Consider the following 86,644-nt stretch of genomic DNA (forward strand, 5'->3'; position numbering starts at 1 on the left):
GCGCCTCAATGCCCGATGCGCGTCAAACCAGCCCAGAACGTTTTTACACGGCCTCAGTCAAAAGCAGAAGTTGGATTCCGGTGCTAACGAGCTTAGTCGTCGAGAGCACACAAGTTCTAGGTGCGAACGATTCTTATCTAGAGCCACTCTTAACTGGTTTTGAGCCAGTTCTAAGTGGTCCCGACAACAAAATGGCGACCCCGGGAGGACTCCAACCTCCGACCTCGGCTTTAGGAAAGCCTTGCTCTATGCAGCTGAGCTACGGGGCCACTGTTGGGGTGAGTAGTGGACCTCGGCGCGGGATGGAAGCCCCTCGCGCCGGAGTGGGCGGATTTTCTGTGAAATTCCGAACAGGAGCGACCCGTTCTGTCCATACGATTTTGTAGTTAACCTTTGTGGTTAAGGTGCATTAACCTACTAGATATGGTATAGAACAAACCCCGAATCATTCGGTGTCTCTGATTCGGTCATGATTCGTTCGCGCCGTGTTTCGACGCTTGGTAACGGGTCGTTCATTCTCTCTCTAAAAGTCGTATTTCGGGCGGTTGTGGGCAGACTTCGTTCTGGCCTTGGGGTCTGCATGTGCTAGGGCAGGCGGGTCATGAGTGATCGTTCCACTGGCCTTGCGCCCTCGCGCATCACGGCCATCCTCGGCCCGACCAATACCGGCAAGACCCACCTGACGGTCGAGCGGATGCTGGGCCATGCGTCGGGCATGATTGGCCTGCCGCTGCGTTTGCTGGCGCGCGAAGTTTACGAGCGCATCGTCAAACAACGTGGCGCGGCCTCGGTGGCCCTGATCACCGGCGAGGAAAAGATCGTCCCGCCGCGCCCCGCCTATTTCGTTTGTACGGTCGAGGCCATGCCGCTGGAGCGGCAGGTGGATTTCCTCGCGGTCGATGAAATCCAACTGGTCGCCGACCCCGAGCGCGGGCATGTGTTCACCCAGCGCCTGCTGCATGCGCGCGGGCGGTTCGAGACCATGTTCCTGGGCGCAGGCACGATGGAGCCGCTGATGCGGCGTCTGGTGCCGGACGCCGAGATCGTCACCAGAGATCGTCTGTCAGTGCTGTCCTATGCGGGGTCGAAGAAGATCACCCGCCTGCCACACCGCAGCGCCGTGGTCGCCTTCTCGACCGAGCGGGTTTACGCCATCGCCGAACTGCTGCGTCGCCAACGGGGTGGGGCCGCGGTGGTGATGGGTAGCCTGTCGCCCCGCACCCGTAACGCGCAGGTCGAACTGTTCCAGTCGGGCGAAGTCGATTTCCTTGTCGCCACCGATGCCATCGGCATGGGTCTGAACATGGATGTGGACCACGTAGCGTTCGCAGGACTGAAGAAGTTCGACGGTCGCCGCACTCGATACCTGTATGCCAATGAGATGGCCCAGATCGCGGGCCGCGCCGGTCGCCACATGCGCAACGGCACCTATGGCGTGACCGCCGAGGCCGAGGAACTGGACGAGGATCTGGTCGAACAGATCGCCGAGCATCGCTTTGATCCGGTCGAAGCGGCCGAGTGGCGTAATGCGCGACTGGATTTCGATACCTTGCCAGATCTGTTGCGTTCGCTTGAGAAGACGCCGGATCGGGCGGGCTTGCGCCTGACTTTGCCGTCATTGGACGAAGTGATGCTGCGCCGTCTGTCGCAGGACGAGGAGGTCAAGAAGGCCGCCCGATCGCGCGGTACACTGATGCGCCTCTGGGAAGCCTGCCAACTTCCGGATTTTCAGAAGACGACGACGGACGAGCATTCGCGGCTGGCCAAGGAGATATTCAGCGCCCTGACGACGGGTCACGGGCGTTTGCAGAACGACTGGATTGCCCCGCTTTTTGCTGATCTGGACCGAGATGACGGCCAGATCGATCAGGTTTCGGCGCGGTTGGCGGGCGTTCGCACGCTGGCCTACATCGCCAACCGCCCTGACTGGCTGCATAATGCCAAGGAATGGGCTGAAAAGACCAAGGCGCTTGAAGAGCGTCTGAGTGATGTGCTGCACGAAAAGCTGACGGCGCGGTTTGTGGACCGTCGCACTTCAGCGCTCATGCGGGTTTTGAACGACAGCGCCGAAGTCTCTGCCGGCGTGGCAGAGGATGGCGAGGTCACTATTGAGGGCGAGGTCGTTGGCCGGCTGGAGGGGGTGAAATTCACGCCTGATGCCGGTGGTTCGGCACTTGCGGATCGGGCGCTGCGTCAGGCAGCCACCCGCGCCGTCGCCCCGGAGATTGGACGGAGACTAAAGGTTTTGGCCAACGAACAAGACGCGGGTTTCACGCTGGATGCGGACGGTTCTGTCCGTTGGCAGGGGGCTGTGGCGGCCAAGGTCGTCAACGATGATGTCTTCCACCCGCGTGTGCACCTGATCGGCGATCTGGGCGATGCGGCGGCGCGCGAGGCGGCGCAAAAGCGCATCGAGACCTGGCTGGCCGAGGAGGCGGGCCGCGCGCTGCGTGATCTGAAGCGTCTGAAGCGTGCGGTGGATGATGGGGTGTTGACCGGTCTGGTGCGCGGAATTGCATGGCAGATTGTCGAGGCGGGCGGCATCCTGCCGCGTGCCGAGGTGCGTGATGATCTGGCGGCTCTGTCGCCGGAAGATCGCAAGTCGCTGGGCAAGTTCGCCATCCGCATCGGCACCTATGGCGTTTGGCTGCCGTCAATGCTGAAGCCGCGGGCCATGACCTTTGCGCAGGCGTTTGCGGCGCGTGACGGTGGCAAGGCGCTGGAAGGCGAGGGCCTGCGCGAACTGCGCGGGGACAAGCCGTCGGCGAAGGCGCTGGCGGCCTTCGGGCGTCAGGCCGTGGGGCGCTTTACGGTTCCGGTCGAGATGCTGGAGACCTATGCCGATCTGAGCCGCAAGGCGGGTCGGAACGAGCTGCCGCAAGAGGCGCTGGATACCCTGGGCTGGAACATCGGTCAGGTACGCGCCGTCCGCTCGGCCCTGCGTGGTCCGCGTCGTGACGAGGCGACAACGGCTGCTGCCCCCGCCGTGGTGGACGAGAACAACCCGTTCGCTGCCCTGATGGCGCTGAAGGCGGCAGAGCCGGAAGCCAGGCCCGCCAAACCCCGCCGCGAGAAGAAGCCGAAGAAGGCTGCAAAGCCTGTGGCCGAGGGCGAGACGCCTGCGGAAACCACTGAAGGCGAAGAGGCACCCAAGAAGAAGCGCCGCCGCCGTCGCGGCAAGGGCAAGGGCGAGGCTGCCGTGGCCGAGGGCGCGGAAGCGAGCGAAAGCGCCGGTGTCGAAGGCGCAGAGGGCGAAAACTCTGTGGCCGCCGAAGGTGATGCAGCGCCCAAGAAAAAGCGCCGTCGTCGCCGCAAGCCCAAGGGCGAGCGCGTGGCGGCTGAGGGTGAAGCTACCGAAGCCAGCGAAGGCGAAGCGGATGCTGCTGCTGCCACGCCAACGGCTGACGGTGAGGCCGCTCCGAAGAAGAAGCGTCGCCGTCGTCGTGGCAAGAAGCCGGTGGCTGAAGCCGGTGCCGATGGCGCCTCGCCTGACGCCGTTGAAGGTGCGGGTGAAGCTGCTGCTTCTTCCGAAGCTGGCGATGCTCCTGCCGAGGGCGATGTGAAGAAGAAGCGCCGTCGTCGCTCGCGTAAGCCGAAGTCGGCTGCTGAAGCTGGTGAAAGTTCGGAGGTGGCTTCTGCCCCCGCGGATGAAGCACCGTCGGACCAACAGGCATCACCGCTTGCGCCTGAACCTTCGGGCGAGGGCTGAACCCATGCCTGGGTGCCGCTATGGATGACAGCGCCGCTCCCCAATCCATCCGGATTGATCTGTGGCTCTTCTACGCCCGCTTCTTCAAGACGCGGGCGCTAGCGGCCGAAATGGTGTCGAAGAAGAAGGTACACCTGACCCATCAGGGTCGGCAGGTGCGTCTGGATAAGCCCAGCCGCACGGTCCACGTCGGCGACGAGATTATGTTCAGCCTCGGTGGTCGGATCACACAGGTTAAGGTGCTGGCCATCGGCGAGCGCCGTGGGCCAGCCACCGAGGCGAGGACGCTTTACGAGGATCACTCGCCCAAGGATCAGCCGCAGCCGGTCGCCAAATGGGATGGTGATCGCGGTGGTCGCGGACATATTTAAGGGCGCAGATCCGAAAGCCTGCGCCCTTTCTTAACCGCCTCAAATGGCGAAGGGTCGCCTATTTGACGAACTCGCCCTCGATGTGAAGTTCGACCTCGTCACCCAATGCCGGCAGGCCGTAGGTGATGCCGAAGTCCGAGCGTTTGATCTTGGCCTCGGCGTCAAAACCGGCGCGGTATTTACCGCGCATAGCACCGGCCTGATTGAACTCGACTTCCAGTTTCACCTCTTTGGTGATGCCCTTGATGGTCAGGTCACCATAGACGTCGGCCTCGTTGGCGTCGTCACTGTCCACCACGATACGGGTCGAGCGGAAGGTGGCCGTCGGGTGTTTCTCGACGTCAAAGAAGTCCGCGGTCAGCAGGTGGCGCTTGAGCGCTTCGTCGTTGGGGGCGATGTCTGCGATCGGAATTTCAGCAGTGAGCGAACCGCTGGCCGGATTGGCGGGGTCCAGCTTCAGCTGCGCCTTCACATTCACGAACTGGCCGATGTAGTCGGAAAAGCCGAGGTGATCGATCTTCCAGGTGATGCGGCCATGCGAGGAATCGAGGGCGTAATCGCCTGCCTCGACCTGCGCCGGGTTCTTGGTCAAGGCGTTCTGGGCCACGACACCGCCGGTCCCCAGCAGTGCAACAGCCGAGGCGACGATCAGAGTTAAACGGGCTTTATTTTGCATAGGCGTTCTCCGGAAGGTCTGAAACGCGAAGAGGGTGGGTAAAGGCTTGTCGCCTGACTTGCTCGAAAAGCTGACAGTCCACCCTGATGAGGTCGGCAATAGCACACCGGGGGCACGGTAAATACGCACAGGGCCGATATCCAGTTCACGTCGCGGTGTCCCAAACCGGATTTTTTGCGTCTTTGACCAAGGTTGATGGCGTCATCGGTTGACAGGCAGGGGAGGGAGGGGGCATTTGCCCGCCCTCGACCTCAACCAGTTCAGACGGGCCCGACTGCCGCAATGACCTACATCGTCACCGACGCCTGCGTGAAATGTAAGTTCATGGACTGCGTGGAAGTGTGTCCGGTGGACTGCTTCTATGAAGGCGAGAACTTCCTCGTTATCGCGCCTGATGAATGCATCGACTGCGGCGTGTGCGAGCCGGAATGCCCGGTGGATGCCATTGTGCCGGATACCGAGGACGAGCCCGACGGCAAGTGGCTGCAGATCAACGCCGAATACGCCAAGGTCTGGCCGAACATTACGGTCAAAGGCACCCCGCCTGCAGACCGCGAACAGTTCGAGCGCGAGACCGGCAAATACGAAAAATACTTCAGCCCGAAGCCCGGTAAAGGCTCCTGAGTTCAGCGCCATTTTCTGAACACAATTGGGCATAGCACAGCTTTGGCGCTGTGTATGTTTTGAGATTTAGCAATTTTGTGGTAGGTTCCTCCCATTCGAAACGGGTAGTGCCGCAACTCTGCACGCTATCCGAGTTTGCGACAGAACCCCGCATTTAACGGGGTCGGCCAGAGGTTCGGTGATCCTGTACAGCATCTGATGTGTGGCTTTGACATTCTCCCGACGGAATCAAATCCGGCGGCGGGAATGCTTTTGCTCTATCGGAATGTTGCTCAAGTCACCGGCGTTTGTGCCGGGAAAGGAATGTCATGACGAGCAAGTCCGGTCTGGAATTCAAGGTTGGCGACGCTGTGGTCTATCCGGCCCACGGTGTTGGCAAGGTTGCCGCGATCGAAACTCAGGAAGTCGCGGGCATGTCGCTCGAGGTCTACGTCGTGACCTTCGATCATGAAAAAATGACCCTGCGCGTACCGACCAAGAAGGCCGCAACGGCTGGTCTGCGTACGCTGGCTGCCGACGACACCGTCACCAAGGCCCTGACCACCCTCAAGGGCCGTGCACGCATCAAGCGCACCATGTGGTCGCGCCGTGCGCAGGAATATGAAGCCAAGATCAACTCGGGCGACCTGATTTCGATTGCCGAGGTTGTCCGCGATCTATTCCGTGCCGACACCCAGCCTGAACAATCCTATTCGGAGCGTCAGCTCTATGAATCGGCTCTGGATCGCATGGCCCGCGAAGTCGCTGCTGCCAACGGCATCGACAAGGACGCTGCCATTGCCCTGCTGAGCAAGTCGCTGGCGGCCAAGAAGCCGATCGCATCGGCGGCTGCCGCTGCTGCCGAAGCAGAAGACGAGGCCGAAGCCGCTTAATCGGCTCTGCCAGATATACAAAAGGCCCGGACAGCGATGTCCGGGCCTTTTTTATTGTCTCGTACCGATCGGGATCAGGACAGGACGACGATGGCAACGCGGCGGTTCTGGGCGCGGCCTTCACGGTTGTTGTTCGTAGCTACCGGATTGGATGCGCCGTACGAAATGGTCGACATGCGGTTGAGCGGAATGCCCTGGGTGCTGAGGTAGCGGCGAACGGCCTCTGCACGGCTTTGGCCAACGCGTTCGTTGGTCGCGGCGCTACCCGACGAATCGGTGTGGCCCTGGATTTCCAGATAAACGTTGCGGTTCTCGGCCTTCAGGCGCTGGGCTAGCTCGGACAGGCGCTGTTCGGCTTCCGGCGACAGGGCGGTCGCGTTGTTCGGGAACTTCACCGAGTCGTCCGACAGTACGACTTCGTATAGGAATTTGCCTTCGGCCAGTTTGTGGGCCGCGTTTGCACGCGAGAGGGCTTGGTTGGCGGTGCTTTCAACGCCGGTAACGCGGCTGTCTACGGCGCTCACGCGCTCGTCGACGACGGCGATGTTGTCCCGCACGAAGCGGTGACTGGCGCAACCGCTCGCTGCGACGCCAAGCGCCAGAACGGTGCCGATGGCAAAGGCTTTGCGGGTCATGATCGACATCAAGTTGCTCTCTGTTAACGACGGAGGGCTCTCCGCCAGACATGCAAGGTGAACTAAGTTTGACAGTCTGGGCCGCGTCATGACCCCGAAAAGGCAGGAATTTGTCACCTTGGCCGTAACTGAACGCACCATCGGGAATATATTTCCTCAAAAACCATCGTTTGCCATGAAGTTGGCATTTGCTGGTGTCTGACTATGTAAAATGTAGAGAGCTTGCTGCCGTGGAGTCATTGTGCGCCGAAACTCCAAGATCACGACCCGACGCAACCGCAATACAAGCTTGGCCATACTCTTAAGCTTGACCGTACATGCCGCGGTCGTGAGCATTATTTGGGGGATGCGCGCACAGTCACCCGCCGGGCCAGAGCCTTTACCGGTGGTGATGGTGGAGCTGATTGACCCGCCCGAACCTCCACCGCCGCCGGAGCCCGAACCGGATCCCGCTCCGACCGGACCACCCGCAGAAGTGCCCACACCTTCCCAAGCGGCACAGACCAAGGAAGCCGCAAAGGCCCCTACGGTTACGCCCAAGCCCCAGACCGCACCGCCGCCGCCCATCCACCGGCCGCCACCCCCGCGGGTGCCAACCGAGGTGGTGGCCGTATCCTCCGCGCCGCCAGCCCCTAACATGCGTCTGCTGGGCGATGGGGAACTGGCGGGCGCACTGGTCGCCGGAGCCGGTGCGGGAGGTGGATCGGGCGAAGGGGGCTCGGGCGGTGGCGGAAGTGGCGGGTCCGGGACTGGCACGGGATGCAATATGGCCCGACGCCTTCAAGCGTTGGTCCGGCGCGATGCGCGGGTTCAGGCGACAGTGCGCGCGGCTCAGGCGCAAATGCAGTCAGGGCGTCGGGCTATCGTTATCTGGGACGGCGACTGGGTCCATGCTCTGGATCAGGACGGACGCGGCTTGGCCGGAGTACGTCAGGCGATCGCGGTGGAGGTCGCCTTCGCCCCGCGCGAGTGCAGGATGGAGCGGGTCAACGGCACCGTCGTGGTGTCCCTGGGGGACGATGCGGGCTCACCGCGACTGGCCTTTGTGGCTCCCAGTTGGCGCTGGGGTGAACTCGCGCTGCGCTGAGGCGGTTCGTCTTAGGCCTTAAAGTTTGTATTCAATCGAATACTTCTAAACTTAGGGTTCTACGAAAACGCAGAGTTTTCTTCTGGTAAAGCTTCGAATAACCGTGATCATCTGAATGGTGAAACGTGAACGCGATCAGGAGTTTCCGTATTTTTGCCACATTCTGGACAGCGTCGTTCTTTGGTTACCTGGCTAATATTACAGCGTTATTCACGAAAATGTTGGATCGAATTGCGGCAATCTCACGTTAGCGTCCTGTTCAAGATGGCCAACCGCCTAAGGGCGAGTGCAGGGAGGGCAGCAAAATGGCTGAGACCTGGGGATTGGAAGCGGCGCGCAGTGTTCTGCGCGAATGGGCCACGCAACGCGTCGACGAGGCGACTCAAAAGAGCGGTCTGACGGTGCAGTTTGATGGCGTCGAAGCCTGGTTGTTGGCACAAGAGCCGCAAACGCTGGAAGAGGCCGAACGGGTACTGGTTGTGTTGGAAGCCTATCACGCCGGAAGGACCGAGGGTCTGGACGTGCTGATGAGAGCCGCAGGCGAGCATCGTCGGGACGGGGCCGCAACCTCCCGTGTCGGCCACAGCTTTGCACCGCGTGCCTATGGCCCCGTCGGCGGGCGGGCGTAAAATCAACTTAAAAGCGATCCTTACGTAACGTAAGGTATTGGTTCGCGTGGTGGTGTTCTGCTAGAGCGGCGTTTCTTTGGTCGCCGTGGCGACGCTCTTGCGCGAACCTCCCTGTGAAATCATTGCGTCTCGTCATGGCCAGTGCGCCATGGGTACTGCTGTTGGCCGCCGGCCCCTCCTTCGCTGCGGAAGAAGTAGAACAAGCACCCACGTCGGTCTCGGACATTGTGGTGACAGCCGAGCGGGGACGGGATGTGCTGGCGAGGGTGCCGTTGTCGTTGACGGTGACCGACGGGGCGTTGCTCCGCGACCTTGGCGTCCGCGACATCAAGGATTTGCAATTGACGACGCCGGGTCTGCTGACGGCGTCTTCGTCCAATCAGACTTTTACCACGGCCCGTATTCGCGGTGTTGGCACGGTAGGCGACAACCCGGGCGTCGAGAGTGCTGTCGGCGTTATGGTCGATGGCGTCTATCGCCCGCGCAATGGCGTGGCTCTGGGCGATCTGGGCGAGGTGGAGCGGATCGAGGTCCTGAAAGGCCCGCAGCCGACCCTTTTTGGCAAGAATGCTTCGGCGGGCATCATCAATGTGGTGACGGCGGTCCCGTCGTTTGAGCCGTCGCTGAACCTCGAAGCCACGTTTGGCGAGTATGGCACAGAGGGCGGCAGCATCGGTCTGAACGGTCCCTTGATCGAAGACCAATTGGCGGGGCGCCTCTACGTCGCCACCCGACAGCGCGACGGGCTGTACTCTGTACGCACGGGCGAGGGTCCGCGCACGGCGACCGATGACCAGAACGAAAACTACGACACCATCCGCGGCCAACTGCTGTGGACCCCGCGCGATACCGTCAGCGCGCGTTTGAGCGCCGACTATACGGCGCGGGACGAGCGCTGCTGCGTCGGTGTTCAGGTGCTTACCGGCCCGACGGCCCCGATTTTGGCGGTATTGTCGCCGGACGGCGGGGTGATGGCGACGCATGATCCGGACGCCCGCATCGCCTATTCCAACCGCGACACCAACACCCGCATCCGCGACCGTGGCGTGTCGCTGCATGTGGATGCCGATCTGGGCTGGGCGCGTCTGGCTTCGGTGACGGCGTACCGCGACTGGCGCGGAGTGATCTCGCAGGACTGGGACTTCAGCTCTGCGGACATCGCCTATCGTCCGGATGACGGAAGCTGGTCCAACCGTTTCCGCACACTGTCGCAGGAGTTCCGTCTGTCGGGGGAGACGGCGCGCTTTGACTGGAACGCAGGCCTGTTCCTCGCCGACGAGAAGCTCAGCCGCCGCGACAGCATCCTTTATGGGCGCGACTATGAGGAATATGTCGGGCGTCTGCTGACCCGTAGTGCGGGTAATCCGCTGGGGCAGGCCGATGGCGTGTCGCAACTGACGGGCCTGCCGTTCGGCACCAACTTCATCGAGGGCGAGGGTCAGTGGGACGCCTATGCCCAGCGCGCCAAGTCGGCGGCCCTGTTCGGCCAGATCGACTATCGCCTGACCGATGCGGTGACGCTCAGCGCGGGCGTGCGAGCGGCGCATGAGAAGAAGACCATGACCGCCGACTATCTCAACATGGACGGTGGGGCGGCCTGCGGGGCGGCGCTCGCGCGAGGTGTCAGCAACGCCATGCTGTGTCTGCCGTGGTCGAACCCCGCGTTCAACACTCTGAGGCAGTCCGAAAGTCTGACCGACGAAGGCGTAACCGGCATGGTCCGCGCCGAGTGGCAGGTAAGCGATCAGGTACGCCTGTACGGCGGCTGGTCGCGTGGTCGCAAGAATGGTGGTTTCAATCTGGATCGCGGCCAGACCAATCTGGTGCCGGATGCCTCGCGCGCTTTCCCGTCAGAACGGGTGGATGCGTTCGAGGTCGGCTCAAAGGCGGTCTTGCTCGACGACACCCTGTTGCTGTCGGTCGCAGCCTTCCGCCAGACCTATGAGGATTTCCAGCTCAACACCTTCCTGGGCACCACCTTCCTTGTGCGCTCGATCCCCGAAGTGCGGGCCAAGGGGGCAGAGGTCGATGCGATCTGGCGCCCCATTGAGGGGCTGTCGGTGCAGGGCGGCGTTACCTATGCCCAGACCGAATACGGCGATGATCCGATTGCGGGCCTGCCATTGCTTGCGGGCAAGCGTATGAGCTTTGCGCCGCTGTGGTCGGGGGCGTTGTCTGGCACTTATGAGCGCAATGTCTGGGGCGATCTGACGGGGCGGGTGACGCTGGGCGCGAAGTATAGCTCGGCCTACAACACCGGCTCCGATCTTGATCCGATCAAGGTCCAACCCGCCCACTGGCGCGTGGATGGCCGCATCGCTCTGACCCGAGACGACGCGTGGCGTGTCGAGGTATGGGGCCGCAACCTGTTCGACGAAACCTATCGTCAGGTCGCCTTCGGCGCACCCTTCCAGACCGGAACACTGGGCGCATTCCTGGGCGAGCCGCGCACGGTGGGCGTGACCCTCAGGTTAGCGCGCTAAGGCCTTAGAACCGCGCTTCGGTGGCCTTGTGCTTGTATTGGGCGCAGGCCATCCAGCCTTTGAACGGGCGCAGCAGGCCAAGGCACAAGAAGCCGATCAGCGGGAAGGTGAACACCATGTGTACCCAGATCGGCGGGTGGACGGTGAACTCGAAGATCATGAAGCCGACCATGCCCAGCGTGCCCATGATGGACATGACGAAGAAGGCCGGACCATCTGCGGTGTCGGCAAAGCTGTAGTCCAGACCGCACTTCGAGCATTTGTCGGTGATGGTCAGGAAGCCTTTGAACAGCGGTCCCTCACCACAGCGCGGGCAGCGGCAGCGGATACCCGTAACAACGGGGTTGAGCGGCGGGTACTGTTCTTCTGACACGGTGTGACAATCCACATTCTGGCGGGCGATAGGCATCGCCGCATGTCCGACAGGTTTCGGATTTTATCGCTATCAGTTCAAGCGGTCGTTTTGTCCAACCAAGCTTAACCGTCGTTAACGACGAGGAAAGCCCCTTGGGGTGACAATGGGGGGATATGTCCGGGGCCCGTGTGACCAAGCGTGTGTTGAAGACCTCTGCAGCGGCTGCCGCTGCGGGGGTAATGGTGCTTGCGCCCATGGAAATGCCGCTGGCGGTGGCACAGACAGGCGACCCTATCGAAATCCGCGTCGGGGCCAACGAGGCCTTTACCCGCGTCGAGTTCGCCGGTGTCATCGGTCGCCGCGCCCGCGTGCGTCAGGACGGTCGTCAGGTCATTGTGCGGTTGGGATCGACCGCCGCTCCCGACGTCAGCCGTCTGAAGGTTGATCCGCCCAAGGGTGTCTCCAAGGTCGAGACCCGCGCGGTTACGGGCGGGACCGAACTGGTTCTGACGCTGGCTGACGGGGCAGAGGCAGGAGCCGGAAGTGCCGATGGCGCGGTGTGGGTCAACATCCGTCCCGAAGGTGCGCCCGCAAGCATTGACCCCACGGCCAAGTCGGCCACCGCCGTGGTGCCTGTTACGGTCGTGCGCGAGAACGGTCGGGCAAGACTTCAGTTTGCTTTCAAATCGCCCGTAGCGGCGGCTGTATTCAAGCGCGGAAATGCCGTCTGGGCCGTATTCGACACCAAGGCCGCCATCCAGATCAAATCGGGTGAAGGTGACGGCATCCGCTGGGCCGCCGGTCCTGACTATACGGTCGTGCGCATCGAGGCCCCGTCGGCTCAACCTTTGTCCGCGCAAGCTGACGGCGCGAACTGGATTGTGTCGCTGGGCGAAAGTTCGGCAAATGACGGAATACACATTGTCCGCGATGACGAGGTGAAAGCCAGTCTGTCGGCGCAGGTCTCGGGCGTACGCCGTACCATCTGGATTACCGATCCGATGTCCGGCGAGCGTATCGCTACCGTGCCGGCGCTAGGACCTGTGAAGGGGGTGAACGTCGCCCGCCGATCTGTCGACGCGCAGATTTTGCGCACGGCGCAAGGACTGGCCGTCGAAGCCTTTGCCGATGACCTGAGCGTCGATACGGCCACTGATCGGGTTATCATCAGCCGTAAGGGCGGCCTGAAGCTTTCCTCGCCGACGGCGGCGCTCGAAGCGGCCGGAGCACCCGCGATCGATGCGCCTAAAGCCGCGCGTTTCCCTGCGCTGATCCAGACAGGGTGGGCCAACACCGGAACGGTCGGCTTCTCTGTTCGTCACCGTGACCTGCAGTTGGCGGCGCAGACGGAAATGGCGCGCGCGGCAGATGATCCGCGTGCTCCGGTCGAGGCACGTCTGGCCTATGCGCGGTTCCTCGTAGGCTCGGGCCTGCACTATGAAGCCATCGGCATTCTGAATGCCTTGATCGAACAGACGCCGGGTATGCTGGGCGTGCCGGAAGTGCGTGGTCTGCGCGGCGCGGCGCGGGCCAGCATCGGGCGACTGGAAGAAGCCGAAACCGATTTCACCTCCGGTGCCCTGGCCAATGATCCGGCCAGCCGCGTCTGGCAGGGCTATATCGCGTCCCAGCAAGGGGACTGGGCTACCGCGCGCCGTATGTTCTCGGCAGGGGCCAGTGCGGTTGATGCCTTCTCGACCGACTGGCGCGCGCGCTTTGGTACGGCGCATGCGATGGCGGCGCTGGAAACCGGCGACAAGGGCGGGGCCCGCGAGTTGTTGAACTATGTGTTCGGGCAACCGGCTGTGCCATCTGCGGACCGTCTGGCCGCGCGTCTGGTTCAGGCCAGGCTGTTGGAAGCCGCGGGACAGGGCAAGCGCGCTCTGGCCATCTATACTGCCGCCTCCCGCGCGGGGATGGACAACATCCGCACCACGGCCAAGCTGGGCGTCGTGCGTCTGTCGCTGGCCAATGGCTCGATGACGCCGGACAAGGCGGCCAAGGAGCTGGAGCTGCTCAAATGGCGCTGGCGCGGGGACGGTATCGAACTGGCGGTGATCCAATCGCTGGGCGAGCTCTACCTGTCGCAAGGCCGCTATCGCGAGGCGCTGACGGCGCTCAAGGGCGCAGGCGGACGGATTACCAGCCTGCCCGGTGGTGACAAACTGCAGGAGCAGTTGGATCGCGCCTTCCGCGCCATGTTCCTTGAGGGTGCCGCGGACGGGCTTCAGCCTGTACAGGCGCTGGCGCTGTTCTTCGATTTCCGCGACCTGACGCCGGTTGGTGCAGACGGCGACGAGATGGTCCGCCGTCTGGCCCGTCGCCTGATCGACGTTGACCTGCTCGATCAGGCCGCGGAGCTGCTGAAATATCAGGCCGAGAACCGCCTTGATGGCGTAGCCCGTGCGCAGGTCTCGGCCAATCTGGCGGCGGTCTATCTGATGAACCGCCAGCCGGAACCGGCACTGCAAGCGCTGTGGAGCTCGCGCTCGACCCTGCTTCCCAATGCGGTGGCGGCCGAGCGTCGTGCACTGGAGGCCCGCGCCCTGATGGAGCTCGGTCGCTATGACCACGCCATCGAGATTTTGGGCCGCGATGCCACCCCCGCTGCCCGTCAGGTTCGCGCCGAAATCCTGTGGAAGCAGGAAAAGTGGGGCGAGGCTGCTATTCTGTATGAGCAGGGGCTCGGCGAGCGCTACAAGGACACCGCCATCCCGCTGACCGTCAGCGAGGAGACAAATGTTATCCGCGCGGGCGTGGGTTATTCGCTGGGCCAGAACGGTGCTGCACTGTCACGGCTGTCGCAGCGCTATAGCCCGTTTGCAGCAGGGTCGCGTTCACCCGGTGCAATGCGGATTGCTCTGGCAGGGCTGGAAGGCCAGGGCGCAGGCGGTCCTGCAGACTTCAGCAATCTGAGCGCACAGGCCGACGCCTATGCCGGCTGGATTGCCGAAACCAAGGCCGACTTCCGCGAGCGTACCCAAACCAAGCCTGCGACCGCTCCGGCAGCGCGCCCAGCCGCAGCACCTGCAGCCTAAACACTAACGATTTCGAAGATTGCGGCGGGCGGCATCCGGTCAGGAACGCTGTCATCGCTATCTCTCGCCAAGGGCCGCGTGGAGAGATGCGGAAAGAAGTGGAAACGGCGACACCCGTAGGTGCCGCCGTTGTCCGAAAGGATTAGCTGTTAACAGCGTCCTTGAGCGGCTTCGACACGCGGAAGCGCACGGCCTTCGAGGCCGGGATCTTGATGGTCGCGCCGGTAGCCGGGTTGCGGCCTTCGCGTTCTGCACGCTCAGCGGTGTCGAACACGCCGAGGTTCGAGATGCGCACGTCGCCGCCCGACTTGAGCGACTTGTGGATGTTCTCGACGATGGCGGTCAGAACCTTGCCGGCGTCTGCCTGCGAAACACCTGCGTCCTTGGCGACGGCAGCGATCAGTTCGGCTTGAGTGGTCATGAGGGTCGTTTCCCAAAGTGGTCGCCCGCGAACGTCGGGCGAAGATGAGGGATCAACGACGGTTTCGGGCGATTTGGCAAGCCCCCAAACCGCGCAAAAGCCCATGTGGTGGGGATTTATCCCCCGCCAGCCGCTCTTTGGAAGCTTTCGACGAGGCTTCCGGCCACCAAACGCCAGCCATCAACGAGCACGAAGAAGATCAATTTGAACGGCAGGGAAACCACGGCCGGCGGCAACATCATCATACCCATGGACATCAGCACGCTGGCGACCACCAAATCGATCACAAGAAACGGAACAAAAAGAAGAAATCCGATCTCGAAGGCCTTCTTCAATTCGCTGATCATGAAGGCCGGAGTGACCACCTGAAGGGGCAGTTCCTGAAGGTCTGTCGGGGGCTCGATTTTGGCCAGTCGGGTGAACAGGCCAAGGTCACCACGGTCGACCTGAGCCAGCATAAAGGTTTTTACAGGTTCTGACGCTGCATCGAAGGCTTGGGGCAGTTCCATCTGCTGATCCATCAGGGGACGGATGCCCGAATCATATGCAGCCTGCCACGTCGGCGTCATCACAATGGCCGAGAGGAACAGGGCCAGAGACACCAGCACAGCATTAGGCGGCGACTGCTGAAGACCCAGCGCCGTGCGCAGCAGAGACAGCACCACGACGATCCGCACGAAGCTAGTGGTCATGATGACGATGGACGGTGCCAGCGACAGCACCGTCATCAGGGCGACAAGCTGGACCACCCGTTCGGACAGGCCTGCGCCCGTGCCCAGATCGACATTGATGGCCGATTGCGCGAACGATGCGACCGGCCATGCCATGCAAAGCAGGGTCACAAGTGCTGACAAGGTCGCGGCGCGTTTCAACTCGGCGCGCGTCGGCTTTACGAACAGCGACAGCGGTTGGACACGCTTCATAGCTGATCCCCCAACGAGCGGGCACGCGTGTGCGGCGGCTTCATTCCTGACAGCGCATCTCTGAAGCCACCCGTGGAGGGGCGGACAGGTTCGGGCGCGGGCGCGGGGACATGTTCCTGCGGGACTTCGACAATACCACGAGGCTCGATCAGTTCGCGACCTTCGCCCAGCAGCAAAAGGCGCTCTTCCTGATCCACCTTGACCAGTACAAGACGGCGCGACGGGTCCAGCATCAGGGTTTCAATGACCTTGAGGCGCTTGTCACGACGCGGAGCGGAGCCCTGAAGCTTCGCCATCATCTCGGGGGCGTAGCGGCGCACAACATAGGCCGCCATACCGATCAGGCCCAGTGTGATGGCAAGCCCGAAGATGGCTCGCAGCAGGTCTATCCAGTTCATCGATTGTCCGAGGCCCCCGGCATGCGCCGTTCTATGGCCAAGGTTTCCGCTAACGTGGTTAACACGGCTTTAAGATATAGAGACTATTAACCCTGTAGGCGGCAAATTCTGCCGATCAACCATTATGGGGCGTGGGGCGTGTCCGTAACCGACTTGTCACTGCTGAACCAGATCAAGGGTCGCCTTGGCTGGCTGGACGATCGCCAGCGGGTGATCGCACAGAACGTCGCCAACTCGGATACGCCGGGTTATGCGGCGCGTGATCTGAAAGTCCCCACCGACTTTGCCGCGGCGATGAACAAGCAGAACGGGGTGCGCCTGATGGCGACGAACGCTGCGCACATTGTCCCTCCGGGCCAAGCGGTACGTTTCGACGTCAACCGCGCGCCTGACAGCGAGACGACGCTGGATGGCAACTCGGTCGTGGTTGAAGAGCAGATGTTGAAGATGGCCGAGAGCCGCATGGCCTATGACGCGGCCATTGGCTTCTATCAAAAATCCATGTCGATGATCCGTATGGCGGCACGCCGTCCGGGTCAGGGCTGAGGTCTGGAGGGACTGATCCATGGCTGATCCAATCAACGGTCGCCCCGCAACGGCTCGCAACCCCGCCATGGGCGTGGCAGCCTCGGCCCTGCGCGCACAGCAGTCGCGAATGCGTGTCATCGCCGAGAACATAGCCAATGCGAACTCTACTTCGCCGGTGGCCGGTGGTGATCCGTATCGTCGCCAGATGCCGGTGTTTCAGGCCCGCGACCTGAACGGCTCGACCGGCGTGGTGCTGGCAGACGTTCGTCCTGACCAGAGCGATTTCAAGCTGGAATACGACCCGTCGCACCCAGCGGCCAACGCCGACGGCTATGTACGCCGTCCCAACGTCGACACTCTGGTCGAAGCCATGGACATGCGCGAAGCCCAGCGTGCCTATGAAGCCAACCTCAATGTGATCGAGACGGCCCGCGTGATGGAATCCCGCACTCTCGACATCATCAAACGCTAAGGGCGCTAGACGATGAATCCGATGATGGCGGCACGCCTCTATTCCACGGTTCAGGGCACGGCTGCGCCGACGGTCGCCAAGCCCGAGATGGCTGCGCAGACCAAGGGTGCGGGCTTTGCCGAAATGCTGCAATCGGTCGTCGCCCAGACCGCCGAACAGACTCGCGGTGCCGAAGTGCAGATGGCCCAGAACGTCAACGGTCAGGGCAACCTGATCGACGTCGTCACCTCCATCAGCGCCGCAGAGGCATCGTTGGAAACGGTACTGGCCGTCCGCGATCAGGTGATTTCGGCCTATAAAGAAATCATGGCCATGCCGATCTGATCGGCGCGCATGGGCCTAACGAAAAAGGGCGGCTCCATCATTAGGGCCGCCCTTTTTGTTTGCCGGATTAGCGGGAAGCTAATTTGGCGAAGTGGTTGTCGTGGTTCGTGTTGTGGTCACGGTATCGCTAAACCCGCTGACCCTGCCGAACATGAAGGTCACCGAGAGTTCTTTGGTGCGCTCCGTTCCGTCGTCATCGGTCGAAATGCCACGCTCGAAGTACCAAACCTCGTTGCCTTGGGCATCGGTTTCCATCCGGTACGGACTGCCCATGGCCTCGCGAACCTGTGACTTCGTCATGCCGTAACGGGCTGGTGTCGGTTCGGTGCTCCATTCTGCGGAAGCGCAGGCGGACAGGAGAGAAGTAACGGCGAGGATGGTCCAGATATTCGGTCGCTTCATGCCGTTACTCCTGACTGTATTTCGAGCTTAGCTCCGAACCAGACGAAGGAATTCTTCGCGGGTGCGGGCGTCTTCTCTCACCGTCCCCAGCAAGCACGAGGTCGTCAAGCTGGAGTGAGGAAGATTTACACCTCGCATGGTCATGCAGGAGTGCTCGGCTTCGATCACCACGCCCACGCCGTGCGGTTTGAGCACTTCCATGATGGCGTTGGCGATTTCCGAAGTCATCTTCTCTTGAATCTGGAGGCGGCGGGCAAAACCCTGAACCACGCGGGCCAGTTTGGAAATGCCAACCACGCGGTCGGTCGGAAGATAGGCAACGTGGGCGCGGCCGATCACCGGCAGCATGTGGTGTTCGCAGTGCGAGACGAAGCGGATGTCCTTCAGGACGACCAGCTCGTCATATCCGCCAACTTCCTGGAAGGTCCGCAGCAGATATTCCTTCGGGTCGACGTCATAACCTTGGAACAGCTCGCGATACGACTTGGCCACGCGCTTGGGCGTGTCCAACAGGCCCTCGCGGTCGGGATTGTCCCCGGCCCAGCGGATGAGGGTACGAACGGCGGCTTCGGCCTCTTCGCGAGAGACGTCGGCAGGGTGCTGGTGATCAGTCATGAATGCTCTTTAGGACAGACCGCGACGTTTGGGGAGGGTGCTTGGGTACGGTTTTACTTATCAACCGGATCACCTTCGCTGTGTGGTTATCAACTCGTTAACCATAGTGTCGGCATTTATTGCCTAGGTTGTCGGAGCGGGTCATGAGTGGCGCGGAAGTACTGGATGTGGGGCGTGATGCCCTGTGGCTGACGATCCAGCTGTGCCTGCCGGCTCTGGTCGTGGCGCTGGTGGTCGGTGTGGCCATCGGTCTGTTCCAGGCTTTGACCCAAATTCAGGAACAGACGCTGGTCTATGCGCCCAAGATCATCGCCATCTTCGTCACCCTGTTGCTGGCTCTGCCGCTGATGGGGGCGCTGATGGGTGCGTTTATGCGCGACATCGCCGCCAAAATCGCCGGAATCTAGGGGCCGGATGGAGCCATACGCCACAGTCGCACAGGTTTGGGCGAGCGGACTTTTGTTCGCTCGGCTGGGCGCGATTGTCATGCTGATACCGGGTATTGGCGAAGCCTATGTTCCGGCGCGGGTCCGTTTGTCGCTGGCGCTGCTTCTGGCCATGGCGATGTATCCGATTGTTGGTCACACGCTTCCGGCTCTGCCGCCGACGCTGGGCGGCACGGTGGGACTGATCCTGCGCGAGTTGATTGTCGGGTTGGCGATAGGCGCGATCCTGCGCATCTTCATGCAGGCTCTGACGACTGCAGGCGAGATCGTATCGCTGCAGACGACGCTGAGCTTTGCCCAGACGGCCAACCCGATGCAGGCCTCACCGGGTTCGACCCTGTCGGCATTTCTGGCGCTGCTGGGCGTTACGCTCGTGTTCGCCACAAATACGCACCACATGTTTGTGGGGGCGATTGTGGGCTCCTACGAACTTATCGGGCCGACCAAGCCCTTCATCGCTTCGGACTTCACCGCCATGGCCGTCAGGACCATGAGCCAGAGTTTCCTGTTGGGGGTACAACTGGCAGCGCCTGTTCTGGTGTTCGCGCTGGTGTTCAATCTGGCTTCCGGTCTGGTGGCGCGGGTGATGCCCGCGTTTCAGGTTTACTTTGCCGCAGCACCTCTCAGCGTGCTGCTGGGGCTCTCGATCTTTGCGCTCAGCCTGGGCGTGGTGGGGACGGTTTTCATCAGCCGTTACCAGGCGGTCCTGAGCCAGTTCACGGGAGGCGCGCTTGGCTGAAGACGCCGACCAGGACTCAAAAACAGAAGAGGCCACCCCGCGAAAACTCGAGGAGGCGCGCAAGAAAGGTGACTTTGCGCGTTCTCCGGATGTAGCCACAACCATGGCCCTCGGAGGCGCGGCGGCTGTGCTGCTGTTTGGCGGTGCCGGTTTCAGCCAGCAGATCGCCGCACAACTGCTGCCCTTCATCGAGCGTCCGCACACCATGTTGGGCGGACTGGAAGCCGGCGCGGGTATGGAACTGGGCATGACAGCCGTACTGGCTGCGGCACCATTCCTGATGGTCCTTATGCTGGCGGTAATCGTGGGCAGTGTGGTGGGAAATGTGGCCCAGTCGCAGGGCTTCATCTTCACTGCCGAGAAGATCAAGCCCAAGCTGTCGGCGCTAAGCCCTCTGTCGGGCTTCAAACGCATTTTCGGGCCGGACGGTCTGGTCCAGTTCCTCAAGACCTTCCTCAAGCTGGTGGCGATCGGGGGCGTGTGCTGGTGGGTGCTGAAGCCCCACGTGCGCGAGGTCGAGAACATGGCAGCGATGAGCCCGCTGGCCATCCTGCCCTATGCCAAGGACATGGCGTTCAAACTGTTTCTGGCGGCGCTGGTGTTTCTGGGCGCGACGGCGGGAGCAGACTATTTGTGGCAGCGCATCCGCTTTGCCAAACGTATGCGGATGACCAAGCAGGAAACCAAGGACGACTACAAACAGTCCGAAGGCGACCCCCACGTCAAAGGCCGCTTGCGTCAGTTGCGTATGCAGCGAAGCCGCCAGCGGATGATGCAGGCTGTGCCGACCGCGACCGTCATCATTACCAACCCGACCCACTATTCGGTCGCGCTTCGCTATAATCCTGACGACGGCGATCCGGCACCCGTGTGCGTGGCCAAGGGTGTGGATGCTATGGCACTGCGCATCCGCGAGGTCGCTAAGGAACACGACGTGCCGATCATCGAGAACGTGCCTCTAGCGCGGGCGCTTTATGCAACGGTGGATGTCGACGACATTATCCCGCGCGAGCATTTCGAGGCTGCGGCCAAGGTCATCGGCTTCGTGATGCAAAAGCGCAAAGCGCACTGACCGCCATGGTGGTCTAAGGCGGGATTGTCCCGCATAGGCACAGGATCGGGTTAAGCTTCGTTGCATAAACTCGGTGCGAAATGATTCGCTAAGGGCGAGACGTGATGACGGTTTCCACTCCGCAACATCGGCTAAAGGTTCCCAGCGGGCGTTCGATGCGGCTTGATCCTTTGCTGCTGCTGATGGCCGTCGGCTTTGCGCTGACCGTCGCGGCGATTGCCTATCCGGCATTTCGCGTCAGTGCCCTGAGTGCGCCCAGTCTCATTCTGGTGATGACCGCCGGTGCCATCGCCACCATCGGTCTTTTGGTGTTTGGTCGCGGTGAAGCCAGCCGTCCTCTGGGCGATACCGCCGTGGATATGCTGGATGCACTGTCCGAACCGGCGGCTCTTGTTTGGGAATCCGGTCAGGTTCTGGCCTACAACGCTGCCTGGGCTGACGAGAACGGCGACCTCATCCACCTGCCGCGCGGAAAGTCGGGGCGCGCTCTCTACATGGCGTTTGCGCAGGCGCGCGAAGGCGAGCAGGGCCGCGCCATCGTCCAGATCGGTAGCCGCGAAATCGAGGTGCTGATCGGCCTTGCCGGACAGGGACGTTATCTGGTGCGGGCCGCGCCCGAGGCGGTGTTGCCAGTCTCTCTTGCCCCGCAGAATGCGCCTGTCGCCAGCGCGGTGGGCGAACTTCGCGCTATGGCAGCGGGGGCTCCCTTTGGCTCGGGTGTGATCCGTGGCGATGACCTGTTCGCGGGTCGCGTGCACGACGCCAACGCCGCGCTTTCTGTCCTGACCGGGCCGGCAGCGTCGGGGGATGCCGCCTTCGGACACCTGTTTGACGCCGCAGGGCTCGCAGAAGCACGGGCCAAGCTGGAAGCCGGATCGTCCGGTCCCATCGAGCTTATCGCCCGCGCCCATCCGGATCGCAGCCTGCACCTGTATGTCGCGCCCGAGGGCGATGGCCGCCGTATTTGGCTGTTCGACGTTACCGGCCAGAAGTCGATGGAGCTACAGCTCTCGCAAGCCCAGAAGATGCAGGCCGTCGGCCAGTTGGCCGGTGGCGTGGCTCACGACTTCAACAACCTTCTGACAGCGATCCAGCTTCAGTTGTCGGGCCTGCTGGAGCGCCATCCAGTGGGTGATCCCTCCTATGAGGGCCTCAACGAAATCCGTCAGACCGCCATTCGCGCTGCCGATCTGGTGCGCAAGCTATTGGCCTTCTCGCGCAAATCGACTGTGCGCCGCGAACGTCTGGATCTGGGCGAGTTGGTTGGTGAATTCGCTGTCCTGCTGCGCCGTCTGCTGCGTGAGGATGTGCGTCTGGAGACAGACCACGGTCGCGACCTACCGCTGGTGCTGGCCGACAAGAGCCAGCTGGAGACGGCGGTCATGAACCTTGCCGTTAACGCTCGCGATGCGATGCGCGGTGTGGTCGAGCCGGGGGCCGGTGTGGTGACGATCCGTACGCGACGCCTGACACAGAGCCATGCGCGTGATCTGGGCTGGCGGGATGCGACCGAAGAGGTGGCTTTGATCGAGGTGTCCGACACCGGTCCGGGCGTTCCGCCCGAGCTTTTGGACAAGATTTTCGAACCGTTCTTCACCACCAAGGCCGTGAACGAAGGCACGGGCATGGGTCTGGCAACTGTTTACGGCATCGTCCAGCAGGCCGGTGGCCATATCTCTGTGACCAATATCGAGGGCGCGGGGGCCGCGTTCCGCATCTTCCTGCCTGCCGCTTCGGCAGAGGAACTGGTCGAGGTGCCGGTGGTCGAGAAGGTGGCAAAGGCCCCTCGCGACTTGTCCGGCGCAGGCCGCATCCTGTTCGTTGAGGACGAGGCGGCGGTGCGCGGTATTGCGGCACGCCTGCTGCGTCAGCGCGGCTATGAGGTGATCGAGGCCGCCGACGGTGAAGAGGCGCTTGAGCTGGCCGAGGAATGGTCGGGTCAGATCGATATGCTGATCTCGGATGTCATCATGCCGGGGCTGGACGGTCCGTCGCTGCTGCGCAAAGCGCGCAAATATATTGGTGACGTGCCGGTCCTGTTTATCTCGGGCTATGCCGAAAGCGATTTCTCGGACCTGCTACAGGACGAGGTGGGCGTAAGCTTCCTGCCCAAGCCGCTCGATATCAAGTCTCTCGCAGAGCGCGTGAAACAGGAACTCCACGCGGAAGCCTGATCGCGTCTCAGGCGCTGATTTCGAAACGCCAGTCCTCGACACTGCTCTCGGAGCGGCGCTCGCGGGCCTGTGCGTAAAAGAAGTCCGCCATCTCGAAGATTTGCAGCCGCGTCATGCGGCTCATGACGGGTGCAAGCTGCTCTTTCATAAGAGCCAGCTGTTCTTCGGTCACCCGAGAGGAGGGGTCGTATTCGTGCATAAGGGTACCCGGGGAGAAGGCCGTGTTTGGAATTCAACGTAGGGTTCCCGTTTGCGTTCCCCGCCTTCGGTCCTCGCGAAGAAAAATCACGTAAAACGCACCTCGGGGGTTGGGTTCGTGGCACGGCAGCTTAGATAGTAGCCTAGGAATCAAACCATCGACTTTTGATAAGGAGTCTCCTCATGGCCTTCACTCTCCCGCCTCTCCCGTACGCCTACGACGCGCTGGAACCGGCCATCGACAAGGAGACGATGACCTTCCACCACGACAAGCACCACCAGACCTACGTCGACAACCTGAACAAGGCTGTTGATGCCGACGCTTCGCTGCAGGGCCTGTCGCTGGAAGACATGTTCGCCAAGATGTCGTCGCTGCCGAAGGCCGTGCGCAACAACGGCGGCGGCCACTGGAACCACGCCCTGTTCTGGGAACTGCTGGCTCCGGCCGATAAGGCTGGCCAACCGTCGGCTGAACTGGCTGCGGCTATCGATGCCGACCTCGGCGGTATGGACGCCTTCAAGGAAGCCTTTAATGCTGCCGGCGCTGGCCAGTTCGGTTCTGGCTGGGCTTGGCTGATCGTTCAGGACGGCAAGCTGAAGGTCACCTCGACCCCGAACCAGGACAACCCGCTGATGGACGTCGCGGACGAGAAGGGCGCAGTCGTTCTCGGTGCCGACGTTTGGGAGCACGCCTATTACCTCAAGTACCAGAACCGCCGCGCCGACTATCTGAAGTCGTTCTGGACGGTCGTAAACTGGAACAAGGTCAACGAGCTGTACGCCGCCGCTACGGCCTAAATTCGTACCGCCAACCGATTTTTCGGTGGATAGAAGCAGGGAGCCGGTCATTCCGGCTCCCTGTTTTACGTTTAAGGGTCTGTTATCCTTAAGCGTTCGCAGGGTAGTTACGTCTCGAGGGGCAGAAAGAACCCTCAACGTTGGGGCGTAGTATGCGCGTACTGAATTGCGTGGTCGACGACCACAACCTGTTGCTGGTGGCCTTGGCGGCTTTGGTCTGTGTGACCGGCTCGGGCATCACCATGCAGCTGTATCGCAAGATGCGAGGCTGCCGCGGCCTTATGCGTGCCACCTGGCTGGTGACGGGCGCAGGCGCGGGCGGCGCAACCATCTGGTGCACCCACTTCATTGCCATGCTGGCGTGGACCCCTTCGATGGCTACGTCCTACGAGCCGTTTATGACGGCTGGCTCGCTGGTCGTGGCCCTGGCGGGCTGTGCGCTTGCGCTGGGCGTCGGATCCAGCCGCGGACTGGCGGCCAAGCTCATAGGCGGTGCCCTGTTCGGACTGACCGTCACCGGTATGCACTATCTCGGCATGGCGGGATTGGAGAACAAGGCGTTTGTCCTGTTCGATCCCGTCTATGTCGTTGCCTCGGTCGTGCTGGCGGTAGGCTTCGGCGTTCTGGCCTTTTGGCTGGCGGCGGCAGGCCAATTGCCTGCGCATAAGGTGACGTCCAGTGCCGCACTGGTGCTGGCGATCGTGTCCCTGCACTTCACGGGCATGGCGGCCATTACAGTCCTGCCTATGGACGGTTTTGGCCAGTCCCATGGCGTGAACAGCAATCTGCTTGCCTTTGGCGTCGCTGGCGTGGGCTTGCTGCTGCTGGGATCGGCACTGGCGACCTATGCCCTTCAGGAACAGTTCCAGAGGCGCGAACGACGTCGTTTGAAGGCTCTGATCGACGGGACCGCTGACGGCATGGTCGTCGAGATCGCTGGCCGCATCGTCATGGTCAACGAGGCCTTCCTTGACCTGTGCAAGCTGGAGAGCGCCGACCTGACCGGAGCCCCGATTGCCCGCTGGATCGAGGACGCCAATGTGATGACCGGCCAGACGGTGGTGCAGACCCAGCTTCTGACGGACGATCAGGAACTGATCCCTGTCGAGGTGGCTGTGCGTAACGAACAAAGTGAAAGCGGTGCCGCCGTCCGCCTGTTTGCTGTGCGCGATCTTCGTCGCCGTCAGGAGCAGGAACGCCGCATCGCCTTCCTGGCTCGCAACGACAGCCTGACCGGCATGCCCAACCGCGCTTCCTTCCTCGAGAAGATGACGCGAATGACCCATTTGATGGGCGGTGGCGGTGGCTTCGCCCTGCTGGCCATCGATCTGGACCGCTTCAAGGATATCAACGACCTGTACGGCCATGCCGTGGGCGACCAGTTGTTGGTCCATATCGCCGAGAACCTTCGAGCCGCCGGGCGCGAAGGCGAGTTTATCGCGCGTCTGGGCGGGGACGAGTTCGTGGCACTGGTGGCGCTGAATCCGCTCGCCGGCCGTCGCGAGCAAGCTGCCGTGGCCGCTGCACGCCTTCGCGAGGCGATCATCCAGCCCATGGACGGCGAACACACTAATATCGGTTGCGGTGCATCAATCGGCGTTGCGCTGTGGCCGGAAGACGGTGCCGATACTTCGATCTTGATCAACAATGCCGATCTGGCCATGTACCGCGCCAAGGCCTCGGTGTCGGACAAGGTCTGCTTCTACGAGAAGGCGATGGATGAGGCGGTGCGCCACCGTCGCCGCGTTACCGAGGGCCTGCGCAAGGCACTGGAGCAGGATCGCTTCCAGATATTCTACCAGCCGCAGGTGTGCGTCATTGACGGTGAGATCAAGGGCTATGAGGCCCTCCTGCGCTGGCCGCAGGATGATGGCAGCTTCATCTCCCCGGACGAGTTCATACCCGTAGCCGAGGATACCGGCTTGATCCTTCCGATCGGGGAGTGGGTGCTGCGCCGCGCGTGCGAGGAAGCCATGCAATGGGACAAGCCGTATCGTCTCGCGGTAAACCTCTCGCCGGTACAGCTGGGACATACAGACCTGCCCAAGCTGGTGCACCAGATCCTGCTGGATACCGGATTGCCACCCGCGCGACTGGAGCTCGAGATTACCGAGACGGCCATGATCTCGGATATGGCGCTATCTACCCACATTCTGCGCCAGCTCAAGGCGCTGGGGATCAGCATCGCAATGGACGACTTCGGCACCGGCTATTCGTCGCTGTCGACCTTGCGGGCCTTCCCGTTCGACAAGATCAAGCTGGATCGGGCCTTCATGAGCGAACTGGAAGGCAGTCCCCAGTCCCGCGCCATCATCCGGGCGGTTCTGACCATTGGCGAAAGCCTGAACATCCCCGTTCTGGCAGAGGTCGTCGAGACACTCGACCAGTTGGCCTTCCTGCGCGAGCAAGGGTGCGACGAGGTTCAGGGCTTCCTGCTGGGCCGTCCGACACGTCAGGCCTTGCCGCTGGCGACGCAAGAGGCCGCGCTGGCCGTTGCGTAACGACCGTACACGGATAGGCCAAACGCCCGTAAAGATTGACTCTGACGGGCATCAAGGCCATAAGCGCGCCCTTCACACCACGGGTTTGCGCCCGAGGTGCGTTTAAACACGGACGATGCGTGAACCGCCGTTGAGATAGTGCCTCCAATCGGGGAGGGACCGGGCCGCGTCATATAAGAGAGTAGACTATGTCCAAGCGTCATAGCGCCAAGTACAAAATCGACCGCGCCATGGGTGAAAACCTGTGGGGCCGCGCCAAGTCGCCGGTCAACAAGCGTTCGTACGGCCCGGGCCAACACGGTCAGCGTCGTAAGTCGAAGGTTTCGGACTTCGGTCTGCAACTGAAGGCCAAGCAAAAGCTCAAGGGCTACTACGGCAACATCACCGAGAAGCAATTCTCGTCGATCTACGCCGAAGCTGACCGTCGCAAGGGCAACACCTCGGAAAACCTGATCGGCCTGCTGGAATCGCGTCTGGACGCTATCGTCTACCGCGCCAAGTTCGTGCCGACCGTTTGGGCTGCCCGTCAGTTCGTCTCGCACGGCCACGTGACCGTTGACGGCAAGAAGGTTGACATCGGTTCGTACCGCGTCAAGCCGGGCCAAGTCATCGAAGTCAAAGAAAAGTCGCGCAACATGGCTCTGGTGCTTGAAGCCCAGCAGTCGGGCGAACGCGACATTCCGGATTACCTGGAACTGGGCGATCGCGGTTTCTCGGTACGCTACGTGCGTATCCCGGAACTGGCTGACGTTCCGTACCCGGTTAAGATGGAACCGAACCTGATCGTCGAATACTACTCCTCGTAATATTCGGCCCTTGTCCGCCTCGGCGGGCAAAGATCGGTACAGGAAAAGGCCTCGCTTTGGCGGGGCCTTTTTTTATTGCGAAGGTTTAATGGAGAACGGCGTTCACTTTTGGGCCAAATTGGAGCAATAAGGCCGAAGATTCGATGGGGTGTAGGGAGGGGAAATGATCCGGTCACTTATCCGCTCTGGTCTGACAACAGTCTCTCTGGCTGTGTTGTCGGCTGCCTGCGCCCCTGTCGTGACCTCTGCAGTGGCTCTGAACGAGCCGGGGCGGGTCGAGCCAATCTATGCTGCTGCTGTGGCAGGGAATGTGGCTGTGATCCGCGTGGGCTCCAACGGCTGTACCAGCAAGTCGGATCTAATTCCGCACCTGAGCCGGGGCGTCGGTCAAGCTGTCCTGACCGTTCGCCGGACCCAGATGGACACCTGCTCCGCACCCGAGCGTGAAGGGCTGGAGCTGCAATGGACGTTCGAGGAACTGGGCCTGCCGTCCGGTACCCTGCTGATGGTGAATAACCCGCTGCGCTCGGACACCATAGTAGCGGGTCAGCCCTAGTCAGCGCGCGCCCAAATCTAACCGATTATTCACGGGTAACCGTCTGGCTTCGCTGACACATTGTTCGTCAGACAAAGCTTTGTATGGGGACATACTATGAAATCGCGTTTCGCTACGCTCGGCGGACTGGCGGTGGTCGCTACCTTGCTGTCGGGCTGCATCATTATCGCCGGCGGCGACCGTGTCGTTCACGATCAGCGCCCGATGGAGGCCAGCCAATGACGCGTGCTTTGCTTGCCGCCTTGGCCTGTGTCGGACTGTCGGGTTGCGTGATTATCGCCGATGGCGAAGGCTCGTCGGTGAAGGTATCTCGCGGCGCGCCGATGGGGCCGTATGTCCGCAGCGTCTCGGCGGATGGCCAGAAGCTGCATGCTACGATCATTACCAACTGCACCCAGCGCGCGGACTTTGAAGTGGTCGTGCGCGATGTATCCGACGTGGCCCAGGTGACCATCTCCCAGCACAAAGACGCGCGCTGCGAAGGGCCGCTGGGCGATGTGCCGATCTATTGGAGCTATCAGGTCTTGGAACTGCCGGCCGGCAAACAGGTTCGCGTGATGAACCCGTTAAGCCTCTAGGGCAGGGGTTAGGCCGAGAACGGGCCTAACATGTCGGCAGGGATGCGTTGGGGGCGAAGGGTGCTGGCTTCGACAAGGCACCATTCCGATACGCCCTGAGCGCAGACCTTGCCGTCTGCGTCCTCGATCCGGACATAGCGGTTAAAACGCGGGCCTTGCGGGTCGCCAACCCATGTACGGGCCTTGATGCCCGTCGCATCGGGCATGATGCCGCGGAAGTAATCAATCTCGTGACGAAGGGCGACCCACGAATATTTCGTGCGGGTCGCCTCGTCGAAGCGGGCGTTCCAGTGGGCGGTGCCGACATCCTGCAACCAGCCCACATAGACCACATTGTTGACGTGGCCGTTCTCGTCGATGTGCTCCGGCTTAATATCCAGAGGCACGATGAAGATCTCGCGGTCTTCGCGCGGTTCGAGAACAACCCTCGCCATCAATCAGCCCCCGCTGGTTAGTCTTCGGCCGGGCCGATGCCCTTTTCGGCCATCAGAGCCTGAAGCTCACCGGCGTTGAACATTTCACGCATGATGTCCGAACCACCGACGAATTCGCCCTTAACGTAGAGCTGCGGGATGGTCGGCCAGTCCGAATATGCTTTGATGCCGTCGCGCAGTTGCTCGGACTGAAGCACGTCGACGCCAACGAAGGCGACACCGACGTGGTCCAGAAGCTGGACAGCGAGGCCCGAGAAGCCGCAGCGCGGCGAATCCGGCGTGCCCTTCATGAACAGGACGACGTCGTGATCTTTAACGGCGTTTTCGATGAAGGCGTGGACGGGATCAGCAGATTGGTCGGTCACTTGAGGCACCTATAAGACGTGCTTGGTCAGCTAGGTGTCCAATGTGGCCGGGTCAAGGTGACCGGCGCGTTTATCCCGAAATCATGCCGTTTTGGCCAAGAGCATCAGGTCTTTTGCCCTGACGGCCATCCAAGGTACGCCCGACATCGTGGCCGCGTCCGCAGCTTCATAAAGCGCCATACCCAGATCCTGCAGCGGGTAAGACAAGCGTTTGGACAAGCTCATCGCCACCCGCGCCATAGAGATCTGGTCGCTGGCCCAATCAATGGCCGTGGTCTCGTCCATCGGACGGGCGAGGCGGTGACGAAGTACGACTTCAACCTTGGTGATCGCGGTGAAATCACCCGTTTCGTCCGCTTCACTGATGGTGTGCGCATAGAGGCGCTCGCGGATCATGGCCCCGATGATAAGGCCGGGCTTGTCAGTCAGCTTGTGGGCCTGTTCCAGCGCCTCGGGGCTCCCCTCTGCACGTTCGGCCTTCAGCAGTTGGATCGCGGCCCAGTCCATCGGGCTGTGATCGGGCGAGAACTGGTCGGCTGCCGCATCGAACAGAGCACGCGCTTGTTGACGGGCACCGGCGTCATTGGCGATGGCGGCCAGAGCAGCCATACCCGTTCCGCACAGAGCCAAAGCGCGGGCGCGGCTGACGGGTCGCTCGTCGGGCAGGGCACCCTCCACAAGTTCGCGTAGTTCGCGGCCTGCACGATCCAGCAGCTTGGCGTTGCGGGTCAGAAGGCCCGCCTCCAGCGACAAGGCGGCGCGATCCAGTTGCAGGTCCTCGCCTATAGCTGAATCGTCCGGTTTCAGGCCCAGCATGGCTTCGGCCAGTTGGTTGGCGGCATCGGCCATCTTGTCTGCATCATAGGCGACGCGGGCCTTGCGGGCATTCAATCGGGCGCGCAGGGCTTCCACCTCGGCCTGGGTCTCGGAGCGGCGCGCGGCAGGCAGGCCATCGAGGCTGGTCAGCAAGCCATCAAGACGACGCGGGATACCGAACAGGTCAAAGGCCAACATGGCCGTGTGGCCGACGTCGACGGCGGCGCGAATGGTTTGGTCCTCGTTCAGCGCGGCACGGCTGGCATCGCGTCCGGCTTGTTCGGCACGCTGAAGGCTTTCCGAGGAGCCGGAGCGGCGGGCATGTTCGCGCCAGAGAGCGGCTGCGCGCATCCATCCCTCATAGGGACGGGGGCAGGACACGCGACCCGCGTCGATGGATTGGTTGCGGGCTTCGATCTCGACTAGGTTCAATCCGACCAGCTCCAACCAGCCCAGATCCTGGCTATCGCGGGCCTTCTCGAAAAGGCGTCTCAGATCTCTTCCAAACTCGAACATGGGTCCGCTTGTCCCGGTTTGGGATCACGGATTGATCCCTCCTGTTGCCAAGCAAACGCAGCGCCACGACGTTGGTTCGAAGTGAAATATCGTTGATTTTTTATTACCCTAGGGAAGGCGCGGATTTCACGCACCTTTCCAGTTTCTCGACGGTAGTGGGAACGCCCCGGCTAAGTTCGCGCACCGCGCGAATTCGTGCGCTGGACAGATCGCGCTCGGTCAAGGTTGTGGGACGGCCGGAGGCTTGGCCCATCTGGATTGTGGCCAGGGACCAATAAAGCGCGGCGTCAAACAGTAGCCTGCCGCGCGCACTCTCATTGCCTTCCAATTCGGAGCCGGCCTGTGTCACCCCTGCGCACGCGACCGCGTCCGCGTAGGAAACCACCAGCGGGCGCGCAGCCGTCGCAGCAGGCGCGGACTGGCTGAATGCCAGAAGCACCGACATCGCCAAGGCAACACTCAACATGAACTCTCCAAATGGAAGCTGTGCTTCCGCGAGGGTAGGTAATCACTTCTACAGGACGTAGAAAACCCCGCAACACTACGCATTATGCACGGCTTTGCGGCACTTCCATGCTTTGTGGCTGCCTAACCAGTCAGTTGGTGAAGCTCTTTTGCGCTCCGCTCTCGTCCGCGCGGGAGTATAGAAGCCCCACGCCACCTTCATCGTGCGCGTAGCCGTAGGGTGCGCAAAGCGTTCCATAGGCAATGGCGTCTGCGCTGTTCAGCGGCGATTATCCCTCGCGTCGGAGAGTTGGATCGGGCATGACGGGGTTATGTGGGTGCGTCGATTTATCCAGTTATTGGCAGGCTTGTCGCTGTTCGGCCTTGGGGCCGCGCTTATGGTGCGGGCGCATCTGGGGTTGGATCCCTGGAATGTGTTCCATCAGGGTTTGGCAGGTCTGACCGGCTTAAGCCTTGGCGTGCTCAGCATCCTGTCCGGCGTGGTAGTGATGCTGCTTTGGATACCGCTGCGCCAAAAGCCCGGTGTCGGTACTATTATGAACATTCTGGTGATCGGTCTGACACTGGACCTGTTCCTGTGGCTCATCCCGGAGTTTGACGGATGGCCGCTGCGGGTTTCAGCCTTGCTGATCGGCGTCGTGCTGACGGGTGTCGGCTCGGCCGCCTATATCGGCGCGGGCATGGGCACAGGACCGCGTGACGGGTTGATGGTGGGGCTGAACCGCAAGTTTGGTTGGTCCATCCGCGTTTCGCGCATGCTGGTAGAGTTGGTCGTTCTGGCGATTGGCTGGCTGCTGGGCGGCGTTGTGGGCGTCGGCACCGTGGTGTTTGCCCTCAGCATCGGTCCGCTGGTGCAGTTCTTCTTGCCTTATTTCCAGAAGTGGTGGATGCCGAAGGCCTAGGCTGCCTGTTGGCGGAGCGCTCGCTCGATCTCGATCAGCCGCTGCTTGCGCCATAGCCCGCCCGCATAACCCGTCAACGAGCCGTCCGCGCCGATCACGCGGTGGCAGGGGATCATCAGCGCGATCTGGTTTGAGCCATTGGCGCGGGCGACGGCGCGCACGGCGGTTGGCTGTCCGATCTGGCGAGCGATCTCGCCATAGGAGCGTGTCTCTCCAGCGGGGATGCTCTGCAGAGCCTGCCAGACGCGCTTGTAGAAGTCGGTGCCGTGCATGGCCAAGGGCGTCTCGAAACGGGCAGAGCGGGCGGTGAAATAGTCGGCCAGTTCTGCCTCGGCTTGTTCTGCAGGGGCAAAGCGACCGATACCAAGGCCACCCGGTGTGGCGGCTTGCAGCTTCTTCAGCTCTGCGGGCAGACCCTTGCGGTCCACGAACTCCAGCAGGTGCAAATGGGTGGCGCTGCTGACGGCGATCATATCGCCAAGGGCCGTGGGTATCCACGTCGCCCGCATGTGGCCGTCTGTTTTCAGGTCTGCGGGCGCGCATCCCATCAGCTTGGCAAAGGCCGCACGGAAGGCGGAAGAAGACTCAAAGCTGGCATCCAGTTGTGCAGTCAAAACCGATCCTCCCAAGGCCAGTGTCTCGAAGCCTTCGCGCAGGCGGCGCTGGCGGGCCATTTCCAGAAACGTCATGCCGAAGTGGCGTTTAAAGGCGCGGCGCACCGTGGACAGATCGTATCCCATGCGGGCGATGTCCGGCTCGGACCAGCGGCGGTGCGGCTCGGCATCCAGTTGTTCCAACAGGGCAGTGATGACCGGTTCGTTCTGGGCTGACGCCTGTACCGGATGGCAGCGTTTGCAAGCGCGAAACCCCGCCTCGATACATTCGCCCACGGTTTCCCTGAAGGTGCAGTTCTCGCGCAGTGGTTTCCTTGCCGGACAGGTCAGGCGACAGAAGATGCCGGTCGAATGAACGCACACAAACACCCGCCCATCATAGCGGTCATCACGCGCGACGAGGGCGTCGTAGAGGGCGTCATCACTGGGCAGGTCGAACAACATTCCTCTGTTCTACCTTATCCAGATGACAGTGCCGCCGATTTTCGGGCGTCTATTGTTTGGGACACGAAAAAGGGGAGGCCGGAGCCTCCCCTGATGCGATCAACCGCGTTCCAGCGTCTTGGAGAAGGCCACCTTGGGGAAGCGCTCCCCCACGTAACCGGTTTCCCACGACGACTTGGCGAGGAAGACCGGGTTCTGGTCAATGTCGGTCGCCATCTGCGGGCGATATTTCGAGGCGAAGTCCTCAAGGTCGGCCTTTTCACCGACAACCCAGCGGGCTTCGGCATAAGGCGACGGCTCGAACAGAACGTCGAGGTTGTATTCGGCACCCAAACGGTCGGCCATGACTTCGAACTGCAGTTGCCCCACGGCACCCACGATGAAGTCTGCGCCGATTTCCGGACGGAACAGCTGGGTCACGCCTTCTTCGGCCAGACCTTCCAGCGCCTTCTTCAGGTGTTTGGCCTTCAGCGGGTCTTTCACACGTACGCGTTGCAGGATTTCCGGCGCGAAGTTCGGCAGGCCTGCAAAGCGCACGAGGCCGCTTTCGGACAGGCTGTCACCTACGCGCAGCACGCCGTGGTTCGGAATACCGATCACGTCGCCCGCATAGGCTTCTTCCGCCAGCTCACGGTCCGAGGCGAAGAACATCATCGGCGCGTTGACCGACAACTGCTTGCCGGTGTTCTGCACCTTCAGCTTCATGCCGCGCTTGAACGAGCCGGAGGCCATGCGGAACATGGCGATACGGTCGCGGTGGTTCGGGTCCATGTTGGCCTGAACCTTGAAGACGAAGCCGGTGACTTCGGTCTGGCCCGGATCGACCTCGATGGCCTCTGGTGCAGGGGCGTTGCGGGTTTCCGGCGGCGCTTCCTTGCGGGCGGGCATGACCTTGGGCGCAGGGGCCCACTCGCCGATGGCGCGCAGCAGGTCTTCGATACCGAAGTGGCGAAGCGCCGAGCCCCACAGGATCGGGGTCATGTGGCCTTCAAGGAAAGACTGGCGGTCGAAGGTTGGGTAACCGGCTTCGACCAATTCCAACGCCTCGGCGGTTTCTTCGTGCTCGCCAGCTTCGAAATACTGGGCGGCCTCGGTCAGTGGCAGGGCGTCCGGATGCTCGGCATCTTCGTTCGAGCCAGCCGTCTTCTTGGCATAGGGCTGGAAGCGGCCGGTGCCGACTTCGACCAGACCGCGCAGACGGTTGCCCGAACCGGCGGGCCACCAGATCGGGGCAGGGTCCAGTTGCAGGCGGCTGGCGATTTCGTCCAGCAGGGCCATCGGGTCCTGAGACTCGCGGTCCAGCTTGTTGATGAAGGTGATGATCGGAATGTCGCGAAGGCGGCAAACCTCGAACAGCTTCAGCGTCTGCGGCTCGATACCTTTGGCGGCATCCAGCACCATGATGGCGCAGTCGGCAGCCGTCAGGGTGCGGTAGGTGTCTTCCGAGAAGTCTTCGTGGCCCGGAGTATCGAGCAGGTTGAACATCTTGCCTTCGTGCTCGAAGGTCATCACCGAGGCGGTGACGGAGATGCCGCGTTCCTTTTCGATCTTCATCCAGTCCGAGCGGGCACGGCGGTTTTCACCGCGCGCCTTCACGGCCCCAGCAGCGCGCAGCGCGCCACCGGCCAGCAGGATATGCTCGGTCAGGGTCGTCTTACCGGCGTCCGGGTGGGCGATGATGGCGAAAGTCCGGCGGCGGCCAGCCTCGTCGGCAATAGTCAGTTTTGACATGGAAAATCCTTTGACCGGCGGGGTTAGCCGAAAAGCCCCGAAAAGTCACCGTTCACGATGGTGTGAAAGGCCCTATGCAACGCATGGTCTTTGGTGGACGCTTTCCTAGCGAGACGGTGTCCCACGACGGCCACCGCCGCAAAGGGAAAGGAAACGTCATGGCTCTGGTTCACCCGGGTAAGCCGCGCGCGCTCGCTTACGAGCGGTCGGCGCGTGTTTCAAAACCGATGCATCCGGCCTTCGGGTTATTGATGGGCTTCGCGCTACTTCTGTTCGTCGCCTTGGGCGTGCATTTCTTGTTTGGACTTTTCTAGAGAAGTCCAGTCGCACCCATATTCCACAGGGGCCGTATCGTAACAGATGCGGCCCTTGCTCTATTTGCGGCTTAGGACGCCCGTGTCGGATCGGTAAGCGGTTCGCCAAAGTTGCGCTCGGTATGCAGGTGCGGGGACACGCTGCCGGTCGCGCGCTGGATCATCCGGTGCACAGACGGTGGTTGATCGCCTTTGTGAAGAGCACGGATGTCTTCGCCAATGCGGGAGTCCTCGTGGGTCATCCGCTGGTTGTGGCGAATGTAGTCAAGCCAGGTAGCGACCTGATATTTCTCGGTCCAAAGATTGGGGTCAGCCAGATCGCGCATCAGTCGCCATTGGTGCGCGCCGTCACGACGCCGGATACGGCGGCGCTCTTCCATCAACCGCAACAGTTCGGGCACATCCTCGTCATCTATGCGATAGGTGATCGAGATGATGATCGGGCCACTTCGCGGCTCGATGTGCAGTTCGGTGGACGGCTCGCGCCAGCGGTCCAGCGGGGCGAGGTTCAGGTCTTCACCGTTAGCCAGCGGGGCACGCAGCCCGATGGCCGTGCACAAGACCAGCACACCCGCTGAAATGCATAGCGCCAAGGTAATGCTGTAGTTCTGGGCCAGAGAGCCCCACAGCCACGAACCCGCCGCCATGCCGCCAAAGGCGCACATCTGATACAGCGCCAGCGCGCGCGCCACGACCCACCGCGGTGCAGACATCTGGACGGTGACGTTGAAGGTCGACAGGACCGTGACCCAAGCCGCACCGCCCAGCATCAAGGCGGGCACAGTCAGGTAAATGGTCGGCGCAAACCCGACGCAAATCCCGGCGACGGCAAACGTGAGGGTCCAGAACCTAACGATGGTTTCGGTTTTGAAACGGGCACGCAGTTCGGAAATGAACAGCGCTCCGCCCACGGCACCGACACCGAACGATCCCAGCAGAATACCGTAAATCAGCGGGCCCCCGCCGACTTCGTGACGCGCGATGACTGGCATCAGGGCTTGCAGGCCACTGGCCCCGATACCGAAGATCAGCGCACGCACCAGCACCGCAACGATGCGCGGCGACAGGATGGCATAGCGCAGGCCGCCGCCCATGGCCGTCAGCAAGCCTTCGCGCGGCAGTGTGTGTTGGGGGCGGTTCGGCTTCCACCGGAACAGCACCAACAGAAGGCCGATATAGGACACCGCGTTCACGGCAAACGCCGCCGCTGCACCCGCGACCGCGACAACCACACCGCCCAGTGCAGGACCAAGGCTTCGTGCCAGATTGAAGCCCATGGAGTTCAAAGTGACCGCCGAGGCCAGATCTTCGCGCGGAACGATATCGCCGACCGATGCCTGCCAAGCGGGGCCGTTAAAGGCGACGCCGCATCCGATCAGGAAGGTAAAGCTGAGCAAGATCCACGGGGTCAGCAAACCCATCCATGCCAGAACCGCCAGACAGGCCGAGATCAGCACCATGAAGGTTTGGGCCACCAGCATGATCTTGCGGCGGTCCATGGTGTCGGCCAGCGCCCCCGCCGTCAGCGACAGCAGCATGATTGGCAGGCTGACCGAAGCCTGTACCAGAGCGGTCATCTGGGTGGTGGAGATGGAGGTCATCATCCAGGACGCGCCCACCGACTGGATCAGACCGCCGAAATTGGTGATCAAGCTGGTGATCCAGATGGCCCGGAACAGCGGATGCTTAAGCGGTTCGAGCGGGGACGACTTAGCCACTGTCAACTGAAAGGCACCTATCGGAAAAAGACGCTGCGCGGACGTCTGCGCATCGGCGCGATCACAGTCCACACCGGCCTAACGTCTAAGGCAAGCTTCGGTGTCAGACAGTATGGGTTTTAATGCCCAAAACGCTTATAGAGGCCGCGTGACAGATACCTCCTTCCAAGATTATCCCGTTCTGGTTGCCGCGCTGTACCGTTTCGCGCCGGTGGCTGATACCGATGCCCTGCGCGAACGACTGATTGCCCTGTGCGGCGACGAGGTGCGCGGCACGCTTTTAGTGGCCCACGAAGGCATCAACGGCACGATTGCCGGACCGCATGATGCGATCAAACACGTTGTCGACGGCATCTATGCCGAACCGGGCTTTGACCGACTGGAGTTGAAATACTCCGGCGCTCACGAAATGCCTTTCTACCGCATGAAGGTGCGGATCAAGAAAGAGATCGTGACCATGGGCCTGCCCAATCTCGATCCGGTCAACGGCGTCGGCACCTATGTGAAGCCGCAGGACTGGAACGCGCTGATTTCTGATCCCGATACGGTCATCATCGATACCCGTAACGACTACGAGTTCGAGATCGGCACCTTCAAGAACGCCATTCAACCGAACACCAAGACCTTCCGCGAGTTCGCCGAATGGTTCGAGAAGGAAGGTCGCGCGCTGGTCACACGTGACAAGCCGACCAAAGTGGCCATGTTCTGCACCGGCGGTATCCGCTGCGAGAAGTCGACGGCCTATCTGAAGTCCGAGGGTATTCAGGAAGTGCACCACCTTGAGGGCGGCATCCTGAAATATCTCGAGGAAATCCCCGAGCCGGAGAGCCTTTGGAAGGGCGAATGCTTCGTCTTTGATGAGCGGGTTTCGGTGGGCCACGGCCTGAAGGTTGGCGAGCACACCCTGTGCCGCGCCTGCCGTATGCCCGTTAGCCCCGAGGGCCAGAAGTCGGCCAAATACGTCGAAGGCATTTCCTGCGACCACTGCTGGGACGAGCGTGACGAGGAACGTCGCGCAGCCTACGCCGAGCGTCAGCGCCAGATCGAGCTGGCCAAGCAGCGCGGTAGCGCCCACATCGGCACAGACGCCGTTCGTGCCGCCGAGCAGGCCCGCATCCGCGCCGCCGAGGAACGCGAAAAGGCCCGTCAGGCCGCGCTGAAAGCCAAGGAAGAAGGGGAAACGGCATGAGCCGTACAGTTCTGATTACCGGCGCAACCGCGGGCTTCGGCCTCGCTGCCGCCCGTCGTTTTGCCGCCGATGGCTGGAAGATCATCGCCACGGGCCGTCGCGCAGAGCGACTGGACGCGCTGGTGTCGGAACTGGGCGCGGATGTGGTTCATCCGTGCGCCTTTGATATTCGCGATGCAGCGGCGATTGATGCGGCGCTGGCCAACCTTCCCGAAGCGTTCCAGCAGATTGACCTGCTGATTAACAATGCCGGCCTGGCGCTGGGTACGGGTCCGGCTCAGGAAGCCGATCTGGCGCAGTGGCAGCAGATGGTCGATACCAACATCACCGGCCTGATGACGATCACGCACCGGATGCTGGCGCGCCTGATCGAGCGTAAGGGGGCGATCATCAACATTTCGTCGGTGGCCGCCAACTATCCGTATCGCGGTGGCAATGCCTACGGCGGAACCAAAGCCTTCGTGCGCCAGTTCTCGCTTGGCCTGCGTTCGGACCTGCACGGTACGGGCGTGCGCGTGACGTCGATCGAGCCGGGTATGGCCGAGACGGAGTTCACGCTGGTACGTACTGGCGGTGATCAGGCCGCGTCCGATACGCTGTATGCGGGCGTTGATCCGATGACCGCAGAAGACATCGCCGAGACCCTGTTCTGGGTGGCGAACCTGCCTGCGCACCTGAACATCAACTCTATCGAGCTGATGCCTGTAAAACAGTCGTTTGCAGGTTTTCAGGTCGCTCGCGACTAGGACTTAGAAAGCGGGAATGCGCAGGGTGGCGGTGGTGCCTTCGCCCAGTGTGCTTTCCAGCGTCAGAGTGCCATCGTGCAGTTCTGCAAGGGACCGCGCCAGCGACAGCCCAAGGCCCGTGCCTTGGGCTTTTTGCTTGGCGTCGCCGGCTTGTTCGAACGGGCGACCAAGGCGAGCAAGGTCTTCGGGCGCGATACCGATGCCGTTGTCCTTCACCGTCAGAACCATGGCATTGTCTTCACGGCGAGCGGCCAGTTCGATCTGGCCGTTGGCGGGCGTGAACTTCACCGCATTGCTGAGCAGGTTGACGAGGATCTGTTTAAAGGCGCGGCGGTCCACGTGAACCAACAGCGTTTCGTCCGGGAGGTCCGCGCTGAGGTCGATGGCTTTTTCATCGGCCTGAACCCGCACCAGCGCCATGGCCGCATCGGCCAGATCGCGCGCGTCAATATCCTCGCGATGTAGCTCGTAGCGGTCGGCATCAATGCGCGACACGTCCAGCACGTTGCCGATCACGTCCAGCAGGTGGCTGCCCGCCGTGTGGATGGAGCTGGCATAGTCGATGTAACGATCCGACAGCGGGCCCACCAACTGGCTCTTCATCATTTCCGAGAAACCCAGCACGGCGTTCAGCGGCGTGCGCAGTTCGTGGCTGAGGTGGGCGATGAAGCGTGAACGGGCCAAGACCTGCGCCTCGGCTTCGGCGCGGGCCTGATCAAGCTCGCTCTCCCGGGCGTGCTGGAGGGTGGCGTCCAGCATCAGGGCGGCGATGCGGCGGCTGTTACCCTGCATGCGGCGCACGACCAGTAATACTCGGCGGTCCAGTGCGGCGCGCGGGGTAAAGCGGACCTGCGCGGGCTGTCCGGCCTGAGCGCGGGACAAGGCAGCGCGCACAGCGGGGCGATCGGGCGGGTGGATGGCTTCGATCAAACCGCCTTCGCCGTCGTACTCGGAGAACAGGGCATCCACATCCATAGCCGGAGGCGCGGCACCATAGGCCGCCAAGGCACGACCGTTCGGGGCCAGAACCAGCGTCAGGCCAGGTTGATCGGTCAGGGCGGACTCCATACGCGCCATAGTAAGAGGCACCACGGTTCCGGTGTGACGCGTATTCAGAGCGGCCACCAAGCCGAACAGCAGGACCACGAGCCCCAGCCCCGATGTCAGCAAGGCATTATCGCTCAGCCTTGGGAGCAGGGGGGCAGCGATAGCTCCGGCAAATGCGGCCAGTGCCGCTGCGCCCAAGCCCCAGACCAGCGGGCGCTCGTCTCCGGGCGAGCGGAGCGCCAGACCTCCCAGCACGGGGACGAAAACGAACGGGGAAAGCGGGCCTTGGAAGCCTCCCGTGATGGCCATGGCCACAACAGGACAGACCAGCCACGGGACTACAGCCCAAACGGGCGTGGGCAGCACCGGTTGGGGCCACGGAGACGGCGACTGTGGTAGGGGCTGGATCGCAAAGACACCGACTGCCGGCAGGGCAACAACCATGAGCGCCAGCAAGGTCAGGACATCGGCGCCCGAAAACAGCGCCATCACCGTCAGTGCCAGAAGACTGATGCCCCACAACAGATGCCAAATCGCGCGGCGACGCGCCTGGGCCGGATCGGGCAGGACCAGCGTCGCAGCAGAAGGCGGGGTGAAGGGAGCGTTCAAGGTGCGGTTTCGGGTCCTGTCAGATGTGACCACAGCGCGTGGTGGTCACAGAATCATCCCTCTAGGATAGCGCCCAGCAGCGCGCTTCCCAAACGTGCTCGCTTAGGTGGTGAAGAGACCTGCGCATTCGGGCGTTGTTAAGGCTGGGTGCATGGGGGTATGGAGACCGCCATGACTGACGCGACCCCCGAACCAATCCAAAATGTACTGGCCGAACTGATTGAGGATTTCGATCTGCTCGGGGATTGGGAGGGTCGGATCGAATATGTGATCGAACTGGGCAAGACGCTGGCGCCGTTGCCGGATGCGGCGCGTATCGACGCGAACAAGGTGCCCGGCTGTGCAGCGCAGGTGTGGCTAAATACGCGCCAAGACGGTGATCGCCTATTCTTTGATGCCGACTCCGACAGTGCTCTGTCGAAAGGCAATATAGCTTTGCTGCTGCGCCTGTATTCTGGCCGCACACCCCAAGAAATTCTGGGCTTTGATGCCAAGGCCGCGCTGGAGCGACTGGGCTTGCCATCAGCGCTGACGGTTCAACGCGCCAATGGTCTGAACAATATGGTGGGCCTGATCCGCCAAGCGGCGCTGAACGCGCAGGGCTGATCAGCCGAGGATGGCGCGGGCCTGACGGGCGTCTTCGTCGATCTGGACCTTGAGCGCGTCGAGGCCGTCAAACTTCATCTCGCCGCGCAGGAAGGCGACCAGTTCGGTTTCGACCGTCTGGTCGTATAGGCTCTCGTCGAAGTCGAACAGCCAGACCTCCAACAGCGGGTCTTCGATCTCGTACATCGGACGGATGCCGAGGTTCGCCACGCCGTTGACCACGCGCCCGTCGGGGAGGCGTGTTCGGGTGGCGTAAACGCCGTAAGCCGGACGCATATAGGCCGGCATGGCAATGTTGGCGGTCGGGATGCCAATGGTGCGGCCCCGCTTGTCACCGTGGATGACGGTGCCTTCGATGGCGAAGGGGCGACCGAGAATAGCGGTGGCGCGGGTCATGTCGCCGGCTTTCAAGGCTTCGCGGACGGCCGAGGAGGACAGTTTCAGACCGTCTGCGTCGTCCTTGCGCTCGGTGACGGAAACCGAGAAGCCGAGCCTCTGACCATATTGCGTCAGAAGGTCAGGCGAGCCGGAGCGACCCTTGCCGAAGGTAAAGTCAAAACCGACCGCAGCATGTTTGATGCCCAGACCCTCGCTGAGCACTTCGCGGGCAAAGGCTTCGTCGGTCAGAGAGGCCATTTCGCGATCGAAGGGCAGAAGGTACAGCCGATCCACACCCAGAACATCAAGGGCCCGCGCCATCTGTTCCGGTGTCATCAGGCCAAAGGGCGCGACGTCCGGTTGGAACAAGCGGCGCGGGTGGGGATGGAAGCTGACCACGCCCAAGGGCACGGCCAGTTCATCGGCAGCCTTGCGGGCCGAAGCGATTACGGCCTGATGGCCGCGATGCACACCATCGAAGGCTCCTACGGCCACGGCGGCACCCTTTTGGGATGCCGAAAGGCCGCGCCAGTCGCGGATGACTTCAATCGCCACGGCCAGTGAACCTTAGCGGGCGGAAGGCTTGCGGCGGCGCGGAACGCGCACGACGGCGATGCCGTCCATGATCAGCTTGTCGCCGACATAGCCTTCACAGTTCAACTCTACGCGGGCCGATTCCTGATCCACGCCGACCACGCTGATGAGAATGCGCACAGTGTCGCCGATGCGGACCGGATAGTGGAAGGCGAGCGATTGCGAGATGTAGATCGAGCCCGCACCCGGCAGAACCGTACCCACGACGGCCGAGCCGAACGATGCGCTCAGCAGACCATGGGCAATACGGCCGCGATAGGCCGTCTTGGAGGCATAGGCCTCGTCCAGATGCACCGGATTATAGTCGTCCGAAGCATCCGCAAACATTTGGATGCGCTCTTCGCTGACGGGTACGATCTTCTCGGCGGACATACCGACGTGAAGCTCTTCGAGAATATAGCCGCCAGAAGGGTGGCCTTGGACCAGGTTGCTCATGAGCGCTGCTTTACGTCAGGTGAACTTAAATGGCGAGACTTGTTGCGGGCTTACCACGCCAGGTCGAGCGCGGCGTAACGGGCGGTTGTATTTTCCGCCTTCAGCAGATCGCCTGCACCCGACGGGTTCAGGGAACCATCTTCGCCCTTGGCCTTATCGCCATGAATACCTTGAGCAATAAACAGGCAGTCCAGATTTTGGGATTGGGCACCAACTACGTCGGTGATCACGCCATCGCCAATGCAAAGTACGCGGCTGCGGTCGACGGGGCGTCCCATGAGAGCTTCGGCCTCGATCAAAGCCAGATCATAGATGGGGGCATACGGCTTGCCGGCCATGATGACCTTGCCGCCAAGCTCTTCATAAAGATCGGCCAGCGCACCGGCGCAGTAGATCAGGTTGTCGCCCTTTTGGACCACGCGATCGGGGTTGGCGCAGATCAGGTCCAGGTCCTTGTCCGCAGCCTCGCTCAGAATCGCGCGGTAGCTTTCCGGCGTCTCGGTAGCATCGTCGACCAGGCCGGTGACGGAGACGAAGTCCGCACCCTCCACAGTGTCGACCAGCTGCAGGCCGGTACCTTCATAGGTGGTAGCGTCGCGGTCTGGACCGATGGCCAGCGCTGCTTGAGGCGCGCGTTTGGCCAGTTCGGCGCGGGTCGCATCGCCCGAGGTGACGAAACGCTTCCAGCTGCTGCGTGGTACATCCAGACCATCCAGCTGCGAAATGACATCGCTGGACGGACGCGGCGAGTTGGAGATCAGCACCACATGGCCGCCCTTCTCGTTAAAGCGGGTCAGTGCGTCACACGCTGCAGGCCAGCTTTCGCGGCCGTTGTGGATTACGCCCCAGACATCGCACAACAGGACGTCGTAATCATCGGCGACTGCCGACAGGTGGTTCAGCACAACAGGAAGGGTCATGCGCAGCGATGTAGCAATGTGCGCTTCCGATTGCGAGCCAACATTACCACTCAGTGGCGCAGGCGACGCTCGACAGAGTGCAAGGTCGAGCGCACGAACTCGGACGGGGGATCCGTCTCGGCCAGAACCGTTTCCTTGATGGCGCGCGGCTCGCCGAACAAATGGCCCTGACCCAGCGGGACATCGAGGTCGAGGATGTCGACCACCTGACGCTCGGTCTCGACCATTTCCGCGATCAGTTCGAGGCCGTAACGGCGGACCAGCGGGGCGAAGTCGGCGGCCTGAATGTCGGGCTTGCTCGGCAGCGGGACAGCACCGTCCATTTCGAGCAGTTGCTCGATCATCAGGTCGGCGGAAATCTTGAGGAAGCGCACGTCCGAACGTTGCAGGTCGGCGAAGTCGAGGTCCAGCGTCTGCACCTTGTCGATGGAGAAGCGGAAGCCGAGGTCGGCCAGCTTGGCCATGTTGCGGGCTTCAGTAGCTCCGCGGGCCTCAAACACGGCCTGACCCAGTTCAAAGATCAGGGCATCCTTCAGGTCGCGGTTCTGGCCAAGAAAATCCAGAAACTGGGGGAAGAAGGTCTCGTCGCCCAAGGACGCCATCGAGATGTTGCAGAACACGCCGACCTTGCGATCCTGACGACCCAGTCGGCGAACGATCTGCGCACAACGGAACAGCAGCAGGTTGTCGATGGCAGGGACCAGCCCTTCTTCCTCGGCAATCGACATATATTCCGCGGGCGTCATGCTGTGGCCCGAGGCGTCGCGTAGGCGGGTGAAGGCCTCGTAATAGACGGTGCGGCGCTGGGGCAGGGTGACGATGGGTTGCAGGTAGAGGTCGACGCGACCCTCGGCGAGGGCATCATGCACGGTGGCAGGTGCGCCGTTGCCGTTCACCTTGCCGTTGGTGGCGCGAAGATCGGGCACGGCGGGATTGGCCAGACGCTCTTCGATGGAGGCGTTCATCTGCTGGACCATGTCTTCCAGCATGCGCACCTCGCCCGTCAGCGCATCGGTGCGCGACAGGGGGCCGCTCTCGATAGCCTGAGCCAGTTGGGTCAGCGCGCCCTGGGTGGATTCCATGGCATCGGCGAGCAGACGGTGGGCCTCTTTGACCTTGGCCAGTTCGCGACGCAGTTGGCGCTTGTCATTGACACTGGCGGCCAGCGCGCAGGTGGCACCCAGCAGGCCTAGAGTGCCGATGGCACCGGCGACACCGGCCCCTGCACCCCATCCGGCGCGCCACAAGGTTGCCCCCACCGCCAGCGACAGGAAAAGGCAGCCAAAGAACAACAATCCGCCGGTGATCTTTTGCATAGAGGCTGCGATGACTTTCCTAGTGGATTGAGCGTGCTAACAAGGTAGCGAGGTTACGGCTTAACATCTCGCAACGAACCTAACAATCAAGCGAAGCCGTAAGGGGAGAAAACTGAATGGAACTGTTCGATTTAACCGGCAAGGTCGCTGTTGTTACCGGCTCGTCCAAGGGGATTGGCAAGGCGATTGCAGAACGGTTGGCGGACCATGGCGCAAAGGTCGTCATTTCATCTCGCAAGGCAGAACCCTGCGAGCAGGTGGCCAATGCTATCAACGATAAACACGGCGATACGCGTGCCATCGCCATTCCGGCCAATATCGCGTCGAAGGAAGATCTCCAGCGTCTGGTCGATGATACCCGCGCGACGTGGGGCCAGATCGATATTCTGGTCTGCAATGCTGCAACCAACCCCTATGCGGGTCCCATGTCGGGTATCGCCGACGAGCAGTTCAACAAGATCCTCCAGAACAACGTCGTTTCGAATCACTGGCTGATCCAGATGGTCGCGCCCGAGATGGTGGCGCGAAACGACGGTGCCATTCTGGTGATCTCGTCGATTGGCGGCCTGCGCGGCAACGCCGTCATCGGTGCCTACAATATCTCCAAGGCCGCCGACATGCAGTTGGTACGCAACCTAGCAGTCGAATACGGCCCCCATAATGTGCGCGTGAACTGCATCGCGCCGGGGCTGATCAAGACCGATTTCGCCCGCTATCTGTGGGAAACGCCCGAGATTCTGAAGACGGTCACCGACCCGGCACCTTTGAAAAGGATCGGATTGCCGGATGAAATTGCTGGCTCGGCAGTTTATCTGTGCAGCCCCGCGTCGTCCTATGTCACAGGACAGACGCTTGTGGTTGATGGCGGAATGACGATTGCCTGGTGAGAATAAGCGTAAGGTGTCCTTCGGACAGGACTTGAGCTGGCGACTGGAGTCGCTGGCGTTTCGGGGCCTGTTCGGTGGACTGCGTCTGATCGGCGTTGATGCCGCGTCCGCCTTTGGCGGCGCGGTGTTGCGCACGCTGGGGCCGATTACCGGTACCCACAAGACGGTTCTGCGGAATCTGAAGATCGCCTTCCCTGAAAAGACGGACGAGTGGCGTAAGCAGATTGCCTATGAGCAATGGGAGCGCACCGGCCGCACCTTTGCCGAACTGGCAATCATGGACCGCCTGACGCCCGAGAGTGGCCGCGTTCAGGTTGTGGGTATGGAGCGCTTGCATGCCGTGCGCGACAGCGGCAAGCCGGTCGTGTTTATCTCAGGCCATATCGCCAGCTTTGAAGTGATGTCGGCTCTGATCCTGCACGCGGGCGTGCCGTGCCAGATCACCTATCGTCCGGCCAATAACCCTTATGTCGAAGAGCAGATGCGCGCCGCGCGGGCCCGCTATGGCATCCGCCTATTTGCGCCCAAGGGGGACGGCACGCGCGAGCTGGTGAAGGGTATGAAGAACGGCGACTCGATCGCCCTGCTGGTCGACCAGAAATACAACGAAGGCCCCGAGGTCGAGTTCTTCGGCCAGCCTGTTAACGCTTCGCCCGGTGCTGCGCGTCTGGCAGCTAAGTTCGGCACGGTGATGGTCCCGCTGTCGGTGGTGCGCCTGAAGGGTGCAAACTTCCGCGTAACCGTGCACGAGGCGATTGAAATCCCCGATACGGGCGACAAGAACGCCGACATTCTGGCCGGCATTCAGGCTGCTAACCGCTTTGTCGAAGACCGTGTGCGCGAAAAACCGGAAGACTGGTTCTGGGTCCACAAACGTTGGCCCCAAAAGGTATATGACGCGCTGAAAGCCCGCGAGCAGGCTTGATCTAGCTGCGCTGGATGTCCGTTGCGCGGCGGAACGGGCCGTCGTGGTCCAGTCGGTGGGTCCGGCGGCGATCCGGCCCGAAGAAGTCGTCGGAACGCACAAACGGACGCGGTCTCAGGATGATGGCTTCCAGCCGTTTCATCAGCGCCTGGATCATAACCGGCTTGGCCACGAACTCGTTGACGCCCGCATCGCGCGCGTCCGTCACGCGGAACAGTTCGGAATGGCCCGTCATCATCACAATGGGCAAATAGGGGTTGGGGCTGTCCTCGTCCCAACGGATGGATCGTGTGAACTGCACGCCGTCCATCGGCTGCATTCGAAAATCGACGATGGCAATATCGATGGCCTGTTCGCGCAGGATCTCCAGGGCCTGAGTGCCGTCCTCCGCTTCACTGAGGCGGCCAATGCCGATGGATTTCAGCATAGCAGCCACGATCGAACGCATGTTGGCGTTGTCGTCGACGAGCAGGAGATGGAGGGTACCGAGCGGACTCATGCAGAAGGCTGGATCGCCGCTGTATCCGCACCGGTCGCTTTCAAGAACTCGAGCGGGCCGACATAGGCTTCCTGACGGGCCGCGGACCAATAGCGTAGCGCCGGAAGCGCAATAGCCTGACCCGTCACCGCACAGCGCACGAATGTTCCGCCATTCAGGACTGCGAATTCACCGTCACCATAGTGCAAGGTGGCTTGTGACGCGGGGGCAGCGTTCATGTCTCAGGGGCATCCGTTTGGGAGGCGGGTGGGGAATCACTGCCTCTGCATATCGCTGGTTTGAGATATTCAGACAACAGCAACGCTTCAAGCCCCGAACCGGTCAGAACAGGGTGCCTTGATCGCTTGGCGAGGGTTTGGGCTTTGGCGCGGACTTGGGAGCAAGAGGGGTGGGCGGCGCAGATGGCGTGACCGTGCCAGGACCGGAGGTGCCGACAGTCGCGTCACGCTGACCGTCTCCGAACACCAGCGAGACGTGCTGACCCTCGGTGAGCTTATGCGCCGAGGTGATCCATTGACCCTCGGCATCTTCTACGCGGGCAAAGCCGGGCTTGGGACGCGACGGGTCTAGGTTCGTCAGTGCGCGCGACAGAGCCGCAAGGCGCTCGGAGTCTCGCTGAAGGCGGCGTTCGATAGCGGGACGGAAGCGGGCCTCGATGGCGTGGAGGCGGTCGCTGCGGCGCTCGATCGGACGGTGCAGGATCGAAGGCGACAGGCGCGCGGCGACGCGGGTCAGGCGCTGTTCGTGCACACTGGCGTTGCGGTGCAAGGCAGAGCCAAGGCGGCTGGACGCATGGTCCAGGCGCTGTTGGGGCAGGGCCAAAAGATCTTCGGGGCGCGTCGGCAGACCACGGGCCACCGACAGCAGTCGCGTGCGGCGATCATCCAGCAAACGCGCACCACAGCGGCGCAGGCGGGCCTCATAGTCCGCCAGTCCCCACTGAAGCTCGGCCAGCACTGGCGTGGCGATTTCGGCGGCACCGGTAGGCGTCGGCGCGCGTCGGTCCGATACGAAGTCGATCAGGGTGGTGTCTGTCTCGTGCCCGACCGCAGAAATAATCGGGATGCGTGCGTCCGCCACGGTGCGGGCGAGGTTCTCGTCGTTGAAACCCCAGAGGTCTTCGACCGAACCACCGCCGCGCGCGACGATCAGCAGGTCGGGACGAGGGATCGGGCCGTCCGGTGTCATGGCGTCAAAGCCACGCACGGCGTTTGCAACTTGTTTGGCGGCGGCGTCGCCCTGAACAATGACCGGCCAGACGATCACGCGGCAGGGCCAGCGGTCGCTGATCCGGTGCAGGATGTCACGGATAACCGCGCCGGTCGGGCTGGTAATGACGCCGATGGTGGCAGGGAACTGGGGCAGGGGCTTTTTGCGCGACGGCTCGAACAGGCCCTCTTCGCGCAGACGAGTCTTGATGCGTTCCAGTTGCGCCAGCAGCGCACCGGCCCCCGCAGGCTCCATGCTCTCGATGACGATCTGGTAGGACGACCGTGCCGGATAGGACGTGATCTTGCCTGTGACGATGACTTCTAGACCGGTTTCGGGCTGGGCACCGAGGGTGCGCACCACGCCCTTCCAGATCACGCCGTCGATGGCGGCTTTGTCGTCCTTCAGCGTCAGATAGACGTGGCCAGACGAGTGGCGTGTGACCTTGGAAATCTCGCCACGGATCCTGACGTGGCCGAAGCGGTCCTCGAGCGTACGCTTGAGCGCGAAACTCAGCTCGGAGATCGACAGGGGCGGGTTGTTGTCGCGCGCGGGTGCCTGCTCCTGAGGAGCGGCGCCTTCAAAAGCGTAGTCGTCGGAATCCATGCCCGGACCTTAGCGCCTCAAGCACGCGGCGGGAACGCTCAGAATGCGGCTTCGTTACCTTAGTGAGTGGCAAAGCTGCCGAAAGGGCTGTGAAATGAAGACTTCGATGTTGGCCATGGCCGTTACGGCCGCTGTAACCTTGACCCTGGGCGCGTGCGATAATCGCACTGACGACGTGGTGCGTGCACCGGCACCTGACATGGCACCGGAGCGCGTGACGCGTGAAGAGGCCAAGGTGGCCACCGGTGAAGCCGCACTGGCGCTGGGCATGACCCGCAAGGCTCTGGAAGATGCCGATATCGTCAATGCGGCGGGGCAGGATCTGGGTGATGTCGAGTCGCTGGTGACCAATGCCACCGGAACGGCGACCCATCTGGTGGTCGAACTGGAGGGGCCGTCCGACACCGAAGTTCTGCTGCCGCTGGCTCAGGTGGAGGCGGAAAAACGCACCGACGGCAGAAGCCCCAACCTCGTCACCCGCCTGACTGCTGCGGAATTGGCCGCTTTGCCGCGCTATAATCCGCCACGTTAATCTTGACCTGACTCATCAGGTCCCTCATTCCGGCGTTATGAATATTTTGCTCGTCGGTTCGGGAGGGCGCGAGCACGCCCTGGCCTGGAAAATCGCCCAGTCGCCGCGCGCTTCGCGGCTCGTCATTGCGCCCGGCAACCCCGGTATGGCGCAACTCGGCGAGCTGCGCGGCGACGTAAAGGCGACCGATGTCAACGCGCTGGTGGCTCTGGCGCAGGAAATCTCGGCTGATCTGGTCGTCGTTGGGCCCGAGGCCGCGCTGGCCGAAGGTCTGGCCGACCAGTTGGAGGGTCTGGGCATTCCGTGCTTTGGCCCGTCGGCCAAGGCGGCGCAGTTGGAAACCTCGAAAGCCTTCTCCAAGGCGTTTCTTGCCCGTCACAACATCCCGACCGCAGGCTATGGCGTTTACGAGAACGTCGAAGAGGCCAAGGCGGCATTGGCGAACTATAGCGCCCCCTACGTCATCAAGGCCGACGGTCTTGCCGCAGGCAAGGGCGTCGCCATCAGCCCTGACCGCAAGGACGCCGAGATCGAGATCGAGCGTATGCTGGGCGGCCGTTTCGGCAGCGCCGGTTCGCGCGTAGTGATCGAAGAGTTCATGGACGGTGAGGAGGGCAGCCTGTTTGCCCTGTCCGACGGCAAGCGCGCCGTACTGTTCGGCGGTGCGCAGGATCACAAACGCGCCTTTGACGGCGATGCCGGTCCGAACACCGGCGGCATGGGGGCCTATTCGCCCGCGCCGGTCTTCACCGCAGATTTCGTCAAAAAGGCCAATGATCTGGTCGTCCAGCCGACCATCCAGAAGATGGCCGATGAAGGCACTCCCTATAAGGGCGTTCTGTATGCTGGTCTGATGGCGACGAGCGAAGGCCCGAAAGTGGTCGAGTTCAACGCCCGTTTCGGTGATCCGGAATGTCAGGTGCTGATGATGCGCTTTGACGGCGATATCGTCCCGCTGCTGCTGGCCTGCGCCAAGGGCGATGTGACCCAGGTACCGCAGCCGCAGTTCAAGCCCGGTGTTGTTATCACCGTCGTTATGGCGGCCAAAGGCTATCCGGACAGCCCGCTGGAAGGCTCGATCATTCGGGGCGCCGAGCAGGACTTTGGTCCGAATGTGCAAGTCTTCCATGCTGGCACCAAACGCCGCGATGACGGGCAGTTGGTTGCCGCAGGTGGTCGCGTTCTGAACGTCTGCGCCTATGGCAAGGACGTGACCGAAGCACGAGAGCGTGCCTATGAGGCTGTTGCAAAGATCGACTGGCCCGGCGGCTTCTACCGGACCGATATCGGCTGGCGCGCTCTGGGCCGCGAATAGGATTTTAGGGGAAGGTTTCGCCCTTCCCCTTTTTCTTTAGTTCATCGCGAACAGAAGCCTGCCTTCGCCCATGCGTTCTCGCAGGGCAGTCAGATCGGCATGGCTGCACGAGAAGCAGCCGTAGGAGCGACCCAACTTGCCTTCACGCGACAGGAACGCCGGATCGGCGTAGTCGGCACCGTGAACGATGATGGCGCGTTCGCGGGCAAGGTTGTTGGAATACTCCAGCCCGTCCAGCAGCACGTTCGGCCCTTGCTGCGGCCCCCACGAAGGACCCGCGGTGACGTAGGTGCCCAGCGAGGACATGTGGCTGTCAGGCTGGTTGGAGAAACGTTCGGCATAGCCGCTGTGGCTCGGATCGGATCCCCGACCATGGCTGGTACGGTATGAGGTCACCCATCCGCCCAGCAAATCAACCTCGTACAGGCGGTCGGAACCCGAGAATTTCTGGAAGTCGACCAGATACATGCGGTCACGCTGGGTTATGCGGTGACCATGGGAATCCATAGCCTGACGCGCGCGGTCCAGAAGGTCACGTCGCACGATGTTGTAGGGATCGATTACAACCTGTGGACGAGCCGGGGCCGCATAGGCTGCCAGATCCGGACGGGGTATGCGCGGCGGCGGGGCAGGTGCCAGTTGGGGCGTTGGTGGTGCAGAGGCGGTTGCGCACCCTGCCAAGGCAATAGAGCCTCCGAAAATCAAACCCCGACGAGAAATCTGCACGCGTCCATCCCTTAGATTGATGGCTGAGGAGCCGTGAAAAAGGGGTCTTGTGCCGATTTAAGCAAGCTGAGCCGTAGATTTTAATCGAGCCCGTTCAGAATTCGCGGGTCGATCATGGCACCAATTTGAGCGCGGCCATAAACCAGATTTCATGGGTTCAATCCCGTCTGCTGGTGGTTATGGGCGGGGTCGAAGGCTCAGTTGCTTAGTCAATCTTAACCATTGAGACTGGAGTGTGGCACCAGGAACGTTGGTTTAACTTTTGCGTGATGAGGGAACCCCTTGGCAAATCTGCTACGCTAGGTTGTCTCCCCACTATCGGACCGAATATGTCGACTGCATTTAACCGTCTCCCCACCTATTCCATGCTGACCGGCGTATGTGCTCTGGCGCTGGCCCTTTCAGGATGCAGCGCGGGGGCCGAGCTAAAGATTGATCGCGCGCCTGTAACCTCTGCAGCGATCGAGGGCGTGCACTTCATCACCAAAGAAGCCGACGAGCGTGCCTCTGCGGCGTTGAAGACGGCCTTGGCCGATGGACGCGGCGTCGTCGAAGGCGACAACTGGCATGTGCTAGCCACCCTCGCCGTGCGTCCTGCCGATGTGGGGACGTTTTCGGATGTGGATGCGCGCGAGGGCGAATGGGCCGAGACCCCGCGTGTGCGTGGTGCACGCCGGGAGCCGGGCCTGCACGTGCTGACCGCTGTAGCGACGCGCGCGGACGGTACGGACAAACGCGTGGTGCGTGTGTCGGGCCGTGGGCCGGTGGACCATACGCCCGATACGCTGCTGACAGCTTTGGCGAGGCTGGCTGCCGATGCCTTGATCAATGGCGAACGGGCCAGCCCTGATAACCTTTAATCGGCCTCGACCGGAGGCAGGGTAATATAGAAGCAGGCACCGCTCGTGGGCGGCGTCACGCCGGAAGGCGGGTCGACTGAAATCTGGCCGCCGTGACGCTGAATAACAGTGTGTACGAAGGCCAGACCCAGACCGGCACCGGACACGTTGCCACCGGCAAAAGGCTGGAACAGACGGCTGCGCATGTCGTCGTACAGCCCCGGGCCTTCATCGCAGATAATCAGCAGAACCTTGTCCTCGTAGGAGGACAGCTGGCACGCGACCAGACCCCCCGTCGGGGTGTGGCGGATGGCATTGTCCAGCAAGTTGATGATGACCCGCCGCATCAGCGCGGTGTCAACATCGACCAGATATTCATGCTCGTAGTCAGGCGCGATCAGTTCGACGCCCTTGGCTGCGGACTGGGGCCAGAGGGTATCGACGCCCTCGGTTACGAGGTCCGCCAGATTGGCGACCTCGAAGGTGAGCATCTGGTTTTCCGCACGTGACAGTTGGACATAGCCTTCTGCCAACGCCAGTGTTTGTCGCGCGTTGCGGCGGATTTGATCCTCGATCTTCTCCGAGCGTTTGTCGCCGTCGAGCAGGGTCAGGATAGATACCTGCGGGGCGCGCATGTCGTGCCCCAGCAGTTGTAACGTGCGTTGACGCTCGCGCTCTGCCGCCCGCAACTGGGTGACGTCGGCCAAGCGGACGATCAGACCAGCAGACTGCTCGGTAGTGTCCACCAACGGGGCGATAGCGATCTGCAGGGCTCGCCCGTCGGGGAGCTGGATTTCGTCGCGAACGCCGGGCGCTGCGCCGATCAAGCCACGCCATTCGCGCACACCCAACCGGAGGAACAGGTCCTCCAGATGTGCGCCCACCAAGGTGGTGCCGGGGAAGAGGTTCTGGGCACGGGGATTGGCGATCAGGACGCTGCCGTCCAAGTCGGCGACAAGGGCTGCGTCAGGCAGGCTGCGGACAGACTGATTGATATAGCGGTTGAAGTCGCGGAACTGTTTGAGGGCTCCGCGCAAGGCCAGCACCTGACGCGAGATTTCGTCGCCGGACGTCCATTTTGCCGTCGGGGAGAGGGCGGCCAAATGGAAGGTCTCGGGGTCGGCTCGAAGGTCGTTCAGTTCCGACTGCATATAGCGATAGGCGGCGGCCAGACGACGCCAGCTCCACAGCGGCCAGGCCACAATCACGCCCGCACAGGCGGCCAGAGGCGGGAACCAGTGCCCCGCTTTTAGCGCCAAAGCGGAAATGGCCAAGGTGGCCGCGATCAGCGCGAAGCCCAGCACGGTGTTGGCGACGGGGCGCAGAACAAGGAAGCCTGCCAATATCATCGCCAGCGGGATCAATGACAGCAAAGCGGTCAGCCAACGGTTCAGGGGCCGGATGTTCCAGTCATCCAGCACGCTCTGCATCAGCGCGCCGACGATATAGACACCGGGAGACAGGTATCCGCGCGGGCTGTTTGGCGTCGCATAGCGATCCCCCATGCCTTGCGCAGTCGCGCCCACGAGAACACGCTTGTCCTTCAGGAATTCGGCGGACACTTCGCCCCTCAGCACATCTACGGCAGAGACTGTGGGGTAGGGCTCTATGCCCGACGGAAAGCGGATCATGCGGCTGTCGGTGACGATGAGGCCATCTCCGGCAGCGCCTTTGTTGACCTCTGTCGCTGGTGTTTTGGAAGCCGAGGCCAACAAGGCCAGATGCGGCAAGACGCGACCGTCGGCACTGACCCACAGTGGGCTGGCGCGCACCGTGCCGTCCTGATCGGGCGTCAGGATGACGTGGCCCAGTCCCGCGGCACCGGCGGCTATGTTGGCGGGCGGCGGGCTGATAGTGGCAAGACTGCCGTTCAGGCCCGGTGTGTCGACTGCAACAGGTAGATACACATTGCCCGATCTTTGCACCGAGGCGGCAAGCGCCGCATCATCGGGCGTGGGTTCGATGAACAGGACATCGTAACCTACCGAGGTCACGCCAATGTCGCCCAAGCGCTGGACCAGATCGGCATGGACAGCACGCGGCCAGGGCCAAGGACCAATCTCGGCAAGGCTTCGGTCATCGATGGCCACCACGGCGATGTCTTTGTGCGCCGCGACCGGATTGATCACGCTAACGGTGTCGTAAAAGACGTTGTCGCCGCGTTGGGTAATCTGGCCAAGGCTGAGCCACACCACCAGACCAATGGTGATGGCGGCGGTAATCAGCCATTCGATCAGAACCTGCGCACCCAGTCGGGTGGCAGGCTCTATTTTGGGCATCGACGCTTTTGGAAAGGGCAATCCCGTCCCCGCTTATCGGTTGATGGTCAGAACTTCCGGACTGGACCATACCGACAGTCTGTGACCGAAGCGGTAACGGGTACCCTCAATGCGCCAGCTATAGGTGCCGGGCGGCAGATCGCTAAGGGTGAAGGTGGAATCGCTGAGGCCTGCGCTGTCGATAAGCGGCTGGCCTTCTGGTTCACCCGCTTCGTTGGCGCGGGTCAACTGGAAGCGGAAGCTTGCGTCGCCTTCACCCTCGGCGCGCCATTTGAAGCGGTAAAGGCGGGCGTTGTTTGCCAGTTCTTCAGACAGTGACAGGCCGTCGATGCCGTTGCGGGCACGGATGAAGTTGAAGGTGCGACCGCGCCCCTCAAGACCGTCTGGCGATACGGCCGTCAGGCGCAGGAAGTACTGGCCTTCCGGGAGGTCGGTGTAGGTGAGCGGCTGGCCGACGGGAGCGTCCGCTTCGGCCAGCAGGTCCTGCATGCTGGCATCGGCCGCGATGAAGCCGCGAACGATACGGGCGTCGGATGGAGCTGAATAATCGAATGCGAGGGTGGCGTCAGTCTGAAGAAGATCGTCCTCTGCCATCACCGGGGCGGCCAGCAGGGCTACGGGGACCGGTGTGTCATCGCCAGCGCGAAGGGCCACGCCCTGTCCGTTCGGGACCAGAACGCCGTGGGTGTCGGTTTCATCGGCCACAGCGACCGTGCCTTCGAGGACGCCGGTCGAGCTGTTGCCCGTCACGTCGTCATAGGCGACGCGGAACTCGGTACCACGGACAGCCGAAATGGCCGTCGGTGTGGTCACGCGGAAGCCCCCGGGGCGCTGGCGCGAGGTTACGCGGTTTTCGACGCGACCTCGGTTGACCACAAGGCGGTGGTCGGGTGCGTCGTTGATCACGAACCGGCGCAGGCGATCCATGCGTATGCTGCTGCGCGAGGGAACAACCGTATAGGTGCCATCCGAGAAGGCGATCCGCGCAAAAGCGCTGGATCCGGTGCTCACAACGTCGCCTTCGCGCAGTTGGGCACCGAGAGCCACGGCCACCGGCGCGCCATTTCTCAGCACCTGAACGTCACCGCGGAAGCTCTCGATGCGCGCGGGGTCCTCGCGGGTGCGCAAAAGTGCAGTGTCGATCTGGAGAGTACGTCCCGTCGCCATGCGGCGTGGGTTGGCCACCCGGTTATCGCGCTGTAGTCGGCGATAGTCGGCCGGGTTGCGCAGATATTTGCGCGCCACATCAATCAGAGTGTCGCCACGATTGACCAGATAGGTCAGCGGAGCTTCGGTCAGAACTGAACCTGACGGCTGGGAGTTGGCCGACTGGGGGGCTGCAGACTGGGCAGTAGCAGACTGGGCGAGGGCCGTTGCGGGCACGGCTCCAAACGCCAGGGTAAGACCGAGGCCGAGGCTGGTGAAGCGAACCAAGCTGTTCTTGCGGGCGGTATGTATCGTCAAGATGTGATGATCTCAGTTGGTCGGCGCTGCATCGTCGGGTGCTGCCGCGACTTCGGCGTCAGGGTCTGCGTTCGCATTTGAGCGCTCCAGCCGGTAGCCATAGCTGTACACCGGGGTCAGTCGGTATCCCGTCTGCGGGCGGAGGTTCAGCTTCGAGCGAACGCGTGAAATGTGCATGTCCAGCGAGCGGCTATTGAGGTGCGGCTCGTTGCCCCAGATGGTCTCCAGCAAATAGGTGCGGGACAGGGCGCGATGCAGGTTGCGGAACAGCAGACGCGCCAGAGCGAACTCCTTGGGCGTCATGGTGATGGTCTCGCCGTCGCGCACGACCGTGGTCGTGCTCATATTGAAGACGATGTCGTCATAGACCTCGCGCTCGGCAGGAGCTCCCAGATGCTCGTAGGCGCGGCGCAGAAGAGCGCGCACACGGGCCTCGAGGACTATGGGGGATATCGGCTTGGCGAGATAGTCGTCCGCACCGGCGTTCAATGCCGCGACGATATCGCTGTCTTCGACACGGCTGGTGACCAGAAGCATGGGCGGCGGGGGCGTCAGATTGGCGCGTACCCAGCCGACGATTTCGATGCCCGAGCGGTCCGGAAGGTTCCAGTCCACAATCAGCAGGTCGAAGGTGTCGCGCCGGAGTGCCGAGATGAGGGCATGCCCGCGTGAGAAGGTGGATGGGCGAAAGCCCGCCTTCTCAACTATTTGAGAAATCGCCTGCAGCTGGACCTGATCATCATCAAGGACCGCGATTTTCATTGGCATAAACTCTCAGTTCCGCATGGGGGGAAGTAACTATAACGGATTGAAAGCTTAGTAGTGCCTAATGGATACGGTAAATTGTAAATTTAGGTTGGCGCTATCACATTGTCGGCAACCAACCACTTGGTAAAACCGGCCGGATCGTCAAAGCGTGCATTTAATGGCCAAGCTTGAATACTTTCGCGCTTTTCCGGTGACAGTCGAACCCAGTCTTTTTCGGTCGTGACCAGACCTGCATCGAAAACTTTCGCGCGTTCTTTCAAGAAGTTAAATTGATCCTTCGTCAGGATGGCGTGATCCGGCAAAGGAACGAAATCCTTGAGATCACACCCTGCCGCGATCAACGAGCGCTCGACCTTCCAGGGTTTCGCAATGCCGGCAAAGCCGACTTGGGGACCCGCTGGCGGGGCAGAAATAGCCGCCAGGCGGGCAGTGAAGACAGGAAGATCACCGAATACAGCAATCAACTCGGGGTCTGCTTTATCCAAATCAGTCGGCAGGAGGACAATTACAGCGTCCGCACGCGCAAGACCTGCGGCAATCGGCTCGCGCATGGGACCGGATGGGAAGACGGAACCATCTCCAAACGGCCATTCGTCATTACGGGTCTCGCCATCGACCACAATCAGGCTGATGTCCTTGATGAGGGACGGGTTCTGATGGCCATCATCCATGACCAGATAGTCGGCTCCGGCGGCGACAGCGGCCTTGGCACCCGCGACACGATCACGGCTGATAACCACCATGCCGTCTTGGGCCAGCATCAGGGGTTCGTCGCCAACGTCCTCGGCGGAGTGGGTGTCCAAGTCGACAACCACAGGACCCTCCAGCTTACCACCGTAACCCCGCGATAGTGCCGACGGAGCGTGCCCCTGCTCACGCAGTAAGCGGAGGATCTCGCGGGTGATCGGCGTCTTGCCAGAGCCGCCCACCGTCAGATTACCGACCGAGATCACGGGAATACCGGGGGCATAGCCCTTGGTATTGGCAATCTTGCGTGCGGTCACGCCCGCCCAGACCCACGACAGGGGCTTGAGTGCCATGCGGGTGATCGGGGCGTGGCTGCGATCGCGGGTGTACCACCAGCGCGGGGTGTTTAGTTTCATCGGGGACGTCTCCGCTCCGGCTTGGGGGCGGGGGGGAGGTGGGCCTGAAGAGCCAGCCACAGTCGATCCAGACCCGCAGAGGCTTCATTGGCCGCGCGGCGGGCGCGCTCGCCCATGGCGCGGGCCCCGTCCGGATCTTTAAGTAGCGGTTCAATAAGATCGCGCAATTCGTCGGGGGCCAGCACGCTGACCAGCCCGCCTGAGTGTTTGAGCATACGGTTGACCTGCTGCCAGTTGGCCGCGTCGGGTCCGCTGAAAGTCGGCTTGCCCAGTCGGGCAGGCTCCAGCGGATTGTGCCCGCCCACGCTGCCTCCACTGAGCGCCGGAGCGAACGAGCCGCCCAGCACCACCACGTCGGACAGGCGCATAAAGAGGCCTAACTCGCCCAGGGTGTCGGCGAGGTAGAGATCAATCCCGTCTTCGATATCGCCGCCCACGCAGCGCCGGGTCAGCTTCCAGCCGTCCAGTTGCAACTCTTCGACAATCTCGGGCGCACGTTCGGGATGGCGAGGCACAACGACAAGCAGCAGGCGCGGAACCAGAGCCTTCAGTGCCTTGGCAAGCGCCCGTTCCTCGTTCTCGTGGGTCGAGGCAATCACGATCACGGGGCGATCCCCGATCAGGCCCGAAAGACGCGAGAACTCGGCGCGGTCGTAAGGCAGTGGCTCGCCGGAAAGCTTGAGGTTGACCATGCCGTCCACGCGGGCCCCCATGGAGGTCAGGCGCTCTGCGCCCTCCTGATCCTGGGGCCAGACGTGGGCGAAGGCGGACATCAGGGTGCGGGCCATGCCCGGAGCCTTTTGCCAGCCTTCCAGCGTGTGCGAGGTGATCCGTGCACTGACCAGAGCCAATGGTATGCGGCGGCCACGAGCAGCCATGATCAGGTTCGGCCACAGCTCGCTCTCGACGAAAATGCCGATCTGGGGCTGCCAGTGATCTAGGAAGGCCGACACGGCGGACGGGCCATCGACCGGCGCGAACTGGTGGATCACGCCTTGGGGGAGGCGCGGGGTAATGACCTCTGCCGAGGTCAGGGTTCCGGTGGTGACCAGAACGGTGACGTCGGGCCGGTCCTTACGGATGCGTTCGGCCAGCGGAAGGATCGACAAGGCTTCGCCGACGCTGACGCCGTGTATCCAGATGAGCGGACCGGCGGGGCGGCGCAGGCTGGCCATGCCCAGTCGTTCATCGACGCGGGTCGGGCTTTCCTTGCCCTTCTTGACGCGGCTGTCCAGCAGGCGCGGTGCTAGGGGTTCAAGAAGGCGGGTGCCGAGACGATAGGCCATAAGAGCGGGGCTGAAGCTCACGGTCAGACGCGCTCCAGTCCGGTGATTTCGTCTGCGCGGGCTTCGGCTGCGGTCATGCGGGCGGTCCATTCCGCCGCGACTTCAGACACATCGGTGCCGTGCGGGAAGTCGGCCCTGTCCCATACGAAAGCGCCCTTGGCGAAGGGCAGGGGGATCAGGGCGCGGTCCCAGCTTTTCAGGCGGATCGCCGGTTTTGCCGATGCGCCGAGGATAAGCACGGGTGCCCCCGACATTCGCGCCATGACGGGCAGGCCCTCGGCCATGGTTCGCGCAGGGCCACGCGGCCCGTCGGGCGTGATGGCCAGACCGCCCTTTGCTTTCAGGTATTTCAGACCGTCACGCAGGGCTTGGGTGCCGCCTTTGGCGCTGGCCTTCTTGTCTTTGTTCGAGGCGGAGCCGCGCACTGCCGGAATGCCCAGTCTGGCGACGGCCTTGGCGATGAACTCACCGTCCGCGGACAACGAAATCATGGCGCGCGGCGGTTGCGCGCGTTCCATCGGCCACGAGGCGGCTGCAAGGCCCAGACGCGAATGCCAGAAGGCGATCAACACGCCGCTGTCCTGTGCCCAAACGTCTTCGGCAATCTGCTCGTTTTCGCGGGTCCAGCGCGTAGTCGCATAGCAAAAACGTAGCCATTCAGAGAACAGCCACGCAATCGAGCGCTGGATAAACGGGTGCCGCAGTGGCCTCATGCGCCGGTCTCGTCAGGCAGAAGGTCCATGGGGGCGTCGAGGGACTGTTGACGCGCGAGGCGGGCGTAAAGGCCCGAGGTCGCGATCAGGTCGTCGTGGGTGCCTTGTTCGATCACCTTGCCAGCCGAAATCACATAGATACGATCGGCGTTACGCACGGTGGAAAGACGGTGCGCGATCATCAGCGTGGCGCGGCCTTCCATCAGGCGGTCCAGCGCCTGTTGAACCAGAGCCTCGCTCTCGGTGTCCAGCGCACTGGTGGCTTCGTCGAGCAGCAGGATCGGGGCATTCTTGAGGAAGGCGCGGGCGATGGCGATACGCTGGCGCTGGCCGCCGGACAGGCGGGCACCGGCCTCGCCGACGCGGGTCTGATAGCCCTGTGGCAGGCCGAGGATGAACTCGTGGGCCGCAGCCGCACGGGCCGCCTCGATGATCTGTTCTTCGGTGGCGGCCTCGCGCCCATAGGCGATGTTGGCGGCGATAGTGTCGTCGAACAGGAACGGCTCCTGCGTCACCAGAGCGATCTGGTCGCGCAGGGATGACAGGCTGAGATCGCGCAGATCAATGCCGTTTGCGGTGATGCGTCCGCTCGTCACATCATAGAACCGCGGCAGCAGGCTGAGGATGGTGGACTTGCCACCACCCGATGGACCGACCAGCGCCACCGTCTCGCCCGGCGAGACCTTTAGGTTCACGCCGTTCAGCGTTGGTACGAGCCCGTTGGCAGTGGAATAGGCGAACTCGACGTTGTGGAGTTCGATCTCGACAGGACCGGCGGGCAGGGATTGCGGGTTCGCCTGTTCGCGGATTTCAGGCTGGATATCGAGTGCTGTGAACAGGCGACGCGCGGCGGTCATGCCTTCGGACATGACGGTCGTCAGGTTGGACAGCTGGCGCAGCGACTGACCTGCCAACATCAGCATGCCGATGAAGGCCGCAAAGCCGCCCACGGACATCTGGCCCTTGCTGGCGCTCCAGCCGGCATAGCCAATGACCGCGGCGACGATGGAATAGGCAATGATATCGGAAGCCGGACCGGCGAAGGCGCGGCTGTCGGCACCTTTGATGACGTGGCGCTGGCGGCGGTCGATGACGGCGGCGACATTGGCCTCTTCAGCCTGTTCGCGGTTTTCGATCTTGATGACGCGCACGCCGTCCAGATTTTCCATCAGGGCGGAGGAAAGCACCTCGGTTTCGGCCATGGCCCCCTTGGCGGCCTTGCGCGAGCGCTTGCCGAACTTGCGCATCACCAGACTGACGCCCGGTACGCCCAGAAGCACGATCAGCGTCAGCGGCAGGTCGATGAAGCCCATCGCTACCATCACGCCGACCACGATCAGCACGTTCTGGGTGTAGTTCACCACGCCGTTGGTGAAGGCTTCACGCACCAGATTGGCGTCGAACAGCACCGACGAGACGAAGGTGCCCGAATGCTGGTTACGCAGACGCGACAGGTCGGCGTTGATCATGCGCGAGAAGAGCTGCTTCTGGATGTCACCGACGATGCCGTGGCCCAGCCGGTTCACCAGTGCAGCCTGTCCCGCCATCGTCAGGGATCGGGCGATGGAAAGGGCGATGATAACGCCTGGAACGAGCGCGATCAGCCACTGGGGCTGGACTGTGAAGACGTTCAGAAAACGGACAGGGCCCGGATGGGGCTGGAACAACAGGTCGATGGCCGGTTCAAGAAAACGCAACAGCCCCGCCGTCAGCGCACCGGCGCAGATCGCCAGACCGATCGACGAAAAGAACGCCACCTTGTGGTGCGAAAGATAGTCGCGCCACAGACGCTTCAGGAGCTGACCAAGCGGCTGGTCTTTGTCGTTGTGGTGAGCGGGGCTATTCATTTTACTTCGGTCGGACGACTGGGGCTGTGTGTCAAGCGGCTTGGCTTGACGCGGCGAACGTGTGAGGGATGACGGCAGCGTTCGCGAAGGTTATCTGACGCTTATGTCGTTTCCCGATCTGTCCTCGCCTTATGACCGTTTCAAGGTCTTGTGGTCCTATTTCTGGGGCGACCACGCGTTTATCCGGCTGAGTTTCACAAATGCCCACTGGATTGATGCAAACTTGGTACGCAGCAATCAGCCGTCTCCGCGCCAACTGGCGTGGTGGAAGCGTCAGGGCATTCGCACAGTTATCAATCTGCGCGGAGTACGCGACGAGCCCTATTACTGGCTGGAGCGGGACGCTTGCGAGAAACTGGGCCTGAAGCTGGTGGATGCTCCGCTGGACTCGCGTGATGCACCGACGCTGGACCGCATCGAGAATGCCAAGCTGATTTTCGAAACGATTGAGTATCCGGCCCTAATCCACTGCAAGTCGGGCGCAGATCGCGCCGGGCTGATGGCGGCGCTGTATCGGTACTTCAGGCTGGGACAGCCAATGGGCGTCGCCAAGTCCGAACTGAGCCGCCGCACCCTGCACAACCGCGAGGGCAAGACGGGCGTGCTGGACCACGTTCTGGAGACTTATGCCGCGGAGGCAGAGCCCAAGGGAATAGGGCTGCTGGAGTGGATGGGCTGCAAAGCCTATTGCCCCGTAGAGACGACGCGGACCTTCCGGGCCAAATGGTGGGGCGATCTGCTGGTCGAGCGGATTCTCCGCCGCGAGTAATCAGCCCCAAGGGCCAGCTTTTTCTTTCTCGTCGGGCTGCGGTGCGGGTTCAGACGTGTGACGGGCACGCTCCGCGTCGATGCGTTCCTGACGCTCCAGAAGCTTTCGATCCAGTTCGTCGTCCTGGGCGCGTTTGTTGCGCAGGATCATGACCCACATCACCAGCACCATCATCATCGACACCAGCGCGCCGATGCCTGCTCCGTCCATTATGGGTGTGGTCATGGGATGGCTCCAATGCAGTTGAGCGAACCACCATACGTCAAGGGCGGCTGAAGCCCTAGCCCCAGCCGCCCTTGTCAGGATCGTATCTGATCGACGCTTATGCGTCGCCGCGCGGATCGATCAGTTTGTGCGCGTGCAGAATGAAGTAGCGCATGTGGGCGTTATCGACAGTCGCCTGGGCGCGGGCCTTCCAGGCAGCCTTGGCTTCGTCGTAGGAACCGAAAGCGCCGACGAACTCGACTTCCTTCAGGTCGCGGAAGGTCGGTTCCGACGGATGACGCATTTCACCACCGATGACGAGGTGAAGCAGTTGAGTTTCGAGCTTGTCAGCCATGGAGAGGGGCCCATTGCACAGGAGAGGGGTCAGAAGGTGAGCGGGATAGGCGCTGTCCGCCGGATTATCAACGGGTGCAATGCCGGTGCGGCGCAAATCATGCTCGTTTGTCGCGGATCGTGGCGATTAAACCGCCACTTTTGGCCTTTGTGGTCACTAACGACTGCTCCGGCCTCCTGGGCGATAAGCGATCCGGCGCAAACATCCCAGTCCCACTTTGGGCTGATAGCGATGGCGGCATCGAACGCTCCGGCGGCAACGAGGGCCATGCGATAGGCCAAAGCGTTGCGTTTGGAGAAGTTCATATGGGGCCACGGCTCGTCCCATTCGCGGGCTTCCATCAGACGGGCGTCCGCGAGAAGTTCGGCCTCTTCTAGCTGGCGGGTGTCGGATGCAGTTATGGGGCGGCCCTGAAGACGGGCACCGCCGCCGAGTGTGGCCTCGAACATCTCGCCCAGCATAGGGGCATAGATGGCGGCGGCGATAGGCTCGCCGTCCTCTACGACCGCGATGGGGGTGCACCACCACGGTTTGTTGCGCATGAAGGCCGAGGTGCCGTCGATGGGATCGACCACGAAGATGCGCTTTTTAGACAGGCGGTCAGTGGTGTCTGCGGTCTCTTCGGAAAGCCAGCCGTAATCGGGGCGGGCACCCAGAAGGCGCTCCTTGAGGAACGTGTCGACCGCCAGATCGGCGTCGGTCACCGGAGAGGCGTTCTCCTTGGACCAGACCTTCAGCCCGGCGTCGCGATAGTCGAGCGCCATCTGGCCTGCGTCGAACGCGGCCTGACGGATAAGCTGAAGGTCTTGGTCCAGAGAGGTCATTTGCCCGCGATGGCTACCTTGTCGAACAGCAGCGACGGGACGTTGAACGCATTACGGAACTCAAGGTCGCCCGCACGTTGGAGGCGGGCGTAAAGCTCGATCAAATTGCCCGCGACGGTGACTTCGCTGACTGGATAGGCGCGCTCGCCGTTTTCGAACCAGAAGCCCGACACACCGGCAGACCAGTCGCCTGTGTTGCCGTTCAGCGACGGGCCGAACATGGAGGTGATCAGCAGGCCGGTGCCTGCCGAGGCCATCAGGTCGTCCAGCGTGCCTTCACCAGCCGTCAGGTGCACATTGTGGGCCGAAACACCCGACGGGCCGACCAGACCACGCGAGGCGTGACCCGTCGAGGTCATGCCCAGTTGCGCCGCCGATGACGTGTTCAGCAGCCACGTAGTCAGGCGACCATCTTCGACAAGGTTGCGCTTTTCGACGCGGACGCCCTCGTCATCGAACGGGGTCGAGCCTTGGCCGCGCACACGGAAGGGATCGTCCACAAGGTCCATCCGTTGCGGCAGAACCAGTTCGTTCAGCTTGTCCTTCAGGAAGGACGAACCCCGCGCAATCGACGGACCCGAGATGGCCCCCAGCAGCGGAGACAGGACTTGGGTGGCGATACGGTTTTCGAAGATGACGGGTGCGGTGGTCGAGGCGATCTTGCGCGCGCCCACACGGGCGACGGCGCGTTCGCCCGCTTTTTGACCGATCTCTTCGGGCGATGGCAGGTCCGAGAAGTGGCGCAGCGAGCGGCTTTCGCCACCGCGCTCCATCGCGCCATCCTTTTCGGCGATGACGCCTGCTCCGACCGAGAAGACGCTGCCGCGATAGTTGCCGACAAAGCCGTGCGAGGTGACCAGTTGCCACTCGCTGGACATCCAGGAGGAGTCGCCACCCTCCGAGCGCGACACGCCCGGCACGGCCATAGCTGCGGCCTCGGCGGCGACGGCGGCGGCTTCTAGCTGTTCGGCGCTGCGGTCGGTGGAATCGTACAGGTCCAGATCGGCGTGCGGGCCGTGGGCCAGCAGCTCTTCGGGTGCCAGCGACGCATAGGGGTCTTCGGGCGCGAGGCGGGCCATGGCGATGGCGCGCTCGACCAGACGGCCACGGGTGGCATCGGACAAGTCGGACGACGACACGGTCGCCTGACGCTTGCCGATGAAGACGCGCAGGCCAAGGTCGGTGGATTCCTCCCGCTCGACTTCCTCCAGCGCCGTGTTGCGTACACCGACAGCCAGCGAGGCGCGGCGAGCGGTTGCAGCTTCGGCGGCGTCGGCTCCGGCCTTGAGGGCAGAAGAGACGAGATCGTGCAGCATGGAAGGATCGGGCGAGGCGGAGGGCGTCGATGCGGACATGCACCGGATATGGCCGACGCGCCTTACAACCGCAACATCTAACGCGGCTTACTCAGGCGTCTGCGGCGCGGTCCAGCATGGCTTCAGGGTGTTGTTCGCCAGCTTTGTCCATTCGGCGACCATGCCTGCCGTGGCTGAGACGCTATAGTCGGCAAAGCTTCCATCAGCTTGACGGCCTCGCCCCCAGACGGTGTAGGTCGCGGCCTCTGTCGGCGGCCCTTTGGGCTGCGGCCACAGGATGCGGGGTTGAGGGCGGGGGCCGAGGTACGGCACGCGGACCGATCCGATGGAATAGTCGTTGAGGGTCTCCACGACACTGCGTATGGCAGGACAATCCGCTTCGGTCAGCCAAGTAATCTGTTCTCGACCATTCGGGATGACCAGCGAACGTCGCGCCACCCACTGGGCGTTATCTCCCCAACCGCGCGTATAGAATTCTACGGCCCACGTGCCGCTATCGGCGACGGCGTATCCCGCTTCAAAACTAAGATCTCTTGGGGCGGGTGTCGTAAAATCAGGGAAGATGAACGGCGTGACCGCCTGCAATACGGCGACAAGGTACATGATCGAACTCCGGAGACGCGGAGATCGACCGTAGGCAGGTGTTCGGCTTTCTCAAAGCTTGGCTGGTCGAACTTCAGCGAGGTTGAGGCGACGTCAGCGGTTCGGTCCGAATGAAACGTCCCAGCCGTATAGATAGCGGCGGATGCATCCCAGCGGTGCTGGATCACCAACGGCTAAACGGCTGTAGATCGCGGCGACTTAACGGCTTGAACCACGCTCTAGTGCTCTGTCCCGAGCTTGGACCATATTTTCAAAATATTGATCGGCTAATCGAAAACCATCTTCGAGATTACGTTTCTTAGCGATCCGGATCGCTTCTGGGTTCGTCCCCGGAGGTGGCGGAGGGTAGGAGCATTCTCGAATCCAGAGCCGCTCTCGTGCGTGGAACTCCGCGACGGCTTGGTCATAATCTTGCTGCAACTGGGTGTCGCGGAGCGAGTTTAGAAACTCTTCATCACGGGACTTTCGTGCATTCGTATAGAGTGCGACGGCTTGTGGATTGCAGAGCGGAACAACGGCGATCTGGTATTGCTTTACCGTCTCACGAAAGATAGCCCGATCCATATCGGTAAGTTGCAGGATCGTCGGCGCACATGCGGAAGCGCTGACTGCTATCCAGAGCGATAAGCCGATTAAGCCACCGAGTTTCGAACGACTGGCCATCTCGCTCTCCAACGCACGAACATTGGTCAGCAACAAGATGACATTAAGTCCGCGCGAGTGGCGTAAACTTGGGTAAAGGCACTAATCTACATCTAGTGCGTCTATAAAAAGCTCATCCGTCCTACAGTACCGACCACGCGATCAGGCTGATACCGGCGATGAGCATGGACAGCCATGTCAGGGTCATGCCTGCGGCACGGGCGAGAGACAGGCCGGGGAGGTAGAGGACGGCTCCGGCGTGGATCAGGCGACCGGCGAACATCAGACCGCCGACCAGATGGATCAGGGCAGGCGGGGTGTCGAGAAACGCCAGTAGGATCAGGCCGCACAGTCCGGCGGGGATGTATTCGGTTGCATTGCCGAAGGCGCGCACGGCGACGGACAGATCGCTCTGTCCGCCATCGCCAAAGGGAATGCGCAAGCTGCGGCGGCGCCCCGCTGCCAGTCCGGAAAGGACAAACAGCAGCAGGATCAGCAATCCGCCCCACAGGGCCGCGGCCTGAATGGTCGAGGGGACCATCAGTTTTCGCGCGCCACGGGATAGAGCAGGTAGCGCTGGTCGTAGAAGGGCGTGCGCTCATAGAACCAAGCCAGACGGGCGTGCGGGTTGGCGGCAAACTCCGGCTCGGCGGCCAGTTTGGCCTCGAACGCGGCCTTGAGGGCCGGATCGGCGGCCAGCATCTTATCGGCCAGCGGGGCGATAGCGTAGGGCTCGATGTATTCCACGCGGCTCAGCACTTCGAGGAACATACCCCATGCGAAATAGCTTTCGCGGGACTGGGGCTCCAGCGCCAGCATGACCAGATCGCCCAAAGGCTGATCGGTCGAAACGCGGACCGAACCGGGGGCGAAGGTCCAGTTGGTGGCCTGTTCGGTCACGCCGTCGATACGGACTTCGACGTGGCCTTCGTTGGCGCGGGTGGTCAGCTTGGGGTTCTGGACACGCAGCATGGTGACATCGACGGCGGTCGGCGCATCCACGCGGGTCATCTCGATGCCAGAGGCGGCCAGACGCTCGATGATGTCGGTGCGATAGGCGGGGACCCAGTAGGCTTTCGGGCGCTTCAGTTCCAGCGTCGGACGCGAGCCGTACCACGGCATCGACCACAGTTCCGGATCAGCCTCGCCCAGCCAGCGGACTTCCTTGCGGCCCGAGGCGGCGCTTTCGACCATTTCGTATTTGATGCCTTTGAACGGCACATACTCGGTCGGTTGATCGACCTGAACGAAGTTGGCTTGCAGGACCTCGGGGCGCAGGGCGCGGTCGGCGGCGATGGCGGCGCGAACCTCGGCCACGCGTTCGGCCATAACCTTCAAAGTCTCTTCGATGAAGACATAGGTGCCCAGCACACGCTGGTCGTGCGGCTTCAGGCTGTGGTTCTCGATCAGGATGGTCGGAATGTGGGCAGCATCGCCCCAGCCGTTCGAGAAACGCTCGCCCAGGCCGCCGTCATTCAGGCCTGCGCGGGGATCGTCATCATCAATGCCGAAGACCAGTTCGCCGGGGATGTGGCCGTTGTCTTCCAGCGCCTTGTAGATCGAGGGCTTGAAGCCTTCGTTCAGCCACTCGGCGATGGCGGGCGAGCGGGTGAAGGTTTCATCCTCGCCGGTGAAGCCGAAGGTGACGTCGTACTGATAGTCCATCCCGTCGGTGACGTGGACGTCGACGTAGATGTCGGGGTTGTACTTCAGGATCAGGCCACGGACAGCGCGCATCTCGGGCTGATCGAGCTTGAGGTAGTCGCGGTTCAGGTTCTGGTTGGTGCCGGTGTTGCGCCAGCCTTGGATGCGCGGGCCACGTTGGTTCGGGCGCGAATAGGCGCTGGCGCGTTCATGGCCGTCGACGCTGAGGATCGGGATCAGGATCAGGTTGGCACCGTCCAGCAGGTGATCCTTGCCGTAGAAGGCAATGTCACGCAGCAGCATCATGCCAGCGTCCTTGCCGTCGATCTCGCCGGGGTGGATGCCGGCCTGAATGAGCACGGTCGGCTTGGCCGGATCGAACTGTGCGCCATCTTTCGAGGCGATCACGGCATAGATGTCGCGGCCTTCCGGCGAGGTGCCGAAGCTCTCGATGCGGATCAGGTCAGACGCGGCGTCCAGACGGTCGAACCATGCGCGGGTGTCGGCATAGTTCGGGCTGAAGTTCAGCTCTGGGTCCTGTTCAAAGCCCGAGGCCCACGGATCGCTGGCAGGGCGCAGCAGCGTGCGCGATGCGCCGTTCCACTGGGGCACGGGCGGCAGGAAGGCCTGATCCCACGGTGCGGTATTCTTGATCGGAGCGTTCTCGGACATGGCAGGACTCGACATCAGGGCGACCATCACGGCCGCAAGGGTAACCCGTCGCATAACACCCCTCCAACAGGCGACTTGAGGGCCATTCTTTTAGGCCTGTTTGCCGCCGATGCCAGTGCCGGATACGAAAAAGCCCCCGACGCCGTAGGCATCGGGGGCTTTCTTGAAAGTGCGAGGGCGGGTTAGCCCGGCATTTCGATGTCGTCCATCTCGCCGATGGCGTGGTTGTAGTAATCCACCACGCTCTCGAGGTCGGAGTTGCTGTTGCTCTGCTTATAGTCGCGCCAGTTGCCGATCAGGGATTCCAGATAGCCAACCAGCGAGTTGATATCCGACTTGTTGGTGGCGTCAGCGGCGAGGCCTTGTTCGGTCTGGCGCAGCTTGGTCACTGCGGCTTGGAACTTCGGCAGTTGGGCGTCGGCGTCTGCGATTTTTTCCTCGATCACAGCGGTGGTGAAGTGGTCTGCCAGATACATGGCTTCGACAACGTCAGCTTCGGTGTTGTGGCCCGACTTGCGGAAGTCGACGATGCGCTTTTCCGCGACGTCGCGCTGATATTTGGTGATCGCGACGTCCAGTTCGTCGATGGCGGCGAGCGTGGCAGTGTAGTTGGCGATCAGGCTTTCGTGCGCAGCCTTGCCCTTGGCCAGAGCGTCTTCGCGATAGGCGCGCGACGAGTAATAGGGAGCGAGTTCTTTCCACTGCGCCAGCAGCTTGTCGCCGTTAGCGATCACCTTGTCAGCGGCCGCATCGGCTGCGTTCGACGAGGCGTTGCCGCTCATGGCGCGCGCTTCTTTGATTGCCTTCAGTGCGGACTCGAGGGTGGTGATGTTTTCAAAGAAGTGGATGTTCGCATCAGGCGACTTGGACGGCAGGTCCAGCTCCTGATAGCGGACGTAGTTCTTTTGAACGCCCCAGTTGTCGTCGATCAGCTTGTTGAAGCCTTCGACGTAACCGTTGAACTTTTCGGTAGCGTCACCGCCCTTGGCAGCATCGACCACGTTTTCGAGCGGGTTGCCCTTGGTTTCGCCTTCACCCTTGCCTTGGCCACAGGCACCCAGCGACAGGGTGGCTACGCAGACGGCAGCCAGCAGTGCGCCGCGATTTTTAATGTTCATCATACTCTAGGAACCTCCCCAGCACCGGCCACACGGGTCGCCGGTTAAACAATGGGTAAGGAACGTCGGTCGCCGTCGGGGAGTTCGGCGAGGCGCGGCGGAATAAGTGCGAAACTTTGTAAAGTTGAAGGCTTAGCGCCACTCTTCTGGCAGGGGGGCACCCTCGTCAGGTAGGGGGCCAACGGCCAGCCCGTTCTGACGGCGAAGCTCGCGGATCCGGTCCGGCGGCGTCGCAACGAAGCTTTCCTGAAGGTCGCGGGCGTAGGTTGCGCGCGTGGAGGCGATCAGCTCGGCCCACTGGGGCTCGGTCACCCCCTCGGGCATTCGGCTCCACAACGGCAGCTTGGCCTCATAGCTGATAGCCCGCTCGGAAATCTCGTACATCAGTTCCGGATCGGAGAAGATCCAGCCGTTGATGGTTGTGCCAACGCTCTGGTTGATGGCGGCGCGGGGTTCCGAAAAGCCGGATTCGGCGACGGCCCACGGCTCGGTACGAATTTGCCAGACATAGTACCAGAACGCAGCCTGCAGCCTGTTGCCGACGGACCATTGCTCCGACGCCACATAGATCAGGTTGAGCGGCGAGACGCTGTCCAGATTGGCCAGAACAAAGTCCGCGCTAGGGGGAGCTTCAGCCTCGGGGGCGGCTTCCTGAACGACAGGCGGTGCGGCTGCAATGGCAGCCGACGATGCCGTGGGCAGCAGCAAGGCCGCGCACGTCGCTGTTGCGCAGAGGGTCTGTTTGAACATGAGGCCGTTCCTTTGATCGAAGTGCGGTTTCGATTCTCAAAGATCACAGATATGCGCGGGCTTGCCTACCCACGCCGGGGACCCTTAACGCCAGTCCTCGCGAAGCGGGCTGCCCGGCTCTTTGAAAGGCCCGATATATTGGCCAAGGGCGGCGCGCTGTTGGTTGATGGCCTCGATCTCGCCCGGCTGCAGGCTGGAGACGTGTTGTTCTTTCAGGTCCTTGCGGGATTGGGCGACCGTGGCGTCCCAGTCCTGCTGTGACATGCGCGAGGGTTTGAGCGGAGAAAGAGGAAGCTTCGCCTCATAGGCATGAGCGCGGTCGAGCAGTTCCACATAGTGCGTCAAATCGCTGGCGGCCCATTCGCCAATTTTCAGCGCAAACTGGCCCCCCATGACATCGCGCACGACGTCGAACTCCCAGTCATCGCGAACCCATGGATCGGTCCGGATAATCCAGATGCGGTACCAGAATGCCGCCTTAAGACGGTCACCGCGCTCCCAATATTGGCGAACGGCACAGATCAGCGCCATCGGATGGACTTCGTCCGCCTTGGCGACAAGGTCCTCGGGTGGGCCATTAAAGTCGGTATCGCAGAAGTCTTGTTCGCCAGCTTCGCGTTCGATATCGGCAGCGCGCGGAGCGTCAGGCAGGCTGAGACTGGCCCCGACTATCGTCAGGGTGACGAGTATGCCTTTGAGCAGGTGGGCGAACATCATGGCGACAACTCTCCGGCCCAAAGCGAGCCAACCCCGAACGCTTGGTCGGGATGGAGGTTCATTGCCAAGGATGGCGAAACTAAGGGCCTATTCGGCGGTCAAAGCCGGAGCCCATCCGCCGGCCTGTATCAACAGTGTTGCCGAGTTGGAGACCTGCCACATGCTGTAAAGCAGCACGACAATCAGCGCGATTTTTACCACCTTACGGGAGCGGGCAAAGGCGGCGGTAGCCGAACAGCCAATGAAGAAGGCGACACCGACCCACAGCCTCAGCGAGCTGGCAAGGCGGGCAAACTCTGCGTTGCCTTGGGCCAACAACAGCATGAATGTCGCAACCATCAGGTTCGCAGCCAGAATGCAGACGAAGACCGTCTTGCGATGTGTCCAGAAATGCTGGTCCAGATCGACTTTATCGGTTTCGGTTTCCGTAAGGCGGGGGAAGGTGACGCTGGCAGCGATATAGAAGGTCGAGGTGATCACCAGTCCGAAGACGAGCAGGGACAAGTTGAACGGCGCGCCCCGGAAGATAATCCAGGCTTGATTCCAGAAGGTCGCGATATCGATAGCGACAAACAGCGCCAAAGCCGGTGTCAGCCATCCAAAGCGTACGCGATTGCGTTCGTGCAAAATGCGAGCAAAGCCGCCGACCAGTTCAGCGACACACAGGCCCAGTAACAGGCCGTAGAAGCTGAGGAAGAACTCGAACGCACTCTTGGCCCCTCCGCGGTGCAGGCTTTAAATGTCAGTGGGCGCAACACCCCTCGCGCCGCGCCCGCTGTTCCGGTCGTTAGTCTTTCTTCCAGATCGGGGTGCCATCGCCGGGCAGGCCCAGCTTGTCCCAGATGTCGTTGACGCGCTCGATGACGTCGTCGTCCATCTGGATAACCTCGCCCCATTCGCGCTTGGTCTCGGGTTCCCATTTGTCAGTGGCGTCGAGGCCGATCTTGGAGCCCAGACCGCTCTCGGGCGATGCGAAGTCCAGATAATCGATCGGAGTGCCCTCGATGACGGTGATGTCGCGCGCGGGGTCCATCTTGGTGGAGATGGCCCACATGACGTCCTTCCAGTCGCGGGCGTTCACGTCGTGATCCACGACGATGATCCACTTGGTGTACATGAACTGGCGCAGGAAGGACCAGCAGCCCATCATCACGCGCTTGGCGTGACCGGGGTAGGCCTTCTTCATCGACACCACGGCGATGCGGTAGCTGCATCCCTCTGGCGGTAGCCAGAAGTCGGTGATCTCGGGGAACTGTTGCTGCAGCAGCGGGATGAAGACCTCGTTCAAGGCTTCGCCCAGCACGGACGGTTCATCGGGCGGACGGCCGGTGAAGGTGGTCAGATAGATCGGGTCCTTGCGCATGGTGATCGCAGTGACCTGAAACACAGGGAAGGTCTCGACCGAGTTGTAGTAACCGGTGTGATCGCCATACGGACCTTCGGGATGGTGCTCGTCAAGCAGGACGTGGCCTTCCAGAACGATCTCGGCTTGGGCGGGGACCATCAGCGGCACGGTCTTGCACGGCACCAGCTCGGCCTTTTCGCCGCGCATCAGGCCAGCGAACTGATACTCCGACAGGGTTTCGGGAACGGGCGTGACGGCGGCCAGAATGGTGCCGGGGTCAGCACCCAGAACGACAGCGCAGGGCAGGGGCTCGCGCTTGCCGGCCTTCTTGTGGCGGGCATAGTGCTGGGCACCGCCACGGTGGGCCAGCCAGCGCATGATGGTCTTGTCCTTGCCCAGCACCTGCATGCGGTAGATGCCGAGGTTGAAATCGTCCTCGCGGTCGTCGCTTGGGCCCTTGGTGACGACGAGGCCCCATGTGATGAGGGGGGCAGGCTCGCCCGGCCAGCAGGACTGGATCGGCAGCTTGGTCAGGTCGATGTCATCGCCCGTCAGCACGACCTCTTGGACCGGAGCCTTCTTCACAGTCTTGGGTCGCATGGACATGACCGTCTTGGCCAGCGGCAGCATCTCCATCGCCTCGCCCAGACCGCGCGGCGGAACCGGATTTTTCAGGAAGGCCAGCAGTTCGCCCACTTCGCGTAGTTCCTGCGTGGTGGTGCGCTGTTTGTTTTCCAGCGTCACGCCCATGGCCACGCGTTTGACGGTGCCGAACAGGTTGACGAGGCAGGGGATAGGGCTGACCGAGCCGTCGGGCATGACGGGCTTTTCGAAGATCACAGCCGGTCCGCCATTACGCAGCAGACGGGTCTGGATCTCGGTCATTTCCAGCACGGTAGAGACGGGTTCGGATACGCGAACCAGTTCGCCCTGTGCTTCCAGCTGATCGATGAAATCGCGAAGGGATTTGTAGGCCATAAGCGTGGATTAGGCGGCATTGCGCCGTCTGTCACCTGTGGCTTTGCGTCAGTGGGCCGGAGTGTCTGTAACCAAGGCCCAGATGGGCAGGCGAAGGGCACGGGTGGTGGCATCCAGTTCGGCACTGTTCAGGTGGCGGCGGCCCGCTTCGATCATGCGAACATCGGCGGCGCTGAGATGCAGCAGAGCGGCCAGTTCGTTGTGATCCATGCCCCGGCGATCCCGCCATCGCTTTACGCGGGCACCTACGATCAGGTCGACGGGGTCAGTCGCCGGAAAACCCAGTATCGAACCCATGACGTCCCTCCCAGAACGGTCGTTGCAGGGTACGCAAGGTGTCACTTCGGGGAGGGTGAGCGTGATTGCCCGTTTCGTCCAATCACGCGCTCGGGAGCAGATTTAAGCGGCGTCCCACCTGAAGGCGGGATCGAGGTGGTCACCGACGCGGTAACCGCTGGCCAGTGTGGCCATGCGGGCGATTTCGTCATCGGTCAGGGCAAAGTCGAAGACGTCGAAGTTTTCGCGGGCGCGGGCTTCGCTGGCAGTCTTGGGGATAGCGATGATGCCTTGCTGGATGATCCAGCGCAGGGTCACCTGTCCGGGGGTCTTGCCGTACTTCTCTGCGATCTCGACGACAACGGGCTCGTCCAGAACCTTGCCGCGCGCCAGAGGCGACCACGCCGTTAGGGACGAACCAAGTTCCGAAGCCTTGGCCTTGAGCGCGTTGATGCTCAGCAGCGGGTGGTATTCCATTTGGTTGGTGACCAGTTTGGCAGGCGACAGATCTTGTGCCTCTTGCCACAGGGCCGACGGATAGTTGGACAGGCCGATGGCGCGGGTCAGGCCCCTGTCCTTCGCTTCGTTAAGCGCGGCGATGGTTTCGCTGAGTTCCGGCTGGGGCTTGGGCCAGTGTAGCAACAGCAGGTCAGGGGTGGAGCCTAGACGCTCGGCGCTTTCTTCGGCCTGTTTGAGCAGGGCGTCGCGGGTCAGGTTGGTGACCCAGATTTTGGTCGTCAGGAAGAAGTCGTCGCGGGCCACGCCAGCGTCCTTGATGCCCTGGCCGACCTCGGTCTCGTTGTCATAGATGAAGGCCGTGTCGATATGGCGATAGCCAATACGCAGAGCCTCGGTGACCATTCGGCGGGCGTCGTCGCCCTTCAGTTGCCATGTACCGAAACCCAGTTGCGGGATTTCAAAACCGTCGATGCTGACGGTGGGCTGGGTTCCATAGGCCATGACTGTAATCCGTTGCACAGAAGAGGGTGTGAAGGATTTAGGCAGCGGAGGCAGCGGCCGGAAGGTCTTGCTCGAACCAGTCGAGGATTTCCTGCCACAAAGGCTCCATGCCTTTTCGGAACGCGCCCTCGTGACCGATCTTCGCGCGGCCATAGGCGGAGGGCGATTTCATAACGCTCTGTTGAGGGGCCGAAGAATAGGCGCTCATCAGAACCGGTGCGGATTTGGCCGTCGCGATAGGATCGTCGGTAAACAGCCATGAGCGGATTGGGCTACGAACCGCATCATAGCCATGGGGTCCGAGTGCACCGCTGCGGAGTTCGGAAAGGAAATAATCCGGCTTCTGACACCAGCGTTTCCACGTCGAGAACACCCGTCCGGGCAGGTCGGTGCCCGCCCAGAGCTTGCCCTGTTTGATATAGCCGTGGCGGCGCAAATGGGCGGGGCCAAAGCCGAACCAGAAGAACAGCTCCATCGGATTATAGCGGCGGTGGTGGTGGGGCCAGTAACCGGAGCCTACCGACACGAAGGCATGGCGGTGGATGAGGTCATGGTTGGGCATGAAGCCGATGAAGCTGCCGCCTACGCTGTGGCCGACGTGATAGACAGGCAGGTCACGGGCGTTTGCGATCAGGGCCTCCAGTGCAGCGGGTTGATCCAGCCGGCCCCAGTCAGGGTAGTCAACGTCAAAGCCCTTGAGCGTCTCGGGGGCGGATGCTGCGATACCGCGATAGTCATAGGTCAGCACCAAGGCCCCGCGTTGGGCCATCCAGTGTGCGAAGCGCTCGTAGAACCCCTGCGGATAGGCTGTGCCGGAGGACACCAGAATGGCCATCTGCGGCGGTGCCCCGCGATAGAGACGGCCCGCCAACAGGTATCCATCCTTTGCCGCAAACCGGATATCGCTCTTTTCGACTTGGGGTATAGCGTTCACCGGCGGGCGTCCTGAGGTCAGTTCTTATTCGAAACGGACTATGGTTGCCGTGCTGCATGGCGTCAAGCGCGGCATCTGTGCCACGCCGTGGCCGCAATTCGGAAAGGGATGGTTTTTTCCGCAGCTTGCGACCTTGGCAGCATGCCCCTCGGCACCCACTGTAAAGGTCCAGACACAGACCGGAGAGCCGATGCCCCATACAGACAGCCTCATTGTGACTTTGGTTGGCGGCTTTGTGCTGGCGTTTGTGTTCGGCATGTTGGCTAATCGGGTGAAGCTGTCCCCGCTGGTGGGCTATCTGGTAGCGGGCGTTGTGGTGGGGCCCTTTACCCCCGGCTATGTCGCCGACACCGAACTGGCACCCCAGTTGGCCGAGGTGGGTGTGATCCTGCTGATGTTCGGGGTGGGGCTGCATTTCTCGCCCAAGGATTTGATGAAGGTGCGCCACGTCGCCTTGCCGGGTGCTCTGGTGCAGATTGCGGCGGCCACGGCCCTTGGCTGGGCGTTGGGTTACTTCCTGCTGGGTCTTGGCCATCTGGAAGCGACCCTGTTGGGCTTCTCCTTGTCGGTAGCTTCGACCGTGGTGCTGCTCAGGGCGCTGGAGGAGCGCAAACAGGTCAAGAGCGATATCGGCAAGATCGCAGTCGGTTGGTTGATCGTCGAAGACCTCGTGATCGTGGTGGCCTTGGTGATGCTGCCGCTGATCGTCCTCAAGGAAGGACAGGTGTTTGACCCAGCCGTGCTGGCGGGCAGCATCGGTTTCACCCTGTTGAAGGTGGCGCTGTTTGTGCTGCTGATGTTTGTGGTGGGTGGCAAGGTCCTGCCGTGGCTGCTGGTGCGGATCGCCCATACCAAGTCGCGCGAGCTGTTCACGCTCGGCGTTCTTTCGATCGCCTTGGGGATTGCGTGGCTGGCCTATTCGGTGTTCGGCGCGTCGTTCGCTCTGGGTGCATTCGTTGCAGGACTGGTGCTGAACGGGACGCCGCTGGGCCATAATGCGGCGGAGCGTTCATTGCCGCTTCGAGACGCGTTTGCGGTGCTGTTCTTCGTATCGGTAGGGATGTTGTTCGACCCGTCCATTCTGGTGACGAAGCCGTGGGCGGTATTGGGCGTGGTATTCATCGTCATCATTGGCAAGTCGCTGGCAGCGCTTGCGATCACGACGGCCTTCAAACTTGATCGCGCTACCAGCCTGACGGTTGCGGCATCGCTGGCGCAGATCGGCGAGTTCTCGTTCATTCTGGCAGCGATATCGATGCAGATGGGTGCGATGGCACGCGAAACGCATGACCTGATACTGGCGGCTGCGCTTCTATCGATTTCGCTCAATCCGTTCGTCTTTGCGATTATAGACCGGTTGGGAGCTCGCAAGCCCCCTGAGCCGCCATTGGAGCAACCGCGCGCTTCCGATGCCGAAGCTGTGGCAAAGATGATGTGACATTAAAAAAGGCCCGCCGTGAATGGCGGGCCTTTATGTTTTGGGTCCCTTTCAGAGGACGCCGATCATCTCCGCAACCAGCGGGTGACGCACAATGTCCTGTTCAGCCAGCCGGATGACCTTAACGCTTTCCAGCAGTTCCAGCCGCTCGGCGATGTCTCCCAGACCCGAGACACCGGGCAGCAAATCCGATTGGTGTGGGTCGCCCGTGACAACCATGGTGGAATGCCAGCCAAGGCGTGTCAGCAGCATTTTGAGCTGCACGTAGGTGCAGTTCTGCGCCTCGTCGACGACCACGAAGGCGTTGTTTAATGTGCGACCGCGCATATAGCCGATGGGAGCGATCTCAATCAGTCCCTCGGCCATCAAGGCACGAACGCGCTTCATCGACAGGCGGTCCGACAGCGCGTCGTAGAGGGGGCGCAGGTAAGGGGCCAGCTTGTCTTCCATGTCGCCCGGAAGGAAGCCGATGCTTTCACCCGCCTCGACTGCCGGACGTGAAAGCACGATCCTGCCGACCTTGCCGGCCTCAAGAGCCTCGACCGCTTTGGCAATGGCCAAATAGGTCTTGCCGGTACCGGCGGGGCCGAGGGCGGTAACAAGGTTGTATCGGTCGATGGCCTCCATGAGTGCGGCCTGACCTTCGGACTTGGGCTTCAACGTCTTCAGATAGGCCTGATCGCGCTCGTCGTTCGACGGGTAAGGCGACCACCCCGCATGGTTGGGTAGCCGTCTGACCTTGGCATCCGGTGAGAACTCACGATGGTCCAGAACACCTTCGCGGACTTGACGCTTCACGGCTGAACGCTTGGACATGGATGCCTCCAGGCAAGAAAAAAGGCGAACCCGAACGGGATCGCCTTGGACGTTTGCATTGTGGGGAGGGTGGAGAAGCGCGCACCGCCGTCTCCGGGATCAGCCGTAAGTGTGCCTCGGCTCACGCCGCATGGCCGACAACCAACTGGTACCGAACACGTCAAACGCATCCTCCAGTGCAGACCGGACCGGGGTTGATCCGGCTTCGGATACGAAGGACGAATAGGCCCTCGAATCGCTACAACAGTTTCACTGTAACGTGGTTAGGCGAGTGTTAAAGACAAGAAATTGCAACGGCGGGATAACGAACCGATGAGCGTCTATCGTCTTGGAGAAGTGGCACCCACTCTGCCTGCTGCCGGTGAATACTGGATTGCACCGAATGCGTCGGTAATCGGCAACGTGACCCTGATGGAAGGGGCCAGCATTTGGTTCAATGTCGTGGTCCGTGGCGACAACGATCCCATCACCATCGGCCGCAACAGCAACATTCAGGAAGCCTCGATCCTGCATACCGATACCGGCTATCCGATGGTGATCGGCGAGGGCGTCACGGTTGGCCACAAGGCCATGCTGCATGGCTGCAAGATCGGCGACAACAGCCTGATCGGAATTGGCGCGGTGGTGCTGAACGGGGCGAAGATCGGCAGGAATTGTCTGATCGGAGCGAATGCATTGATCACCGAAGGCAAGGTCATTCCGGATAACTCACTGGTGATGGGGCAACCGGGCAAGGTCGTCCGCGAACTGGACGAAGGCGGGGTGATGGGCCTGAAAATGTCGGCTTTGCACTATGTCGAGAACTGGAAGCGGTTCGCCCGCGAACTGTCCGAAATCTAGGCAAGCTGTACCATTCAGGGACGCCTGCGCCTGTATTGCCTCAGGGCGGAACGTCCGGAAGCCTGAATCGGCTATCCTGCACGGCCTGCGATTTGCAGTGAGGTCGGGGACACTGGTTTAGGAGTTCCCGATGCGGGTGCGGCTCAAGACAGTACTGGCTCCTGCTTCGGTGGTGGGACTTTGGCTTGTGACAGGATTGGCGGTGGCGGGTGACTACGGTTGTCGTACCTGTGCGCCGCCGCCTGCGCCGCCCACGCCGCCGCTGCCACCCTATAATGGCTGTGCCGGTGGCGGTTGCGCGCCCGTGACACCGCCGTGCTGTGCCGGAGGCGGGGGCGGCTCTGTCAATGTGAATGTGAACATCAACAATGTTTCGGCCAATGCCAACGCGAGCACTGTGGCTGATGCCCGGAGCCGGGCCTATGGCCGCGCCGGTGCCGGAGCGGGCAGTGCGGTCATCGTCGCCGGTGGTGGCGGGGCCTATTTCAATGTGGATCAGCCTTATCCGCTGACGTCAGGCATGGCAGTGGAAGGCATGGTCGAAGAGCGCGTCCGCGTGCCGTTCAGTTCGACCCGCTCCTGGGAAAAGCGCTATCGCATTCAGGCCAGCTGCATTGATGATCGCAATGTCCCGCATCCAGCGTCTCAGGTACGTCCGTCCCGCGAAGTGCTGGAGAGCTATGAGGGCGAAATCTATCGCTGCATCGTTGGCACCAAGCTGCAGTGGACCAAGATCGATGCCGAGGGCGGCACCGGTGAAACCGTCGTCTGCGATAAGGGGCAGGCCCTCTGGTATGCCGGCAAGGTTCTGGAATGCCGCGCGCAAAAACCGGAGCGCGACTGCCACGAACGCTCGCTGCTGCGCCGTTATGGGGCAGGGGTGAAGGAGTTGGTGTTGCGCGGTGAGGAAACCATCACAGAGTACCGCGAGGAGGTCGTGCGACGCAGCCTCGCCACGTCCGGTACGCTAATGATGGATGGGGGCGTGGGTGGCCGGGTCTTCTGATCCGGAGGGGACACCCACGAACGAAAAAGGCCCCGGAGAGATCCGGGGCCTTTGACGTTTTCAGCCGATTATTCGGGGGCGCGGACGGCCTCGAAGGTCCAGCTGCGTTCCGGACGCAGATACTTCTCGGCGGCGGCCTGAACTTCGGCAGAGGTGAAGGCTTCCAGAACCGGAATGTAGTTCAGGTTCAGGGCTTCATCCTCCGGATAACGCTGCAGGGTGCTGAGCGTACCGAGCCAGAAGTTGTTGTTGGCCATGCTGCGACGTTGACGCTCGATCATCGGTGCGCGGGCGCGGTTCAACTCATCCTCGGTGATGGGCGTTGACTTGAAGCTCTCGACGACCTTGGTCACTGCCGCGCGGAAGTCCGCGATCTTCGACGGATCGACGTCACCCGAGACGGCGATATAGCCATATCCCGGATAGGTGCCCGACGAAGTTGCGCCCACGCCCGGAGAATAGGTCAGTGCCTGCTTCTCGCGGATTTCTTCCATGACGCGCAGTTCAAGCACCTGAGCCATCAGGCCCACGAGGCGTGCTTCACGACGGTCGCCCAGCGAGTCGGTACCCGCCCAGTAAACCGTCACAGCGGCCTGTTCAGGCTTACCGGTGTGGTTGAAGCGGTAAGGCTCGGCGCGTGGGGTGGGAAGGTTGCGAACCTTCGCCTCGGCAGGAGCCTCTGGCAGGGCCGAACGCACGGGCAGGGCACCGAAGGTCTTGCCGACGGCAGCGACGACCGCTTCGGCGTCGACGTCGCCGACGACAGTGATGTCGATGGGGCCGTTGGCAACGGACTCCTGATAGGCCTGTTTGATGCCATCGGCGGTTAGTGCCCTGACTTCCTCCACGGTCGGTTGGGTCGCGCGGCGGTCACCGCCCGACAGCACAACGGAGCCGTCCAGCGCCATGGCACCGCCCGGTGTAGCGCGCGTTTGCTCCAGCGCCTGCGGGTAGATGGCCTTCAACTGCTCAAGGCGCGCCGGACGGATGGCAGCGTCAGTGAAGTAGGCGGCCAGAACCTGCATTTGCAGTTCGAGGTCCTGCGGACGGGTGGTGCCCGACAGCGAGACTTCCTCGTTACCGACACTCATGCCGGCGCTGTAGGTGCGGCCCGCCAGCACGCGGTTAAGCTCGTCCATCGTCAGCTTGCCCACGCCGCCCGGCGTGAAGACCGCCGAGGCGAGGCTGAGCGGATCGAACTGGTCGCTGGGCAGAGCCAGATCACCCAGACCCGTTTCGACCGAAACGAGGATCTGGTCCTTGCGATAGTCGGTCTTTTTGAAGACCAGACGCACATTGTTCGGGAAGGTATAAAGGGTCGCGCCCGAGGCTTCGAAGGCCTTCGTCGCGGTCGGGGCCGTCGGTGTACCGAAGTCCGTGTATGGCCAGTCCGCCGCGGCAGCGGCTGCGGGCGGCTGGACCTCGACCTTCTGACTGGCTTCGAGGATGCTGACGACAGCGGCCTCGCCGCCCTCGATCGGGGCAGGCGTCGTGACCATGGCCAGCGGGCCGGTGCCGTCCAGACCCTTAGCGGTCAGGGCTTTGACCTCTTCGACGTTCAGGTTCGCGACCGCAGCGTTGAACTGGGCCAGTTCATCGGCCGGAGATGTCGGAACAATGTCGTTGTGGACGCGGCTCTGGATGCCGCCCGCCAAGGCCGCGGTTTGCTGGGTGTCGGCGGCAGCCACAGCGTTTTCCATCGCCGTGCGAATGACCGCGATCTCGCGCTGCAGTTCAGCCTCTGTCGGGCCGAACTGGATCATACGGCGCTGTTCCTGCTCGATGGTTTCGAGCGCGCGTTGCAGGCCACCCGGATTGAACGAGGCAGAGATCGAGCCGGTGTCGACGGATTTGAAGAAGGCACCGCTGCTGGCACCCGCGCCGATAAATGGCGGGTTGTCCTGACGCGAAATCTCGCCGAGGCGACGGTTGAGGACGGCAAGGCCCAAACTGCGAAGAGTGTTCTCGCGACGGTTGGCGAGATTGTCCGGACGCTCTTCGTACGGGCGGATGCGATACAGGCTGACAGAGGACTGTGTGCCCGGCTCAACATGGATTGCGGCTTCAGGCTCGCGGGCCCTGGCAACGCCGAGGTCCGGATCGGGGCCGTCCGGCGCATTGTTCTGCCAGTCCGAGAAAGTGCCTTTGATCTTGGCTTCCATCTGGTCGACGTCGAAATCGCCGACGGCAACAAAGGTCGCGCGTTCCGGGCGATAATAGGCGCGATAGAAGTCGATGAACCTTTGCGCCGGAGCGTTGCGGATGATGTCCAGATCGCCGATGGGCAGGCGATTGGCGACGCGCTGTCCGGGGACGAGAAGCGCGATCTGCGCTTTCAGGGCACGAAGGCCTGGCGTGTCGCGCGTGCGCGCTTCGCCGACGATGACGTCACGCTCGGCATTGATGGCGTCGACGTCCATCAGGGCGCGAGAGACTTGCTCACGCATGATGCGCAGGGAGGCATCGACGGTTTCGTTGTTACCCCGCGGCAGTTCCAGCCGGTAGAAGGTTTCGTCGAAGCTGGTGGCCGCGTTCGTGTCCGCGCCGAAAGCCAGACCCAGACGCTCGAGGATACGCAACAACTCGTTTTCCGGGATGTTCTCGGTCCCGTTGAACAGCATGTGCTCGGTAAAGTGGGCCAGACCCTGCTGGTCGTCGCTCTCGTTCAACGAGCCTGCGTTGAAATGCATGCGCAGGGAAATCTGGCCCGGCGGTGTCGCATTACGCATCAGGACATAGCGCATGCCGTTGTCCATGCGGCCAAAGCTCAAACGCTCGTCGGCCTTCAGGTCGCTTGCGTCTTGCGGCCACGGTCGGCCCTTGCTGGCTTCGGCCTGGGCGGAGGCGATCGCGGGGGCTTCGGCATAGGCTGCAAGAGGCAGTCCGGCACCGATGGTCAACGCAAGAGCAGAGACTGCTGGAAGCAGCAGGTGGCGGGGGGACTTCATGCGCTGGACACTCCTGTCGTTGGCGTAGGGACAGACGTCGCGCGAAAGTTGCGTGACGCCCTTATCTCCCTTTCAGGTCTAAGGGCGCATTTGTGGCCATCAACTTAATGAAATGTAATGTTCAGTGAACAGCGGATGTAACAGCGCATCAGTGACCAAGGCTAAGTTAAGTCACGGAAAAGCTTAGCCGCCCGGTCGCGTGACATAGAAGCTGGCTGTGTTGCCGGTTGCGGTAGTGCCGGTAATGACGGCCCGTCCCTGTCCGCCGATGTTGGTCACAGCGGTGGCCGATACGTTGCCATTATTGGTCTGGGTCGTATTGGTGTTCAGGATGCCGCCGCAGTCCGCGCAGGCGTATCCGGTCACGCTGTTGCCAGCGGCATTGGCCCCGACATAGGCCTCATAGCCATTGTGCGCAGTCAGTTCGGCCTGCACCGAGACGCCACCCGAGTTGAATTGGCTGTTGTCGATCTCGACCCAGACGTCCTGATTGCTGACCGACACCTGATTGGCCACGCCATCGGCGACGGCGCGCAGATCGCCGTAGTCATAGGCATAGGTACTGGCTTGGCTTTGAACGCCGCCGATGTTCGACTGCCTCGTCGTAACAACCTGCGAGCCGCCCGCGTTCGATGCATTGATACGATTGGCAGCGGCGCTAGAGGTTGCGACGCTGTTCCATGCATTTGCAGCGGTGGCGACGGTCTCGGCAGAGGTCCAGCCTTCGGATACCTGTCCGACTTCAACGCGCTGGGCCGACGAACCAGTGGTGGTCAGCTGCGTCAGGTTTGCGGCGGCGTCGCTGGCGTAATAGGCCGCGCCCGGAACATAGCGCGCGGGCGCATAGGTCTCGGCCACCGTACTGCCGGAAGTCGACTGGCTGATCGCGCCCGTCGTCACGGCATTCTTCCCGCCCGCAGTCATGGCATTGCTATAGGCGGCAGATGACAGGCTGATGCCGCCGGTTAAATGGGCCTCGGTGTTGCCCAGGATTGTGCGCGCAATCGCCGATCCATAATTGGCTTGGTCACTGTCCAGAACCAGTTCGGCCCCGTTGGCGGCAATGCTCGCTTCGTTGGCGCGCGCCTGATTGACTGCGGTCACGCGACCCGCCGCTTCGTCTCCTATATATAGAGAGACCTCGGCCGAGGTTGTGCCGTGCTGGTACTGCCGGTTCTGGACCGATACATCCCGCTCTTCGGCCCCGCCTGCGAGTTGGTTTCCGAGCGCGGTGTTGGTCACTGTCACCTGTTGTCGGGCAACGACTACGTTCAACTGTTGTCCAGCGAAGATATCTCCGAACTGGATTTGCTCGTTCAGGACGATAGGCCCCGACTGGGCCGAAGCGTCACTCGCCGCGACGGCGCACAGCGCGAGGAGGGTACCCATCAGCGCGGTTGGCACGGGTTGGGTCATTGTTCGTGTCCGTATTGTGCGAGGCAATGTAGGTGGAGCGTCCACCAAGAGGATCATTGGCGGGGTCCATGCAGACGTCGGGGCTGGGCGCGCCGTACAGATTGCTCATGAACTCGACGGTGGCCCGCTCAACCAGTGCTCGGACGGCCAGTTGGACAGGCTCGAGGCCGCTGCTACCGGCCGATACGTCAAAGACGTTGCCGTTCAGGAAGTCGAACACGCCCGCCGAGATTTCGCGGCCGACGATCTGCTTCTGGTAGGACACCACATCCACGACTTCCAGCGTGGTGGTTTGAACGAGGCGCAGGTCGATTGCGACGTTCATCACGAACACGCGCCCGTTCACGAGGCCCGAGCCGCCGTTGTCCTTGACCTGGCCGCCCGCGATATCGAAACCGGCCGAGCGGATGTTGTAGTTCACCTCGGTGATGCCGCCGACCAGATAGAAGTCCGAGCCGGGAACCTGCCCGGCCAGAATGCGGCGATAGCCGGGATCTTGTGGATCGACCGGAGCGTCGCCGATCAGGCGATTGTTGGCATAGCGCAGCTCAAGCTCAGACACCGATGTGTCGTAACGCTCGACCAGCCGCGCTCCAGCCTTGGCCAAGGCCGAGTTCGCCATCAAGGATGCACCCTGAGTGATCTGGCGACCGCCATCGGCAGAGACAGTGCCGGTGTAGTCACTGATGCGACCCACAGCCATACGCGGCGACGGCAGGTCGTACCGGCGAGCATAGTCGGCCAGACAATATAAGGCGTCCGAGTACGGCGTAGGGTTGGACGTTACCGGCGCATTTCCGATGGGCTGGGCATAGAGACCGGACGGGCCGGCAGTCGGGCTAACGCATCCTGCCAGTACTGCCGATGCGGCCAGGAGGCCAACCGCCGAGCGAGCCGTGTGCATAGGCGAACGCTTCATGGGAACACCAATGTGCCATTGAGGACCGTTCCGGCGCTGATGTTGCCCGTATTGGTCTGGTTGGATTTGACGATGACTGTGTTGTGGTTGCCCTGAACAACCACATTCAGATTGTTGCCGATGGCCGTCGCTCCACCGATCGCCGAACCGCCTTGGCTGGATCGTCCTGTCGTCGCGCTCGATGACGACACCCCGCTGGACGACTGGTGATATGAGCTCGCACCGGACTGAATGATGCCGTCCACGATCAGGCGATTGCCGTTGCTGTCGCGCGTGGAGCCTGAGGCGCTCGTGGCCGTGCTATAGCGGGAGCCTGCGTAACCTGCCTGAAGCTGTCCCAAACCCTGGCTGCCAGACTGCTGGGCGAGGACGGCGCAGGGCGTGACGACGCTCACCGCGGTGATCGCCACGGCACTGCACAGTCGCAGAACCGAGATTTCCAGTTTGATACGCATTGGCACAGGCCCCCCGTAATGCGGGGAAACACAGCAACGCTTATGCCAGAGATATGGGACAGCTCTCACGAACGGCTTGAGGTTCGGCCTTGGCGCGTCCATCTCTCTATATATGGACCCCTATGTAACGCCTTCGCCCGAACGGCCCGCTCGCGAGCCAATCTTCAAAATCCCTTTTGTCCCCTTCATCGTAGCCCTGGGGCTGGTGGGATTGTTCGTGGCACAGAGCCAGTTGGGCGACGGCGGGATCGGCATGGGCTTGCGCCCTGCTGATTTGTCCCAAGGATATCTGTCGGGACTGTTCACCCACATGCTGGTCCACGGCGGATGGACGCACGTTCTGATGAATGCGGCAGCGGTGGTTGCTTTCGGATCGCCTGTCGCGCGGGACTTCGACAAACCCTTGGGGCCGGTCGGATGGCTGGCATTCTTTACGGTGTGCGGTGTCCTGGCTGGAGCAGGCTACGCGGCTATCCATTGGGGGGATACGACGCCCGTCATTGGTGCGTCGGGCGCAGCCTTTGGTTTGATCGGCGCGTCCCTGCGCCTCCAAGCGGGTCCCGGTTTGCTGATACCGATCACGCATCCTGCTATCTTGCGCGGCGCTGCGGTGTGGATGGGGGTCAATCTACTGACCGGACTGTTGGGCGGAGCGCTTGCGGGGCAGGGGGCTGCGATTGCCTGGGAAGCTCATGCGGTGGGATTCGTTGCGGGAATCATCCTGATCGGACCGTTCCACTCTCTTTTCAGCCGCAAAAACCACCCGCTCCTTGCGAACCGCTGATACGCTCACCATATTTAGAGACGTGATTGGTCACAATCGCCTGAAATCGCGCCACATTTGTCCGCGTAGAGGGCGATTTTATCCCCAGATCGGCCCGAACTGTGGATGGAATCCAAGCAGGGCTATTTCATCCTTGTGAACCGTAAAGGCTGGGCCTACATCCCCGTCATCGGCGGCGGCCACTTCTTCGGAACGGCTCGCAGCGGTTAGTCAGCCTCCCAACCGCTTCTGTGTGTTTGGATTTTTCTCCATCAGTCGGGTTTCGACAGTTTGGGAAAAAGATCGGAAGGTCGGGTTGACATGGGGACGGTGGATCGGTAGATACCCG

At 62.0% G+C, this 86,644-nt stretch carries 88 protein-coding genes, 1 tRNA gene and 1 pseudogene; 36 read left to right on the forward strand and 54 right to left on the reverse strand.

Annotated features, from left to right (window positions below):
• Positions 1-192 precede the first annotated feature (192 nt).
• Positions 193-269 (reverse strand) — tRNA-Arg (locus tag LOX95_RS13085).
• 332 nt (positions 270-601) lie between these two features.
• On the opposite strand from LOX95_RS13085, the gene LOX95_RS13090 reads away from it, so the two are divergent.
• On the forward strand, positions 602-3,709 hold the full coding sequence (locus tag LOX95_RS13090) for a helicase-related protein (protein WP_345791456.1): 3,108 nt from the start codon (positions 602-604) through the stop codon (positions 3,707-3,709).
• 20 nt (positions 3,710-3,729) lie between these two features.
• Positions 3,730-4,080 carry an RNA-binding S4 domain-containing protein gene (locus LOX95_RS13095; protein ID WP_242915345.1) on the forward strand — a complete coding sequence of 117 codons (351 nt, stop codon included), beginning with the start codon at positions 3,730-3,732 and terminating at the stop codon, positions 4,078-4,080.
• A gap of 58 nt (positions 4,081-4,138) precedes the next feature.
• On the opposite strand, the gene LOX95_RS13100 is transcribed toward LOX95_RS13095, so the two are convergent.
• Positions 4,139-4,756 (reverse strand): YceI family protein, encoded by a 618-nt coding sequence (locus LOX95_RS13100; protein ID WP_242915347.1) that lies wholly within the window; start codon positions 4,754-4,756, stop codon positions 4,139-4,141.
• 282 nt (positions 4,757-5,038) lie between these two features.
• On the opposite strand from LOX95_RS13100, the gene fdxA reads away from it, so the two are divergent.
• Both fdxA and LOX95_RS13110 read left to right on the forward strand, forming a co-directional pair.
• Positions 5,039-5,380: a ferredoxin FdxA gene (gene fdxA / locus LOX95_RS13105; RefSeq protein ID WP_242915348.1), complete on the forward strand. Its 342-nt coding sequence runs from the start codon at positions 5,039-5,041 to the stop codon at positions 5,378-5,380.
• 308 nt (positions 5,381-5,688) lie between these two features.
• Complete coding sequence (locus tag LOX95_RS13110) at positions 5,689-6,252, forward strand: CarD family transcriptional regulator (RefSeq protein WP_242915350.1); 564 nt, start codon at positions 5,689-5,691, stop codon at positions 6,250-6,252.
• 74 nt (positions 6,253-6,326) lie between these two features.
• Here the strand turns inward: LOX95_RS13110 and LOX95_RS13115 are convergent, their stop codons facing one another.
• Entirely contained in the window at positions 6,327-6,896 is a 570-nt protein-coding gene (locus LOX95_RS13115; protein ID WP_242915352.1) for an OmpA family protein, read from the reverse strand.
• 319 nt (positions 6,897-7,215) lie between these two features.
• Here LOX95_RS13115 and LOX95_RS13120 point away from each other — a divergent pair, with 319 nt between their 5' ends.
• From LOX95_RS13120 to LOX95_RS13130, 3 genes are all read left to right on the forward strand, one after another.
• Positions 7,216-7,974, forward strand: coding sequence for a hypothetical protein (locus tag LOX95_RS13120; RefSeq protein WP_242915354.1), 759 nt, complete (start codon positions 7,216-7,218; stop codon positions 7,972-7,974).
• 305 nt (positions 7,975-8,279) lie between these two features.
• A complete protein-coding gene (locus LOX95_RS13125; RefSeq protein ID WP_242915356.1) occupies positions 8,280-8,603 on the forward strand; it encodes a hypothetical protein in 324 nt (107 codons plus the stop codon).
• Between the two features lie 113 nt (positions 8,604-8,716).
• Complete coding sequence (locus tag LOX95_RS13130; RefSeq protein ID WP_242915358.1) at positions 8,717-11,086, forward strand: TonB-dependent receptor; 2,370 nt, start codon at positions 8,717-8,719, stop codon at positions 11,084-11,086.
• A 4-nt stretch (positions 11,087-11,090) separates the two neighbouring features.
• Here the strand turns inward: LOX95_RS13130 and LOX95_RS13135 are convergent, their stop codons facing one another.
• Positions 11,091-11,495, reverse strand: a complete 405-nt coding sequence (locus LOX95_RS13135; protein WP_345791457.1) for a DUF983 domain-containing protein — start codon at positions 11,493-11,495, stop codon at positions 11,091-11,093.
• Between the two features lie 119 nt (positions 11,496-11,614).
• Between LOX95_RS13135 and LOX95_RS13140 the strand changes: the two genes are divergently transcribed.
• Positions 11,615-14,479, forward strand: coding sequence for a tetratricopeptide repeat protein (locus LOX95_RS13140; RefSeq protein ID WP_242915359.1), 2,865 nt, complete (start codon positions 11,615-11,617; stop codon positions 14,477-14,479).
• A gap of 142 nt (positions 14,480-14,621) precedes the next feature.
• Here the strand turns inward: LOX95_RS13140 and LOX95_RS13145 are convergent, their stop codons facing one another.
• The 3 genes from LOX95_RS13145 to LOX95_RS13155 form a co-directional block, all read right to left on the reverse strand.
• The gene (locus tag LOX95_RS13145) at positions 14,622-14,900 is read right to left on the reverse strand and encodes an HU family DNA-binding protein (RefSeq protein WP_242915361.1); all 279 of its coding nucleotides are present in this window, start codon (positions 14,898-14,900) and stop codon (positions 14,622-14,624) included.
• A 116-nt stretch (positions 14,901-15,016) separates the two neighbouring features.
• Positions 15,017-15,823 carry a flagellar type III secretion system pore protein FliP gene (fliP, locus tag LOX95_RS13150; protein ID WP_242915363.1) on the reverse strand — a complete coding sequence of 269 codons (807 nt, stop codon included), beginning with the start codon at positions 15,821-15,823 and terminating at the stop codon, positions 15,017-15,019.
• Positions 15,820-16,221: a flagellar biosynthetic protein FliO gene (locus tag LOX95_RS13155; RefSeq protein ID WP_242915365.1), complete on the reverse strand. Its 402-nt coding sequence runs from the start codon at positions 16,219-16,221 to the stop codon at positions 15,820-15,822. The genes fliP and LOX95_RS13155 overlap by 4 nt, the downstream gene beginning before the upstream one ends.
• 138 nt (positions 16,222-16,359) lie before the next feature.
• Here LOX95_RS13155 and flgB point away from each other — a divergent pair, with 138 nt between their 5' ends.
• From flgB to fliE, 3 genes are read left to right on the forward strand one after another with little or no spacing between them, the layout of a single operon-like run.
• Positions 16,360-16,767: a flagellar basal body rod protein FlgB gene (flgB, locus tag LOX95_RS13160; RefSeq protein ID WP_242915367.1), complete on the forward strand. Its 408-nt coding sequence runs from the start codon at positions 16,360-16,362 to the stop codon at positions 16,765-16,767.
• 19 nt (positions 16,768-16,786) lie between these two features.
• Positions 16,787-17,221: a flagellar basal body rod protein FlgC gene (flgC, locus tag LOX95_RS13165; protein ID WP_242915369.1), complete on the forward strand. Its 435-nt coding sequence runs from the start codon at positions 16,787-16,789 to the stop codon at positions 17,219-17,221.
• A gap of 12 nt (positions 17,222-17,233) precedes the next feature.
• Positions 17,234-17,545, forward strand: a complete 312-nt coding sequence (gene fliE, locus LOX95_RS13170; RefSeq protein ID WP_242915371.1) for a flagellar hook-basal body complex protein FliE — start codon at positions 17,234-17,236, stop codon at positions 17,543-17,545.
• 78 nt (positions 17,546-17,623) lie between these two features.
• Here the strand turns inward: fliE and bamE are convergent, their stop codons facing one another.
• Together bamE and folE are read right to left on the reverse strand one after the other, a co-directional pair.
• Complete coding sequence (gene bamE, locus LOX95_RS13175) at positions 17,624-17,947, reverse strand: outer membrane protein assembly factor BamE domain-containing protein (RefSeq protein ID WP_242915373.1); 324 nt, start codon at positions 17,945-17,947, stop codon at positions 17,624-17,626.
• A 27-nt stretch (positions 17,948-17,974) separates the two neighbouring features.
• A complete protein-coding gene (folE, locus tag LOX95_RS13180) occupies positions 17,975-18,562 on the reverse strand; it encodes a GTP cyclohydrolase I FolE (RefSeq protein WP_242915375.1) in 588 nt (195 codons plus the stop codon).
• A 143-nt stretch (positions 18,563-18,705) separates the two neighbouring features.
• Here folE and fliQ point away from each other — a divergent pair, with 143 nt between their 5' ends.
• From fliQ to cckA, 4 genes are all read left to right on the forward strand, one after another.
• Complete coding sequence (fliQ, locus tag LOX95_RS13185; RefSeq protein ID WP_242915377.1) at positions 18,706-18,969, forward strand: flagellar biosynthesis protein FliQ; 264 nt, start codon at positions 18,706-18,708, stop codon at positions 18,967-18,969.
• A gap of 7 nt (positions 18,970-18,976) precedes the next feature.
• Positions 18,977-19,747 (forward strand): flagellar biosynthetic protein FliR, encoded by a 771-nt coding sequence (fliR, locus tag LOX95_RS13190; RefSeq protein WP_242915379.1) that lies wholly within the window; start codon positions 18,977-18,979, stop codon positions 19,745-19,747.
• Positions 19,740-20,819, forward strand: coding sequence for a flagellar biosynthesis protein FlhB (flhB, locus tag LOX95_RS13195; protein ID WP_242915381.1), 1,080 nt, complete (start codon positions 19,740-19,742; stop codon positions 20,817-20,819). Before fliR ends, flhB begins: the two co-directional genes overlap by 8 nt.
• Positions 20,820-20,974: 155 nt before the next feature.
• On the forward strand, positions 20,975-22,993 hold the full coding sequence (gene cckA / locus LOX95_RS13200) for a cell cycle histidine kinase CckA (RefSeq protein WP_242915382.1): 2,019 nt from the start codon (positions 20,975-20,977) through the stop codon (positions 22,991-22,993).
• 7 nt (positions 22,994-23,000) lie between these two features.
• Here cckA and LOX95_RS13205 read toward each other — a convergent pair whose 3' ends face one another.
• Positions 23,001-23,165, reverse strand: coding sequence for a hypothetical protein (locus LOX95_RS13205; RefSeq protein WP_242915384.1), 165 nt, complete (start codon positions 23,163-23,165; stop codon positions 23,001-23,003).
• Between the two features lie 209 nt (positions 23,166-23,374).
• Between LOX95_RS13205 and LOX95_RS13210 the strand changes: the two genes are divergently transcribed.
• From LOX95_RS13210 to LOX95_RS13230, 6 genes are all read left to right on the forward strand, one after another.
• Complete coding sequence (locus LOX95_RS13210; protein WP_242915386.1) at positions 23,375-23,989, forward strand: superoxide dismutase; 615 nt, start codon at positions 23,375-23,377, stop codon at positions 23,987-23,989.
• A 152-nt stretch (positions 23,990-24,141) separates the two neighbouring features.
• The gene (locus LOX95_RS13215) at positions 24,142-26,490 is read left to right on the forward strand and encodes an EAL domain-containing protein (RefSeq protein WP_242915387.1); all 2,349 of its coding nucleotides are present in this window, start codon (positions 24,142-24,144) and stop codon (positions 26,488-26,490) included.
• A gap of 188 nt (positions 26,491-26,678) precedes the next feature.
• The gene (gene rpsD, locus LOX95_RS13220; protein ID WP_242915389.1) at positions 26,679-27,296 is read left to right on the forward strand and encodes a 30S ribosomal protein S4; all 618 of its coding nucleotides are present in this window, start codon (positions 26,679-26,681) and stop codon (positions 27,294-27,296) included.
• A 163-nt stretch (positions 27,297-27,459) separates the two neighbouring features.
• Positions 27,460-27,852 (forward strand): hypothetical protein, encoded by a 393-nt coding sequence (locus tag LOX95_RS13225; RefSeq protein ID WP_242915391.1) that lies wholly within the window; start codon positions 27,460-27,462, stop codon positions 27,850-27,852.
• 96 nt (positions 27,853-27,948) lie between these two features.
• Positions 27,949-28,074 (forward strand): hypothetical protein, encoded by a 126-nt coding sequence (locus tag LOX95_RS14240; RefSeq protein WP_282452792.1) that lies wholly within the window; start codon positions 27,949-27,951, stop codon positions 28,072-28,074.
• The gene (locus tag LOX95_RS13230; protein WP_242915393.1) at positions 28,071-28,430 is read left to right on the forward strand and encodes a hypothetical protein; all 360 of its coding nucleotides are present in this window, start codon (positions 28,071-28,073) and stop codon (positions 28,428-28,430) included. Before LOX95_RS14240 ends, LOX95_RS13230 begins: the two co-directional genes overlap by 4 nt.
• 8 nt (positions 28,431-28,438) lie before the next feature.
• On the opposite strand, the gene LOX95_RS13235 is transcribed toward LOX95_RS13230, so the two are convergent.
• The 4 genes from LOX95_RS13235 to LOX95_RS13250 form a co-directional block, all read right to left on the reverse strand.
• Positions 28,439-28,864 carry an acyl-CoA thioesterase gene (locus LOX95_RS13235; RefSeq protein WP_242915395.1) on the reverse strand — a complete coding sequence of 142 codons (426 nt, stop codon included), beginning with the start codon at positions 28,862-28,864 and terminating at the stop codon, positions 28,439-28,441.
• A gap of 17 nt (positions 28,865-28,881) precedes the next feature.
• Positions 28,882-29,229 carry a Grx4 family monothiol glutaredoxin gene (gene grxD, locus LOX95_RS13240; protein ID WP_242915397.1) on the reverse strand — a complete coding sequence of 116 codons (348 nt, stop codon included), beginning with the start codon at positions 29,227-29,229 and terminating at the stop codon, positions 28,882-28,884.
• 81 nt (positions 29,230-29,310) lie between these two features.
• A complete protein-coding gene (locus tag LOX95_RS13245; protein WP_242915399.1) occupies positions 29,311-30,561 on the reverse strand; it encodes a hypothetical protein in 1,251 nt (416 codons plus the stop codon).
• Positions 30,562-30,664: 103 nt separating this feature from the next.
• On the reverse strand, positions 30,665-31,027 hold the full coding sequence (locus LOX95_RS13250) for a hypothetical protein (RefSeq protein ID WP_242915401.1): 363 nt from the start codon (positions 31,025-31,027) through the stop codon (positions 30,665-30,667).
• 310 nt (positions 31,028-31,337) lie between these two features.
• On the opposite strand from LOX95_RS13250, the gene yczE reads away from it, so the two are divergent.
• Positions 31,338-31,928: a membrane protein YczE gene (yczE, locus tag LOX95_RS13255; protein WP_242915402.1), complete on the forward strand. Its 591-nt coding sequence runs from the start codon at positions 31,338-31,340 to the stop codon at positions 31,926-31,928.
• Here the strand turns inward: yczE and LOX95_RS14245 are convergent.
• Positions 31,925-32,986: a bifunctional transcriptional activator/DNA repair enzyme AdaA gene (locus LOX95_RS14245; protein WP_282452793.1), complete on the reverse strand. Its 1,062-nt coding sequence runs from the start codon at positions 32,984-32,986 to the stop codon at positions 31,925-31,927. The two genes, yczE and LOX95_RS14245, sit on opposite strands and share 4 nt — an antisense overlap.
• Before the next feature lie 99 nt (positions 32,987-33,085).
• Positions 33,086-34,717, reverse strand: coding sequence for a peptide chain release factor 3 (locus LOX95_RS13270; protein ID WP_242915403.1), 1,632 nt, complete (start codon positions 34,715-34,717; stop codon positions 33,086-33,088).
• A 74-nt stretch (positions 34,718-34,791) separates the two neighbouring features.
• On the opposite strand from LOX95_RS13270, the gene LOX95_RS13275 reads away from it, so the two are divergent.
• On the forward strand, positions 34,792-35,031 hold the full coding sequence (locus LOX95_RS13275; protein ID WP_242915405.1) for a hypothetical protein: 240 nt from the start codon (positions 34,792-34,794) through the stop codon (positions 35,029-35,031).
• A gap of 71 nt (positions 35,032-35,102) precedes the next feature.
• On the opposite strand, the gene LOX95_RS13280 is transcribed toward LOX95_RS13275, so the two are convergent.
• Entirely contained in the window at positions 35,103-36,749 is a 1,647-nt protein-coding gene (locus LOX95_RS13280) for an MFS transporter (protein WP_242915407.1), read from the reverse strand.
• Between the two features lie 148 nt (positions 36,750-36,897).
• Here LOX95_RS13280 and trhO point away from each other — a divergent pair.
• Positions 36,898-37,830 (forward strand): annotated as a pseudogene (gene trhO / locus LOX95_RS13285) (oxygen-dependent tRNA uridine(34) hydroxylase TrhO); the annotation flags it as partial.
• Between the two features lie 104 nt (positions 37,831-37,934).
• Entirely contained in the window at positions 37,935-38,684 is a 750-nt protein-coding gene (locus LOX95_RS13290) for an SDR family NAD(P)-dependent oxidoreductase (protein WP_242915409.1), read from the forward strand.
• A gap of 3 nt (positions 38,685-38,687) precedes the next feature.
• Here the strand turns inward: LOX95_RS13290 and LOX95_RS13295 are convergent, their stop codons facing one another.
• Positions 38,688-40,340: a sensor histidine kinase gene (locus LOX95_RS13295; protein ID WP_242915411.1), complete on the reverse strand. Its 1,653-nt coding sequence runs from the start codon at positions 40,338-40,340 to the stop codon at positions 38,688-38,690.
• 171 nt (positions 40,341-40,511) lie between these two features.
• Here LOX95_RS13295 and LOX95_RS13300 point away from each other — a divergent pair, with 171 nt between their 5' ends.
• Positions 40,512-40,946, forward strand: coding sequence for a SufE family protein (locus tag LOX95_RS13300; protein WP_242915413.1), 435 nt, complete (start codon positions 40,512-40,514; stop codon positions 40,944-40,946).
• On the opposite strand, the gene LOX95_RS13305 is transcribed toward LOX95_RS13300, so the two are convergent.
• From LOX95_RS13305 to tipF, 4 genes are read right to left on the reverse strand one after another with little or no spacing between them, the layout of a single operon-like run.
• Complete coding sequence (locus tag LOX95_RS13305; protein WP_242915415.1) at positions 40,947-41,879, reverse strand: bifunctional riboflavin kinase/FAD synthetase; 933 nt, start codon at positions 41,877-41,879, stop codon at positions 40,947-40,949.
• Positions 41,880-41,891: 12 nt separating this feature from the next.
• Positions 41,892-42,353: a MaoC family dehydratase gene (locus tag LOX95_RS13310; RefSeq protein ID WP_242915417.1), complete on the reverse strand. Its 462-nt coding sequence runs from the start codon at positions 42,351-42,353 to the stop codon at positions 41,892-41,894.
• 50 nt (positions 42,354-42,403) lie between these two features.
• Positions 42,404-43,273, reverse strand: a complete 870-nt coding sequence (locus tag LOX95_RS13315) for a TIGR01459 family HAD-type hydrolase (RefSeq protein ID WP_242915419.1) — start codon at positions 43,271-43,273, stop codon at positions 42,404-42,406.
• Positions 43,274-43,323: 50 nt separating this feature from the next.
• Entirely contained in the window at positions 43,324-44,589 is a 1,266-nt protein-coding gene (tipF, locus tag LOX95_RS13320; RefSeq protein ID WP_242915421.1) for a flagella assembly cyclic-di-GMP phosphodiesterase TipF, read from the reverse strand.
• Between the two features lie 116 nt (positions 44,590-44,705).
• On the opposite strand from tipF, the gene LOX95_RS13325 reads away from it, so the two are divergent.
• Together LOX95_RS13325 and LOX95_RS13330 are read left to right on the forward strand one after the other, a co-directional pair.
• Positions 44,706-45,476, forward strand: a complete 771-nt coding sequence (locus LOX95_RS13325; protein WP_242915423.1) for an SDR family NAD(P)-dependent oxidoreductase — start codon at positions 44,706-44,708, stop codon at positions 45,474-45,476.
• Positions 45,466-46,401: a lysophospholipid acyltransferase family protein gene (locus tag LOX95_RS13330; protein WP_242915425.1), complete on the forward strand. Its 936-nt coding sequence runs from the start codon at positions 45,466-45,468 to the stop codon at positions 46,399-46,401. Before LOX95_RS13325 ends, LOX95_RS13330 begins: the two co-directional genes overlap by 11 nt.
• A 1-nt stretch (position 46,402) precedes the next feature.
• Here LOX95_RS13330 and LOX95_RS13335 read toward each other — a convergent pair whose 3' ends face one another.
• The 3 genes from LOX95_RS13335 to xseA form a co-directional block, all read right to left on the reverse strand.
• Complete coding sequence (locus LOX95_RS13335; RefSeq protein ID WP_242915427.1) at positions 46,403-46,900, reverse strand: response regulator; 498 nt, start codon at positions 46,898-46,900, stop codon at positions 46,403-46,405.
• Positions 46,897-47,118, reverse strand: a complete 222-nt coding sequence (locus LOX95_RS13340) for a DUF2093 domain-containing protein (RefSeq protein WP_242915428.1) — start codon at positions 47,116-47,118, stop codon at positions 46,897-46,899. Before LOX95_RS13340 ends, LOX95_RS13335 begins: the two co-directional genes overlap by 4 nt.
• A 103-nt stretch (positions 47,119-47,221) precedes the next feature.
• On the reverse strand, positions 47,222-48,715 hold the full coding sequence (xseA, locus tag LOX95_RS13345) for an exodeoxyribonuclease VII large subunit (RefSeq protein ID WP_242915430.1): 1,494 nt from the start codon (positions 48,713-48,715) through the stop codon (positions 47,222-47,224).
• Between the two features lie 94 nt (positions 48,716-48,809).
• Between xseA and LOX95_RS13350 the strand changes: the two genes are divergently transcribed.
• Positions 48,810-49,247, forward strand: coding sequence for a PRC-barrel domain-containing protein (locus LOX95_RS13350; RefSeq protein ID WP_242915432.1), 438 nt, complete (start codon positions 48,810-48,812; stop codon positions 49,245-49,247).
• A gap of 37 nt (positions 49,248-49,284) precedes the next feature.
• Complete coding sequence (gene purD / locus LOX95_RS13355; protein WP_242915433.1) at positions 49,285-50,562, forward strand: phosphoribosylamine--glycine ligase; 1,278 nt, start codon at positions 49,285-49,287, stop codon at positions 50,560-50,562.
• Positions 50,563-50,598: 36 nt separating this feature from the next.
• Here the strand turns inward: purD and LOX95_RS13360 are convergent, their stop codons facing one another.
• Positions 50,599-51,243: a murein L,D-transpeptidase catalytic domain-containing protein gene (locus LOX95_RS13360; RefSeq protein ID WP_242915435.1), complete on the reverse strand. Its 645-nt coding sequence runs from the start codon at positions 51,241-51,243 to the stop codon at positions 50,599-50,601.
• 374 nt (positions 51,244-51,617) lie between these two features.
• On the opposite strand from LOX95_RS13360, the gene LOX95_RS13365 reads away from it, so the two are divergent.
• Positions 51,618-52,148 (forward strand): hypothetical protein, encoded by a 531-nt coding sequence (locus LOX95_RS13365; RefSeq protein ID WP_242915437.1) that lies wholly within the window; start codon positions 51,618-51,620, stop codon positions 52,146-52,148.
• Here LOX95_RS13365 and LOX95_RS13370 read toward each other — a convergent pair.
• From LOX95_RS13370 to LOX95_RS13400, 7 genes are all read right to left on the reverse strand, one after another.
• Entirely contained in the window at positions 52,145-54,406 is a 2,262-nt protein-coding gene (locus LOX95_RS13370; RefSeq protein ID WP_242915439.1) for a CHASE2 domain-containing protein, read from the reverse strand. The two genes, LOX95_RS13365 and LOX95_RS13370, sit on opposite strands and share 4 nt — an antisense overlap.
• A gap of 33 nt (positions 54,407-54,439) precedes the next feature.
• On the reverse strand, positions 54,440-55,870 hold the full coding sequence (locus LOX95_RS13375; RefSeq protein ID WP_242915441.1) for a FecR domain-containing protein: 1,431 nt from the start codon (positions 55,868-55,870) through the stop codon (positions 54,440-54,442).
• Positions 55,871-55,882: 12 nt separating this feature from the next.
• On the reverse strand, positions 55,883-56,632 hold the full coding sequence (locus tag LOX95_RS13380) for a response regulator transcription factor (RefSeq protein ID WP_242915443.1): 750 nt from the start codon (positions 56,630-56,632) through the stop codon (positions 55,883-55,885).
• 89 nt (positions 56,633-56,721) lie between these two features.
• On the reverse strand, positions 56,722-57,741 hold the full coding sequence (lpxK, locus tag LOX95_RS13385) for a tetraacyldisaccharide 4'-kinase (RefSeq protein WP_242915445.1): 1,020 nt from the start codon (positions 57,739-57,741) through the stop codon (positions 56,722-56,724).
• Entirely contained in the window at positions 57,738-59,048 is a 1,311-nt protein-coding gene (locus tag LOX95_RS13390; protein ID WP_242915447.1) for a 3-deoxy-D-manno-octulosonic acid transferase, read from the reverse strand. The genes lpxK and LOX95_RS13390 overlap by 4 nt, the downstream gene beginning before the upstream one ends.
• 2 nt (positions 59,049-59,050) lie before the next feature.
• A complete protein-coding gene (locus LOX95_RS13395; RefSeq protein WP_242915449.1) occupies positions 59,051-59,740 on the reverse strand; it encodes a lysophospholipid acyltransferase family protein in 690 nt (229 codons plus the stop codon).
• Positions 59,737-61,587, reverse strand: coding sequence for an ABC transporter ATP-binding protein (locus LOX95_RS13400; RefSeq protein ID WP_242915451.1), 1,851 nt, complete (start codon positions 61,585-61,587; stop codon positions 59,737-59,739). The genes LOX95_RS13395 and LOX95_RS13400 overlap by 4 nt, the downstream gene beginning before the upstream one ends.
• Before the next feature lie 103 nt (positions 61,588-61,690).
• On the opposite strand from LOX95_RS13400, the gene LOX95_RS13405 reads away from it, so the two are divergent.
• Positions 61,691-62,356: a fused DSP-PTPase phosphatase/NAD kinase-like protein gene (locus LOX95_RS13405; protein WP_242915453.1), complete on the forward strand. Its 666-nt coding sequence runs from the start codon at positions 61,691-61,693 to the stop codon at positions 62,354-62,356.
• On the opposite strand, the gene LOX95_RS13410 is transcribed toward LOX95_RS13405, so the two are convergent.
• From LOX95_RS13410 to LOX95_RS13485, 16 genes are all read right to left on the reverse strand, one after another.
• Positions 62,357-62,581 carry a hypothetical protein gene (locus tag LOX95_RS13410; protein WP_242915455.1) on the reverse strand — a complete coding sequence of 75 codons (225 nt, stop codon included), beginning with the start codon at positions 62,579-62,581 and terminating at the stop codon, positions 62,357-62,359.
• A gap of 97 nt (positions 62,582-62,678) precedes the next feature.
• Positions 62,679-62,915 (reverse strand): DUF4170 domain-containing protein, encoded by a 237-nt coding sequence (locus LOX95_RS13415; RefSeq protein ID WP_242915457.1) that lies wholly within the window; start codon positions 62,913-62,915, stop codon positions 62,679-62,681.
• 29 nt (positions 62,916-62,944) lie between these two features.
• Positions 62,945-63,739, reverse strand: coding sequence for a 3'(2'),5'-bisphosphate nucleotidase CysQ (locus LOX95_RS13420; RefSeq protein ID WP_242915459.1), 795 nt, complete (start codon positions 63,737-63,739; stop codon positions 62,945-62,947).
• On the reverse strand, positions 63,736-65,094 hold the full coding sequence (locus LOX95_RS13425) for a TldD/PmbA family protein (protein WP_242915461.1): 1,359 nt from the start codon (positions 65,092-65,094) through the stop codon (positions 63,736-63,738). The genes LOX95_RS13420 and LOX95_RS13425 overlap by 4 nt, the downstream gene beginning before the upstream one ends.
• A gap of 48 nt (positions 65,095-65,142) precedes the next feature.
• Positions 65,143-65,658, reverse strand: a complete 516-nt coding sequence (locus LOX95_RS13430; RefSeq protein WP_242915463.1) for a hypothetical protein — start codon at positions 65,656-65,658, stop codon at positions 65,143-65,145.
• 198 nt (positions 65,659-65,856) lie between these two features.
• Positions 65,857-66,357: a hypothetical protein gene (locus LOX95_RS13435; protein WP_242915465.1), complete on the reverse strand. Its 501-nt coding sequence runs from the start codon at positions 66,355-66,357 to the stop codon at positions 65,857-65,859.
• Between the two features lie 85 nt (positions 66,358-66,442).
• Complete coding sequence (locus tag LOX95_RS13440; RefSeq protein ID WP_242915467.1) at positions 66,443-66,841, reverse strand: MAPEG family protein; 399 nt, start codon at positions 66,839-66,841, stop codon at positions 66,443-66,445.
• Positions 66,841-68,670, reverse strand: a complete 1,830-nt coding sequence (locus tag LOX95_RS13445) for a M14 family metallopeptidase (protein WP_242915469.1) — start codon at positions 68,668-68,670, stop codon at positions 66,841-66,843. The genes LOX95_RS13440 and LOX95_RS13445 overlap by 1 nt, the downstream gene beginning before the upstream one ends.
• Positions 68,671-68,798: 128 nt before the next feature.
• Positions 68,799-69,737 carry a DUF3829 domain-containing protein gene (locus LOX95_RS13450; RefSeq protein WP_242915471.1) on the reverse strand — a complete coding sequence of 313 codons (939 nt, stop codon included), beginning with the start codon at positions 69,735-69,737 and terminating at the stop codon, positions 68,799-68,801.
• Between the two features lie 129 nt (positions 69,738-69,866).
• Positions 69,867-70,484, reverse strand: coding sequence for a hypothetical protein (locus LOX95_RS13455; RefSeq protein WP_242915473.1), 618 nt, complete (start codon positions 70,482-70,484; stop codon positions 69,867-69,869).
• An 84-nt stretch (positions 70,485-70,568) separates the two neighbouring features.
• A complete protein-coding gene (locus LOX95_RS13460; protein WP_242915474.1) occupies positions 70,569-71,201 on the reverse strand; it encodes a hypothetical protein in 633 nt (210 codons plus the stop codon).
• A gap of 87 nt (positions 71,202-71,288) precedes the next feature.
• Entirely contained in the window at positions 71,289-71,828 is a 540-nt protein-coding gene (locus tag LOX95_RS13465; protein ID WP_242915476.1) for a hypothetical protein, read from the reverse strand.
• Positions 71,829-71,988: 160 nt separating this feature from the next.
• A complete protein-coding gene (locus tag LOX95_RS13470; protein ID WP_242915478.1) occupies positions 71,989-73,524 on the reverse strand; it encodes a UbiD family decarboxylase in 1,536 nt (511 codons plus the stop codon).
• 48 nt (positions 73,525-73,572) lie between these two features.
• Positions 73,573-73,821, reverse strand: a complete 249-nt coding sequence (locus LOX95_RS13475; RefSeq protein ID WP_242915480.1) for a helix-turn-helix domain-containing protein — start codon at positions 73,819-73,821, stop codon at positions 73,573-73,575.
• Positions 73,822-73,923: 102 nt separating this feature from the next.
• Positions 73,924-74,760 carry an aldo/keto reductase gene (locus LOX95_RS13480; RefSeq protein ID WP_242915482.1) on the reverse strand — a complete coding sequence of 279 codons (837 nt, stop codon included), beginning with the start codon at positions 74,758-74,760 and terminating at the stop codon, positions 73,924-73,926.
• 37 nt (positions 74,761-74,797) lie between these two features.
• Entirely contained in the window at positions 74,798-75,694 is an 897-nt protein-coding gene (locus tag LOX95_RS13485) for an alpha/beta hydrolase family protein (RefSeq protein ID WP_242915484.1), read from the reverse strand.
• A 190-nt stretch (positions 75,695-75,884) separates the two neighbouring features.
• On the opposite strand from LOX95_RS13485, the gene LOX95_RS13490 reads away from it, so the two are divergent.
• On the forward strand, positions 75,885-77,132 hold the full coding sequence (locus LOX95_RS13490) for a cation:proton antiporter domain-containing protein (protein WP_242915486.1): 1,248 nt from the start codon (positions 75,885-75,887) through the stop codon (positions 77,130-77,132).
• Positions 77,133-77,183: 51 nt separating this feature from the next.
• On the opposite strand, the gene LOX95_RS13495 is transcribed toward LOX95_RS13490, so the two are convergent.
• On the reverse strand, positions 77,184-77,960 hold the full coding sequence (locus tag LOX95_RS13495; protein WP_242915500.1) for a PhoH family protein: 777 nt from the start codon (positions 77,958-77,960) through the stop codon (positions 77,184-77,186).
• Positions 77,961-78,260: 300 nt separating this feature from the next.
• On the opposite strand from LOX95_RS13495, the gene LOX95_RS13500 reads away from it, so the two are divergent.
• Positions 78,261-78,788 (forward strand): gamma carbonic anhydrase family protein, encoded by a 528-nt coding sequence (locus tag LOX95_RS13500; RefSeq protein ID WP_242915488.1) that lies wholly within the window; start codon positions 78,261-78,263, stop codon positions 78,786-78,788.
• A 130-nt stretch (positions 78,789-78,918) separates the two neighbouring features.
• Positions 78,919-79,794 carry a hypothetical protein gene (locus LOX95_RS13505; protein ID WP_242915490.1) on the forward strand — a complete coding sequence of 292 codons (876 nt, stop codon included), beginning with the start codon at positions 78,919-78,921 and terminating at the stop codon, positions 79,792-79,794.
• Positions 79,795-79,862: 68 nt separating this feature from the next.
• Here LOX95_RS13505 and LOX95_RS13510 read toward each other — a convergent pair whose 3' ends face one another.
• The 4 genes from LOX95_RS13510 to hfaA all read right to left on the reverse strand — a co-directional run bounded on the left by LOX95_RS13510 (position 79,863) and on the right by hfaA (position 85,532).
• Complete coding sequence (locus tag LOX95_RS13510; RefSeq protein ID WP_242915492.1) at positions 79,863-82,742, reverse strand: M16 family metallopeptidase; 2,880 nt, start codon at positions 82,740-82,742, stop codon at positions 79,863-79,865.
• Positions 82,743-82,925: 183 nt separating this feature from the next.
• Positions 82,926-84,158: a holdfast anchor protein HfaD gene (hfaD, locus tag LOX95_RS13515; RefSeq protein ID WP_242915494.1), complete on the reverse strand. Its 1,233-nt coding sequence runs from the start codon at positions 84,156-84,158 to the stop codon at positions 82,926-82,928.
• Complete coding sequence (gene hfaB / locus LOX95_RS13520; RefSeq protein WP_242915502.1) at positions 84,091-85,062, reverse strand: holdfast anchoring protein HfaB; 972 nt, start codon at positions 85,060-85,062, stop codon at positions 84,091-84,093. Before hfaB ends, hfaD begins: the two co-directional genes overlap by 68 nt.
• 11 nt (positions 85,063-85,073) lie before the next feature.
• Positions 85,074-85,532 carry a holdfast anchoring protein HfaA gene (hfaA, locus tag LOX95_RS13525; protein ID WP_242915496.1) on the reverse strand — a complete coding sequence of 153 codons (459 nt, stop codon included), beginning with the start codon at positions 85,530-85,532 and terminating at the stop codon, positions 85,074-85,076.
• 76 nt (positions 85,533-85,608) lie between these two features.
• Between hfaA and LOX95_RS13530 the strand changes: the two genes are divergently transcribed.
• Positions 85,609-86,316 (forward strand): rhomboid family intramembrane serine protease, encoded by a 708-nt coding sequence (locus LOX95_RS13530; RefSeq protein WP_242915498.1) that lies wholly within the window; start codon positions 85,609-85,611, stop codon positions 86,314-86,316.
• Positions 86,317-86,644 lie beyond the last annotated feature (328 nt).

The sequence above is a fragment of the Brevundimonas pishanensis genome, assembly GCF_022750635.1.
In the GTDB taxonomy this organism is placed as follows: domain Bacteria; phylum Pseudomonadota; class Alphaproteobacteria; order Caulobacterales; family Caulobacteraceae; genus Brevundimonas; species Brevundimonas pishanensis.

What these genes read in the sequence shown, in the direction of transcription:
- LOX95_RS13090 (WP_345791456.1), top strand. Translation starts at nt 602, where the DNA reads ATGAGTGATCGTTCCACTGGCCTTGCGCCCTCGCGCATCACGGCCATC.
- LOX95_RS13095 (WP_242915345.1), top strand. Translation starts at nt 3,730, where the DNA reads ATGGATGACAGCGCCGCTCCCCAATCCATCCGGATTGATCTGTGGCTC.
- LOX95_RS13100 (WP_242915347.1), bottom strand. Translation starts at nt 4,756, where the DNA reads ATGCAAAATAAAGCCCGTTTAACTCTGATCGTCGCCTCGGCTGTTGCA.
- fdxA (WP_242915348.1), top strand. Translation starts at nt 5,039, where the DNA reads ATGACCTACATCGTCACCGACGCCTGCGTGAAATGTAAGTTCATGGAC.
- LOX95_RS13110 (WP_242915350.1), top strand. Translation starts at nt 5,689, where the DNA reads ATGACGAGCAAGTCCGGTCTGGAATTCAAGGTTGGCGACGCTGTGGTC.
- LOX95_RS13115 (WP_242915352.1), bottom strand. Translation starts at nt 6,896, where the DNA reads ATGTCGATCATGACCCGCAAAGCCTTTGCCATCGGCACCGTTCTGGCG.
- LOX95_RS13125 (WP_242915356.1), top strand. Translation starts at nt 8,280, where the DNA reads ATGGCTGAGACCTGGGGATTGGAAGCGGCGCGCAGTGTTCTGCGCGAA.
- LOX95_RS13135 (WP_345791457.1), bottom strand. Translation starts at nt 11,495, where the DNA reads ATGCCTATCGCCCGCCAGAATGTGGATTGTCACACCGTGTCAGAAGAA.
- LOX95_RS13140 (WP_242915359.1), top strand. Translation starts at nt 11,615, where the DNA reads ATGTCCGGGGCCCGTGTGACCAAGCGTGTGTTGAAGACCTCTGCAGCG.
- LOX95_RS13145 (WP_242915361.1), bottom strand. Translation starts at nt 14,900, where the DNA reads ATGACCACTCAAGCCGAACTGATCGCTGCCGTCGCCAAGGACGCAGGT.
- fliP (WP_242915363.1), bottom strand. Translation starts at nt 15,823, where the DNA reads ATGAAGCGTGTCCAACCGCTGTCGCTGTTCGTAAAGCCGACGCGCGCC.
- LOX95_RS13155 (WP_242915365.1), bottom strand. Translation starts at nt 16,221, where the DNA reads ATGAACTGGATAGACCTGCTGCGAGCCATCTTCGGGCTTGCCATCACA.
- flgC (WP_242915369.1), top strand. Translation starts at nt 16,787, where the DNA reads ATGGCTGATCCAATCAACGGTCGCCCCGCAACGGCTCGCAACCCCGCC.
- fliE (WP_242915371.1), top strand. Translation starts at nt 17,234, where the DNA reads ATGAATCCGATGATGGCGGCACGCCTCTATTCCACGGTTCAGGGCACG.
- bamE (WP_242915373.1), bottom strand. Translation starts at nt 17,947, where the DNA reads ATGAAGCGACCGAATATCTGGACCATCCTCGCCGTTACTTCTCTCCTG.
- folE (WP_242915375.1), bottom strand. Translation starts at nt 18,562, where the DNA reads ATGACTGATCACCAGCACCCTGCCGACGTCTCTCGCGAAGAGGCCGAA.
- fliQ (WP_242915377.1), top strand. Translation starts at nt 18,706, where the DNA reads ATGAGTGGCGCGGAAGTACTGGATGTGGGGCGTGATGCCCTGTGGCTG.
- fliR (WP_242915379.1), top strand. Translation starts at nt 18,977, where the DNA reads ATGGAGCCATACGCCACAGTCGCACAGGTTTGGGCGAGCGGACTTTTG.
- cckA (WP_242915382.1), top strand. Translation starts at nt 20,975, where the DNA reads ATGCGGCTTGATCCTTTGCTGCTGCTGATGGCCGTCGGCTTTGCGCTG.
- LOX95_RS13210 (WP_242915386.1), top strand. Translation starts at nt 23,375, where the DNA reads ATGGCCTTCACTCTCCCGCCTCTCCCGTACGCCTACGACGCGCTGGAA.
- LOX95_RS13215 (WP_242915387.1), top strand. Translation starts at nt 24,142, where the DNA reads ATGCGCGTACTGAATTGCGTGGTCGACGACCACAACCTGTTGCTGGTG.
- rpsD (WP_242915389.1), top strand. Translation starts at nt 26,679, where the DNA reads ATGTCCAAGCGTCATAGCGCCAAGTACAAAATCGACCGCGCCATGGGT.
- LOX95_RS13225 (WP_242915391.1), top strand. Translation starts at nt 27,460, where the DNA reads ATGATCCGGTCACTTATCCGCTCTGGTCTGACAACAGTCTCTCTGGCT.
- LOX95_RS14240 (WP_282452792.1), top strand. Translation starts at nt 27,949, where the DNA reads ATGAAATCGCGTTTCGCTACGCTCGGCGGACTGGCGGTGGTCGCTACC.
- LOX95_RS13230 (WP_242915393.1), top strand. Translation starts at nt 28,071, where the DNA reads ATGACGCGTGCTTTGCTTGCCGCCTTGGCCTGTGTCGGACTGTCGGGT.
- LOX95_RS13235 (WP_242915395.1), bottom strand. Translation starts at nt 28,864, where the DNA reads ATGGCGAGGGTTGTTCTCGAACCGCGCGAAGACCGCGAGATCTTCATC.
- LOX95_RS13245 (WP_242915399.1), bottom strand. Translation starts at nt 30,561, where the DNA reads ATGTTCGAGTTTGGAAGAGATCTGAGACGCCTTTTCGAGAAGGCCCGC.
- LOX95_RS13250 (WP_242915401.1), bottom strand. Translation starts at nt 31,027, where the DNA reads ATGTTGAGTGTTGCCTTGGCGATGTCGGTGCTTCTGGCATTCAGCCAG.
- yczE (WP_242915402.1), top strand. Translation starts at nt 31,338, where the DNA reads ATGTGGGTGCGTCGATTTATCCAGTTATTGGCAGGCTTGTCGCTGTTC.
- LOX95_RS14245 (WP_282452793.1), bottom strand. Translation starts at nt 32,986, where the DNA reads ATGTTGTTCGACCTGCCCAGTGATGACGCCCTCTACGACGCCCTCGTC.
- LOX95_RS13270 (WP_242915403.1), bottom strand. Translation starts at nt 34,717, where the DNA reads ATGTCAAAACTGACTATTGCCGACGAGGCTGGCCGCCGCCGGACTTTC.
- LOX95_RS13275 (WP_242915405.1), top strand. Translation starts at nt 34,792, where the DNA reads ATGCAACGCATGGTCTTTGGTGGACGCTTTCCTAGCGAGACGGTGTCC.
- LOX95_RS13290 (WP_242915409.1), top strand. Translation starts at nt 37,935, where the DNA reads ATGAGCCGTACAGTTCTGATTACCGGCGCAACCGCGGGCTTCGGCCTC.
- LOX95_RS13300 (WP_242915413.1), top strand. Translation starts at nt 40,512, where the DNA reads ATGACTGACGCGACCCCCGAACCAATCCAAAATGTACTGGCCGAACTG.
- LOX95_RS13310 (WP_242915417.1), bottom strand. Translation starts at nt 42,353, where the DNA reads ATGAGCAACCTGGTCCAAGGCCACCCTTCTGGCGGCTATATTCTCGAA.
- LOX95_RS13315 (WP_242915419.1), bottom strand. Translation starts at nt 43,273, where the DNA reads ATGACCCTTCCTGTTGTGCTGAACCACCTGTCGGCAGTCGCCGATGAT.
- tipF (WP_242915421.1), bottom strand. Translation starts at nt 44,589, where the DNA reads ATGCAAAAGATCACCGGCGGATTGTTGTTCTTTGGCTGCCTTTTCCTG.
- LOX95_RS13325 (WP_242915423.1), top strand. Translation starts at nt 44,706, where the DNA reads ATGGAACTGTTCGATTTAACCGGCAAGGTCGCTGTTGTTACCGGCTCG.
- LOX95_RS13335 (WP_242915427.1), bottom strand. Translation starts at nt 46,900, where the DNA reads ATGAGTCCGCTCGGTACCCTCCATCTCCTGCTCGTCGACGACAACGCC.
- LOX95_RS13340 (WP_242915428.1), bottom strand. Translation starts at nt 47,118, where the DNA reads ATGAACGCTGCCCCCGCGTCACAAGCCACCTTGCACTATGGTGACGGT.
- xseA (WP_242915430.1), bottom strand. Translation starts at nt 48,715, where the DNA reads ATGGATTCCGACGACTACGCTTTTGAAGGCGCCGCTCCTCAGGAGCAG.
- LOX95_RS13350 (WP_242915432.1), top strand. Translation starts at nt 48,810, where the DNA reads ATGAAGACTTCGATGTTGGCCATGGCCGTTACGGCCGCTGTAACCTTG.
- purD (WP_242915433.1), top strand. Translation starts at nt 49,285, where the DNA reads ATGAATATTTTGCTCGTCGGTTCGGGAGGGCGCGAGCACGCCCTGGCC.
- LOX95_RS13365 (WP_242915437.1), top strand. Translation starts at nt 51,618, where the DNA reads ATGTCGACTGCATTTAACCGTCTCCCCACCTATTCCATGCTGACCGGC.
- LOX95_RS13370 (WP_242915439.1), bottom strand. Translation starts at nt 54,406, where the DNA reads ATGCCCAAAATAGAGCCTGCCACCCGACTGGGTGCGCAGGTTCTGATC.
- LOX95_RS13380 (WP_242915443.1), bottom strand. Translation starts at nt 56,632, where the DNA reads ATGAAAATCGCGGTCCTTGATGATGATCAGGTCCAGCTGCAGGCGATT.
- lpxK (WP_242915445.1), bottom strand. Translation starts at nt 57,741, where the DNA reads ATGAAACTAAACACCCCGCGCTGGTGGTACACCCGCGATCGCAGCCAC.
- LOX95_RS13395 (WP_242915449.1), bottom strand. Translation starts at nt 59,740, where the DNA reads ATGAGGCCACTGCGGCACCCGTTTATCCAGCGCTCGATTGCGTGGCTG.
- LOX95_RS13400 (WP_242915451.1), bottom strand. Translation starts at nt 61,587, where the DNA reads ATGAATAGCCCCGCTCACCACAACGACAAAGACCAGCCGCTTGGTCAG.
- LOX95_RS13405 (WP_242915453.1), top strand. Translation starts at nt 61,691, where the DNA reads ATGTCGTTTCCCGATCTGTCCTCGCCTTATGACCGTTTCAAGGTCTTG.
- LOX95_RS13410 (WP_242915455.1), bottom strand. Translation starts at nt 62,581, where the DNA reads ATGACCACACCCATAATGGACGGAGCAGGCATCGGCGCGCTGGTGTCG.
- LOX95_RS13415 (WP_242915457.1), bottom strand. Translation starts at nt 62,915, where the DNA reads ATGGCTGACAAGCTCGAAACTCAACTGCTTCACCTCGTCATCGGTGGT.
- LOX95_RS13420 (WP_242915459.1), bottom strand. Translation starts at nt 63,739, where the DNA reads ATGACCTCTCTGGACCAAGACCTTCAGCTTATCCGTCAGGCCGCGTTC.
- LOX95_RS13425 (WP_242915461.1), bottom strand. Translation starts at nt 65,094, where the DNA reads ATGTCCGCATCGACGCCCTCCGCCTCGCCCGATCCTTCCATGCTGCAC.
- LOX95_RS13430 (WP_242915463.1), bottom strand. Translation starts at nt 65,658, where the DNA reads ATGTACCTTGTCGCCGTATTGCAGGCGGTCACGCCGTTCATCTTCCCT.
- LOX95_RS13440 (WP_242915467.1), bottom strand. Translation starts at nt 66,841, where the DNA reads ATGGTCCCCTCGACCATTCAGGCCGCGGCCCTGTGGGGCGGATTGCTG.
- LOX95_RS13445 (WP_242915469.1), bottom strand. Translation starts at nt 68,670, where the DNA reads ATGCGACGGGTTACCCTTGCGGCCGTGATGGTCGCCCTGATGTCGAGT.
- LOX95_RS13450 (WP_242915471.1), bottom strand. Translation starts at nt 69,737, where the DNA reads ATGATGAACATTAAAAATCGCGGCGCACTGCTGGCTGCCGTCTGCGTA.
- LOX95_RS13455 (WP_242915473.1), bottom strand. Translation starts at nt 70,484, where the DNA reads ATGTTCAAACAGACCCTCTGCGCAACAGCGACGTGCGCGGCCTTGCTG.
- LOX95_RS13460 (WP_242915474.1), bottom strand. Translation starts at nt 71,201, where the DNA reads ATGATGTTCGCCCACCTGCTCAAAGGCATACTCGTCACCCTGACGATA.
- LOX95_RS13470 (WP_242915478.1), bottom strand. Translation starts at nt 73,524, where the DNA reads ATGGCCTACAAATCCCTTCGCGATTTCATCGATCAGCTGGAAGCACAG.
- LOX95_RS13475 (WP_242915480.1), bottom strand. Translation starts at nt 73,821, where the DNA reads ATGGGTTCGATACTGGGTTTTCCGGCGACTGACCCCGTCGACCTGATC.
- LOX95_RS13480 (WP_242915482.1), bottom strand. Translation starts at nt 74,760, where the DNA reads ATGGCCTATGGAACCCAGCCCACCGTCAGCATCGACGGTTTTGAAATC.
- LOX95_RS13490 (WP_242915486.1), top strand. Translation starts at nt 75,885, where the DNA reads ATGCCCCATACAGACAGCCTCATTGTGACTTTGGTTGGCGGCTTTGTG.
- LOX95_RS13500 (WP_242915488.1), top strand. Translation starts at nt 78,261, where the DNA reads ATGAGCGTCTATCGTCTTGGAGAAGTGGCACCCACTCTGCCTGCTGCC.
- LOX95_RS13505 (WP_242915490.1), top strand. Translation starts at nt 78,919, where the DNA reads ATGCGGGTGCGGCTCAAGACAGTACTGGCTCCTGCTTCGGTGGTGGGA.
- LOX95_RS13510 (WP_242915492.1), bottom strand. Translation starts at nt 82,742, where the DNA reads ATGAAGTCCCCCCGCCACCTGCTGCTTCCAGCAGTCTCTGCTCTTGCG.
- hfaD (WP_242915494.1), bottom strand. Translation starts at nt 84,158, where the DNA reads ATGACCCAACCCGTGCCAACCGCGCTGATGGGTACCCTCCTCGCGCTG.
- hfaB (WP_242915502.1), bottom strand. Translation starts at nt 85,062, where the DNA reads ATGCACACGGCTCGCTCGGCGGTTGGCCTCCTGGCCGCATCGGCAGTA.
- hfaA (WP_242915496.1), bottom strand. Translation starts at nt 85,532, where the DNA reads ATGCGTATCAAACTGGAAATCTCGGTTCTGCGACTGTGCAGTGCCGTG.